Raw genomic sequence first — 113,808 nt, forward strand, 5'->3', positions numbered from 1 at the left:
GGGCGCGCACCAGATCGAGAACCTCACTCTTGAGGTCCTCACCATCCAGCTGCCACGCATCCCGACTGTTCATACCGAAAGTCTAATCGAACACACTTTCGATAACCAGAGACAAAACGGACAACTTCACGAGCGCCCAGAACTCGAGACTCGTTGAAATACAGCCTCATTCAACTGCCACACGCTGCTACGTCGGCGTGACTATCGCAAAGTTCGGATCAGGCTCGTCGAGGTGCCCCGCAAGTTCTGCGAGCTTCGCCGGGTCGCCGGCCACCGTGATACTGCCATTCGCAATCTCGGCGCCCAGGTCCGCACCACCGAGCAGCACACCGAGTAAGCCGAGACGACTCAAACTGAACGTCGCATCCACAGACCCAGCATCTGCAGACCCACCTTCCACGTCGAAATGGATCAGCACTCCGTTGCTCAGTTCCGTTCGGTGCACGATGTTTTCGTCGGTGATGTTCCAATCGATGACGATGTGGGAATTCGCTGCACTCACTCCGTCCACGCGGAGCGACACAGCGTCGAACACCTGCTTCACCGACAACGCTGCGGTGATATCAGGAGCTGCAGCAACTGTGGGCGTACCCACCGAACCGTTGCGCAGTTCGTATGCACCCGTGAGGTAGAAGTTTCGCCAGGTGCCGTTCTCTGCGCCGTACCCGAGTTGCTCGAAGGTATCGGCCTGCAGGGTCTTGGCCTCCGCGTTGTCCGGTTCAGCAAAGATGACGTAGTTCACCACATGCGCGACCCACCGAAAGTCTCCGCTCTCGTACGATTCCCGAGCTTTTCGGAGCACCTCTGCCGATCCGTCCATGAACTCCACGTGACGCTTGGCCGATTCGACGGGTGGATGCTCCCACAGGTGCGCTGGGTTGCCGTCGAACCATCCCATGTAGCGCTGGTAGATGGCTTTGACGTTGTGACTGACGGAACCGTAGTACCCGTGTGTGTGCCACGCCTGTGCCAAGGCGGCTGGCAGTTCGATGGATTCGGCGATCTCTAGACCGGTCCACCCCTGATTGATTCGACGAAGTGTCTGATCGTGAAGGTACCCGTAGAGATCGCGCTGCAATGACATGAACTCGGTGAGCCGTTCGGTCCCCCACGTCGGCCAATGGTGGGATGCAAACACGACATCGGATCGTGAGGCGTAGCGATTGATCGATTCGGTCAGGTACGCCGACCACACATGCGGATCTCGCACCAACGCTCCACGAAGTGTGAGCAGGTTGTGCAGATTATGAGTTGCGTTCTCCGCCATGCACAGTGCGCGAAAGTCCGGGAAGTAGAAGTTCATCTCGGACGGCGCCTCGGTGCCTGGGGTCATCTGGAACTCGATCCGAACGCCGTCGATTGTCTCTGTATGACCAGTCTTCGAGATCGACACCGTCGGTGAAATCAGCGTCGGTGTACCGGTGGAGGTGGTCTGGCCCAATCCTGCACCGACGCCACCTCGAGGACCTCGAGGCAATGCCGCCCCGTACATGTATGCCGCGCGTCGAGCCATTGCCGTTCCCGCATAGACGTTTTCCTCGACGGCATGCTCCACGAACCCCGTTGGCGCAAAGATCACGCATCGCCCGGCAGCGACGTCGTCGTCGGTGGTCACCCCTTTGACCCCACCGAAATGGTCGATATGCGAATGCGTGTAGATCACCGCGACAACCGGTCGATCACCACGATGCGCCCGATACAACGCGAGACCAGCGGCCGCGGTTTCCCGAGAAATCAGTGGATCGATGACGATGATCCCGCTCTCCCCCTCGATCAGGGTCATATTCGACAGATCGAGTCCGCGTATCTGATAGATCGAATCCGTCACCGCAAATAGTCCTTGCTTGGCCACCAACCTCGATTGACGCCACAAGCTCGGATTGACGGTCGGCGGGCACTCTTCATCCAGGAATGAGTACGAGTCGTTGTCCCACAGCACTTTTCCGTCGGGTCCGGTTACCACGCCGGGATCGAGCGCGCCGATGAACCCGCGCTCGGCATCGGTGAAATCGGTCTTGTCGGAGAACGGCAGGGTCTCGGTGACTCGGGAGTTCGCCGCTTCGATTGCGGCCGATGCTGCGCGTGGGTCGATCATAGATCAGCCTTTCATGCTCAATTGTCCAGTGTGGTAAACCCGTTCAAGGCTTCAAGAACCAGCAGGCACTAGCTCAGCAACTGCGACTTTGCCGCGGCGAACTCCGCGTCGGTCAACACGCCGGACTGATGAAGCTGACCCAGCTCCTGCAGCTTGGAGACCAGATCGTCCGCGCCAGAAGGGGGAACGGACTGCACGGGTGCGACCTGCGGCGGCGGCTGTTGCTGCTGGTACTCCTGCTGGTATTCCTGCTGCTGCTCGCTGGCCTTCCGTTGACTCCGTCGATCCATGGCGTTGGACGTCGCTTTTGCGGTTCCAGCCACTACCGCAGTGCGCGCCACCGTGCCGAGCAACCCCGGCCGCCCTCTGCGTCCACCTCGAAAAACCATGCCGAACTCCTTGGGTAATTGTCGCTACTGAAATGCTGCTTCGACCGCTGCGACGACTACCTCGCGCGGTACCTGAACGTGAAGGACTACATCGCCGCCGCCGCCGCGAACCGTCGACGCGAGCTCACGCGCCCACGTCTGCTCGTAGACGATGACTGCGGCGGACGTTCCTGGTTCGAGTGACTCACGGACCACGTCCAGATCCTCGTCACTGATCAATGCCTTGGCTTCGATGGACAGAATCGCCAGTCCGATCTCTGTGAGATCTTCGTCGACGTCGATCTGTGACACCTGTCCGTCGGCGTCCTTGGCGATGTACACGAGGTCGAGCAGGGTGACAAAACCTCGTTCCACCACGTTTTGCAGCGCGGCGACGGCTTCAGGATCCACAGTGGAACCTGGGAATGCCAGCACCACGAGCTCGACCGGTCCGATGTTCATTGCGTCGTTCATCCATCAAGCCTGGTGGCTCGGACGCTTGGGAACCTCACCCGCAGGGGATGAATTACCCGATGCGATCGAGTTATTTGTTGCGACGAATGACTTCGCGAATCGGCCGTACGTGTACGCCTTCTGCCGCGAGGGCTCGCCGGGCTTTGCCTCGGGTGACGAGCACACCGACGATGCCGAGAATCCAGACCGGATATTGCACCATCCAGGCGACGCGGAATCCGTCGAACGTGTACCCGCCCATGTGTCCGAGGATTACGCCCATCACTTGAATCACGATGAGGGAAGCGAGGAATCCACCGATGTTGACCATGCCCTGTGCGGTGCCCATCGCCGAACTCGGATTGGATGTGCGCGCGTAGTCGAAGCCGATCACCGAACCCGGTCCACCCACCGAGATGACGACCACCAGGATCGTCAACAACCAGAGCGGAGACGGCTCGCTTCGTGAAAGCACGATCGTCCACATGAGCGCGCTGGCGACCATGATGGTGAGAACCAACCACGATCGACGCATGGGATAGCGACCGGTGAGAATGCCGAGGATCGGGCCCGCCACGATTGCCGAGATGACCGACAGCGTCAGCAGCGAGCCGACCGTCGTGGAGTCGAGGCCTTGAGCCGATTTCAGGTACGGCACACCCCACAGCAGCGCGAACGTCGTGATCGAGAACTGAGTCCCCATGTGGCTGAAAAACCCGAGGCGGGTGCCGGGCCGCATCCACACCGTCTTGATCTGTCGCCCGATCTCCTTGGCGCCGGCCGGCACGGCGACCACGTCGGCACCGGGAGGCGCGTCGCGGATGACACTCAACGCCAGTGCAAACGCCAACAGTCCGACAGCGGCAGCGCTGCCGTAGGCAAAAGTCCAGCCCGGTCCGGACAACAGCAACATGAACGGAAGCGCAGACATCACCTGGCCCAGCTGACCGAGGATGCCCGTGAACTGCGAGACCAACGGCACCTGCCGGGGCGGGAACCACTGCGGTATCAACCGCAACACCGAGATGAAGGTGAGTGCATCCCCGGCACCGACGGCAATACGTGCACCGATCGCGACGGGCAGCGATTCGGTGAAGGCGAGAGCCAACTGCGCGGACATCATGATGAACGCACCGACTGCGATCATGATCCGCGAACCGTAGCGGTCGAGGAGAACTCCCGCCGGAATCTGCATACCGGCGTACACAACGATCTGCAGCACGACGAAGCTCGACAGAACGCTGGGCGAGATCGAGAACCGATCAGCAGCAGACAGACCCGAGACACCGAACGAAGTGCGGTGAAGCACGGCGATCACGTAGGCAAAAACACCGACACCCCAGACCAACCACACTTTTTTCATCGGGTCTGTATGTTACTCCTGTCTTTCGCAAGGCTCAGGACATGATTATTCGCGGCCCTGAGAGACCCAATTCAAATCAGCCGAACGGAAGCCTTCGGTAATCGCGGCGAGGGAGTCGAGGCGAGCGATCTGGTCTTCGCTCAGAACGATGTCCAACGCTCCGGCGTTTTCCGTGACTCGTGCAGCGAACCGCGTGCCGGGAATCGAAACGGAAGGCAACCCGTACTGACGGCCCTTGGCATCGAGCCATGCCAGGGAAACCTGTGCAGGCGTCGCGCCGAGCTCCTCACCGACGGCGCGGACCACGTCGAGAACCTTCTGATTAGCAGGGAGCGCGGAGTCCGAGAAGCGTGGGAAGCGTCGGCGTAGGTCGTTGTCACCGAGCGTCTCCGCATCGAACGATCCCGCCAGGAAGCCTCGGCCCACAGGTGAGAAGGGCACGAATCCGACTCCGAGTTCCGCGGCGGTGGGTACTACCTTGTTCTCGACGTCCCGACTCCAGATGCTCCATTCGGACTGGATCGCCGCGATCGGATGCACCCCGTACGCACGACGCAGTTCATCGCCGGTCGCCTCGGACAGGCCGATGTTGCGGACCTTGCCCGCCTTCACCTGCTCTGCGATCGCGCCGACGGTGTCTTCGATCGGAACGTTCGGGTCGACCCGGTGCAAGTAGTAGAGGTCGACATGATCGACGCCGAGTCGTCCCAGAGACTCGTCGAGTGCCTGCGGTACGTAGGCCGGGTCTCCGTTGATCCCGCGCTGACCGTTGGCGATGTTGCCGACCAGACCGAACTTCGTCGCCAACTGCACTTCGTCCCGGCGGTCTTTGAGAAGCTCTCCCACCGCACGCTCGCTCGAGCCCTCGCCGTACACGTTGGCGGTGTCGATGAACGTGATCCCGATGTCCACCGCATGGTGCAATGTGGCAAGCGCCTCGGCCGGATCCACCGGGCCGTAGACAGGGGCGACGGACATCGCGCCGTATCCCTGGGCGCTGACAGTGAGACCTTCGGCCAGAGTGACGGTGGGGACGGTCATGAAAACTCCTCGATTCGACTAAGCGACAACCTCGACAGTCTTCACCGAATCGAAGCCTCACGCACCGATTAACGTCACGCTGATCGGGTTACCCTCGAGTGATGGCATTCGATTGGCTCGAACTCGTGCTCACCGCCCACCGCGAATTCGGTTCACGACTCGCCGCAGTCGAGGACTGGAACGCACCCACGCCCGACTCCGACTGGCACGTCGAACACCTCGTCCGCCACGTCATCGAGGAGCAGCAGTGGGTACCGCCGCTCCTGGCCGGACTGACGGTCGGCGAGGCGACACCGGACATCGTTCCCGTCGGGGACGACCTGTGGACCGAATGGCAGAAGTACTCCGATGCCGCCATCAAAGCGTGGAAATCGACGGACCTCAGTGCCCACGTTCACCTCTCGTACGGCACAGTGAAGGTGGAACCCTATCTGCGCCAGCAGACCTCGGACGTCACGATCCACACCTGGGATCTCGCGCGAGCGGTCGGAGCAGACGAGCGACTCGATCCAGACCTCGTCGAGGCCGTCTGGTCCGACCTCGACGGGCAGCGCGACATGCTCGCCGAGAGCGGCCTGTTCTCCGCTCCCGTCGATCTTCCTGACGATGCGTCGTTGCAGGACAAGCTGATTGCCCTGACCGGCCGCGATCCTCGTTAGACGTTCAGCGTCACGCCCGTCGTGCGGGCGACGCCGTCCCAGCCGCCGGCAGGTGCACCGAGGCCGAGCAGAGCCGCAACCGTCGGCGCGACGTCGATCGTGCGAGCCTGCGTGTCGATCTTCCGTCCACCGTCGAGAGCGGGATGCCCGCCGCTGAGGAAGAACGGGATGGGCAGTGTCACGAAATGGCCGTGGTTGCCGGGAATCGGGTTGGACAGTGGAGTCGGATCACTGAACCGCCAGCCCTGAGCGCAAAACGCAACGACGTCACCGGCATTGGTGCCGAGATCGAATTCGGCGGGGAGGTGGCTGGATTCGACGCCGTCCACACCATCCACGATCTGCTGAATCCGGCTGACGGCTTCCGCCCGTTCGCCATCGGGTCCGACGAAGTAGATCAGGTCTGCGCCACCGTTCTGGGCGATTCGAATCTTGCCTGCCAGCAACGGGTCCGCGTTCAGCGGTCGATCGAGTCCGATGAGCCGCGCGGGCTCCGACCAGTCCATGGAGTGGTCGGCCAACACGATCAGAATGCTCCGATTCCAGCGACCCGTGTCATGAAGGAAGTCGACGAAGCGGCGAACCTGGTTGTCGGTGTTCTGAAGTGCGGCCGTGCGAGCGATCCGGATGGACGGACCGGACAGATCCAGGTGCCCAACCCGATCGACGTCACCGAGGTTGGTGAACGAGAGCCGCGGCGAGTTCCCGCCGACGATACGGATCAAGGCGTCGATCGTGAAGTTGTCCGGCGCGTGCTCCGTGCCGGGAACGAGCGGCTGGGGATCCCACACCATTGAGGCGCGGTCACCGAACAACCCGTGAAGGTAGCGCTTCGACAGCACACTCGCAGTGGTCAATCCGAGTTCGGCGCGCACCCGATCCAGAACCGTCGATGCCTGCAGGTCGGAAGGCCGATCGAGGTCACGCTTCTTGTCGATGGACGGATCGTAGACGGAGTTTGCAGGCACTCCCGAACGCGCCGGCAGCACTCCCGTCATCATCGCCGTGTGATTCGGCAGCGTCTCCGCGATCGTGATGGCACTGGCGTCCGGGTAGTGAATACCGCCGGCCGCAAGCCCGGTCAGCGTCGGGGTGAGCTCCGATCGCAACTCGTCCGGACGCATGCCGTCGACGACGATGACATGCACGTCCAGGTCTGGGATGCCTGCGCTGGTGGGAACGCTCGCGCGAGCGGGCGTTCCGAGCAATGCCGTTCCGGCGACAACACTTCCACCGATCAGAACGCTACGACGCGAAACTTCGATACTCACTGGTCGACTCCTGGTCGGTACGAGGCCTGATCGAGGGCGGCCGAGGTGGGTGAGACTCTACTGCCCGCGCCTGCCGGAAGACGGTAGCTCACGGCATAGTGCGCATTGCTCTGTGGATTGGTGAGATCGTCGACGTAGTACCAATCCATCTGAGTACCTTCGCGGGCGATTTCGAATACGCCGAAGCCGTGCGAGTCCAGTTCGACGTACCGCACGTGTCGGTTCACTGCCTTGAATGCTTCTTCTGCCGCAACGGTTACCGTTCGCGGCGGCACTTTCAGCATGTCGTCGATGTTGGGCGACGTCACCGACGGGACGACGAACTCAGCGCCGACAGTCGGCCCGCCTGGGTAATTCGCGGCATTGGTCGGTAGGTCGCAAGCCCACGACGTGTGGATGTCACCGGTGATGAAGACGGTGTTGTCCACACCGTTCGAGGTGATCGCATCGAAAAGCCTGGTGCGGTCGGCGGTGTACCCGTCCCACTGATCCGTGTTGTACGGGACACCGGCCTGCGGCACTCCCACCAGTTCGGTCAACGCCGCGGTGGTCGCCGGTTCCAGCGGCGGGAACACGCAGGGCGTGATCATGACCGGATTGCCGACGATCTTCCACTGCGTCGGGGAGGTGACGATTCCGCTGGTCAACCAATCCATCTGTGCGCGTCCGGTAATGGTGCGTGACGGATCGTCGACCTGCTTCATCGTCGGCTGCTCGTCGCGGTAGGTACGCAGGTCGAGCATCGAGATCTCGGCCAGATTCCCGAAGCGGAACCGTCGATACAGCTGAACGCTCGAACCACTACCCGACGGGCGGACAGGCATCCACTCGAAATATGCCTTGGCCGAGTTCGCCTTTCGATCTGCCCAATCGCCTTCGATACCGGGAGTGTGATTTTCGGCGCCGTCCCGGTACGCGTTGTCGGCCGATTCGTGATCGTCCCACGTAGTGATGAACGGGAGTTTCAGGTGAAGAGCAGCCAGATCCGGGTCGGTCTTGTACTGCGCGTGCCGAATTCGGTAGTCGGCCAGCGAAATGATCTCGTGGGCCGGCTCGTGAAGGCGAACGGATCCGTTCCGCGCGCCGTACTCCCCCTGCCCGTACTCGTAGATGTAGTCACCGAGATGAATGATCGCGTCGAGGTCTTCGCGGAATGCGAGGTGGCGATAAGCACCGAAATATCCTGCTTCCCAGTTGGAGCAGGACACGACGCCGAAGCGGAGACGATCGAGATCTGCCGAGTTCGACGGAGCCGTGCGGGTGCGTCCCACCGGAGAAACAGCCGAACCCGCAGTGAATCGGTACCAGTACGTCGTCGACGAATCGAGTCCGGTGACGTCGACCTTCGCGGTGTGATCGGATTCTGCCGAAGCAGCAACACTTCCCGACGCCACAACGCTCGCGAACCCCTCATCGGTCGCGACCTGCCAGTTGAGCGTCACCGCCGCCCCGACGCCCGAACCTGGCGTTGCGTCTGCCGTTGGGGTGATGCGGGTCCAGATGATCACGGCATCCGGCAACGGGTCACCGGATGCCACGCCGTGCGCGAATCCCGGGCTGCCACCCGGAACCTCGGCACCGGCGTGGCTCGCCGAAGCGACACCGAGACCTACTGCGCCGGCGAGAGCCGCCGATCCCTGCAGTAGGCCACGTCTGGATATTCGATCGAAGGCATTCGTGTGCACGCTAGGAGTGAACCCGCACCTGAACGGCCGTTCAAGAGAGCTTCGGGATGTTCACCCAGGCTTCGCCTGCGATTCTCTGAAAGTTTGACCGAGTCGATCCCGATCACAACCGGTAGTCGAGGGCCGAGCCTCGAACCACACCGACCTTGACTCCGATGTAACCGCCGAGTGCACCCCCGGCCGCGATCAGGATCCAGAACGCCGGCGGAATCAGTGCCTCGGACCCGTCGATCTCGGAGAACGCGGAATAGCCGGCGATCAACGCACCGAACAGCACAGGCAGTATCAGCAGTGCGGCAAAGAAAGTCACCCACACCGATACGAAGCGGCCCTTCCACCGGGCAATCTCGTGCAGAACCGTCAGAACAACCAGGAAGACACCACTACCGGTCAAGACGGCCGCCAGAACTGCAAACCCGAAAGCTGAAATCAGTTCCGACTCCACCTGAATCCCCCTGTATTTGAATCGCCCAGCGCACCCAGCCCCAACTGTGATGCGGCGAGTCTATTCACGACGGGCGACGTCTGTTGGCAACTCGAGTCGCTCGTCTGCCGGAAAGACATCCTGCTGACGCCTATGCTTGGAAAATGACCGAACCCGACATCAAGCCCAGAAGTCGTGACGTCACCGACGGACTCGAAAAGACCGCAGCGCGCGGCATGTTGCGTGCAGTAGGAATGGGTGACGACGACTGGGTCAAGTCGCAGATCGGCGTCGCCTCGTCCTGGAACGAGATCACACCGTGCAACCTGTCCCTCGATCGCCTGGCCAAGGCCGTCAAGGAAGGTGTCCGGGAGGCCGGTGGATTCCCCCTCGAATTCGGCACCATCTCCGTTTCCGACGGCATTTCGATGGGTCACGAGGGCATGCACTTCTCCCTCGTCTCCCGTGAAGTGATCGCGGACAGCGTCGAGACCGTCATGCAGGCCGAGCGCCTCGACGGATCGGTTCTTCTCGCCGGCTGCGACAAGTCGTTGCCCGGCATGATGATGGCGGCGGCCCGCCTCGACCTCGCCAGCGTGTTCCTCTACGCCGGTTCCACCCTCCCCGGCGTCGCCAAACTTTCCGACGGCAGCGAGCGGGAAGTCACCGTCATCGACGCGTTCGAGGCTGTGGGCGCCTGCTCGCGCGGACTGATGAGCCGCGCCGACGTCGACACCATCGAACGGGCGATCTGCCCGGGCGAAGGCGCGTGCGGCGGCATGTACACCGCAAACACGATGGCCAGCGCCGCCGAGGCCATGGGAATGTCGCTGCCCGGCAGCGCTTCACCGCCCGCGCCGGACCGTCGCCGCGACGGATTCGCCCGCGAGAGCGGCAAAGCCGTTGTCGAACTCCTTCGTCGGGGCATCACCGCCAGGGACATCCTCACCAAGGAAGCGTTCGAGAACGCCATCGCGGTGGTCATGGCGTTCGGCGGATCCACCAATGCGGTGCTCCATCTCCTCGCGATCGCGCACGAAGCGTACGTCCCGCTGACGCTCGACGATTTCGCCCGCGTCGGCGCGAAGGTCCCGCACCTCGCCGACGTCAAGCCCTTCGGAAAGCACGTCATGACGGACGTCGACCGTATCGGCGGCGTCCCCGTCATCATGAAGGCATTGCTCGACGCGGGACTCATGCACGGAGATTGCCTGACCGTCACCGGCAAGACTGTTGCGGAGAACCTGGCGCACATCACCCCGCCCGATCCGGACGGCAAGGTCCTGCGGGCGATGAACAAGCCGATTCACCCGACCGGAGGCATCACGATCCTGAAGGGGTCACTTGCGCCCGGCGGCGCGGTGGTCAAGTCGGCAGGATTCGAGTCTGATGTATTCGTCGGCACTGCACGGGTTTTCGAACGTGAACGTGCCGCAATGGACGCGCTCGAAGACGGGACCATCACTGGTGGCGACGTCGTTGTCATCCGCTACGAGGGCCCGAAGGGCGGTCCCGGAATGCGTGAGATGCTGGCCATCACGGGCGCGATCAAGGGTGCGGGTCTCGGCAAGGACGTCCTGCTGCTGACGGACGGACGATTCTCGGGCGGCACCACCGGCCTGTGTGTCGGACACGTTGCGCCCGAGGCCGTCGACGGCGGTCCCATCGCGTTCGTTCGCGACGGCGACCAGATCCGGCTCGACGTGGGTACCGGACAACTCGAGTTGTTGGTCGACGACTCCGAATTGGAAGCCCGCAAGAAGGGCTGGGAGCCGTTGCCGCCTCGCTACACACGTGGTGTGTTGGCCAAGTACTCCAAGCTCGTGGGATCAGCCTCGGGTGGAGCAGTGTGCGGCTGATCCCAGCTCGCAGCTAGATGGGCCGGTACCCGGCGCCGACGCCTCCGTGGGCATTGATCGTGTCCACGATGGAGGTCATGTTGGTGCCGAGTTCCGGCCCCAGGCACGGCACCCAGAGGTAGGCGTTGACCATCGCGACCAGCGTCGTGCCGACCGTGACCGGGGCTCCCGAATCACCGTGGTCGACGCAGATCTGAGTCCAGGTGGATGCGTCGGCGCTCAGGTCTCCCCAGACGACGCCGCAGGTGGTGCCCGTCGTACGGCCTTCCTTGCAGGCTGTAGCCGGGAAGCTGGCCGGAGCGCCGATCGAGGTGATGGTTGCCGCGCCCACCGTTCGAACTGGTGTGACCTTGCCCGGATCGAACTGGATGACCCCGTAGTCCAGGTCCGGGTTCGACTCGACGAACGTGCCGACCACGCCTGCGTCCTCGTTGCTTTCCGGGATCACGAACGATCCAGGACCACCGCAGTGACCTGCGGTGATACCCACGAGTCTGCCGCCGTTGTCGTGCCCGATAGTGGTCAACGTGCAGACCAGCTGATTGTCGATGATGATGCCCGAACCACCACCCATGGGCGTGGGTGCAGCAACCGCGTTGCTGCTGACGATGAACCCGAGTCCGAGTGCCAAGACCAACGCTGCCAGAGCCGAAACAATTCGCTGCAACATCACAATCTCTCCGCCGGTAATCTCCCCGCTGCAAAAAACGCATACCCCGGAAAGTGCGGACCTACGCAGCGTTTCTAGTCGGTAGCTCCGAGCGCTTCGAGCATCTTGCGTGCCTCCTCGAGCTGGCGACTCAACTCGTCGACTCGCGCTGCAGCCATGTCCCGTGCAGCGACGATGATGGACTCGACAGCTTCGATGGCGGTGGGCTCACCCAACTCGCGGACAGCTCGCTCGACCGCATCGGGTGCGACCGGAACTGCTTTGCCCGGACGCTTGGCGCCCTGTGTGACCGTCACGCTCCAGTCGTTGTCCGCGCCCGCATGGATGGTGACGCTGATGCCGGCCGGCAGTTTCTTCGCACGCTTGACGGCCGGACGAGGTGTCGCGGCAGGGGCAGCAGTGGTAGTCGTTACCGGAGCGGGTGCAGGCTGCGCACGCGGCTTCGGTCGAACAGGCTCTACGAGTGGCTCCATCAGGGGCTCGGACTCCACAACTGGTTTGGGCCGTGGCGCCGGTTTGGCCGGTGCCGCGGAGACGCGGTTGATGCGCAATTCCTCTGCCTCGAAAGGCAATTCGTCGTTGACGCCCTTGGGACGAATCAGCACGGTGTTGCCGTCCACCGACACGACTTTCGCCGAGGTACCGGCTTCGATCCCCAGGCTGGGAGTCGCCTCGCGCAGATAGACGGTGGCGCGCTTGCCTTCGGCGACAGCCGTGGCGAGCGCTGCCAGATTGTCCGCAGTGAGGTGATCCGGCGTTGATGCGGCAGCGCCGGAACGTCTACGGGGTGGCATGCGCAGGTCCTTTCAGAAGTATCTCGTGCATTTCAGTATCGACAGTGCTTTTCTCGGGGCAACTCTTGCACAAGCCACCGACGTGTTGACTCTCACCGCCCGCCTGGGCCCGAGGATCCGTAGCCGGTTCGGCCAATTCAGTACTGTTCTCGGGGCACCGCGTGGAAGATGGTGGACAGAAATTCGTTGCGGCAAGAAGGAGCACGGTGAGCAGTTCGGAGTCAGAGTGGATCGACGAGGTCACCGAACCCGCCCCTGCTGAATCTCACGCTGCTGAATCTCACGCTGCTGAGCCGATCGACGTCGATGCTCATCTGCTCAGCCGGATTCAAGCCGACATCGAGGAGTCCCTCCTCGGCGGACCGCGCTGCTTCACACAGTCGCAGATCGCGGATTTCGCCGGGGTGACACGCGAGCGCGCCGATCGTCTGTGGGTGGCGATGGGCTTTGCCGTCGACGAGGATCCCGACGCGGTCATGTTCACGCAGCAAGACGCCGACGCCCTCAAGACCATCACCGACATGGTCAATCGAGGAGTCATCTCGCAGAACAGTGAGGTGGCAGCCGCCCGTTCTCTCGGACAGTCGATGTCGAGGTTGGCGGAGTGGCAGGTATCGCTGATCAGCACACACATCATCGATCAGCTTGCGGACTCGGTGGATCACGAACCCGACGCCATCAGAAATGTCGTCCTGAGCCTCGGCGCCGAGATCATTCCTGCTGTCGAATCTCTGCAGACGTACGTATGGAAGCGTCACGTCGCGTCGTCGACGGGCCGCAACGTGGGAAACCCGGGCGAAGAAGTCGCGAGTCGCGTTCTGGTCGTGGGTTTCGCCGACATCGTCGGGTACACCTCGCTGACCCGCGGCCTCGACTCCGCCGAACTCAACGATCTGCTCGAGCGGTTCGAGTCCGCGTCCACCGAAATCATCGGACGCAACTACGGCTGGGTGGTCAAGACCGTCGGTGACGAGGTCATGTTTGCCGCCGAGAGCCCCCACCACGCCGCCGAGATCGCCTTGCAGATCCAGCAGGCGGTCCTCGCCGATCACGACGATCCACAGCTTCGGGTAGGTCTGGCCATGGGTCCGACGTTGGTTCGCTTCGGAGATCTCTACGGTTCGGTGGTCAACAAGGCCGCGCGCCTGACCAGCTCTGCTCGCCCCGGCACCGTGCTGATCGACTCCGAGCTGGCCACCCAGCTCGGCTCGGACGCCAATTTCAAACTGCGACACCTTCGTCCACGACGAGTGCGCGGCATCGACCGCCTCGAGCAGTACGTGCTACGACGCAATCTGGAGCCGTGAGCTGTCAGCTCGACACTCCGCGTGCAGCCAGAAAATCGTCCACGATCTGCTCACACGCGGCCTCCCCGAGAGGCGTCAGCGTGGCCAGCTTGGTGAGCACCAAAGGTCCGACCAACTGAGCAAGTGCGACGTCGTAGTCGTACTCCCCCAACGCTTCGATCGCATCCGGTGAGCGCAGGATCCGATCGAACGCGTGACGGTACTGCTCGAAGACCGTCTGGCGCAGCGATCGCAATTCGGGCTTGTCCGTCGACAGCGCGTCGACGCTCGAGTAGCCCTTCAGCTCCGGCCCCAAGCCGAGCCAGCACATCGCCGTCACCTGGATCGGTGCGCTTTCGATGGCCTTGGCCTGACTGGTCAACAACTCGAGCAATTGCGCGCGGAGGTCACCTTCCCCGGACATCTCGGGCACCGGCGGTAAGAGGCGAGCAAATGCCGCGGCGAGTAACTCCGTGCCGCTGTCGAAATGCCGATACAGCGTCGCACGTGCGACGTTGGCCAATTTGGTGACGGCATCGATCGTCACCGCGTCCACGCCGCCTTCTGCCAGCAGCTTGGTCGCCGCGTCGAGCAACCTGGACCTGGAACGCTGTTTACGCGGATCCTCGTCGCTGACCTGCTTGTCGATTTCCTGCTTGTCGATTCCCGCCGTCACAACCTCAGTTATACCCACTTGGGGGTTGTGGAACTGCTGTTCTTGTAACGATACTGATGGTCTTGTTTCTATCGGGAGGTTTCGTGAGTAGCGATACGACGCTCGAACAGTCCACGTGGACCATCCGACAGATCTGGATGCTGACGGTCGCGTGCTGCGCCGTCGCGCTGGTCGTCGCAGCGATGGCCGCTCTCAACACGGCCCTTCCCGACTTGGCCCGTGATACCGGTGCAACACAGAGCCAGCTCACGTGGATCGTGGACGGGTACACGCTCACGCTGGCTTGTCTCTTGTTGCCGGCGGGCGCACTCGGCGATCGATACGGTCGACGAGAACTGCTCATGTTCGGACTACTCGTTTTTGCTGCCGGCTCGTCGATTCCGGTCTTCGCGGACGAACCGTCGTGGATCATCGTCTCCCGCGTGATCTCCGGCGTCGGCGCCGCATTTGTCATGCCGGCGACGCTGTCTCTACTCACTGCAGGTTTCCCGCCGGCGCAGCGTGCCCGTGCCGTCGGAGTCTGGTCCGGCGTCGCAGGGTCCGGTGCAATCGCCGGACTCGTCGTCTCCGGGCTACTCCTCGAAAAATGGTCCTGGCATTCGATTTTCGTCAGCCTGGCCGTCGTCTCGGTCCTCATCCTCGTGGTGTCGTTCACGATCGTGACGTCGAAGGACACGGAGGCAACTCCACTCGATCTACCTGGTACAGCGCTGATCGCCGGCTCGATCGGACTGTTCGTCCTGGGGATGATCGAGGCGCCGGCCCGTGGTTGGCTCGATCCGGTAGTTCTCGCGTTGCTGGTCGGCGGAATTGCCATGGCCGCGGTATTCAGCTGGGTCGAATTACGTACTCGCCATCCACTTCTGGACGTGAGACTGTTCGCCAATCGCGCATTCGGCAGCGGCGCAGCGTCACTGACCCTGCAATTCCTGGCGACTTTCGGCTTGTTCTTCCTGATCGTGCAGTATCTCCAACTGGTGCTCGACTACTCCCCCCTGCAATCGGCGCTCGCCCTCATGCCGATCGCTGTGCCGGTGATGGCGCTGTCCGTGGTTGCTCCCCTACTGATTCCGCGTATCGGCCTTCGCGCTCTCACCGCCACCGGTGTTGCCTTCCTCGGAACCGGAATTGCACTCTTGACGCGCTTGGACGCCAGTTCGACCTACGCCGAAGTCTGTGTCCCCTTGGTAGTAGCCGCTATCGGATTGGGCTTGTCGACAACCCCCGCCACTGCTGCGATCGTCTCCAACGCACCAGACTCCAAACAGGGTGTTGCCTCAGCAGTCAACGACGCAACCCGTGAGATCGGCTCTGCCATCGGCGTTGCACTGGCGGGAAGTATCCTCGCCGCCGGCTACGGCAATCACGTCCAGCCCGCGGTCGACTTGCTGCCCGAACCCGCCAAGGAACCGGTATCCGGTTCTCTGGCCGCCGCTCTCCATGTCGCCGAAGCAGCCGGGCCGCAGGGTGCCCAGTTGGCCGAATTCGCCCGTGAAGCCTTCATCAAAGGCATGGATCAAGGAGCACTCACGCTCGCCGCGATCATGTGGGTATCCGCGATCGTTCTGGGATTCTGGGCTCCGGGTCGTCAGCGAGACTGACCGCCTCGTCGGTACGCCGGGGCCTTGGTCGTCTGCTCCGATTGCAGAGTCTGCAGTAGGGGCATCGACCGGAGCGGCACCACAACCGAGAGAACCATGACGCTGGTCGACCGGGTGGCTATCCCCGACCGATTCAGTTCGAGCAGCGTCGCTTGCAAATCCTCGTGCGACGCAGCGGCAATCCGGCACAGCACGTCGCCGGAGCCGGTGGTGGCAAAGGCTTCGAGCACACCGGGGATTGCCTCGAGTTCCGCGGTGACGGTGTCGAGCGCCCCCTGGGCGATCTGCAAAGTCACGAATGCTTGTACTCCGAAACCCGCTGCAGCCAAATTGATGTGCGGCGCGTATCCGGCGATGACGCCCGCATCTTCCATCCTTTTCAATCTCGCCTGCACTGTCGCCCGCGCAACCTTGACCTGACGCGAAAGCTCCAACGCACCGGCTCTCGGGTGCTTGTTCATCGCGTCCAACAGAGCCAGATCCACTGCGTCGAGATTCACGTCTGCTCCACTCGTCGTTCAACTATGCAAATTGCCTACAAAACAGTGCCACCATCTTCGCATTCCGGCGCTGTGTCTACTTTCAACTACCTCCGTTGACTACCCAACCTCTGAAGGACTTATCTGTTTGTACTGGCAGTGCCGAACATAACTCGAGCACCGCGCTGTGTACATCGCACTCAGAGGGGACTCATCATGACCGTCGAACAGACTCTCACCGACGACGAACAGCTGGCCGGCCTGGATCTGGAGCAATTGCGCCAGTTGGTCGGCTTGGTCGAGTACGACAGCGATCACGATCCCTTCCCCGTGAGCGGTTGGGACGGCCTCGAATGGATCGTCGGAAATGCCACGCAGACTTCACATTTCTTCCAGTCCGCGTTCGGCATGGAATTGGTGGCCTATTCAGGCCCGTCGACGGGAAACCGCGACCACCACGCGTTTGTACTCAAGAGTGGGGCGGTGCGGTTTGTCGTCAAGGGCGCTGTGGATCCGGCAAGTCCGCTGATCGAACATCACAGCCGTCACGGCGACGGTATCCGCGACATCGCGCTCAGCGTCCCTGACGTGGACAAGTGCATCGCACACGCCATCACCCAAGGCGCGACGGTGTTGAGCGAACCGCACGACGTCACCGACGAGCACGGCACCGTTCGCCTGGCCAGCATCGCGACGTACGGCGAGACTCGGCACACCCTCGTCGACCGTTCCCGCTACACCGGCCCTTACCTTCCCGGATACGTTGAACGGACGTCGTCGTACCGCAAGCGTGACGGCGCGCCCAAGCGAATCTTCCAGGCCCTCGACCACGTCGTCGGCAATGTCGAACTCGGCAAGATGGACCAGTGGGTCGACTTCTACAACCGGGTCATGGGATTCACCAACATGGCCGAGTTCGTGGGCGGCGACATAGCCACCGACTACTCCGCGCTGATGAGCAAGGTCGTCTCGAGCGGCAATCACCGAGTCAAGTTCCCACTCAACGAACCTGCCATCGCGAAGAAGCGGTCACAGATCGACGAGTACCTCGAGTTCTACCAAGGTCCCGGCGCTCAGCATCTCGCACTTGCGACCAACGACATCCTCGGAGCAGTCGACGCTCTGGTCGACGAAGGAATCGAGTTTCTCTCCACTCCTGCTTCGTATTACGAGGATCCCGAATTGCGCGCGCGTATCGGAGAGGTTCGAGTTCCGATCGAGGAATTGCAGAAGCGAGGCATCCTCGTCGACCGCGACGAGGACGGCTATCTTCTTCAGATCTTCACCAAGCCGATCGGAGATCGTCCCACCGTGTTCTTCGAGATCATCGAACGCCACGGCTCACTGGGATTCGGACTGGGAAACTTCAAAGCCCTGTTCGAAGCGATCGAGCGTGAGCAGGCCGCGCGGGGCAACTTCTGAGGTAGGTCAGCTGTTTTCGGTCCACGCCCAGACCACCGCGGGCCGCCCGGTGGCACTGACCCGGACTCGTTCGTCCGTACGTTCCAGCCCTGGCAACGCTTTGAGCGTCCGGTTCAAGTTGCCCGGGTCCGGACGCACACCGGAAAGCTCCTCCGCCACGGCCAGCGCGTACGACGCCGGAAACGACGGACCCAGTAGTGCCCGCGTGAAAGCCTGATCTCGCCACAACAGGGTGTCAGCAAGGATCGGGCGGGTATCGGCGACTATCCGATTGTGGTCGAACGCAAGGTCCCCCGGGTTGTCCCAGCTCACCCATTCGGCCGAACCCGGCACCTCGTCCGACGAGATCACTGCCCACATGGTCACCGAGAGCGTCGGACCGCGGGGGTCGCGATTGGGTTCGTCGAACACGGTCAATTGACCGCTGACGAGGATCTTCTCGTCGGGAATTCCGAGCTTGGTGGTCACGGCTCGCCTGGCGGCGTCCTGCAACCGCTCACCGGCGCCCAGCAGTACACCGGGCAGCGCCAACTGCCCGGTGTACGGCTCCGCTCGCCGCGGAGTGACGGCAAATCGCAACATCCCGGGTTCCGGATTGCCGAACCGGAGCGCGATGACATCGATCGAGACAAGTGACTGGTCCACACCGTCCATCATGCAGGCACTGGGCATCGCATCTGACGATCGACCCGGTCGGCACCGTTCGCGGTCAGCACTACCGGCGCACCCATTTCCTCGCTCAGATACCGGGCGAAATCCTCCGGGTCGGCCGGAAGTTCCTTCGGCACGACCCCTACGGCTTTCAGGGAATCTGTCAGCGCCTGCTGGTGATCGAGATCCTTCCACTCTCCGACGGGAACGAACGGCAATCCTTCGTACGCGTGCACCCCGTGGATCGGGATGCCTGCAGCCCGCGCGCGATCCATCGCGTCGAGATGAGTAAGCGCTAAGCCGTCGACGCCACCGCTCACCTCGATTGCGTAGTGCAACAACAACTCGTCGAGGTGGCCCGTCCGGAATCCGCCTTGATACTCACCCGTCCCGTTGTGCAGCTCGGGCAACACCTTCGCCAGCTCCGGATCCTCCGTCGGGAACGGCCCAGCTCCGTGTCGTGTCATGTAGGTGCGGGTGACGCCGAGTACGTAACTGTCCCGGCCCAACTCGTCGATCATCGCTCGCGCGTTGGACGGCTCGACCGTCGACCACGTGGTGTGTGGGTGAAACCCCCGCCACTCGTCGAGAAGGACACCTTGTGCCCCCTCGAATACCAGACGACCACCGGCACCCAACGCGCCCAGCGCATCCGGGTCGGCGATGTCCACGACGGCACCGAATTCGGCGTACATGTCGACCATGTCGTCGATCGGCGGAAACCCGTGGCGACTCTCCGCGATCAACGGTCCGTAGAATGTGGCCAACGCCGACAACTTACGACGCAAGGAATCAGGTCGCCGGCAGTCTCCCACCGTAGGCGCACTCGCAACTTCGAGCGCATACGCCGCCGTCTCACCGATCCCCTTGCCACACGAGCCGTGTCGGTTATCGCCGCGAGCATCCTCACGGGCCCTGTTGGCGGCCACATGGATCGGCGTCGTCAACAATGCGCGCGCGTCGATCCGTATCAGGTCGAACGGATTTCGAACTCCGAGCGCTTCCAGAGCACGTGCTTCCCGCGCGAGCGCGATGGGCTCGACCAACACGAATTTCGAGAGAAACGTCGGGACGCCGGACAGCGATCCCGAGCCGAACTGCGAAAACGTGTGGTGGCGCTCGCCGACCGTTACGTTGTGCGCTGCCTGTGCCCCACCGTTGAAGCGGACCACTGCGGCCACATTCAGATCGGCTCGATCGGAGCAAAGCCAATCAACGGTTGCTCCCTTCCCTGCATCTCCGAACCCGAGGTCTACGACGACGATATCGCGGTCTTCGAACGGCTCCATCATGTTCTCCTTCTAGGCGAAATCGACATCGTCCGTGCCGGTTCCGAGATCGCGCGGCAAACCGGCCACCGTCGCGGTGCTGCGCCCTGGAATCAGGGCGAGAGCCTTGCCGACAGTCTCGGCTTCAGCTCTTGAACCGATGTCGCGGAGATCCGCCAGTCCGTCACGCAGGTCGATGCGGTCCTCGCCGATTCCGACCGTCAGCGCGATCAGTTCGCACACCGCGGCGGGATCGTCGAGTTTGACGAAGCGTTCACCGAGCAACGTCTTCCAGTGATCCGCGATTTCCGGATCGTTGAAGTACGACGACTGATCGGGCAGAACGAAGTAGACGTTCCATCTTTCTTCGAGTTCACGGTAGATCGACGGCACCGACACGTCCTGACGTACCTTGTCCCCGATCACCGAACGGATGTGACGAGCCGAGAGCCGCGGCTTGTTCAGCTCGTCACCGATGATGAAGAGGTAGCCTTTCCTTCCGCGCTTCTCCCAGGCATCCGTACTGGTGTGACGTGCCATGAAATATGCTGCCAATTCATAGCTTTCCGACTTCTGACCACCACCGTTGCCCTCGAGGAAGATGGTCCGAAGCTGCTCGTCCATCGCGTTACCCGACTCGAACTGGCCGACTTGTAGTGGCACCTGATCGGAATCGGCGTCGCCGATACCACCGAACAGAATCTGCGGATCATCCGCATATCCCTTGCGTTGCAGCAGCCCGTGCAGCTTTCCGAGCTTGTCCTGCATGATTCGAGGAACAGCGCCCATCGAGCCGGTGACATCGAAAAGCACTGCTATCGGGAGAGAATCGGGGTGCCCGTCCGAGTCTCGGCATTCACGCTTGTCGACGCCGAAGGGGTCGAGGGTCGGGTCCGCTTTCCAACTGCTTCGCGGACGCGACCGAAGCGAATCGGTGTAACCGAAATCGTCGACACCGCGTGCGGCACGAAAAGTCTTGCCCGCCAAATAGGTGTTGTCGTCCCAGTATCCGTAGCCCATGACAATCACTGTCCTTTCGTGGATGGAACGGCGAACGGACGAAATGTCCGCTGGCCATAGAGAAGATCGAGGAGTTCGTCGAACTCGCCAAGTAGGTCGACCGCGTCGGGACGCAATCTCGGGTTGTCCTGCATGCAGCCGTCGGCAAACGCCTTCATCCGTTCGTGGGTCTGCTCGCCCAGCATTCGGAGCATCAAATGATGAGCCATGTACACGTCCCAGGCCGGAGACGCTCCTTCGCCGAGTTCCGGTGGGTACGAATCACGATCGGAACCGATCGTCGCCGCCGGGCGACTGCCCGTACGGGTGGCAAAGGACCAGCCGACCAGCACCACCCCGTGCCGGTCAGGCTCGATAAGCACGTTCTCCGCGGTAATCGCGGTGTGCACCCAACCAGTCGTATGCGCTGCTGCCAGAGCCCGAAGTAGCCGTCGGTGCATCCACGCCCAGTCCCGTGGATCGAGGCCACCTGGATACGCCTCACGGACGTCGGCGAGACTCACAAAACCTTCGGTCAGATCGTCCAGCACATCGATCTGACGTCTCGTGCCGCTGCCCACATGGGTGATTTGATCGATCAATCGCGGGAAGTACGAGACTGCCCAACCGGCTTCGCACGAATTCTCGGTGTCCGTCAACACATTCCGTTCGGCCTCGATCATCGAGTTCGCCCGAGGGTTTCGCGGAATCTTCAGTACGACACCGGCATCGGACCGGTACAGGTTAGCGACCGAGCCGCGCGCTACCAGTCCACCCAACGTGTACTCGCCCCGCTCGCCGACATAAACGGGTCTAGAATCTGCCGGCTCGAACTCCGCTGTCCAACTGCGGTATAGCTCGTTCAACCGAGATGTTGCGGCCGAGTATCGCACCCGATCTTCGGGCTTCGCCCGGTCCGGATGAATGGCGGAGGCGAGCCGATGAAAACGACGCTTCACAGCGCGACGGGTGTCGAGATCGCTGGAGTCTCCCCCGAACACATCGGCCGAAACTCGTGCTGCCTCGACGATTTCAAGTGCCGTGCTGATCGTTTTCATGGTTTTAGTCTAACTGACTAAAACGAAGACGGCAAGAATGCGTATTTCATCCGAGTACATGCGCGTTACGTCCTCACCACCGAGATCCAGTTCGCCTGAAGATAGGTATACCTAACTTCAATTGCTTTCAAGGAGCACTTCATGCAAGACACGGCAACGGCAATCCGCACCCGATTCACCACCTATCGCGCTGTCGTCACAAGGAAACGAGAGATAGGACCTCATTTCGTCCGAGTGACGTTCGGCGAACTCGGCGACTACGACTGCCAAGGCATTGCTCCGAAGGTGAAGATCTTTCTGCCCGATGACGCCGACGAGGCCGCAGCCGCCCGAGAACTAACGATTCCGACCGTCGGAGCTCGCGGTTTCGAGTACGCCGACGACGCACCCAAGCCGATAGTGCGGACGTACACGATCCGCGCGCATCGCCCGGAGCTGTGCGAGGTCGACATCGATTTCGTCGTCCACAGCGACGGGCCGGCCGGCAGGTGGGTCACGAACACCGTTCCCGGCGACGTCGTCGGACTGACCAATGCCGGAGGGAACCAACCACTCCCAGAGCTGGCGCATTCTCTGGTGTTGCTCGGCGACGCTTCCGCTCTCCCCGCAATTATGACGATCTTGGAATCTCTGACCGCCGATCAAGAGGCGATCGCGCTTCTGACTGCCGATACCGCGGACGATGAAATTCCACTGGAGTCGGCCGCAGACGGGCGCGCCCGGTGGATCCGCGGCTCTGACGAGGACTCGATGATCGAGGAACTCCGTCAAGCGTTGTCGGCACATCAGCCCGACTACGTCTGGGCGGCAGGAGAGGCTGGTGCCCTCCGTGGAGTCCGGCACCTGCTCCGCCGGGACATTGGCTACTCCCCGATGAACTCGCATATCGTTGGGTACTGGAAACGCAAAGCCGACGCCGACGAGGTGGCCGACGACGTGTTCGCCCGCATGCATGCGGCGGTCGCCGACGGACGGAACCTGACGCCTCAGGAACTCGACGAACTGACAGTCGACGATGTGGAGTACCTACCGACGAAGCCGTGAAGCGTGAGGGGAGGCAGTGGTGCGCGTCAAATCGACGAACGCCGCGGAGTGCGCCGGTCCGCGAGTACACGCCGCGCATCTTCGCCTCGACCACGACGTGGATGTACACAGCCACGACGCCGTGGAATTGGCTCTCGTTCGAGATGGCCGAGCGGTCCAGCGCAGTGCCGACGACGTGACGGACATACGTTCGGGTCACCTACTGATCCTCGCTCCCGGCTCGCGCCACAGCCTCGAATCGAACCGCCTGCTGACTACCAATGTGTTTCTGGATCCGACTCTGTTCGCCGACGAGTTGTCATGGATCACGAGAGTCCCGGGCTGGGGCGGTGCGGTGTCACCGGAGCCGCGCGCCCCTCGGCCCGTTCTGACCCTCGATGTCGACGACCGCACCCCACAACTGGCCGAACTTTTTGACGAACTCGCAGCAGGGACGGGCCGATCCCGAGATCTCGGGACTGGGGTTTTCGAGCAATATGCCCTTCTATTCGCAGCGTTCTCCGTGCTCGAGCCTCTCGTCTCCGCCACGGTAAGCCACAGTGAACAACGCGGTTACCGTGCGACGGTCGAGCAGGCTGTCGAGTTGATGAACAATTCCCTCGATCATCCGTGGACTCTGAGTTCGCTGGCCGCCGAGGTAGCGCTCTCGCCTTCACAATTGAGCCGCGTGTTCGTTGCCGACACCGGCTCCAGCCCGATGTCCTATCTCCAAACTTTGCGCGTCGAGCGTCTCGCATCCCTGTTGCGCACAACGGAACTCAGCGTTGCTGGGGCCGCACGCGCCGTTGGATGGCATGACCCCGGCCACGCAGCGCGCAGGTTCCGGTCCCGGTGGCAGTGCAGCCCGGTCCAGTACCGCGAACGGTTTCGCTGATCACCCGGCCTTTCCGGCACCCAGCCTTCCCGTCAGCTTGTGGTCCTCCCGGCACCCTGGGCCGCAACAGCTTTGCGTAGCTCGATCACTGCCGGACTGCTGTCGCCCTCGCGGGTACACAGATCGATCGAACACTGCTCGATGTCGGAAATGCGCACGAAACTGATATCCGAGCGGGTGTAGTACTCGGCAATGGTTGCTGCCGTTATCACCACCGCCCGACCGTTGGCGACAACCTCGAGTGCTTCGTCCATCGTGCGGACCGAGGGACCGTACCGGACGGGTACACCACTCGGGCGCGGGTCCACCGACCACCATTTCACCCATTCGGGTGGTGCGCCGTCACTCGAAACCTGCACAGTCCCATCTATTTCAGAAATCTCGATGCTCGCGCGACCCGCCAGTTGGTGCCCTCGAGGCAGAGCCACCACCCGCGGTTCGACGCCTATCCGTTCGAGCACCACACCGTCGAGCACCGGCAGTGGCGGTCGCACGAATGCCGCGTCGACGGTCGCGCTCGCCACCGCCGAAACCTGTTGGGACCAATCCAACTGGACGAGCTCCACCTCCGCGTGCAACGAATCGATCACCGCACGCCCCAAACTCCCGGCAGCCCCGTTGATGAATCCGATCCGCAACCGCCTGGCCCGCCGACGCTCGAGTGCGTCGAGACCGTTCATCGCGCGAACGGCAAACTCGAGAGCGGGCCGCGCATCCGCGACGAACACCTCACCCGCGGCGGTGAGCACCACCGGATGCGAACTGCGATCGACCAACTCGACTCCCACCTGCTCCTCGAGTCGTCGAATCTGCTGACTGAGGGCGGGCGCGGTGACGAACAGCCGGTCTGCCGCTCGCCCGAAGTGCCCTTCCGCCACGACGACGAGCAACGAGGACACCAACCGCAGATTCAGATCTTCGCCTCTTCTCGCCTTCTTCATTACCGTCCATTCGGTTGTTTTCGGCCCGCCGCTCGACTTAAAGTGACGACCATCACGGTATCTGAACAGCGGAGTTAAGCAAACTGGCAATTCTCGAACAAAGATCTACATGTACAGCGAATGCCTCGCCAGGTCACAGTTGTCGCAGATCCGGACAGCCCGCCGAATCTGCGAAACCAGGAGATGTGATGAGCAAGTACGAGCACGAATTCGTCCACATGATGGATGGCGTCGAAAAGCAATTGGAAACCATCGACAATCCGCGGCACCAGAAGATCCTCCGTAACTACCGACGCCACGCGTTGCTCGAGGTCTCCGGCCGCTACAAGGAAATCCTCTCGCCGGACATGACCGTCGAAGAACCCGTCTACCGGTTGTTCGAAGACGGCCAGTCGATTGTCCTCGACGGCATGGACGCCGTCACCAACTTCTACCAGTCACTCGCCGAGACGGACACCCTTGTCATGTGGACCGGGAAGTCCGACTTCGCGGTATCGGACGGCGGGTTCTCGGGTGAGACACTCTTCAGTCAATTCGTTCCTGGATCGATCCTCGGAGACGGGGTGTTCGGCGCGGTGCACGAATCGGGCGGATCCACGTCCGCAGCCCCCGAACAGTCGTCGGGCATCGACTCCGACGGTTGGTATCTCGTGCGTCGGACCTTGGCATTCGTCTGGCCGTACGACGAGCAGGGCCGACTCATCGGTGAGCACGTCTACGAAGATTCTGCTTCGAAAGTCGTCACCAAGGTGGACCCGAGCGAGGTCATCACGGCAGCGCGCGCAGCCGAACTGCTTGCCCCACTGCTCGAAACGCACCTGCCGTGAGCGCGCCCGTAGCCATTGTCACCGGCGCAGCGGCCGGGTTGGGCGCCGCTATTGCCGAGCGGCTTGCCGAGGACTTCGGCACCCTGCTTCTACTCGACATCGAAGAGGCTGCACTCGCCGACACCGCAGCACGCCTGGAAAGCCTTGGCGTAGCAGTCCACACGGCACGATGCGACGTTCGACGTGAAGGCGACGTCAAGAACGCGTTCGACGTGGCTGCGTCGGTCGGAAGTCCGACTGCGCTCGTCAACGGTGCCGGCATCGGCGTCTTCACGCCGTTCCTCGAGATCACCGAAGACCAGTGGGACAACACCTTTGCAGTGAACACCAAGGGCAGCTTCCTGATGTGCCGCGAATTCGTCAGTAGAACCGAAGGTCCGGCAGCGATCGTCAACATTGCGTCGATCGGTGCCCGCTTGGGCGGTGACATGCTCGCGCACTACGGGCCGTCGAAGGCCGCCGTGATCGAGATGAGTCACAGCGTCGCCCGGATCGGCGCGACTCGAGGGCTCCGTTCGAACACGGTCATGCCCGGGCTGATCCTCACCGACATGTGGCTGCGAACCATCAAGGAACTGCGTCGGCGTGATGCTGCACTAGCGGGCATTTCCGATGCTGATGTCTTCGATTCTTTTGTTGCCCAAATGGTTCCGATGGGTCGAGCCCAGACGCCCGGAGACATCGCCGAGATGGTCGCGTTCTTGCTCAGCGACAAGGCTCGCAACGTCACCGGGCAGACGATTGCCGTCGACGGCGGCGCCGTGATGACCTGATCGGGTCGATGGCGGTCAGCCCCAGCGCGACTGACCGCCGTCGAGCGGGATCGTGGCACCCGTCAGGTAACCGGCGTCTTCACTGACGAGGAAGACGATGGCACGACCGATGTCGGTCTCGGGATCTCCGACGCGTCCCAGCGGGATACCCGCGACAAAAGCCGCCGCCTCTTCCGGATTCTTGTCCATCCACCACTGCAACGCGGGGGTCTTGGCGTGCGGGGCGACGTTGAGAACGCGGATGTTGTCCTTGCCCCATTCGCAGGCGGCAGCGCGGGTCAACGAGCGCATGCCTTCCTTGATGGAACCGTAAGCGCCGTAGTTACTGGCATCCCAGCGCACGGCTGCCGAGGTGACCATGTTGATGATGACGCCACCGCCACGACTGTTCATGTGCGGGTACGACGCCTGCATCATGCGCAGGGTGGCGAGTGGGCCCGTCGCGAAAGAACGCTCGAAGTCTTCGTCCAGCACGCTCAAGAGCGGGCCTGGCTTGCAGTCGTTGGCGTTGTTGACCAGGATGTCGATTCCGCCGAACAGTTCGACGGTTCGGTCCACGGCCGCCGTGATGTCGTCCTTCTTACTGACGTCACAAACCACGGCCTCACCGCGCGCACCGATGTCAGCGAGTAGTCCGCAGGTGGTGTGCAACTTGGATTCGGTGCGACCGGCAACGGCGATCACGGCGCCCTCTTTGGCCAAGGCCAGGGCAATCCCCTGCCCGATTCCCTGACCCGCACCCGTGATGAGTGCAACTTTGCCTTCGAGCTTGCCCATGTGACTACTCCAATGTCTGTCGACGCAGAGGTCCCTTTTGCGGGAAGGACCGGTCGATTCTGGTGACTGCCGCCGTTTGTCGTCTACACTCGACCTACAAAACAACCAAGCACTTGCTTGACCCTAAGGTGTACGACCACGTCGCGTCAATCACATTGGGCGGCAATTCAGCTCGGCACCGCACCAGGAAGGCTCCACCGTGACACTGCCCAACCCCGTCGATTTCAGCGGACGCTCGGTGATCGTCACCGGCGGCACCAAAGGCATCGGCTACGTCATCGCCGAAACCTTCCTCGCCGCGGGTGCAAACGTGCTGGTCTGTGGCCGTAACGAGCCCGAAAACCTACCCACCGCCGACGGCCGTAGCGCAGCCTTTCGCGCCACGGACGTCCGCGATCCCGCCGACGCCGCAGCCCTCGTCCAGGATGCCGTCGAGCGCTTCGGCCGTCTGGACGTCCTGGTCAACAACGCCGGCGGCTCCCCCGATGCCGATGCTGCGACGGTGTCACCCCGCTTCGTCGAGAAGATCGTGGCCCTGAACCTGTTGGCACCCTTCAACGTTGCCCAGGCCGCCAACGCAGTGATGCAGACTCAGGACGACGGCGGTGCCATCATCAACATCGGCAGTGTCTCGGCAATCGATCCGCAGCCCGGAACCGCGGCGTACAGCGCAGCCAAGGCCGGCCTCCTCGTTCTGACCAAGGCATTGGCCCTCGAATGGGCGCCGAAGGTCCGGATCAACCACATCACCACCGGCCTGATCCGTACCGAGGCTGCCGCCGAGGTCTACGGCGCCGACGGCGGCGCGGCGGTCACCAGGACCATTCCGATGGAGCGCATGGCCGTCCCGGCCGATATCGCAAACTCCTGCCTGTTCCTGGCGAGCCCACTCTCCTCGTACGTCAACGGCGCCGACATCGCCGTTCACGGCGGCGGTGAGTACCCGGCTCGCTACATGGCGACCCATCAGGACTGAACACAAGCACAGAGCAGCCCCTGAGCGAATCGCTCAGGGGCTGCTTCTTCGTGCAAACAACTGCGGGGCGCGACAAGGGGTCAAGCACCCCGCAGTTGAGTCTGGAGGGACTAGTGAGCGGAAAAGCTCACTCGTGCACCGGAAATCGCTACCTGATCACCCTTGGTGACCTGGAAGGCCAGGTCGTCGGGAGTTCCCCACGCAACGATGGACGGCGACTCACCCGGATGGATCGCCGCAGCGAATCGGCCCTCGAGACTGACAAGATCAGCCGGATGCACTCCGGCGACCCGAGCAAGCTCGAGTGTGCTGGCGGCCAACGTGCACAGCCCGTGCATGATCGGACGCGGCTGGTTGATCCGCGCCGCAGCCTCGGGATCGATGTGGATGTGGTGTTTGTCGCCCAGGAGCCGGTACATCGCCGTCTGGTTCTTCGCTGTGGTCAGCACACCGGTCAGCGAAGGCTCACCGGTCGGCTCCGCCGGACGTGAGGGTCCACGTTCTCCGCCGAATCCGCCGGCACCGGGAGCAAAAAGTGACCAGGTCGCGACGAAGTACTCGCATTCCACCTTCACTTCGAACACCGCTGCTGCGCCCTTGTCCCACACCTCGCCGACCGAAGCCTTCAACGTCACCTCACCGCTACGCGGAAGCGGAGCAAGCACTTTCAACTCTTGCGAGCCGTGCAGTGCCGTCGAGGTGTCGAAGGCGCCCGCCGAGCCCAGAGCGTCGGGAGCCCACTGTGCCAGCGTCAGAGCAAAAGTCGGCAGTACCCGAAGCTGATCCTCGAAGACGAGGTCCAGCTCGGTTGCCTTGGCGCCCACGGCGAGTGCGTACAAGATCGCGTCGCGCTCGGTGTACGCCACGGTGCGGGTACCGAGATCGGCTCCGCGCCAATCGCCGGCGGTCTTCGCAGCTTCCGAAGTTATCACTGTCATTTCCTCTCTTAAACAGCGCCTAGAACGAGACCGCTGGTGGGCACTGCCGTTCCGGCTGTGACCAAGACGTTTTCGACGCCGTCGGGCTGATTGGTCGACGTTCCTCGGACCAGTCGCACACCTTCGGCAATTCCGTTGACGCCGTGCAGGTATGCCTCGCCGACCTGACCACCGTGAGTGTTGGACGGCAAGCGTCCACCGATCTCGAGGTTGCCTTCGCGAATGAAGTCCTTGGCTTCGCCTGGCTTGCAGAAGCCCAGTTCTTCGAGCTGCGGAAGCACCAACGGGGTGAAGTGGTCGTACAGAATCGCGGCGTTGATGTCATCAGGGGTCAGGCCGCTCTGGCCGTACAACTGACGAGCAACCAGGCCCATCTCCGGGATACCAGAGATGTCAGGACGGTAGTAGCTGGTCATCATGTGCTGATCCTTGCTACTGCCCTGAGCGGCGCCCTTGATGATGACGGGCTTGTTGGCCAGATCCTTTGCGCGCTCGGCAGAGACGATGACCAATGCCTGGCCGCCGTCGGTTTCCTGGCAGCAGTCGAGCAGGTGCAGAGGCTCGGCGATCCAGCGCGAGTTCTGATGGTCCTCGAGTGTGATCGGACGCTCGTAGAACCAGGCAGCCGGGTTGTTGGCGGCATGCTTGCGCGCCACCACTGCAACTCGTCCGAAGTCCTCACTCGTCGCACCGTACTGGTGCATGTAACGGCGGGCGAACATGGCGACCCACTGAGCGGGAGTCGACAATCCCTGCGGAGTCATCCACGCATATGCCGCGCGATCCGCGGTGCTGTCCATGGGTCGATCGTGCTGGCCAAGGCCGTAGCGCACACCGGAGCGCTCGTTGAAGGCGCGGTAACAAACCACGACGTCGGCAACACCCGTCGCAACTGCCATAGCGGCCTGCTGCACGGTGGCACACGCGGCGCCGCCGCCGTAGTGAATGCGCGAGAAGAACTTAAGCTCGCCGAGGCCACAGTTGCGAGCCACGATCGCTTCGCCGTTTGTCTCCGACGTGTAGGTGGACAGACCGTCGACCTCGGACGGATCGATACCGGCGTCAGCGAGTGCCGCGACGATGGCCTCACACGCCAACTGCAGTTCGGTGCGGCCGGAGTTCTTGGAGAACTCGGTGGATCCGATGCCGACGATGGCGGCGGCTCCCGAGAGTGGGCTGATCGCCATCAGAGCCTCTCCTCTTCCTTGAAAGCGACTGCGACGGTGCCGGATGCATGGTTGCCGAGGCTGTTTGCACCCTGCACCTTGATCACGACCACTCCGTCTTCCTTGGACACGACCTCACCGGTCATCGTCATGGTGTCACCCGGGTAGTTGGGCGCGCCGAGACGAATGGCGATGCGGCGCAAGGTCGATGCAGATCCGGCCCAGTCCGTGACGTATCGACCGACAAGACCGTTGCTCGTGAGGATGTTCATGAAGACATCCTTGGATCCGCGCTCCTGGGCCAGGCTCGGATCGTGGTGCACGTCCTGAAAATCGCGAGTGGCGATTGCCGTGGCGACGATCAACGTGCGGGTCAGCGGGATCGCCAACTCGGGCAATGCCTCTCCGACAACGACGTCTGCGTAGCTACGACCGGCAAGAACGGTCATGCGAGCACCTCCACACCGGATGCGAGCTGCGCACCCAGACGCGCGAGATCGGAGCTGGAGCCGCCGAGGGTGGCAGCAATCTGCTTGCCCCACAAGAGGTGACGGTGAACCGGGTAGTCGGTGTCGACGCCCATACCGCCGTGAACATGCGTGGTGCGATGCACGACGCGCTGTCCGCCGTCGGTTGCCCACCACTTGGCGACCAGTACCGAGGTGCCGAGATCCAATCCCTCGGAGATACGCCAGGCGGCCTGCCACAGTGTCACCCTCATCGCTTCGAGATCGATGTAGCAGTCAGCGAGTTGATGATTGACGGCCTGGAAGGTCGCCAGCGGACGGCCGAACTGCTTGCGGCCGTTCAGGTACGTGACAGCCTGTGCGACTGCACCCGAGCCGACACCCCATTGAATTGCTGCCAACGCCAGTTCAACTCGGTCGATCAGCCACGGAACCGTCGTACCATCGGCCGCACCGATCAGCTGCGCGGGGGCACCGGCAAAGGTGACGTTGGCACAGATCTCCCAGTTGGTGGACTGCGTCTGTTCGAGCGTCACTCCTTCGGCGCTCAGATCCACAAGCAGCAGTGCCGTACCGGTGGAAGCGGTTGCCGAAACGAGAGCAAGGTTTGCGACGTGAGTCATCGGCACTACTGCCTTCTCACCCGTCACGGTCCAGTTGCCGTCGGCGTCCTGCTCGGCCGTGGTCAGTGGGTCGCCGCCCGTGTACGGACCGAACTCTTCGAGACCGACGGTCAGGAATCGACTGCCGTCGGCAACACTCGGAAGGAGCTCGGCACGAAGGGAATCGGAACCGAATTCATTGACAGCCAATGCCGCAAGGGTCGTTTCCCAGATCGGCACGGCCGCAACGTGACGGCCCTGCTCCTCCAGCAGTGCGTACAGCTCGGACAAGCCGAGTCCGCCGCCGCCGAACTCCTCGGGCAGGGCGATACCGAGCAGGCCGGTGGTCGCGAGTTCTCGCCACAGTTCACGGTCGACGCGCTCGGCGGAGAGTTCGATCTCCTTGGTGCGCTCGATCGTTGCCTTGCTGGTGAAGACCTCGTCGGCCAGTGAGCGAATCGCGTCCTGCTCTTCGCTGAAATTGAAGTCCATCAGTGCTCCTCGCGTACGGCCGGCCGGAACGCGGGAAGCGTCAGATCCGGGTCGGCGTCGATCCAGTCAAGTTCCACGGGCATGTCGACCACGACATCTTCGGGCGCGATACCCACCATGTTGGCGATCAATCGGGTTCCCTCTTCGAGTTCGATTACCGCAACGATGAGCGGGTAGTCGAACGCGTCGATCTTGGGGTGATGATTGACCACGAAGCTGAACACCGTGCCCCGCCCCGACGCGTCGATCGTGTCCCACTCGAGTGACTGGCACTCCCCGCACATCGGGCCGGTGGGATGACGCAACGTCTTGCAGGACGTGCAGCGCTGGATCACCAGACGATGCTCTTTGGCCGCTTCGAACCAGAAAGCGTTGTCCGCGTTGAGAGCCGGACGCGGACGCAGAGCGCGCGGCGCCTCCGGTGCAGCAGCTTCCTGAGGCTTGAACCGCAGTGTCCGCCACCGTTGGGTGCCGACAACTTCGTCGTCGCCGTTGCGGTACGTCTTGAGCGTCGTGACAAAGTGTCCGACGCCGAGGCCGGTCTTCTTCTCCGGGGAAATCGACTCGATGACCTCGGTGTAGTTCACGCGATCGCCTGGGCGCAGTTCGGCGAAGAACTCCTGATCGGAATCGGTGGCCACGACGGAGCTGTAGCCCGCTGCGTCGAGGGTGGCGATCAGATCGGTCCACACCTGCGACGGGTCGTTGCCCGCCATCTTGTCGGTGAACGTCCGCATGATCCAGACCTGGAGCATCTGAGCGGGAGCGACGACGCCGTCACGGCCGGTGGCGCGGGCAGCGTCGTCGTCGAGGTAGACGGGGTTGGTATCGCCCATGGTCTCGGCCCAATGCCGGATCATGGGGATGTTGACCTCGTCGGGTCCCCAGGTTGTGGGAACAAGCGTCTGGCCGACAAAAGCGTCGAGTTGCGCCGAAATGTCGCTCACTTGACCCTCTTTTCGCGAACGAGTCCCAAGCCGATGGTGCCGACCATGTCACGCAGAACCTCGTTGACGCCGCCGCCGAAGGTGTTCACGACACCCTGACGCGAGATCTGCTCGATCTGACCGGCAAGCAAAGCGCCCGGAGACTCGGGGCGGATGCGTCCGGCGGAGCCGAGAATTCCGAGCAGGGTGCGGTAGACGTCGACGTGAGTCTCGGTCCCGTACGTCTTGGTAGCGCCGGCGTCGGCTCCGGAGAGCGTGTCCTGTGCGACGGCTGCCGTCATCTTCCAGTTCAGCAGGCGCATGGCCTCGAGCTTGGCGTGTGTACGAGCGAAGTCCTGCTGTACCCACGGGATGTTGATGGCACCATTTTCCTTGGCCCAGTCCAGAACCAGGTTCCACAGACCGTAAGTGCGACCACCGATGGCCGCCAAGCCGATTCGCTCATGATTGAGCTGAGCCGTGATGAGCTGCCAGCCGCCGTTGACCTCGCCGACAACGTCCTTCGACGGAACACGAATGCCGGAGTAGTACGTCGACGTCACCATCAAACCGCCGACGGTGTTGATCGGTGACCACTCGAAGCCTGCGTCCTCGGTGGGGACGATCAGGATCGAGATGCCCTTGTGCTTGGGGGCGTCCGCGTCGGTGCGGCAGGCCAGCCACACGTAGTCGGCAGTGTTTGCGCCACTGGTGAAGATCTTGTTGCCGTCGACGATCCACTCGTCACCGTCGAGAACCGCACGAGTCTTGAGTGATGCGAGGTCGGTGCCGGCCTCGGGCTCGGTGTAGCCGATGGCGAAGACGATGTCGCCGGCAAGAATGCCGGGCAGGAATCGTTCCTTCTGCTCTTCGGTGCCGTACTTCATCAACGTCGGTCCGACGGTATTGACCGTCACGAAGGGGAACGGCAGTCCCGCGCGCTGAACCTCGTCGAAGAACACGAACTGTTCTTCGATGGAGCGGCCCTGTCCACCGAATTCCTTGGGCCAACCGATGCCGAGCCAGCCGTCCTTACCCAGCAACTTCACGATCTCGCGGAAGTACTCGCCGCCCACACCTTGCTCGCCGGCCGCGCGACGCTTCTCTTCCGGCAGCAGCGCCGCGAAGTACGCGCGCAACTCCTTGCGGAGCTCCTGCTGCTCGGGCGATTCCCTCAGATCCATCGCTGTTTCTCCTATGGCATTCATGGCTGGCAACTCTTGGTCTGGACGCTAACCAGATGCCCAGGTGGGCGCTGTGAATGTCTCGTTGAGCGGGAAGCCGAAACATGAGCGGCGTCACATAGGGTGAGATATGCGCATGGACTCCTCGGATCGCGTCGCTCTCACCGACTTGGCCGCCAGGTATGCACAGGCCGTCGACCGCCGAAACACCACCGCGCTTGCGGCTCTCTTCACTGACGACGTGGCATTCGTCTTGCCGCCGGCATTGAACGGAACGGATGCGCCGACGGAGATACGTGGGAACACCGTCGTCAGCAGTTCGGTGGTCGATGCCGTCTCACATCTGCACTCGACCCGGCACATCGTCGAGCAGCAGATCCTCGACCTCGACAGCCCCACCACCGCGCACGGTGAGGCCTACTGCTCCGCTCACCACATCTATCCGCGGGGCGAGGGCCACCGGGACAACCGGATCGAGATTCGTTATCAGGACAGCTTCGAAAAGGTCGACGGCACCTGGTTGTTCTCGCGTCGTGAATTGGTAGTCGATTTTGCCGAGGACGTTCCGGTCATCCTGCTCGGACAATAGGTACAGGAAAAAATCGCGGTGATTCTGTATCTCCTCACGGGAGGTTTACCGGGCTAGCGTTCAGCAACTGTCACGCCATCTCGGCGTGACGTTCGGCTATGTCTTGGAGATTCACATGTCACGCTCGCGCACCAGAAGATTCCTCGCTGCCTTCGCAGTGGCCGCCGTCGCAGTCGGAACCGTCGCAGCGTGCTCGAGCGACAACTCTTCCGATGAGAACGCGCCCCTTCGCATCGTCGCTTCTTCGGTTCCGCACGCCGAGATCTTGAAGTTCGTCGAAGAAAAGGGCCTGCTCGGCGACACCAAGATCGAGGTCAGCGAGATCACCGGCGACCTCGACGCCAACGAGGTGCTCGAAGCGGGCGACACCGACGCCAACTTCTTCCAGCACGTGCCGTACCAGGAATCGTGGTCGAAGGAAAAGGGCGTCGACGACCTGGTCGCCGTGGCGAAGGTCCACGTCGAGCCCCTTGGTGCATATTCCAAGAAGGTCACCAACGTGGCCGACCTGCGCCAGGGCGCAACGGTCGCTTTGTCCAACAACGTGACGAACTTCGCCCGTGGGCTGTACCTGCTGCAGCAGGCCGGTTTGATCAAGCTCGATCAGCAGTTGGGCGCCCCCGGCACCGACATCACGCAGATCAGCGAGAAGAACATCATCGACAACCCCAAGGGACTCACGTTCACCCAGGTCGATCCCCCGCAGCTTCCGCGCACTCTCGACGACGGAAATGTCGATCTCGCAATCATCAACGGCAACTACGCAATCGAAGGCGGCCTCAATCCCGCCAAGGACGCACTGGTGCTCGAGAAGGCCGAGGGCAACCCGTACGCCAACGTCCTGACGGTTCGCACCTCCCTCGAAAACGATGCGCGAGTGCAGAAGTTGGCCGAGGCATTGACGTCCACCGACGTCGCGACGTTCATCGCGCAGACCTACCAGGGCTCGGTCATTCCGGCCAGCGCTACCTGATCGAGACCCGTCATGGTCTTCTCGATCGAATCGGTCTCCAAGGAATACGGCAGCGGCACAAAAGTTCTGCATGCCCTCGATTCCGTGTCCCTGAAAATCGAAGACGGCGAGATCTTCGGCATCATCGGCAAGAGCGGCGCCGGCAAATCGACTCTGCTGCGCTGCCTCAACCTGCTCGAACGCCCGACCAGTGGCCGGATTCTGTTGGGTGACACCGATCTGACCGCGTTGAGCCCGGCGCAGTTGCGCGACACACGCAAGCGGATCGGTGTCGTGTTCCAGCATTTCAACCTGCTGCACTCCCGCTCGGTCGCCACCAACATCGCCTTTCCTCTCGAAGTGGCGGGGTACTCGCGGGCAGATCGCCGTGCCCGCGTCGACGAGCTGATCGAGTTGGTCGGCCTGGAAGACCGACGTGACGCCTTCCCTTCGCAACTGTCCGGCGGACAGAAACAACGAGTCGGGATCGCGAGGGCCTTGGCGGCTTCTCCCGATGTCCTCCTGTGCGACGAAGCCACTAGCGCCCTCGACTCGGATACGACCGATTCGATCCTCGACCTGCTCGCCGACCTCAATCGACGTCTGGGTGTGACCATTGTTCTGATCACCCACGAGCTCAACGTGGTTCGACGGATTTGTCACCGCGCCGCCCTGATCGACCAGGGACGCATCGTCGACGAGGGAACGCTCACCGAACTGGTTGCGGACCCGGACTCACCCCTCGGCGAGGCGATACTGCCGACCGGAACGGTGCGAACGTCCCCGACCGGAATTCCGGCACTCCTCACCTTTGTCGATTCGCTGTCGACCTCGCCCGTGATTTCCCAACTCTCGCGTGATCTCGATGTCGACGTCACCGTGATCTCCGGCGGTATCGAGGACATCGGAGCCCATCAGGTCGGCCGCCTTCGCGTGGAGTTCGCCTCGCACACCGGACTCGCCAACGACGAAGAGACAAGAAAGTCTGTCGAAGAACATCTTTCGCAGCGCGGAGTGAAGGTGACGTTCTCATGAACAAGACGTCCTGGCAGAATTCCCTGGGCGAAGCATGGGAAGCCCTACTCGACACGCTCTACATGGTCGGCGTCTCGTTCGTGCTCACCGTGATCATCGGTATCGCCCTCGGCGTTCTGTTGCACGCGAGCGCGCCCGACGGAATCCGTCCGAACCGCGTTCTCAATTCGGTACTGGGCACCGTGGTGAACATCGGCCGTTCGCTGCCGTTCGTCATTCTGTTGGTCCTCCTCATCCCGGCGACGCGGGCGATCGTCGGAACAGCGCTCGGGGCGACGGCAGCGATCGTCCCGCTGACCATCGGCTCGGTGCCCTTCTTCGCTCGCGTGGTCGAGAACGCACTGCGTGAGGTCGATTCCGGACGCGTCGAAGCAGCACGATCCATGGGCGCCACCGACAAGGACATCATCGTCAAAGTGCTACTGCCCGAATCAGTTCCGGGATTGGTAGCCGGAGCGACCCTGACGGCGGTGATGCTGATCGGTTTCTCGGCCATGGCAGGCGCCATCGGCGCCGGCGGTCTCGGTGACTTCGCGATCAAGTACGGCTACCAACGATTCAACACCCCGGTGTTGTTCGTCGCTGTCGTGATCTTGATCGTGTTGGTTCAGGCGATCCAGTCGACCGGCGATCTCGTAGTTCGTTCGATGGCCCACAAGCGGTAACCGATCAGCTCGACACCATCGCGATCGCAGTTCGCAGGCCGCGCCGCTTACCGGTCTGCGGATCGACGCCGAAGACTTCCTTGATTCCGCCGCGGATGCGGAACTTCAACTCCGAGTGCGTCTCCGGAGCATCGTCCTGGGACGCGGAGAGAAACCTGTTGGGCAGCGACAACTTCCAGATGGTCCGCAACGTCAATCCGTACTGCTTCCACAGCGGCCCGGTGGTGTACGGGAGGTCGTACTTGTCACACAAGTCCCGCAGCGGCACCGCGATTTCCGAGTACCGATTGCTCGGCAGGTCAGGGAAGCAGTGATGCTCGATCTGGTAGCAGAGGTTGCCGCTCATGAAGGCCATGACGGGACCGGCATGAAAGTTGGCGGACCCCAGCATCTGTCGTAAGTACCACTGAGCGCGGGATTCGTTCTCGAATTCCTCGAGCGTGAACTTCTCGGCACCGTCGGGGAAGTGCCCGCAGAAGATGACGGCGTAACTCCAATAGTTGCGGATGAGATTTGCAACGGCGTTGGCCGTCAACGTGGTCTTCCACGCCGGGCCGGTCAGGGCGGGGAACAGGATGTAATCCTTCGCCACCTGACGCGCGATCTTCTTTCCGACGTCCTTGGCCATCTCCGATTTCTCGGACCACTTCACCTCGCCCTTGCGAAGCTTGTCGGTCTCGAGGTGATGCAGTGCGACGCCCCACTCGAAGAGGGTCGCCAGCACGAAATTCGTGATCGGTTGGAAGAGATAGTCGGCGTGCCACTTCTGATCGCGCGTGACGCGCATGATGCCGTAGCCGACATCGTTGTCGAGGCCGACGATGTTGGTGAACTTGTGATGAGTGAAGTTGTGCGAGTGCTTCCATCCCGAGGACGGGCAGGTGTTGTCCCACTCCCAGTTGCTCGAGTGAATCTCGGGATCGTTCATCCAGTCCCACTGACCGTGGATGATGTTGTGGCCGAGTTCCATGTTCTCGATGATCTTGCCGACCCCAAGCAGCGCAGTCCCCAGAATCCAGGCAGGCTTCTTCTTGCTGGCGAACAAGACGATGCGGCCGGCCACCATCAGAGAGCGTTGAAACGCGATCGTCCGCTGGATGTATCGAGCATCGTGCGCGCCGCGCTTCTCCTCGATGTCGAGCCGAATGGCGTCCAACTCGCGCCCGAGCGCTTCGACGTCTTCCTCGGTGAGATGGGCATATTCCTTGATGTCGGTGATCGCCACAGTGTTTCTCCGTATCGGTTTTCTCCGTGCCGCAGGACTGGTCCGTCGGGCGGTACCCCTGGGAGCCGGTGCGGAAACGTCAGCCCCGATATTCATGTGCGTCTTCACGCAATCTATGCCAAAGTCGATATACGTGAGCCCCGAAAACAAGATCACCATCCGCACCGCTACCGAGAGCGACTGGCCGGCTCTCCAACTACTCGACTCGGTGGGGTTCGGTTTTCACCCGTCTCCCGCGGTCAGCGAACTGACGAAGGCGCTCTACAAGCCCGAGGACATCATCCTCGCCGTCGACGGTGACCTACCCGTCGGCGTGGCCATCGAAATCGACATGGAATTCACCGTGCCCGGCGGACGCCAGCTCCCCACGCGCGGAATCACCTGGGTATCCGTCGCACCGACTCACCGTCGCCGTGGCGTCCTACGCTCGATGTTCACTGCACTTCACGCCCACATCGAGTCGACCGGAGCACCACTTGCCGCCCTGACGGCCAGCGAGGCCGGCATCTACAACCGCTTCGGATACGGCCCGGCCACCTTCAGCGAGGGCATCACCCTCGATCGCCGCTTCGCGCGGTTCCGCCCCGAGGTGCCCGACAACGGTGGCGTGTCGATCGTCGACGTCAAAGCTGCCTCGACGCTTCTACCCGAGATCTACGACCGCTGGCGACTGCTGACACCCGGCGCTCAATTGCGTCCGCAACCGCTCTGGGACCACATGTTCGCCGACCCGTCCGAGGATCGTGACGGCGCCTCCGGACTGTTCTTTCTGACACACGCGGACGGATACATCGCTTACCGGCACACGAGCGAGGGCCGCGACAGCATCGCCCGGATCGACGAGTTCGTGACGATCACCGAAGACGCGCACGCGGCGCTGTGGCGCACGATCTGCGGCCTCGACCTCGTCACCCGGATCGAGACACGCCAACATCCTGCCGATCCACTCCGGCTGATGCTGACGGACTACCGCCTTGCCCGAACGACGACGCGCTCCGATCGACTGTGGCTGCGCATCATGGACGTGCCCGCGGCTCTCGAGGCTCGTGAATATGCTGCTGACCTGGACACCGTCATCAAGGTCGAAGATCCGTTCCTGAAGGCCGGCGGAACTTTTGCACTTCAGGTCAAGGGTGGCAAGGCCACCTGTACGGCCACTGACGCGGAGCCCGCGATCACGATGCCCTCTGATGTCCTGAGCAGCTTGTACCTGGGCGAGCACCAGGCCAAGACCTTCGCGGCGGCGCACCGACTCCACGCGTCCGATCCGCGGGAAATCCGGAATTTCGACTTCGCCTTCAACGCAGAGAAGCCCGCAATTCTCGGGTACGGATTCTGATGATCTTGCCGACACGGGCATCGACGATTTGTGCCGTCGGTCGTATTCAGGGTTAGCCTCGAACAATGGCGTTTGTCGAAAAGATGGTCAATAGGCTTCCTGAGCGGGTTCTCGTGCGCGTCCTGCCGCACGCAGAAATGCTCAAGTTCCTGGTGGTCGGCGGCATCGCCTTCATCGTCACCACGGTGCTGTTCTTCGGCATCAAGTGGACGGTTCTGCCTCAGCACCCGGTGACGGCCAACATCCTTGCGGTCCTGATCGCGACGGTTCTGTCTTACGTCCTCAACCGCGAATGGTCGTTTGCTCAGCGCGGTGGTCGACAGCGCCATCACGAGGCCGCTCTGTTCTTCATCGTCGCGGGTATCGGTTTGGCCATCAACCAGGTACCTCTCTGGACCTCCAGGTACGTGTTCCACCTGCGTCAACCCGAGGTGTCGGTGTTGATGGAGAACTTCGCGGACTTCATCAGCGGATCGATCATCGGGACCCTGCTGGCGACGGCCTTCCGCTGGTGGGCCATGCGTCGGTACGTCTTCCCCGAAGAAGCCACCGACAGCCAGGTCGTTCTCGACATCGAAGCGACTCCCGGCACCAAGACGCCGACAACCGACGCCACCGCCCTCGACTGACTTCCCGGATCGACGCACCCGATCGCTCGCGCTTCGATCAGAGTTCGTCGATACCGATCAGCCCGTCCTGAAGGGCCCGTGCAAGCAGCGCCATCTTCGTCGGCGCTGTCCGGCCCACTTCGTCGTACTTCCCTCGAATACGCGCGAGATGCGTATTCACCGTCCCCTCCGCGATGTACAACTCACGGGAGACTTCGGCTTTCGAGTCGCAGCGAATCCAGGTCAACAGCACCTGTACTTCACGTCTACTGAGGCTGGGTGAGTCAGCAGTCTTCATCGGTGGTGTCCCTAACTTCCAGGCTTTTCGCGCGGTCGAACTCCCATGGAAACGGAGCATGGTCGCAGGGTCACTCCGTTTGTTGACTGGGATAACTCTCGAGCGAGAGTGAACACTCTCAGAACACCACTCGAGTAGGCCTTGACCTCGATAGAGTCTTGTTTGCCCGTTATGTGCGGGAGAGACTGTCGAACGACCGAAGGACCGGCGATGACTGACCGCGACGCCTCCACCATGCAATTCGTCGATGCCGGCGTGACGTCTCTCGTCGAGGCCCCTCGAGACATTCTCGAACGCGGACTTCGGAGCGAACAGGTCGTCAACCAAGCCGGTGCGTCGCAGGCCACGTTCTTTCGCAAGTTCCGCACCAAATCCGAATTCATCGAGGCCGTGATCACCAGCCTCACCGAATCGACCTTGCACAGCGCAGACAAAGTGAAGCAGACCGTGCGTGCGCAGCTGGCCGCAAACGACGACGCGCTTCGTCCGACGGTCACCACTCTCGTCAAAGAGGCATTCGACGCAATCGTCAACGACGCGTCGACTGCAAGAAGCCTTCTCTCACACATTTTTGCGGGCTCACACCGGCGAACCTCCACCGCTCTGGAAAACGAATATCGTCGACGCGACGAGCTCGTATCCGCGGCCTACGAGGCCCTTTTCGAGAAAACCGACGCAACACTCCGAAGGCCGTTCACCACCAAGACCTTCGCTGTCACGGTCAACGCGGTGATCGACGGCTTCCGCATTCGTAGCCGCATCGATTCCCGCTCCGTCTCACCCGACATCATGTCCGACGCACTGCTCGCGATACTGGGCGCCGTCGTCGACACGTCCGGCCTTCACCAACACCTCGATGACGTTGTCGGTCCCATCGACCAGCCCGCCGAGCCGCGTCCGCTGCCGCGTGATCCGCGAGCGGCGTTTCTCGCCGCTGCGCGTAGCGAATTCGGCAAGCGCGGATACTTCATGACGCAGATCAACGACATCGCCGACACGGCGGCAGTTCCCCGCGTCGCCGCCAACAAACTATTTCCCACCAAGCCCCACATCTTGGTGGCAGCCCTTCAGAGTCGCGTGGACTCACTGCGAGAAACCGTTGCCGACGACATCCTGATCGGTCTCGGTGACGTCGCGATCATCGAGAACTTCCTACTCCGCTGCGCACAACTAGCCTCTGACGAAACAGAGTTCATGGATGCACTGCTGGTTGCCGTTGCCCACGACACCTACGGCGAGCCCGAGAGCCTGCTCTCGCTCAAAGAGAAACTCAACATTCCCTCGATCATCGCGCCGATTGTGCAGCGCGGCCAGGACAACGGAGCGATGTCGACCATCAGTGCTCCGATGGACATCGCCGCAGGCATCACCAACACCCTCCTACTGAGGTGCTTCACCCGCCGATCGGACAGCCCAGCCGACAACGCTGCCTTCGTCGGCGCGATGGTCCTGAACGGGCTGGCGCATCCCTGATCAGACGAAGGACTACGCGCCGAGCCCCAGCCGCTTCGAGCATTCAGCCATTTCGTCGATGATCAATTCCAACGACGTGCCACGACGGCTCGCGGACAACACGATTCGATCGGCTCCCAACCCGCGTGCCCAGTCGAGTTTCGCTTCGTCGAGCCTGGGCAGTGTCGCACCGAGTACCAGCGATACGTCGGCAGGATCTCGATCTGCCTTCACCGCAGCCGCTTTCATCGCCGCTACAGCCTTGTCGAGATCTTCACCGGCCAGTCCCAGCGGCTGGAAACCATCACCCAACCGGCCTGCTCGCCGAGCAGCAGCGAGACTGTGTCCACCGATGTAGAGCGGAACTCCGGATTCGCGGTGCGGCTTCGGCCAGCTGTACGCACCCTTGAACGAGAAGTAATCGCCGTCGAAATCGACTGCTTCCTTGCCCTCCCAGAGTGAACGCATCACCGCGATGGCCTCATCGGCTACCTTGCCGCGGCGCTCGAAGTCACCGCCGCACGCTTCGATCTCTTCTTTCATCCAGCCCAGACCGAGACAGATGCGCAATCGCCCACCCGAAAGTCGATCCAGCGTCGCCAAGCGCTTGGCAAGCACTACCGGATTGTGGTTGGGAAGCACCAGAACTCCGGTGGACAGACCCAAAGTCGTTGTGGCGCCGGCAACAAATGACAGTAGTTCCAGTGGATCCGGGATGTCACAGTCATCGGGTAGGTGAGATTTTCCGGTCGGAGAGTACGGGTATTCGCTCGCCGTATCCGCGATGACCACCGAGTGCTCCACGGCCGAGATCTCGTCGAAACCCAACGATTCAGCCGCACGGGCGAATTGCAGAATCCAGTCGGGATCTCCACTTCGACCCAATTCGACCGGAACAACTACGCCGAGCTTCATACCGTTTCCTCCAGTGTCGCCATCAATTTCGGACCGTCCACGACGCGACCGAGGAACCGGTCCGCATCCGGATCTGTTGCAAGCCACACCGCAGCAGCGGCGGGCACGGATGCCGGTGTGGCCGCAAATCCGGCTTCCACTATCGCGTCCGCGCCACCACGGGCTTTCCCTGATTCCGTGATGACAAATCCCGGACTCAGGTTGAACGCTTTGATTCCGGCGCCTCGATACTCCGAGTTGATCGCTCCGGCGATACGTCCGAACGACGCCTTCGACGCGGCGTACGACAAACCCCAACCACCCTCGCCGGGAGGCGCAGGCGGATCCAGGGTCGCCGAACCAGATGCGAGGTTGACGACCACCCCGTTGCCGCTCTTGATCATCGACGGCAGAATCACCTGAATCAACGCAAGCTGGTGCAGATAGTTGCCGATCGCCATCGCCTGGGCGTCGTCGATCTCGATGTCGAGCACCCGGTCCATGTTTCCGACCGTCTGTGCGTAGGCGTTGTTCACCAACACGTCGACATGTCCCCACTCCGCCAGCACCCGTTCACCGGCGCCGCGGACGGAGGCCAGATCGAGCAGATTCATCGGAACGGCCAAGGCGCGCACACCGAAGGACTCGATCTCGGCAACCGTCGTCTCCAGACTGCCGGGTACCGGAATGACCTGCTCCCCCTGCCTCGTTCGCGGGGCCGCCCGCCCTTCGCCTTCACGAACGGTGCGAGCAGTGATTGCAACGTCGAATCCGGCGCGCGCGAAGGCAAGCGCGCACTCACGGCCGATCCCCCGGGAAGCGCCGGTAACCAGCGCAACACCACTCACAGGAACCGCGTGCGGCCGTGTCATAGGAACCGCGTACGACCGTGAGTCTCGAACTCCTTCTCCAGGTTCACCACGTCAGCTTCGGTCATCAACGTGTATTCGGGAGTGCCGCGGCCCACCCAGTGGAACACTGGTTCGTCGGTCCGCCAGCGGTCGGCTTGAAGTTCACGTTTGAGTACCTTGTTGGAGCCCGTGACGGGCAGATCAGTCGAAACACGAACAAATCGCGGCGCTGCCTTGGTACCCAAATCCGCCTGCGCGGCAAGGTAGGCGGCGAACTCGGCCGGATCGAAATCGGCAAAGTCGGCGACCTCGACAGCTGCCATCACCTGATCGCCCGAACGCGGATCCGGTACCGCGAAGACACCCGTGGCAATCACTTTGGGGTGCCGACGCAAGATGTGCTCGATCATCAAAGCCGAGGTGTTCTCACCGTCGACGCGGATCCAGTCACCCTTACGTCCGGCGAAGTAGATGAACCCGGCCTCGTCGACGTAGCCGAGATCGCCTGTCCAGTACCAACCGTGGCGAATCTTCTCGGCAATGGCGTCTTCGTTCTTGTAGTACCCCTCGAACTTCTTCGATCCGGCCTTGTCGACCATCTCGCCGATGGATTCGTCGGGGTTCAGCACGTGACCGTGCTCGTCGAGAATCGCGCGGGGTCGCTCTTCGCGGGTATCGGGATCGACGATGACGATGTTCTCGCTCGCGGGACGGCCAAGCGCGCCGGCAGGTTGGTTCGGATCTAGTACGACCGAACCGGCACCTTCACTCGAACCGTATCCCTCGAAAAGCTGTGCACCGAAACGTCGGATGAACTCTGCCTTGTCCCCCGGCGACGCCTCGGTCCCGAAGCCGTGCGTGAGGGTGTTCTCGATGTCGTCGGGCAGTTCCGGCGTCGCCATGAGATACCCCAAAGCCTTACCGACGTAGGTGAAATATGTTGCGCCGTAGAACCGAACGTCCGGCATGAATCCCGAGGCGGTGAACTTACGAACGAGGCAGACCGTAGCTCCCTGCGAAAGGGCCGGCGCCCACAGAGCCATCAACGCGTTGCCGTGGAAGAGCGGCATGCAGCAGTAGCAGACGTCGTCGCGGTCGATGTCGTACTTGGCGCAGTTCGCGTAGGCCAACCGCGTCAGACGCCCCTGGCTGCACCGCACTGCCTTGGACATTCCGGTGGTGCCCGAGGTGAAGAGAAGCAAGAACAGCGTCGACGCGTCGACGCCGAGGTCGATCTGAGGCGACTCGACCTGGTGAGCGGAAATCTTGTCCGGGTATGACGCGTCGTCGACCAGAACAAAACGATCTTCGGTCAGTCCGAGGTCAAGGCCGGACAACTTCTCGTAGCCCGCTTTGTCGGTGACGATCAGCTGGCAGTCGACGTACCGAACCTCAGCCTCGAGTTCAGCTCCACGCCTGGTCGGATTGATGCCGACGATCGTGGCCCCGGTCAGTGCCGCGCCGCCGAGCCAGAACAGGAACTCGGGATCGTTCTCCAGAAGTACTCCGATGTGAAACGGTCCAGGCGCGCGAAGCGACTTCGCAAGCGAGCCGCGCGCTGCGCTCTCGCGCACCACCTCATCCCAGCTCCAGTCCTGCGTCCGCGTCCGCAGACCCAGGTGCTGATCACCGAGACGGTCGATCAACATCTGCGCGACGTCCTCGCGCTGAGGAGCTGCGAGAGCTGCATTCGAAGATGCTTCGGTGGCGGTGTTCGTCATCGTGTCCTGTGTCCTAGTCGATATCGGAATGTCGATTACTCCAACTGCGATACGACTCGAACGTATCGACGCCTCAAAGCCGGAACCGTCCCAGTCTCGCTCAGTGGTAACCGCCGCCACAGATATGATTTTCTCGTGAGATTTTGTGACGTGAAAAGCGCCACAATACGAAAGGCCATTCCATGACTGCCCCCGCAGATCCGCAGTTGCTTCTGGACCAGGCGGTCTCACGCCTCACCGGTCCAGGTGGGCCATTCGAGATCGTCGAAGAAGAGGTTCTCGGCACCGTCATGCCCGTGATGAAGAATCGTGGTCACGCCATCGGTGAACTCATCTCGGCATCTCGCGCCTGGGGCGACGGCGACTATCTCGTCACCAGCGATCGTCGAATCTCGTTCACCGAGCACGCCGATTCCGTCGCCGCGCTGGCAACTGCTCTGCGGGACAAGTACGGAGTCCGCAAGGGCGACCGTGTGGGCATCCTCGCTGCCAATACTCCCGAATGGGTCATGACGTTCTTCGCGACGCAGGCGCTCGGCGCGATCGCTGTCGGTCTCAACGGTTGGTGGGTTCCGCGCGAGGTCACCCACGGGATCGAGCTCTCACGCCCGAAGGTTCTGGTCGTGGACGCCAAGCGCGGCGCCGCCCTCCCCGAACTGCCGGCAGACATCACGGTCCTCACCATGGAAGAGGATCTGCCCGCGCTCATCGCGGAATATGCAGGCTCCGACGTGCCGAGCACCGACATCGACGAGGACGACCCCGCCGTCATCCTGTTCACCAGCGGTACCAGTGGCCGCCCCAAGGGCGCACTCCACTCGCACCGCAACGTGATGGCCGTCGTCGACTACCACAAATACAGCGACGCGATCGGCGCTGCATTCACCGGCCGTGAGTACGACGCTTCCAAGCCGAGCCCATTGCGTTATCTACTCACCTCCCCGCTCTTCCACATCGCCAGCCTGCACAATCTGGTGGTCCCCCGTCTCGCGACAGGCAGCGCCGTCATCCTGACCGAGGGCGGCTTCGACGTCGACAAGGTGCTCGGGTTGGTCGAACGCGAGCGCGTCACCAACTGGGGTGCTGTCCCCACGATGGCATCGCGGCTACTCGAACACGGCAACATCGCCAAGTACGACGTCTCTTCGTTGACTGCATTCTCGCTGGCGTCCGCGCCGTCGTCGCCCGCGTTCAAGGAACGCCTCAAGGAGCAGGTGCCGTTCGCACGCAATGCTCTGGTCGACAGCTACGGCCTCACCGAATGCAGCACCGCCATTGCGGTCGCCGTCGGCGCCGAACTCGAAGAGTTCCCAGGCACTCTCGGACGTCCGATCATCACCGTCTCGATGGAGATTCGTGATCCCTTCGGCGAGTGGCTGCCGGACGGCATCGAAGGTGAAGTGTGCGTGCGCAGCCCGTTCGTCATGCTCGGATACTGGGAGAACGACGAGGCGACCGAGTCTGCAATTGCACCGGGACGCTGGCTCCGCACCGGCGATTTCGGCGTCATCGAGAACGGACGTCTCCGTCTCACGGGTCGTCGTTCCGACCTGATCCTGCGTGGTGGCGAGAACGTCTACCCCACCGAGATCGAGCAGACGCTCGACGAACACCCCGACGTGATCGAGTGCGCTGTCATCGGCATGCCGCACCACGACCTCGGCCAGGAAGTGTCCGCCGTGGTTGTACTGCGTCCCGGGGCTGCCACCACGGAGGCGGAACTGCGCGACTATGCCGCCGAGCGACTTTCCTACTTCAAGGTGCCGTCGAAGTGGCGCATCACCAGCGATCTGTTGCCTCGCAACGCAACCGGCAAGATGGTTCGGCGCGAGATCACCGTATGACCGCGGAGCTGTCACGGATCGTCGCCGAGTCCGCGATCCGTGACCTGCTCTGTGAGTACACGCATCTGATCGATCAGGGCAGATTGCGTGAAGTCGCTGCATTGTTCGCCCAGTCCGACTACGGGCAGTGCGGACCGGACGGGGTTGCCACCATTCTCATTTCGTCCGACGCCGACGCGGTGTTCGCAGCCTGCAGCGGCTTCATTCGGATGTACGGAGATCCGCCGGTTCCACGCACCAAACATCTGCTGACCAACACGCGAATCTCGGTCGACGGTGAATCAGCGACGGCGCTCTCGTACGTCACGGTCATACAAGGTACCGAAGATCTTGCCCTGCAACCTATTTTGTCGGGGCGCTACTTCGATCGCTTCACGTGCATCGACGGGTCGTGGCAGTTCAGCTCGAGGCTCTTCTGTTTGGACAACATGGGCGACATGTCCGCTCATGCCAAGCGGGCACTGTAGAGGAACGACTGTGGAAATCGGCGTCAACGTTTTGGGTCTCGAGGCCCTGTTCGACGGCAAGGTCCGCCCGGTCCTGGACTTCGCCGCGCGTGCTGACAGTGCCGGGATCGATCTGATCTGCACCGGCGACCACCTCGGGTTCAATACCGACGCTCACGCTCAGCGGGTAGTCGAACACAACTTTCTGTTCCCGTTGGATCACCCTTGGTACGAACCGATTTCATTTCTGTCTTCGATCGCCGCGGTGACGGAACGAGCTCGCCTCGGAGTATCGGTTCTGATCGCCACTGTTCGCCCGGCGGCCCTGCTTGCAAAGCAGGTTGCCACTCTCGACTCATTGTCCGAAGGTCGAACTGTCATGGGTTTCGGCGTTGGATGGCAAGAAGCTGAATACACCGCCACCAACATGCCTTTCGACGCGCGATTCGGGCGCATGGAGGAGACCGTCGCAGCCTGCCGCGAACTGTGGACCAATGCACCGGCCACCTTCAAGGGACGCGACTTCGCTTTCGAGAACTACCACAGCCTCCCGCTGCCGATCCAACCCCGAATACCGGTGCTCTTCGGTTTCGGACCAAGCCGGCGGAACTTCGACCGCATCGCACGCGTCGCAGACGGCTGGACCGTGAACCCGACCGATCTGGGAACGTTCACCGACAGTGTTGCACTGTTGCGCAACACGTTCGAAGCTCACCAACGTGACCCGGAGTCGGCGCGCGTGCAAGTGTCTGCGGCGCCGGTTCGACGCGACAACGGGTCCGTCGACCTCTCGGCAACCGCAGACAAGGCCCGGGACTGGTTCGCCCGCGGCGCGTCCGTCGTCGTTCTCCGACCCGCCGTATTCGATTGCGCCGCCGAAGAACTACCAGAACTACTCGACTGGATGACCAGCATCAAGGAGGCGTGACATGGACCGGGCACTGCAAGATCTCATCGACAAGCAGGCAATCCGTGAGGTGGTTCTGACGTACTGCCGTGGCATCGACCGCCTCGACTTCGATCTCGTCCGCAGCGCCTACCACCCGGATGCGATCGACCATCACACCGGATTCGACGGCAACATCGACGAGTACATCGCCTGGGTGACACCAAAACTCTCGGCGATCGGCGGCACGATGCATCACATCGGCAACCACCTGGTCGAACTGCACGGCGACCACGCGATCAGCGAGGCCTATTCGATGTCCACACACTGGGGTGGGCCCGAAGGCATCGGGATGATCAACTTCACCAGCGGTGCGCGATTCATCGACCACATGGAGCGTCGCAACGGTCGCTGGGCGATCAAGGAGCGATGGGCCGTACGAGAGTGGACTCGCTCGGACGAGGGCCGCTTCGTCAACCCCGAAGGGCCTGGTCCGCGTGGGCGTCGTGACGCCTCGGATCCTCTGAGCGCACTACGACAGGCCTTGGAAATTCGCTGAGAATCAGAAAACTCGGACTATTCCGACTGATTTGAGAATTCAGTTCATATCGAACACACATTCGAATAGAATGGATGCATGTTCAACCCGACAACAGAGATCTTCGGTATCTCAGCGCAGCTGACCGGTACCGAAACTGATTGTGCGCTGGTTGATCTCATGACAGATCTGCACGCATGTGAGGCGATGCTGGTCGAACGCAAGCTCGCTGTGATTGCCGAGTTCTTTTCGCGGCGAAGCTCAGAGCATGCCGCCAGTGGTGCGTGGTCGTCGACCGCACACGAGTTGGCTGAATCGGAAGTCGGTGCGTCACTGACGATGGGCCGCGCGGCTGCAGGCAAGCTGATCGGGTTGGGGTTCTCGTTGAAGACTCGTTTGCATCGCACTCGAGCGGCGATGGCGCGTGGCGAGTTGGATCTGTACCGAGTTGGTTTGATCGATTCCGCGACCGCGAACGTGAAAGACGAATTGATCGACGAAGTGGAACGACTACTGCTCGAGCAGGTTCTCGCCCCACCAGTAGCCGGCGGAACGGGCTTGACGGGAAGGCGACTGACAGCGGCGATCGATCGGATCGTGGCGATGGTGGACCCGGAAGGTATGCGAGAACGTCGACGCCGCGCTCTCACCGATCGCTTCGTCGGGGTCAGCGCTGCCGAGGACGGGATGGCAAAGATCTTGGGAAGCATTCCGGCAGAGCAGGCTCGGGCATTCGACGGCCGACTACGCGAGTTGGCAATGTCGGTATGCCGAAACGACTCTCGAACATACGAGCAGCGACGAGCCGACGCGCTCTTCGAGTTGACCAACGGATCACCGTTCTTGCCGTGCAACTGTGGCCGAGCTGATTGCCCGCAGGATCGTAGCGGTGGTGTTGTCGTTCGTCGGCCCGTGGTTCACGTCGTGATGACTGATTCCACTCTGCGCGGAGGCGGCGAGCCCGCTCACCTCGACGGGTACGGGGTGATCAGCGCTGAGCATGCTCGCGACATCGCCCAAGACGCCGTAATTCGAAACGTCCGAGTACCCGCTGATACCGCCACCGAATCGGTGCCCGGTTCGGCGTACGTCTACCGGCCTGGTTCAGTTCTCGATACCTGGTTGCGGATCATCGCGGGCAGCTGCCAATGGCTGCATTGTGATGTCCCGGCCTGGAATTCCGATCTGGACCACAATGAACCGTTCCATCATGGCGACCCCGAACGTGGCGGCAAGACAGTCGAATCGAATATGAGTGCGTTCTGCCGCAACCACCATCGCCTCAAGCATTCCGACCGGTGGCGATTCGCGTCGAACGAGGATCGGACCATGTCGCTGACATCGCCGACCGGGCATTGCTACCGAACACGCCCCGCAGGGTTGATAGCCGGGCCGCATGGCCCGATACCGCCGCAGTGCGGTCGAGATCGGCGGACCCAGGCGGAGAACAAGGCCGCCCGTATCCAGTCCGAACGCAATCGTCAACGCCGGCGAATACAGAAACGAGCTGAGGAGCACGTTCAATGTAAGCGGCGGAAATCACCGCGAACCCACCGAGAACCCATCGACTACGGGGACGACCCGCCACCGTTCTGAGATACCGAGCGGCGTCGAGGCGGGTCGGCGTGTCGCAGGGTCAGGTCGACGTGTCGCAGGGGTCAGTCTGAGGCCGGCTTGGTGTCGTCATCTCCCGCTGACGGATCGTCTCCAGCAACCGGGTCCGGATCGTCTTCACCAAACGGATCGATGGTGTCGACACCTTCGAGGACGGTCAGCTCTTCTTCAACCTCGGCCAGGAGGCCCTTGGCTTCAGCTTCGAACTTCTTCTCCCAATCGGACATACCGAGCCTCTTCTCTTCCGAAGCGAGTTCCCGCTGTATCTGAACTCAGACTACGTCGCCGGCGACGAGTTTCGCCGTCCCCTCGAGTCAGTACTCATGACCGAGTACTCATGATTCACGACAGACGGAGCACCCATGCCCGGACAGTTGGAAGGCAAAACCGCACTGATCACCGGAGCCGCCCGAGGTCAGGGCCGAAGCCATGCCGTGCGATTGGCGCAGGAGGGTGCGGACATCATCGCACTCGACATCTGCCGCCAGATCGAATCGGTGGCCTACCCGATGGGTACCGCCGAGGATTTGAGGCAGACAGCGGCAATGATCGAGGCTCTCGGGCGAAATGCCGTCGCGCGAGAAGTCGACGTTCGCGATTTACCCGCGCTGGGAGCTGCAGTGGCCGAAAGTATCGCAGTGTTGGGCAGCCTCGACATCGTCCTGGCCAACGCCGGTATCGGCATGATGTCCCCGGACATCGACGATGCCCGCGCCTTCCGCGACCAGATGGAGGTCAATCTTTTCGGCGTCTGGAATACCGTCCAGGCCGCAGCGCCCGCGATGATCGAGCAAGGGACAGGCGGCGCAATAGTCCTGACCGGATCAACACTGGGACTTGTCGGCCGCGGAGGTGATGGAACCGGCGGATCCGACGGCTACTGCGCGAGTAAACACGCCATCGTCGGGTTGGGGCGCACGTGGGCGCACTGGCTTGCTCCCCACAACATTCGTGTCAACTCCGTGCATCCGGCGGGAGCGAATACACCGATGGTCGTCAACGATGCCGTCGCGAAACTGTTCGCAGACTCCCCCGCATCGAGCGGAGCCGACGTCGGCAATCTCTTGGACGTCGGGCTGATCGAAGCTTCCGACGTCAGCAACGCGATAGCCTGGTTGGTCTCGGATCAGGCTCGATACGTCACAGGTATCGCGTTGCCGGTCGATGCGGGATTCACGGCCAAATAGACGCCGGATTCTCGAGCCGAATTACTGCCGATCAGTCGACGGTCGGCGCCCACTGCACACCGTTGATGTGCCCACCACCGTCGACGAAGAGAGTGTTGCCGGTGACGTAACGGCTGTCGTCGCTCGCCAGGAAGGCCGCAACGGGGCCGATGTCGTCGAGGGGATCGCCGATCCGCCCCATCGGGTTCTGGGCGGCCATCACTGCCACGTTTTCCGGATTGGCTTCGGCGACACGCTTGTACGCCGCACTCTGCGCACCGGGACAGATGACGTTGCAGTTCACGTGCTTGGGAGCCCACTCGCGGGCAGCAGTGCGAGTCAGCGTTCGCAATGCTTCCTTGGCCGCGTTGTACTGCACCGAGTACATGTGAGCATTCACGCCGTTGAGGCTGCACATGTTGATCACGCGGCCGGTGCCGTGACGCTCGAGTTCCGGCAACGCAGCCTGCATGGCCCAGAAAGCGGCCATCACTGCCATGTCGAAACCGCCGCGCAATTGCTCGTCGGTCATCTTCTCGAGCCGAGCGAAACCGAAAGTCCGCCAAGCATTGTTGACCAGGATGTCGAGGCGTCCGAACCGCTCGACGGACTTGTCGACCATGGCGACAACCTGAGCTTTGTCGGTGACGTCGGTCCGGACGAATTCCGCCTCCGCGCCCCATTCGTCCCGCAACCACTGGGCGGTTTCAAGGCCCGCTGGCTCGTCGATCTCGGCAACCAACACCGACGCGCCTTCACGCGCGAACGCGCCTGCCACTCCGCGCCCGATGCCCATACCGGCACCGGTGACCACTGCTACACGTCCGTCGAGCTTGCCCACTGGGCCCTCCTTCGTCAGAACCCCTACCTGGGGCGCGGCACGGTCTTGTCGATGAACAATCCCTCTACCGACACACACAATTCGCCGTCCGCAGTCTTGATCTCACCGACGGTGTGAATCTTGCGGCCGTCCTTGGAAAGGAATTTGCCGCTGATCGTGAGGGGCTCGAACAGTGGAGTCGGGCGATGGTACCGAGTGCTCAATTGTGCTGTCATGCCCGAAGTTCCACCCCAGGCGTTCGCGACGCCAAGAACGTGATCGAGCAGCAGCGCCGAAACACCGCCGTGTACATGGCCGGGAGGGCCCTGGTACGGCAGCGTCAACGTGACCACTCCCTGCACCGACCCGTCAGCGAGCCCTTCAAGAACCAGCGGCGGCGCAATGGCATTCTCGGGACCGGTCACCGGATCGTGACGAGTCACGCCCTCACCGTTCCACATGTCGATCAAGCGCTCGGCCACCTCGGGCGAGTGCTGCTCGAGGTGCTCGGCAATGCTGTTGAGCTCCTCCGCAACCCGATCCAGATTGGCGTTTCCGCGGTCGGTGCGCAGCATTGCGTCGACAACGCGACGCGCTGCTGCCGTGGCCCGGTCGACCGGGGCGTCCTGCGGCGGCGACGTCAAAACCGTGCCGCCCGGGTGTGTGGCTGCCGTGGGGTGCGTGCCGAGGTCCATCAGTTGATCTCCATTGTTGCGTGTGTGAGAACCGGGGAGTTCTCGCGCTCGGGGCACGTCGCCGCCAAGGTCAGTGTGTTGCCGTCCTGCCATACCGAGGTGGTGATGGATTCGCCGGGGAACAGCGAACCGGCGAACCGCACCGAGTAGTTCTTCACCCGCGTCGGATCTCCGTCGATAATTCCGTCGACCACCGCCTTGCAGACGATGCCGTACGACGCCAGACCGTGCAGAATCGGAGCGTCGAATCCCGCCATCTTCGCGAAGGAGGGATCAGCGTGCAGCGGGTTCATGTCTCCACTGAGTCGGTACACCAGAGCTTGTGAGGTACTCGTGCTCGACGTCAGTACCTTGTCGGGCGCCCGGTCAGGCACCCCGGCAACAACTTCGGGACCGGCGCTGCCGCCGAAGCCACCTTCGCCGCGGGCCCAGATCTGCATTCCGGTGGTCCACAACGGATTCCCGTCAAGGTCCTCGGCCGCCGTCTCGAGCACGATGACGGCAGCCTTGCCCTTGTCCCACACGTCAGCGATGCGAGTGGAAATACGAGCAGCACCCGTCGACGGGATCGGCGCGTGAAGTGTCAGCGACTGCCCACCGTGCAGAATCTTGCGCAGGTCGATGTCGATTCCCGGCATACTCATCGACGCTGCGGGCAGTACACCCGCCGAAACTCCCTGGCCCGCAACCATTGCAAAGGTCGGGAGCACTTTCAGACCCTTTTCGTACACCCAGGTGAGCTCGGCGGGATCCAGAGCGTTCACGCCGGCGCCGAGCCCCAACTGGTAGAGCATGACGTCGCGGTCCGTCCACGACGCTTCGCGCACAGTCGGTTCGGCGGACAATGCCACCTCGAGATCGATAGCCATCAGTTCTCCAAAGTTCCGGCTCGGTAGACGGTCACGACGCACGCGCCGCCCAGTCCGAGGTTGTGCTGCAATCCGATTCGTGCGCCTTCGACCTGGCGAGCGTCTGCGGTCCCGCGAAGCTGCCACGTCAGTTCGGCGCACTGTGCCAGCCCGGTGGCACCCAGCGGGTGGCCCTTCGAGATCAGACCGCCAGACGGGTTGACGACCCACTGGCCGCCGTACGTAGTGGCACCGGATTCGACGAGGTTTCCGCCTTCACCGGCGCCGCACATTCCGAGACCTTCGTAGGTGATGATCTCGTTGATCGCGAAGCAGTCGTGCAGTTCGATGACATCGACGTCGTCGATGCTGATGCCGGCTTCGGCAAAGACCTGCTCGGCGGCCGCAGCCGTCATCGGCGCGCCGACTACGTCGATCATCGACTTCTCGGCAAACGCTGCCGAGGTGTCGGTGGTCATGGCCTGAGCGACGATCTCGATCGCACGGTCCTCGAGTCCGTGCTCACGGACGAACTTCTCACTCACGACGACGGCAGCACCGGCACCGTCCGAAGTCGGTGAACACTGCGAGCGCGTCAGCGGCTCGTGAATCATCTTGTCGCCGAGCACCTGTTCGAGGGTGTACTCGTCACGGAACTGCGCATACGGATTGTTGACCGAGTGCTTGTGGTTCTTGACCGCCACTGCTGCAATCTGCTCGACCGTGGTGCCGTACTTCTTCATGTGCTCGACGGCGGCATTACCGAACAACTGAGCGGTCATGGGCGATCGGGCGAAGCCGTAGTCCTCGACCATGATCTTCAGCTGCGAATCCAAAGTGGTGACCTTGGGCATCTCACCGGTTCCGGTCAGCGCCGTTTTGGTCATCTTTTCGAAGCCGACGGCCAGTGCGCAGTCCGCTTGTCCGGCCTGTACCCACTCGCGCGCCATCATCAGTGCCGTCGAGCCCGTGGCGCAGTTATTGTTGACGTTGAAGATCGGGATACCGGACAGACCCGTTTCGTACAGGGCACGCTGGCCTGCTGTCGACGCGTTGAACACGTAACCGACTGCAGCACGCTGGATCTGGTCGTAGCTGATCCCGGCATCGGTGAGTGCATTCGAGACGGCTTCGGTCACCATGTCCGGGTATTCCCAGTCGCGGGTCTCGATCTTCTCGAACTTGGTCATGCCCACGCCGATGACGAAGGTGCGATTGCTCATGTGCAGGTCACTTTCCCGGTTCGGGGTCGCGAGGCAGACCCAGGATTCGCTCACCGATGATGTTGAGCTGAACATTGGTTGTACCACCCGCGATGGACATGCACTGCGAGTTCAAGAACATCTGGGTTGCAGACATCCGATGCTGGTCGCCCAGAAGTGAACTCGGCCCGGCCCACTCCATTGCCACATCCCAGACCTGCTGGATGTGCTCGACACCGATCAACTTCGCCACCGAGGATTCGGCCCCCGGCTGCGCGCCGGTGAGCGAGCGCAGCGTGGTGCGCAGACCGAGCAGACCGCCGGATTGCGCGTCGCACAGCACCTTTCCGAGCACCGTCAGCTGCTCGTCGTCGATGCCACCGGGTAGTCCGTCGACCAGGCTCAGAAGAGCCTCACCACCCGATCCGAGAGACGAGTCGTTGGACAGCGAGACACGCTCGTTGGCCAGTGTGGTGCGAGCGAGCTTCCAGCCGTCGCCCGGCTCGCCGACCAGGCACTCGTCGGGGACGAAGACGTCGTCGAAGAAGACTTCGTTGAACAGCGCTTCGCCGGTGATCTCGCGAAGCGGGCGAATGTCGAGGCCGCTGTTCTTGATGTCGATCAGGAAGTAGGACAGGCCCTTGTGCTTGGGGGCGTCGGCGTCGGTGCGCGCGAGGCAGATTCCCCAGTGCGCGTCGCGTGCCATCGACGTCCACACCTTCTGGCCCTGCAACTTCCAGCCACCGTCGACCTTGGTGGCCTTGGTGCTCAGAGCCGCGAGGTCGGAACCTGCGCCGGGCTCGGAGAAGAGCTGGCACCAGACGATGTCGCCGCGCAGTGACGGCGGGACGAACTTGGCGAGCTGCTCTTCGTTGCCGTGCGCGATGAGCGTCGGGATGACCCAGTTGCCGATGATCATGTCGTGCGGCTTGATCTTCGCAGCGCGCAGTTCTTCGGCGATGACCAGCTGGCTGACGGCATCGGCGGACTTGCCCCACGGAGCCGTGAAGTGCGGTGCGGTGTAGCCCTTTTCCGCGAGGTACGTCTTCTGCGCGGCACCTTCGAGTTCGAGCGCAGGACCGAGCTCGGCGCGAACGTCGGCGCGGACCGCCTCGGCCTCGGGCGGCAACTCGATGCTGAGCACGCGACGGGTGCCGGCAATGGTCAGCTCGGCAACGCGACGACGCCAGGATGCCGTGGAACCCAGCAGAATTCGCAGGGACTGCGCGCGGCGCAGGTACAGGTGCGCGTCGTGCTCCCACGTGTAGCCGATTCCGCCGAGCACCTGGATGCAGTCACGCGTGACGGAGAAGCCTGCTTCGAGGGCCGTGGCTCCGGCGACGGCTGCTGCGAGAGAAGCCTCTTCGGCACCGACGCCGTTGGCGGGCGTCAGTGCGCGCGCAGCGTCCCACGCGCAGACGCGCGCCTGCTCGGCAAGAGCGAGCATCCGAGCGGCCTTGTGCTTGACGCCCTGGAACTGGCCGATCGGGCGACCGAACTGCTGACGCACCTTCGCGTAGTCGGCCGAGGTCGTGACGGCCCAGTCGGCCAAGCCTGATGCCTCGGCCGCGAACAGTGTTGCGGCAATGTCGAGTACACGCTGCGTATCGATGGTGAGGATCTCGGAATCAGCGAGGACCAGTCCGTCGACGGTGATCTCGGAGTTACGACGTACGACGTCGTAGCTGGCCAAGTCCGTGACCTCGAGGCGGTCACGTCCGAGCAGAACGAATCCGCTGTCCGTCGCGAGGAGGAACACGTCGCCGACATGGCCACCGAGAATCTGGCTGGACGTTCCACTGAGGGTGGCGGTGTCGCCGTCGCGGGCGATCTTCAGCGAACCCGGCTGCAGTGCAACGGCTCCGAGCGTGCTGCCGTCGACCAGTCCGGCCAGCGGAGCGGTGACTCCGGCGTCGCTGAGAACGGCGCTGACCACGACTGTCGGCAGGAACGTGCCGGGAACCATGGAGCGCCCGAGTTCCTCGACGACGATCGCGAGCTCGACCAATCCGTATCCAGCGCCGCCGAATTCCTCGGCCACGTGTAGTCCGAGAAGTCCCTGCTCGGCAAGCCCGCTCCAGAGTTGTGGGCGAGTTTCGACCTTCGCCTCGACCGCTTCACGGATAGCGGTGGGTGTTGCGTGACGTGCCGCCCAGCCCCGTACGGAGTCGCGGAGGTCACGATCTTCTTCACTCAATCCAATGGTCATGTCTACCTCGTCAATTCGACAGTGTGAGTACGGGTCAGATGCGTTCGATGATGGTGGCGGTAGAGAGAGCGCCACCGGCGCACATCGTGACCAGCGCCGTGGACTTGTTCGAGCGCTCGAGTTCGTGCAGCGCGGTCGTGATCAGACGAGCGCCGGTCGAACCGACGGGATGCCCGAGTGCGATCGCACCGCCGTTGACGTTGACCTTGGACAGATCTGCGTCGTGAACCTGCGCCCAGGAGAGCACTACCGAGGCGAACGCTTCGTTGATTTCGACGAGATCGATGTCGTTCAGAGTCATTCCGGCCTTGTCGAGCACCATCTGGGTGGATTCGATCGGTCCGTCCAGGTGATAGAAGGGATCGGATCCGACCATGCCGGACGCGACGATCCGCGCGCGGGGCTTCAATCCCAACTCCTGCGCGCGCTCTTCGCTCATCAGCAGTACCGCAGCCGCGCCGTCACTGATCTGCGACGAGTTGCCGGCGGTGTGGATATGGCCTTCGATGACCGGCTTGAGTCCGCCCAGCGCCTCGGCTGTCGTCTCGCGCAGGCCACCGTCGCGCGTGACAGTGGCGATCTCACCGGTCGGCACACCTTCCTTGGTGACGACAGGAGCCTTGACGGGCACGATCTCACGGTCGAAGCGTCCTTCTGCCCAAGCCTGGGCTGCGCGGCGCTGCGATTCCAGGCCGAAGGCGTCGACGTCGGCGCGTGTGATGCCACGCTTCTCGGCGATACGCTGCGCAGAGGTGAACTGGTCGCCCATGTCGATGGTCCAGTCGTCCGGGTACGGGTTTCCCGTACCGGGCGCGTTTGCCTGGCCCAGGAACACACGGCTCATCGCCTCGACGCCACAGCCGATACCGGCCGAGATCTGACCTGAGGAAATCAGGCCGGAGATCAAATGCACTGCCTGCTGGGCAGATCCACAGGCGCAGTCGATGGTGGTTGCCGCTGTGCTGTACGGCAATCCGGCGTGCAGCCACGCTTGCCGCGTGACGTTGTTGGACTGCTCACCTGCCTGGGTGACACAGCCACCGATGATCTGCCCGATGTCTTCCGGTGCGACGCCTGCTCGTTCGAGAACGCCGAGTTGCGCTGCTCCCAGAATCTCGGCGGGGTGCAGCCCCGCCAGGGCGCCGCGACGACGGCCGATCGGTGTCCGAGCGGCCTCGACGATGACTGCATGACCCATGATGTGCGCTCCTTCGTGGAGTTTTCGGTCGGTGAGCTGACTCACCGTCAACTTTTCTGTAATGTATTCTATTGTTGATGTCAGGGCAATGCCGGAATGAACGTCATCTTTGAACCAAGTCTGACTCAAATAATAGAATTGATTTCAATTTTGAGAACACGACGAACCCACCCCGAGAAGGGGCGAGGTCACGTCAGTGTCGTGAGAGATTCACCAAAAGCAGGTCGCACCCCTTGCGGATGTCGTACTCCGCATCCGGGATGGAAATTCGACCGTTGAGGCACGATTGGATGACCCCGAACCACAGCTGCATCAGCAGACGCAACCCGGTGTTGTCTTCCTCGGTCGGGTTCTCGATCCCGGCCGCATCGAGGATGATCTGCCGGAAGCCGCGATCGATCTTGCCCACGTCCGGCACCGTCGCGACGTTGGCGGTACTGGACGACTGCAGCATCGCAGTCGAAAGGGCCGGCCGACGCAGTAACCCGCGAGTCGCGCGCACCAGGACCTCGTACACGGCGTCCTGCGGATTGGCCGACTGCACCTGATGCTTGGCAAAACTGTCGCCGATCTGATCGATCTGCTCGACCATCACAGCAACGAAGAGGTGCGTCTTCGAAGGAAAATAGCGGTAAAGAGTGCCGATGGCCACGCCTGCCCGCTTGGCAACTTCGTGCATCTGAACCCGTGAGAGTTCTTTCTCGGTCCCCAATTCGGCGGCCGCTTCCAGCATCCGCACATGGCGCGCCCGCTGCTCGTCCGAACTGGGCTCAGCAGCGTCCCTGACCTCGGCAATTCTCGGCAACGTCGCCCCCATCATCGATTATGTGTCCCGGCCGCGAACGACCGCGCTAATTCTCTCACCTGGACCACCCATCTCGGCATATTGCCCGCTCAGTGGGACCTGGCATGGCCTTCCAGTGCCGTGCGGTATTCCGTGGACACCCCACCCTCTTGGAGTAAGGACGCAATGATGCAGGACTGGACCAGCGAGTGCGACGTGTTGGTAGTCGGCTCCGGCGGCGGAGCGCTGACCGGCGCATATACCGCCGCTGCTCAGGGATTGACGACGATCGTCCTCGAGAAAACCGATCGTTTCGGCGGGACCTCCGCCTACTCGGGCGCCTCGATCTGGCTCCCAGGTACCCAGGTGCAGGAACGCGCCGGACTTCCCGACTCGACCGAGAATGCCCGCACCTATCTGCGCGCGTTGCTCGGTGACGCCGAGTCCGAGCGCCAGGACGCCTACGTCGAGACCGCTCCCGCTGTCGTCGCTCTACTCGAGCAGAACCCGAACATCGAATTCGAGTTCCGTGCGTTCCCCGACTACTACAAAGCCGAAGGCCGGATGGACACGGGACGCTCCATCAACCCTCTCGATCTCGATCCCGCCGACATCGGTGACCTCGCCGGCAAGGTGCGTCCGGAACTGGACCAAGACCGCACCGGTCAGGATCATGCTCCCGGCCCGATGATCGGTGGGCGCGCACTGATCGGCCGTCTGCTGGCCGCAGTTCAGAGCACCGGCAAGGCAGAACTTCGCACCGAATCCGTCCTCACCTCCCTGATCGTGGAAGACGGCCGGGTTGTCGGCGCCGAGGTCGAATCCGGCGGCGAAACCCAGCGAATCAAGGCGAACCGCGGTGTCCTGATGGCAGCAGGCGGCATCGAAGGCAACGCCGAGATGCGTGAGCAGGCAGGCACCCCCGGCAAGGCGATCTGGAGTATGGGTCCCTCCGGCGCCAACACCGGCGACGCGATCTCCGCCGGAATTGCTGTCGGCGGCGCAACAGCCTTGCTCGATCAGGCGTGGTTCTGCCCCGGCGTCGAGCAGCCCGACGGCAGCGCCGCCTTCATGGTCGGCGTTCGCGGTGGGCTCGTCGTCGACAGCGCCGGTGAGCGCTACCTCAACGAGTCGCTTCCGTACGACCAGTTCGGACGAGCCATGGATGCTCACGACGACAACGGTTCTGCCGTGCCGTCGTTCATGATCTTCGACTCGCGCGAGGGTGGCGGACTGCCCGCCATCTGCATCCCGAACACGGCGCCCGCCAAGCACCTCGAAGCCGGAACGTGGGTCGGTGCCGACACTCTCGAAGAACTCGCTGCCAAGACCGGACTACCGGCCGACGCATTGCGCAGCACTGTCGAAAAGTTCAACGATGCCGCAAAACTGGGCGTCGACGAAGAGTTCCATCGCGGCGAAGACCCGTACGACGCGTTCTTCTGCCCACCCAACGGCGGCGCGAATGCGGCACTGACGGCCATCGAGAACGGTCCGTTCTACGCGGCCCGCATCGTCCTCAGTGACCTCGGCACCAAGGGCGGATTGGTCACCGACGTCAACGGCCGAGTCCTGCGTGCTGACGGCAGCGCCATCGACGGCCTGTACGCCGCAGGCAACACGAGCGCGTCACTGAGCGGCCGCTTCTACCCCGGCCCCGGAGTTCCACTCGGCACGGCCATGGTCTTCTCGTACCGAGCAGCTCAGGACATGGCGAAGTAACACAGTTCAATCACACTCCGTGGCAACAGATCGTGGGACAGCCGATATCGCAATCGGCTGCCCCACAATCTTTCTCACGGCGTCGCTATGTTGAAATTCGGATCGAACGTGTCCATGATGTCGGCGAAGCGAGTCAGCGCCGAAACATCACCGTCGGACGTGACTTTTCCGGTGTCGAGGATGGCAGAGGCCTTTCCTGGTTGGAGAAGGATGCCGGCAAGCAACGGCTTGGGACCGGTCAGGGTCAGTTGCGCGTCAGGGGCGCGGCCCGAACGCGCGTTGAGAACTGCCCGTCGCACCCACATGTTCCAATCCTGTTTCGTGTCAGTAAAACTGAAGTTGATCGAAATGTCGACGTCGTCCGCCTTCTCTGAGATGAGATGTACTCCCGCATAGTCGAAGAGCAGATCGATCGGCATCGACAAAATCGTGTCCGTGCTGTCGGTGTTGACTTGACCGGCACCTGTGACGCCGTTGCGCAATTCCATTGCGGTGGCGAGGAAGATCGACCGATACTGCGGGACTTCCTGCTGGTATCCGAGTTGCTCGTAGGCGTCGGCCTGCAGGTTCTTTGCTTCCTCGTCGTCAGGATCGGCGAAGACCAGGTGATGGAGTAGCTGCACCGCCCACCGATAGTCGCCCGCTTCAAAAGCACTGCGCCCCTCGGCAAGTATCTTCTCTCGCCCGATCAGGTCGACGTGCCGCTTGGCATGATCCTCGGGCAGCAACGGCAAGATCGTCGCCGGGTCACCGTCCCAGAATCCCAGCTCCTTGTGGAAGACCGCGCGGACGTTGTGGTGCAGTCCGCCGTGGTAGTAGCGGTTGTACCACTTCTGTCCGATGGCTTCCGGTAGCCGGACGACCTCCGCAGCTTCGAGCGGCGTGTAGCCCTGGTTCGCGAACCTTAGCGCCTGGTCGTGAATGAACTTGTACATATCCCGTTGTGATTCAAGGAATTCCACCACCGTGGCGTTCCCCCACACCGGCCACGTGTGCGGACCGTGGTGAACTTCGACCTCGTCGCCCCACCGCACCAAAGTCTCATCCAGGTATCTGGCGAAGTTGCGCGCATCTCGCGTGCGTGCGCCTCGGATCGTCTGGATGTTGTGCATCGAGTGATTGGCGTTCTCGGCACAGGTGAGCGCTTTGATGGCCGGGATCCAGATATGCATCTCCTCCGGCGCTTCGGTGTCGGGAGCGTAGAGGAACTCGAAGTCCCACCCGCCGAGATTGCGTACCTCACCGGTCTTGGTGATGCCGTCAGTGGGCGGAATGTAGGTCATGTGGATGTTCATTCCGTCGGCGCCTGATCCCAGACCGACGGTCACCAGACCACAATCACATTGGGGCAGAATCAAACCGAAGGTGTACCCCATTCGCCGCGACATCGCATTGCCGGTGATGACGTTCTCGCCGATCGCAAACTTGTTGAAAGACTCGATGGTTCCAGGCGCGACGACCGGAATCTTGCCGGACACCACGTCTGCTTCGTCGACGAGGCCCTTGACGCCGGCGTAGTGGTCGAAATGCGTGTGGGTATAGATGATCGCGACGATCGGCTTGTTGTTGCCGAGTTCACGGCGGAAGAGTTCCAGGCCTGCTTTGGCTAGATCAGCGCTGGTGGTGGTGTCGATGATGACCAGTCCGTCCGGCGCATCGACAATGGTCAGGTTAACCGCGAACCTGACTTGGTACAGCCCGTCGACAACCTTGTAGAGCCCGCAGCGCCTCACCAACTGCGACTGCCGCCACAGACTGGGGTTCACAGAGTCAGGCGCTTGCTTGTCATCGGTGATGTACTCGAGAGGTTGACCGTCGTGAATCAGATCGCCCTCGTCGTTGAAGACCTGATCGTTCTCCCACCCGGCGATGAACCCGCGGTCCGCGTCGCCGAAATCCTCCCGGTCAGACATGGGATAGTCGTCGACTGCCGCGCGATTGACCTCGACGGTGAACGGTGTTGCAGGCTTGGTCTCAGCACCCATGAGCACTCTCCTCCGGTCCTTGTGTCCTCGTCCACGCAAGAACGCGATGCCATCGGACGTGACCTCACGCGGAACCCTGTCCAGTCAATCTGGCGGTCTCGCGGTATTTGCACATCACCCGTGGCAGATGAGATCGCGGCTGAACCCCAGGTGGCCGGGGATCGCATCGAGCAGACGCCACTTGAAGGAAGTCACTTGGCGGACGCTGCGGCGGCTCGAATCTCCTCACACATCGCTGCGAAGGCGCGGTCGTCGGCGGGATCCGCCGGCACTGCCAGTGCAATGCCGTCGCAGAGACTCGCGTATTTCGAACTCAGCACCCCGGGGAGTTCGGCGTAGGTGCATTGCGTGACCAAGATGTCGAGAACATCGTCCGTGAGCACAGCTGGTAGTCGAGCCCAATCACCCGTTCGTGCCATCGCAGTCAGCTTCTCGCCGATCCCCGCCAAGCCGAGAACCTCGAGCGCGGTTCGATATGCCGGTGTGGAGTAGAGAAAGGCAAGTTCACTGCGCACCGCTTCTCGTCGAGCAAGTATCGCGGCACGATCTTTGCCGGTGATCGTCTTCGGAACGGCAATCAGCCGCGGCTTCCTTCCGCCTGCCGTCAATGATGGAATGATCCTCTCCGCGAGCACCTTCGGATGGGAGCTGGTGGGGTGAGCAACAAAGCCGTCGGCGACGGCTCCTGCCAGTGAGCACATGCGGGAGTTCACTCCCCCGGTCCAGATCTCGGGAGCTGGAACGTCGAGCGGCCCCGGATTGAAGTAGGGCTGCAGTCGGTTGAAGGTGTAGTGCGAGCCGGCATAGTCGAGTTCGCCGCCCGTCTGGAACGCTTGAAATATCTCCCTTACAGCACTGACGTAATCGCGCAGTTGTGCAACAGGATTGGTCCACGGCATCGAGTACCGCCCGACGATGTTCCCGCGCACCTGCGTTGCGAGCCCCAGTTGAAATCGCCCACCCGAGAAACCTGCAAGATCCCAGGCAGCCAAAGCCGTCACCATGGGACTGCGCGCAAACGCGACAACCATCGACGTCCGGACAGTGAGAGTACTGCTGTGCTCGACGGCCAGTGCCGCCACGGCAAAGGGGTCGCGAATGGTCTCGGAGATGTGCACCGTGTCGAAACCGAGGTTCTCGATGCGTTCGACGTGCTGAGCCACCTGCCGCAGCGGAGTGTTGGCAGGTAGCGAGGTCACCAATTCCATGTCAGCCCAAAGGCTCCAGACGAATCGACAGCAGCTTTCCTTCTGTTGCCACCTTGCGAGCGTGTTCGTTGAAGTCCGGGGCGGCACAGACGAACAGCGTACGACCGTCGGAACCGCCGAGCCCGCAAGCGAAGACGCCGCTGTCGAAGGCAATTTCATCGATTGTCTTGCCAGACGGGTCGACGTGGAGAATTCGACTTCCGAGTGCGTCGGCCACCCACATCGAATCGTCTCCGTCGATGCAACATCCGTCGGGCGCAACGACGATCTCAGCGAGGGTGGTCTCCATCTCGGGTCCACCAGGTACCGGCCCGAACGACGCCCAATCACGGCGTTCGCCCAGAGAGCCGTCGGGCTGGACGGCAAACGCACTGATTCGATTTCCCAGCGTTTCGTCCACGAGCAGATCTCCGGTCGACGCCAGAGCCATCCCGTTGGGGAAGTGGAGATCTCGCGCCACGACGTGCACCGATCCGTCCGGGTCGACGCGGAGGAGATCTGCCGTCTCGACGGGGGCCAGGTTCATCAGGTCGAACCCGAAGTTGCCCACGTACGCTCGTCCCTGCGCGTCGACCAGCATGTCGTTGACGTTGGCACTCACGTACCCGGACAAGTCTGCGTGCACCACCAAATCGCCATCGGATTCTCGCCGCAGAATCTTCTGGTCCCGCATGGAGACGACCAGTAATCTGCCGTCCGGAAGCCACCCCAACCCGGACGGCTGCCCTGGAATCTCCGCCTCGACGCGAACGTCGGTCCCGTCCTCACGGGCCGAAATCACCTGGTAGGTATAGAAGTCCGACACCCAGATTCGGTCCTCGTGCCAGCGCGGGCATTCGAAGTAGGTATATCCCTCGAGAACTACCGCAACCTCTGGTGCCATCAGGCTCTCCCACGTCGGTGATTGAATGGTGTGTTCACTCCATTCAATCACCGGTGCCCCGGTGCCGGTGTCCGATTCCCGACTACTCGCCGCGGTATACCTTGTCCAGCACGTCGAACGCGGATTCCCACCCGTCGTAGACGTTGCCGTCGCCCTTGAAACCTGGGATCCCGACCAGATGGAATGTCATCTCGGTCTTGTCTCCCCGATCTGCGAGCGTGACCGTGATTCGAGGAGCGGTGTCCACCGAATCTCCCGGATCCCCCCAGGTGAAGACTAGCTTCTTCGGCTCGTCGACCTCGAGATAGGTTCCACCGGTGGGAAACTCGGCACCATTCTCGTCGTTGATCATCAGGTAGCGGTACGTTCCGCCAACTCTGGGGTCGATCGTGACGTGCTCCCGAGGGCTGCTGACACCCTCGGGGTGCCACCACCGCGCCGCCTCGTCGGGATCGGTCCACGCTTGCCAGACAAGGTCACGCGGCGCATCGAAGATCCGGGTGATGGTGAATTCTGCGGTGGCATCGGCATTCTGGTCACTCATTGTCCTTCTCCTTCTTCGGTCGACGTTGCTTCAGCTCACGTAGACGCTCGTCGAGGAGGTCGAAGCGTTCGTTCCAACCGCGCCGGTGTTCGTCGACCCATGCGCTGGCGTCGTCGAGCCCCTCTGCGCGAAGGGTGCAGGTGCGCCATTGCGCGGTGGCGGTTCGTTCGATGAGACCGGCTCGCTCGAGCACCTTCAGATGCTGCGAGATGGCGGGCCGACTCATCTCGAACGGCTCGGCCAGCTCACCGACGGTCATCGAACCATCCGTCAGGCGAGAGAGCATTTCACGCCTCGTCGGGTCGGCCAGTGCGCTGAACACTGCATCGAGTCGACCACTTCGCTCGTCCATGTAAGCAACTCCTTAATTAAGGAATAACTTAAACATAGAACTCACGATCCTAAGCGTCAACCCCTTCAACTCCATGTGTATCGAAGCCTCTCGACGGTTGTCGCCTCGTCCATCTGGGAGAACGTCTCCTGCTCAGCTCCCTTCACGGACACCATCGCTTCTATGATCGACTCCCCGAAGATTTCCCTCGCCACCGAGGAGGAGTTGAACTTCTGCACGATCTCGCCGAGATCGGTGGGGACTCGGGTCACCCCGCGCTCATCACGTTCCGCCTCTGTGAGAGTCGACGGATTCACCACGATTTCAGGCGGCAATGGCGCGGCATTGTCGATACCGATCTGCGAAAGACCGAGTACCGCAGCGGTGGCCAGATACGGATTGGCCGATGGATCGATGATCTTGACTTCGGCGTTGGCGCCGTGTGGATTCGACGGTGACTCCGTGCAGAACCTCAGTGCCGCTTCCCGGTTCTCGAGCCCCCAACAGACGTAGGCCCCCGACCAATTGTCCGGACGCAGCCTGAGGCCGGAGAGCGGCGAGGAAGCAAAGACGGCCGTGAATTCCGTGAGGTGAGAAAGGATTCCACCCAAAGCTGATGATCCTTCGTCGGTCATCCCGTAGTCCTGACCACCACCGGAGAAGACGGGCCGCCCACCTGAGATCAACGAAAAGTGCTGGTGTGCACCGTTCCCGGCACCTCCGATCGTAGGTATCGGTGAAAACGATGCCGCCAATCCATGGGCTCTGGCAGTGCGGCTGATCAAGATCCGGGCAAGCACCACAAGATCGGCCGCTTGAACAGGAGCGCTCGGAGCGATGGAGATCTCGAATTGATCCGGTCCGTACTCCGCATGAACTTGCTCGATATGAAGTTGTGCGCGTTCGGCATTGCGCAGAAGGTCCTTGAGGAAGTCCTCGCGGCGAAGGACTGCACCTAACCCGTACGCCGACCACGCTCCGTCGCACGCATCACCGAAAAGAGTGAATTCGATCTCGTGACCCACGCGAGCTTCCAGTCCGTAGGCAGCAAGCCGCGCCACGACGGCAGTGAGTGCGGACCGAGTGCACACGGCAGCCGTCGAACCGTCTTGCTCGTACAAAGTGGCCGGCGCCCACGACACGCCCCCGCCGAGATCGCGGAGGTCGGAGCGGTCGATACGCAACCGGAGATCACCCACGACGGAAAAGGAATCGGTGAAGGCAATCCGATCGTCGCTGCAGAAAACATTCCAACTCGGCGAGACCCCCGCACCGACTTCCTCGAAGACACCGCTTCGGCCTGCCGGCATCACTTTCGCCCGCGCGACACCCGCCATGTCCACGATCGAGCCGATAGTCAGCGCCGGAACTTCCCTCATCCAGAGGCAAATACCCCACTCGGCGGCGCGCCAACCGGTCAGATCAGGTTGTCCTCCACCGGCAGTCCGAACGCCGCCCGGCCGTACAGCGCCAACGCGCGCTCGGGTTCGTTGGCAACGTGAACGCTGCCCGCATGAACGTCTCGCCACGCACGCTCGATCGGGTTTCCGCGAGAGAGGGAGTTCCCGCCTGCCGTCTTGAACAGCATGTCGATCGCCTCCACCGAACGTTCCGTCGCGCGAACCTGATCACGACGCGCGCGCAGCCTCATCGAGAGCGGAAGCTCCTTGCCGGCGACAGCAAGTTCGTACATCTCCCGGATATTGCGATCCATCTGCAGAATCGCGGCATCGATCTCCGACGACGCACGCGCGACGGCAACCTGAGCGAACTGGTCCTCACTGAACCGTCCACCACCCAAGCTCAGACGGACCCGCTCACGCATCACGTCCAAGTACCCCTCGTAACAACCGGCGACGATGCCCACACACGGAGCCGCGACCGTCGAGGTGAAGATACTCCCGAACGGAAGCTTGTACAGCGGACCAGGATTGACTGCTTGGCCTGGGCCGCGAAGTTGTGCGGTCTCGTAGTTGCGCTTCAATCGGTGCTCGGGCACAAAGGCCTTGTCGACCACGATCTCGTTGCTCGCGGTGCCGCGCATCCCCACGACATCCCAGACATCTCGGATCTCGTAATCCGTACGCGGCACCAACACCGTCATGAAATCGACCGGCCGGCCGTCCATCCCGACCACCATCGCGCCCAGCAATGCCCAACTCGCGTGATCACAGCCGGAAGAGAAGCCCCACTGGCCCGACAGTTCGTAACCACCGTCCACCGCCGTCAGTCGACCGACCGGCGCGTACGCGGACGAGATGAGCGTCGTCTGATCCTCTCCCCACACGTCGGCCTGTGCCTGGTCGTCGAAAAGCGCCAGATGCCACGGGTGCACTCCCACCACCGACGCGACCCAACCGGTCGAACCACAGGCAGCGGAGATTGCCCTGACCACTTCGTAGAAGTGGACCGGGTCGCTCTCGGCGCCCCCATATCTCTTCGGCGCCAGCATGGAGAAGACGCCGGCTTCGGAAAGCTCCCGGATGGTCCGTTCGGAGATCTTGCGCGAATCGTCGACCTTCTGAGCGCGGGCCGCGATCTTCGGAAGCAGATCACGGACTGAGCTCAGAACCTTGTTGACCATGGAAGACACTCCTCGCACCGAACCGTGAGGGAGCGGATCGGCAGATAGACATAACGGCTGCCCCGTCACGATATGTCGGTCACGCGTTCCGATGATCGGAAGTCCCGGAGGCCGGGATCAGCCGCCGGATCCACTCGCTCGCCGCTGGTCCCGGCCAGTGAGACGAGGCCCCAGCGGTAATTCACGCTCCCCTAGCGTCGGGCGTCGACACTGACCCTGGAAAGGACGGGACTCATCGTGACGATCAATCAGTCCGACAACGACGAAGTTCGCGAGATCCAAGCTGGAACCGCGCCTACTCGCTTTGCACGTGGATGGCACTGCATTGGGCTCACGGAGTCCTTCAAGGACGGCCAGCCGCACTCCATCGAGGCGTTCGGCACCAAGCTCGTCGTCTTCGCCGACAGTGAAGGCAACGTCAAGATCCTCGACGCGTACTGCCGTCACATGGGTGGCGACCTGAGCCAGGGCACCATCAAGGGCGACGCCATTGCCTGTCCGTTCCACGATTGGCGCTGGGGCGGCAACGGCAAGTGCCAGAAGATTCCCTATGCACGCCGCGTTCCCCCGCTGGCCAAGACGCGCGCATGGCAGACCCTCGACCAGGACGGCATGCTCTTCGTCTGGCACGACCCCGAGGGCAACCCGCCGACCGACGACGTAGCCATCCCCCGTATCGAAGGCGCGCTCAGCGACGAGTGGAGCGACTGGGTCTGGTACACCACGACCGTCGACACCAACTGTCGTGAAATCGTCGACAACATCGTCGACATGGCGCACTTCTTCTACGTGCACTACTCCTTCCCGACGTACTTCAAGAACGTCTTCGAAGGCCACGCCGCAACGCAGTACATGCGCGGCGTCGCTCGCTCCGATATGCGTCCCCACGCAGCAGGCACCCCGAAGATGGTCGGCAGCAACTCGGTTGCCACGTACTTCGGCCCCTCCTTCATGGTCGACGACCTGACCTACGAGTACGAGGACTACAACGTCGACTCTGTGCTCATCAACTGCCACTACCCGGTCAGCGCTGACAAGTTCGTGCTCCAGTACGGCATCATCGTCAAGAAGTCCGATCGCTTCCAGGGTGAAGCCGCCGACGCGATGGCCGCGAACTTCGGCACGTTCATCGCCAAGGGCTTCGAGCAGGACGTCGAGATCTGGAAGAACAAGACTCGCATCGAGAACCCGCTCCTGTGCGAAGAGGATGGCCCGGTCTACCAGCTCCGCCGCTGGTACGAACAGTTCTACGTCGACGTCGCGGACATTGCTCCCGAGATGACCGAACGCTTCGAATTCGAACTCGACACCGCGCGACCCGTCGCCGCCTGGCAGAAGGAAGTCGAAGACAACCTCGCTGCGAAGAAGGCAGACGAAGATGCAGCCTCTTCAGTGCGCTGAGTGCAAGGCGCAGGTCCTGGTCCAGAAGAACAGTTGGGAACACACCACCGTTCAGTGGAGTGACCAGGCCCGCGCCCAGTGCCTCGAAATCGCCGACGACCGTGAATTCGGGCAGCGAGAAGGACGACCCGGTGCTCCCCGCAAGGAGTGCGGCGCCTTGATCGCGTCCATCGTGAACGCTGCAACGGCCGGCAAGCTCGAGATTCTCAACGACGAGCCGGTGCCTCAGCCGATCGTCGACGACAGCGAACCAGTACCCGCTCCGTTTCACTAGCCGAGCCAACATCTTTCGAAGAAGGTAGTAATGATCGATCCCCAGTACTACGGCCCGTGGGCAGTCATCGCCGGCGGTTCCGAAGGTGTCGGCGCAGGGTTCGCCGACGAGCTCAGCAAGATCGGCATCAACCTCGTTCTCATCGCCCGCAAGCCGGGGCCGCTCGAGGAGACTGCGGCCAAGGCACGCGCCAACGGCGTCGAAGTACGCACTCTCGCACTGGATCTATTGGTTCCCGACGCGCTCGACCAGATCAAGGCTGTCACCGACGACGTCGAGGTCGGCCTGCTCATCTTCAACGCCGGCGCCAACAGCTACGGCCACGAGTTCGTGACCGGTGATCTGAAGGGATTCGCCGGAGTCATCGAGCTGAACATCAACAAGCAACTCGAACTCTCTCACCACTTCGGCGGTTTGATGAAGGATCGCGGACGAGGCGGCATCATGCTGCTCGGTTCGCTGGCCGGATTCATGGGCTCCGAGCACCAGAGCATCTACGCGGCCTCGAAAGCTTTCGGTCGCATCTTCGCCGAAAGCCTGTGGCTCGAACTTCAGCCGTACGGCGTTCACGTCGTCGAGTTCATTCTCGGTGTCACTCGCACGCCGGCCATGATTCGCGCGGGATTGAACTTCGACATCCCGGGCATGAACGTCGCAGAGCCCGAGGATGTTGCACGCGAAGGTCTCGAACACCTTGCCGACGGCCCGATCTGGGTTGCTGCAGGAAACTACGAAGGCGCCAAGAAGCGCAGCGGCTTCCCCCGAGACAAGATGGTCAAGGGCGCTGCCGAAGCGATGCGCAAGCTGCTGAACCGCTGACTTCTGCTGTGCGCCTTTATTAACCCCCCGACGTTAAGAAAGGCGCACAGCATGGGCGTCGACATCACCACTCTTCTCGACGAACGCGAGATCACCCGCTCCATTTTCGAGTTCGCCCGAGCCATGGACGCGCGGGACTGGGATGAACTCCACCGGATCATGACTCCGGACGCTACGGCAGAACTGGGAACCGGAACTCTTCGTGGACCTGCCGAGGTAGTGGCTTCCATCCGCTCGTTCCTCGACGAGTGCGGTCCCACCCAACATCTGATCGGCAACGTGCTGGTCGAGGTGGTCGGTGATATTGCCACCAGCCGCTCCTATGTCAGCGACATGCATGTGGGCACCGGGAGCAAAGCTCACCTGAACTTCTTCACCCTCGGCGACTACCACGATTCTTGGACCCGAATCGACGGAAGGTGGCGAATGACGCACCGCACCAAGCATTCACATGCCAGTCAGGGATCCATCGAGGTTCTGGGCGCCGGCCCCAGCGGTTGGCGGAGCTGACTCAGCTCAACATCGACGAACGGCCGGTCGCGAGTGGACTCTTGCTGGTGAGTCCACCGTCGACCACCAAGGTCTGCCCCGTCATGTAGCGAGATTCGTCCGAGGCCAGGTAGAGCATGGCGTGTGCGATGTCTTCGGGCTCACCGAGGTAGGGCAGCGCGTTTGCCTGCTTCATGCCGTCGATGACATCAGCAGGGATGTTGTCCACGAGTGCGGGTGTCATGATCGCGCCCGGCGCTACGGCGTTGCACCGAACACCGTTTGCTCCGTACTGGACTGCGATGTACTGCGTCAGACGAATGACTGCCGCTTTGGCGGATCCATAGGCAGACTGCAGGGAATCCCCGATCAATCCACCTACCGAGGCCGTGTTGACGATCGATCCTCCACCGGCACTGTTCATGTGCGGAATGGCAAGTCGTGAAGCGACGACAGTGCTGCGGACGTTGAGCGACATCACGCGATCCCACTCGTCCAGGTCCATCCGGAGCAGGTCGAGATCCTTGCGCGGATTACTACCGCCCACGTGATTGCACAAGACGTTGATGCCACCGAATTCGGCGACCGCCCTTTCGATCATCGCTGCCAGAGACTCCTCGTTCATGACATCGACGCCGAAACCCAGCGCAGTGCCGCCGGTCTCGCGTATCGCCGCCGCTGCTTCCTCCGCTCGAGCTGGATCGAGGTCGGCGACCAGCACCTTGGCGCCTTCTGCCGCCATGAGTTGTGCTGCTGCACGCCCGATTCCGCTGGCGGCGCCGGTGATCACTACATTTTTGCCTTCGAGCCTGTTCATATTCATTCCCTTCGCGGGGAATCGCCGTACCCGGATCTCATGTGCCCGAAATTGACAGCTCGGCGACTACCCGATCACTACCAGTGAACGCAGGATCGACAGCCGCGTCCAACTTTCTTGAATGAACTCACAAGTACGTGACCACGGCCCGCGCACCTGCTACACCGCCGAAATCGAGTGGCGACAGAAGACACCACTGTGCTGAAGTGGCACTATGCAGAATTCTGTTCGACCGCTGTCCATCGACGACCTCGACCGTGCCGCCGAGGTTCTCGGCGAGGCTTTTGCCGACTATCCCTGGACGAACTGGTGCGTCGCCGAAGACTCTCACGTGGAACGGGTCGCCGCTCTACAACGGATCTACCTCGAACACCTGGCACTACCGTTCGGACGTTCATACATCGATGATTCAGGCAACGGCGTCATCGCAGTCCTGCCGCCCGACGCCCCGCAGCCTGATGAAGCGACTGTCGAGAAGATCGTGGAACTGCACGGAGATCGGTTCGAGCGCGTTCTCCAGGCTGACGAACAACTGTCTACGCTTCCCGTCCCCGACAACGCGTGGTCGTTGGCAACGATCGGTACGACACCGCATTCGCAGGGCAGTGGATTGGGTTCTGCGCTACTGAAACATGCTTTGGCGGAACTGGATCGAACCGAACAGGCTTGCTGGCTCGACACGTCGACCGAACGAAATCTCCCGCTGTACCAACGGTTCGGTTTCACGATCGTCGGCCAGACCTCGCTCCCCGACGGACCGGATGTATGGCGGATGCATCGACTTCAGGGCTGATTGTTCGACTTCAGCACTCGCCGAATCATTTTCGACAACGACGCGTATTGGGTGATCGTGTTGACGGCGATCCACCTCGAGACCGGCCACGTCCGGGTCCACGAGAAAACCCCGACCGACAGCAGTTGATCGTCTTCGAGAGTTCCCACGTATCGACGCAGCGCTGCGACAGCCGCGCGCAAACGATCCCGAAGCTCTCGAACCGAGGTACCTGCACTCGCCTCGACCACCGACTGGTTCAGCGCGGGTGTTTGCGTCCACTTGTAACCCGCAGCCGGCGTCTGCGGTGTCTCGTCTCGCAGTCCGGCACCTATCCACTCTACGACGGCCTCTGCCCACCAGACACGCACAGCGAGTACGTCGTGCACCGTCCACGCATCGACGGCAACGGCGTCGAACGCATCGGCCTCGGCGACGCCGTCGAGTAACGCGTCGAGTTTCGAATACGCCGAGTCCAGCGCACTCGCCAGTTCATCACGTGACAAGGTCTGTGCCACAACGCCTCCGAACGATCAGTAGAGAAAGAAGAAGCGGGACCATCTCGACTCGATGGCCCCGCATTCAACATTAACGTCCTACGGGTTTCAGTTCAGCTCGCCCAGGAACCTTTCGAGGTTCTCGGCGATCTCCTTCGACTTGGTGTGGTGTAGGTAGTGGTCTCCGTCCAGCAAGACCAATTCACCGTGATCGACCGATGCTGCCTGTTCTTCGTGCAGCTCTGTCCAACCCTGGACCTTGGAATTCTGTACAGCGAACAACAGAATCGGGAGATCGGCAGGGAACGTCTTGCCGATCGCCGCGGCGAAGTTGCTGGAAAGGTGATCCATTTCGTTCAGATACGTGTCGCTGAAGTTGTTCTTCGCGACCAGTCGGCTCATCTCTGCCTTCTCGGCTTCATCGAGGTAGGCATCGGTTTCCTCACTGCCACCGAGTTTCGCCAGAACGTCGGAGAAGCCCAATTTCTTTGCAACGCGGAAGACTTCGATCGGGAACTTGGTGTCCATGTTCGGCTGCCCCGGGACGCTGCTGTCGATGCCTACGAAAGCGGTGACCTCGTCGCCGTACTTCGCGGTGTAGTCCAAGGCATAAACACCTGTGATGGAGTGACCCATGAGGATGTATTCGTCAATCCCCAAGGCCTGCACAGCCTCGTGTATCTCTTCGACGATGTTCTCAGCCGTGCGGTCCTTGTCGGTTGCGTCGCTGTATCCGTAGCCGAAGGGCTCGATCGCGACAACTCGGTAGTCAGGTGCAAGCTCGTCGATGAGTGATTTGAAGTCGAGGATCGGTGCGGACGTTCCGAACCCGGGCAGCAGCACGATGGTCCGATCACCGCTGCCGCGAATCGAGTAGCTCATGTTCTTGCCGTCGACGGACACGAACTGGTTGCCCGTTTCCGCGGTCGGAACGTTCGCCTTGCTGGAGCCGACGTTGAATACGAGCGCTATCGATACCAGCACAACCAGAACTACGGACACCGAAGCAACCACCTTCAGTGCAACGGTACGAATCTTCTTCATTCTCATCCTCATCTTCTCGGGCGTCGATACGGCTAGGAAAGGCTCGATATCGAGGCCGCACTGGTCTCGTCGAGCACACGCAACACGTTGTTGCCCATCAGCTTTGCCAAGTCCTCCGCGGACCAACCGCGTTCCGCCAGACGGTCTATCATCACCGCGAAACCGGATACGTCCTGCATACCGTCCGGAAAGTCGTCGAACCCATCGTAGTCACTACCCAAACCGATGTGATCGATGCCCGCGACGTCTCGGGCATGCTCGACGTGATCGGCCAGATGGTCCACCGTCATCGCCGGCCGTGGGCCGACCCGCCCGCCTTTGAACCACTCGTTGTACTCGGAAGAAAGGAACATGGGCACAAAGGCGATCATGATGACCCCGCCGTTGTCCGCGAGCAGCCTCATGACGTCGTCGGGAACATTACGGGGGTGACCGCATAGCTGAGTGCAGGACGAATGGCTGAAGATCACCGGCGCCGACGACGTCTCGATGGCATCTCTCATCGTTTCCACCGAGACGTGCGACAGATCGACGAGCACGCCGAGCCGGTTCATTTCGCGCACGATCTCGCGACCGAAGTCGGTCAGCCCGCCGTGTACTCGAGTGTCCGTCGCGGAGTCCGCCCACCCGGTGTTGTCGTTGTGCGTCAGAGTCATGTACCGAAGACCAAGGCGCGCCATCATTCTCAGAACGCCGAGCGAACTGCCGATGCTGTGACCGCCCTCCGCACCCAACAATGACGCGACCTTGCCCTCGCTCCAGATGCGACGCACGTCGTCACCGGTGCGCGCGAATTCGAAAGTATCCGGGTACCGCTCGATCATCCGGTATACATAGTCGATCTGCTCGAGTGTGTACTGAACAGCCTCGGCCTCCGTCCTGTCACACGGGGTGTAAACCGACCAGAACTGCGCACCGACGCCACCGCGACCGAGTTTGTCGATGTCGGTTTGGAATATGGAATCCTTCTCCAGATTTTCCACCGAGTATGCGGCAGTTTCGCGAGCCGTCCATGCCAGATCGTTGTGACCGTCGATGATCGGCGCAAGGCCGTAAGCATCCAGTGCCGCTGGGTGATTCACGTCCGGAAAAGGAGCGAGAGGTTTCAACATGAGTTTTCCTCGAGAAAGTAGTGCGGGCAGGTCGAGGGCCCTCATCGCCCTCGACCTGCCCGAGATTTCATTCAGCGGAGAGAATCATCTCGCCGCGGCTAGTCGGAAATCTTCTTGAAAAGCCGTGTCATGTACAGATATTCCTCGCCATCGATCGTGAGGTGAGCCATCTCGCCAGAAGCGCTCTCGTTACTGATCGAGAACCGGGAAGCAGACAGAGGCACGACCTTGGTGGGCGGGGCCGGCGGCTCGCCGTCGATCTCGACCTTGGCGAAGTTCTGAACCTGGAATCCGCCGTCGTCGCCACGCGTGAGTTCGATTCGAACGGTTGTCGATTCATAGGTCCCGAGAATGTGAGACAGATCGATGTCTGCTGCATCCGGTTCGGACTTCGGCTCCGGCAGAACGAGATCGAGCTCCTGAGCGATCTCCTTCTCGATGTCGTGAGCCAGGGCGCCGCCACCACGCGAGTTGGTGACAACTGCCATGGCCAGGCCGAGTTCGGGGAAGGTGTGAAAACGAGTGATCTGGCCGATCGTCGCACCACCGTGCTGCGCGGACGTCACACCGCCCCAGTCGGACAGGATCCAGCCGAGACCCCAGGCCTGATCGACGCTCGAGACGGCAGTCAGGTCGAACTGTGGGGTGCGCATCAGACGCGCGGATTCTTCGGACAGAATGCGTTCACCCGTCAACGCGAGGCCGTCACGCATGTGTGCAGCGCCGAAGGTCAGAAGCGAGCTGACGGATCCGGTGATGATCCCGGCCGGACCGATACCGCGGGGAAGCAGCCACTGCTTGGTCGGAACCACCTTGTCCGGCGACGTCCGATCCGGGTTCGCCACATGACCGACGGCGGTGCGGAACAGCGGGGCATCCTTGGCCTTGGTGATGATGTGCGTCAATCCGAGTGGCTTCCAGAGGTATTCGACCAACGCCTCGTCCCACGTCATCTCACGAAGAACCTCGACGATACGGCCGGCAACGGCGAAACCTGCATTGCTGTAACTCAGATGCCCGCCGGGCTCGGTGACGCTGATCGCGGTCGCGAGTTCGTCGACGTACTTCTCGACGCAGTCGTCGCCGTCGCCGGTGTCGTTGAACAGGTCTCCGTCGATACCGCTTGTGTGCGTGAGCAACTGGCGGATCGTGATTTCCTTCGTGTTGGAAGGATCCGCGATCGTGAACTCCGGAAGCACCTCCACCACCAGGGTGTCCAGCGTCAGCTTGCCCTCGTCGACGAGCTGCATGATCAGCGTCGTCGTCCAGATCTTGCTCGCGGATCCGTACTGGAACAGGGTGTCTGCGTCGACGTCGACACGCGTGTTCAGGCTCGTCACTCCGGTGGTGATGACACGGATATCCGCTGCACCGTCTTCGCCCAGCGCGATCACACCGACCTGCGCGCCAGGTACCGAATGCTTGGCTGCCAGTTCGTCGAGGCGTTCCTGCCACTTCGGGGCGACAAGTAGGTCCTTGGGCAAGTCGGTCACAGGTCGAACTCCTTCGATCATGGAAGCCAGTGGCGTAGATAGCGTTGCTGCGATCCGCTCAGGTCTCACTCGTCGGGAAGTGAGGTTGCGGAAGCAATAACCGTCCACCCATGATCTCAGTGTGCTCGCAGTCACGTCCTGGTCGATTGCACCGAACTCGACCCCGAAAATGGTGCGATCGGACGAGCCTGCGTTCAGGACTCCCCACTCGAAACGATCAGCGCTCGAAGGTTCCTTCCAAGCGATTGCGTGAACCGGGGTGGATCAAGCGCGCCGCACTGACCAACCCGTTGGCCGACCAGGTGCGGCGGCGAATCAGCAGACACGGTTCCCCTCGATCGATGCGGAGCAGCTCGCATTCGTCCGGGCTACCTAACACTGCTTCCACGACATGCTCGCCGCGAACCAGAGGCGCAACGTCACTCAAGTAGTTGTTGGGGGTGATCGCGGTGAAGTCCTGGCGCAGATAGTCGGGCGCCTCGTTCGGATTCACGAACCGGTCTTCCACCTGAATCGGGGTTTCGTCCTCGAAGTGCACCATCAGCGAATGGAACACCCGTTTGCCCACCGATTCACGAAGGAACGTCTGCCCGTGGTCGGTTTCTTCCTCACGAACGAAGACGACCTCGGTTCGATGACGGTGGCCGCGGCGCTGAATCTCGTCGGCGATGTTCTTTACTTCGAACAGCGGGGACGCGGTCTTCGTGGCGGCGACAAAAGTACCGACCCCCATCATCCGCACGATCAGACCGTCGCTGGTGAGTTCACGAAGCGCTCGGTTGATCGTCATACGTGACAACCCAAGTGCACTGACCAGTTGATTTTCCGAAGGCAGCTGATCGCCTTCGGTCCACCGACCCGAATTGATCTGCGAGACCACGAGGTTCTTCACCCGTTCGTAGGCAGGGGCGGACTCGCCGCCTGCCTCGTTGAACAGCACGGCGAGTTCTGCGTCCACTTCAGCAATCGCCATCGCCACCACCCGTTCGTCGAAAACCACCGAGTCGGTTCTCCCGTTCGGCCTTCGAAGTCTATCCGTCTCGCGCACCTTTCCGATCAATCCGCGGGCGTCCGCGCCGGGCCTAGCCCACCATGCGCCGCAATTGGCTCGTCGCAACCGAAAGCGCAGCAAGATCGTGTTGCCCCGATGCCTCGATCTCGGCGAGCGCGAGAGTCGACCTCTCGATTCTCGACGCATTCCTTTCTTCCCACCTGGAGAGTTTTTCCGCTGTCGAGTCACCCGCTTCCGCGTCGGCCAAGACGTCGAGGGTCAAGGCCCGCACCGTCGAGTACAACTCGTCCCGCAGCGACAACCTCGCCAATGCGTTCCATTTTCCGTCCTTGCTCAATGCCGACACTCGATTGAGCATCGGGACGAGCCCAACATGCTCACCGAGCCGGAAGTAGAGTTCACCGGTCTCCGAGATTGCGCGATCGGCGAGGTCAGCGATCTCCACCACATCGAGCAGTCCGAACTGATCGAGCAATATCTCCACTCGCCTGACCAGGTTCTCCGGCGCGCCCTTGTCCGTGATGAGGACCGTTCGCGCAGCCAGGTTCCGCTGATCTGCGCCTACCAGCCAGTCATCGAGCTCGGTCGACGCCTCCGCGATGCGATCACCGAATCTGCTGATCTCGGCCCCGACGGCCAGCGGTTGCGGCCGACGCGTCAGCATCCACCGTGACGCCCGGTCGAGCAGTCGCCTGGTGAGCAGGATCAACTCGTCGGATACGGCGGTCGAGATCGAGGCTTTGCTGATGTCGTGCCACAACTTCCACAGTCCGAACACCTCGGAAACCACGGTGAAGGCACGTACCGCGTCTTCCGGATCAGCGCCGACCTCTTCACCGAGCCGATACGCATAGGTGATGCCGCCCCGATCGATGACGTTGTTCGTCAGCACGGTCGCGACGATCTCGCGCCGCAATGGGTGCCGGTCGAGAGCGTCGCCCCCTGCATCTCGAACGCCCTCCGGAAAGTAGTTCACCAGCGCCTTGCGGTAGATCTGGTTGTCGATCGAGCTTCCAGCCAACAGCGTGGACTTCAGATCGAGTTTGACGTGGGCCATCAGTGTGGCGAGTTCCGGCGACGTCAGCCCCGTTCCCGTCTTCTCGGCCGCGGCGAACTGCTTCTTGGTCGGAAACCCTTCGATGACGCGGTCGACGATTCCGCGAGATTCGAGGTTCGAAATCACTCTGCCGTGCACGCCGATCATTGCCCCCGCATCCGCACGCGTGGTGCCCATCAGTTCGTTCTGTGAACGGTTGTCTGCAAGAACGAGTTCGGCGACCTGATCGGTCAACGATTCGAGCAGTGCGTCGCGATGTGAGTCCGCGACGACGCCGGAGCTGATCAGGGAGTCGAGAAGGATCTTGATGTTCACCTCGTGATCGGAGCAATCGACTCCCGCGGAATTGTCGAGGGCGTCTGTATTGATCCGTCCGCCGATACGCGCGTATTCGATTCGTCCTGCTTGGGTGAGGCCGAGGTTGCCTCCTTCACCGATCACACGTGCACGCACTTCGTTGCCGTTCACCCGAACCGCGTCATTACTCTTGTCGCCGACTTCGAGGTCGGACTCACCGGAGGCCTTGACGTACGTTCCGATGCCGCCGTTCCACAAGAGATCTGCCGGGGACCGCAGAATCGCCCGAACCAGTTGCGGTGGAGTCAGTTCGGTGACGTCGGCGTCGAGACCCAGTGCCTGTCGCATCTCGTCACTGATCGGAACGCGCTTCGCCGAGCGTTCCCACACTCCGCCACCCGCACTGATCAAGGTCGGGTCGTAGTCGGCCCACGACGATCGTGGGAGCGAGAAGAGACGTGATCGCTCGTCGTACGAGCGCTCAGGTGACGGGTTCGGGTCGACGAACACGTGCCGATGATCGAACGCCGCGATGAGACGAATGTGCTTGCTGCACAACATACCGTTGCCGAAGACGTCACCACTCATGTCTCCGATCCCCACCGCGGTGAAGTCGTCGTGCTGGGTATCGACGCCGAATTCCCGGAAGTGCCGCTTGACACTCTCCCAGGCGCCCTTCGCCGTGATACCCATGGCTTTGTGGTCGTAGCCGACCGATCCGCCGGATGCGAAGGCGTCGCCGAGCCAGAATCCGTACTGCGCGGCAACGTCGTTCGCGATGTCGGAGAACTTTGCAGTGCCCTTGTCCGCGGCGACAACAAGATAAGTGTCGTCCCCGTCGTGGCGAACGACCCTTCGCGCCGCGACAACGGCGCCGCTCTGCTTGTCGACGTTGTCGGTCAGATCGAGTAGTCCGCGAATGAAGGATCGGTAGCACTCGATCCCGGCCGCCAACGTGGCTTCTCGGTCCGCGTCTACACCCTGTCCTGGAACCGGCGGGCGTTTGACGACAAATCCGCCCTTCGCACCGACAGGCACGATGACTGCGTTCTTGACTGCCTGCGCCTTCACCAATCCCAGTACCTCGGTGCGGAAGTCCTCTTTCCGATCCGACCAGCGCAAGCCGCCGCGGGCAACCGTACCGAAGCGAAGGTGCACACCTGCTACATCGGGTGAGTACACGAATATCTCGAACTTCGGTCGAGGGAAGGGCAGTACGGACAGTTTCTCCGAATCGAACTTCAACGAGAGTGCGCCGAGCGATTCGGTGCCATAGACGAAGTAGTTGGTACGCAACGTGTTACGGACCAGTTCGGACAATGCGCGCAGGATCCGATCGGCGTCGAGTCCTTGCACTTGTGCCACGGCTGTTTCCACCTCCGCTGCTGCACGCGCACCTCGATCTCCGTCTACGACGTCGGGATCGAAACGGCTCTCGAACAATTCGCACAGACCGGCGGCGATCTCGGGATGATCGGCAAGTACCTCGGCGACGCGACTGGCGCTGTACGGAAATCCTGCTTGCTGCAAGAACTCCGCGTATGCCCGCAGCACCACTACTTGTTTCCAACCGAGTCCGGCGATCGCGACAAGTTCGTTGAACGAGTCCGGCTCGGCGGAGCCGTTTCGAACCGCGGCAAACGTCGCTGCGAACCGCGCGGCAAAGTTGTCGAAGCCTTCGACCGGCGCACTCGGATAGTCGAGCGTGAACTCGTAGATCCAGGACTGTTCCGAGCCTGCCGAGACGAGCTCGTACGGACGCTCGTCGACCACGTCGACGCCCAGGCTCTGCAATACGGGCAGCACCTCGCCCAGCGAGAGCGGGTCACCCGATACGTACAGCCCGAGTCGGTGAGTACCGGGTCCGTCGACAGATCGGGCCAACCGTGGGCTCACCTCTCCGAGTTCGAGGCCGTCGAATACCGCCATGTCCTCGGCGGCGCGGACGGCGTCGAAATCCTGCTTGTATGCCACCGGAACTTGCTCGGCGAACTGAGCACGCCTGCGCTGCTCGTCGTAGTGCGAAGCATCCAGAACGAATCGCTCGTCCCACGTCAGGCACGCGTCGACGACGAGATCCCGAATCTCCCGCGCTTGTCGCGCCGATGCGAAGTTCGCGCCGCCGCCGACTGTGGCCGTGAAATGCACGACAGCCAAGGGAGATTCCGATACTCGACTGGAGAACTCGATGGTGCGGGCACCGAGCGCCTCGGCGAGTACCGACTCGGCCGTTGTTCTGATCGTCGTACTGAATTTCTCGCGCGGAACGAACAGCAAAGCCGACAGCTCCTGGTCTTGCCCTGTCGTCGGAGAGCATCCCACGGGTTGCAGGAACAGATGGAACGACGTGCGGCCGTCCACAGAAGTGAGTTCGTCCAGTGCGTCCGCAATTCGGGCCGGGTCGGCGGCAAAGAGGACTGTGATCGGAATCGACTGAATCACCGCCAGCATCGATTGTCCGACAAACGAATCCACGGTGGATCCGGAGGCGTCGAAGATGTCTGCGACGCGCCCTCGCACGAGGGGGGTCCGCCTGACGTCTGCAACAAGTCCGGTCGAGGTGAAGGACCCGATGAATCGGTATTCACGGTCACCGACGGACACGTCGATCTCGGTGGCGTATGCGGATCCACCGAACCCTTGCCCGAGGTACACCACTCCGATCGAGAGGGGTACCGCCTTCGAATCCGAAGAGTGGGTTGGATCGGGGAGCACGCCGAGGGTGTACGGCTCGCGCCTGTCGATTGTTCGCGCACCGCCGACGACACTGAAGTTTCCGGCACTGCACCACTGGAGGAAGTCAGCTTCTTCGGCGTGACCGCCCGAGGTCAGTTGCCCGCGCGCCTCGTCGACGAGATCCTGCAGGGGCGAGGTATCGCGGAAGGCACGCGCGATACGGTCGAGGATTCCGGCGACGTCATCAGCGATCACCTGCGCCTGCGCGTCCGAACAATGTGCGGGTAGTCCTATGTGGATCCATGATTCGGCACGCTCCCCGACCCGGGCGTCTTCGGTGCTGTGCGCCGGTTGCACGACTGTGCGAAGCACTGGGTGCACCACGAATTCCGGCTCCATGCGCGCGCGGGCAAGTGTCGCCAGTACCGCTTCGACGAGCTGCGGCATGTCGTCGCCGACGTATTGAATTGCCGGCCCGTCCCCCAGCTCCCCGGCCGGCGCGAGTCTCGAGATCGACGGGTTGTGTCCCCGTCGGCGCGAAAGATCCATGTGCGCGGCGACCATCGCAAGCTTGCGGTCTTCGGCGAGCGCCGCGTATCGATCAGCCGACAAGCCCTCGAAATACGTACTGCACACCCTCCTCACATTCTCGGAGTCCGGTGTCGTGTCGACTGAAACGAGGCTCATGTCAGCACCTTCCGCCGAAAGCCACGCTGCTTCCGACTTGTAGGGGGTTCGATCCGATCAACTTGTCTATACAGGTTTAGACAAGTTGATCATTGCAGAACGTGAGCCGCGACACAACAGCTCCACCCCTGGACAAATTCGCCACCCTCAGCCATAGTCAGTCGTGCCAACTAGTGGCAATTAGATTCCATTAGATGAAATTCGTGAACTACCTCGCTTCGAAGGAGCCCCCGTGACCACCCAGACCGCGCACGACATCGACAGCGTTGATCTCGCTGAGTTCCGCAGCACCGTCCGAGCCTTCGCCAACGCCGAGATCCAACCCGGAGCAGCCGCACGCGACGAATCCAAAGAGTTCCCGGCGCAGCTGGTCAAGCGCCTCGGACAGCAGGACCTCATGGGCATTTCCGTGCCGGAGGAATTCGGCGGTCTGGGCCTGTCGACACGAACCCAACTGGTCGCCATCGAAGAAGTTGCACGCACCGACGCCGCACTGGCATCGATTTACACCGCGCACTACCTGGGCCTCGAGCCGATTCTCGTCGGCGGTTCCGAAGAGCAGAAGCACCGCTGGTTGCCCCAGCTCGCGTCGGGCGAACTGCTGGCCGGATTTGCACTCACCGAACCCGACGCCGGCTCCGACATCGCCTCGATGCGTACCGTCGCTCGACGCGAGGACGACGGCTGGCATCTCTCCGGATCCAAGACGTACATCTCCAACGCGAAGGAAGCCGACCTGGTCGTGCTCTTCGCCAAGACGGACCCGAGCGCAGGATTCCGCGGCATCACCGCCTTCGTCGTCCCCAAGGGCACTCCGGGAATCAGTTACTCGGAGCCGCAGGACAAGATGGGAATTCGTTCGGCTCCGACATACACCGTCTACCTCGACGACGTCGTGCTGCCGCTCGACTCGGTGATCGGCACCGAAGGTCGCGGCGGCAACATCGCCTTGACCGCCCTGAACCGAGCACGCATCGACGTAGCGGCAATGGCAAACGGCATCGCTTTGCGCGCTTGGGAACTGGGACGCGAGTACGCAACGGAGCGAAAGCAGTTCGGCACGCCGATCTTCGACTTCCAGGCAATCCAGCTACTCCTCGGTGGCTGCGACGCGCAACTGGTCGCATCACGCGTCACCGCAGACTGGGCCGCCGACGTCAAGGATGCCGGTCAGGACATCCGCCGCGCCGCATCGATTTCGAAGTACGTCGCCACCGAGGCCTGCTTCTCGATCGTCGATCAAACCGTACAGATCCATGGCGGCGCAGGTTTCATGCGCGAATCGGAAATCGAACGCCTGTACCGCGATTGCCGCATTCTCCGCATCTTCGAGGGCACCTCACAGATCCAATTGCTCACCATTGCCGGCAACGCTCCGTCGCCGCGTTCCACCGATTTCTGAAAGGCACGGACATGTCTGCACTTCCACCACTCGACGGCATCCGGGTCATCGACCTCTCGCGCATCCTCGCCGGACCCTACTGCACCGCACTGCTTTCCGACGCCGGTGCGGACGTCGTCAAGATCGAATCCGAACACGGTGAAGACTCGAGGCACCTCGGCCCGTTCCGCGACGGTGAAAGCATCTACTTCAACGTGCTCAATCGTGGCAAGCGTTCGGTGGCACTCAACCTCAAGGACGACGAGGACCGTGAGGCGCTGCTGACGCTCATCGAGACCGCCGACGTCGTCGTGGAAAACTTTCGCCCTGGCGTCACCAAGCGCCTGGGAATCGACTACGAGGCTGCGCGGGCTCGCAATCCGCGGATCGTGTACGCGTCGATCTCCGGTTTCGGCCAGGACGGACCCATGTCCGGCGCCGCCGCCTACGACCTTGTAGTCCAGGCTCTTTCGGGAATCATGAGCATCACCGGCTCGGAAGAATCCGGCCCGACCCGGCTGGGTGAGTCGTTCGGAGACCTGGTCGCCGGGCTGTTCGCTGCCTGGGGAATCAGTACCGCCCTGCTGGGCGCTCGGGCGACCGGGCTCGGGCAGCATCTGGACGTCGCGATGTTCGACAGCATGCTCGCCATGCTGCCGACAGCACACAGCCAACTGCAATCCACCGGGCTCACTCCCCCACGCGTCGGTAACCGTCATCCGGTGTCGACACCATTCGACACCTATCGGGCCGACGACGGACTCTTTGTCCTCGCGGTTGCGAGCCAATCCGGCTTCGAGAAATTGGCGCAGACGATGAATCGCATCGACCTGATCGCAGATCCTCGATTTGCCGACGACACCGCCCGGACCGAGAACGAGCCGGCACTGCGCAAGGAGATCGAAAACTGGGCTGCCGGAAAGACCGTCGCCGACGTGGTCGGCATTCTCGGCGACGCGGGCCTCGCCGGCTCGGAGATCTGGGACGTCCAGCAGGCACTCACCTCCGCACAGGCCGAGTATCGCGGAGTCGTCGAATCGTTCGAGCACCCGGTAGCAGGAAAGATCTCCTACGTACGACAACCCGTCGTGTTCGGTGAGAGCCAACGCCCCGATGTCCGCCGCAGTCCCCTGCTGGACGAGCACCACGGTGAGGTACTGCCGGGCTCGCGATAGATTCAGCGCAGACATCCCTCGGCACTTGGAGTAGGACATGGCCCCCGGCGACGTGACCCGCAGCGCGAATCGCACGTTCGAACTTCTCGGTGCGATCGTCGAGCACGGCGGATTGACGCTCGGCGACGCCGCCAAGGCAACCGATCTGGCAACCAGTACCGCCCTTCGCCTGATCAGAAGCCTCGAACAAACCGAGTTCGTCGTTCGCGGCGAGGACAACGTCTATCGCGTCGGCCCGCGGCTACTGCAGATCGGAGCTCGCGCTCTCGGCGACAATCAACTGTTGCCGAGAGCCCGGCCCGCGATGAAGGCCATCGCCGAAACCACGAGGGAATCGACCTACCTGTCGACGATGGGACCGAAAGACACTGCGCTGTATCTCGATCAGATCGAGGGCACGCACGCGATCCGCCACATGGGGTGGGTGGGACAGAGCGTTCCCCTGGACGGCACCGCCGTCGGCGCAGCGTTGAGCGGCAAGGTAGGTGAGAGCGGGTACGCCATTGCGCACGACACCATCGAGGATCACTCGACCGGAGTTGCCGCGCCGATCTACAACGCAGTCGGTCAGATAGCCGGAGCGCTCAGCGTCGTCGGCCCGACATTCCGTCTGACGGACGAGGTCTGCGCCAGCCACGGTCGCGTCTTGGTGGAGCACTGCGCACGGTTGTCCGCGGAACTCGGCAGCCAGGCACCCTGAGCACTTGGCGATTCAGTCTCGTATCCGAGCGCTTGGCGATTCAGTCTCGTATCCGAGACAATGTGGTTCCCCGCTCCGGATTTCCTACCTACTCGTAAGGACACACCCCACATGACGACGAGTCGCGTGAAATCTGCTGAGCGCGTGCTCGACGTGCTCGATCTCCTGGCCCGCCGGGGTGTGCCGCTGGCGACGGCCGAAATCTCGAGCGCCCTCGACCTGCCGAAGAGTACGACGCATCATCTACTCAATGTCATGCGAGATCGACGGTTCGTCTCGTACTGGGCTGATCAACGCGCCTGGACCCTGGGTGTCTCGGCGTTCGAAGTCGGTGCGTCGTACATGCGCTCGGGCCCACTTCACCGTGAGGGCCAACGATTCATGCTGGCACTCACTCAGTCGACGGATGAGACGTCCCATCTGGCGGTACTACAGGGCTCTGACGTCATCTACCTCGACAAACGTGAACCGCTGAAGCCGGGCGTGCGATTGGTGACCGAAATCGGGACTCGCCTTCCAGCGCATCTCACCGCAGTCGGGCGCGCGATTCTGAGCCGTCTGGACGTGGAACAGATCAGCGCGCTCTACGAGGGATACACCTGGCCGACGCGGACCGGAACGGGGCCGTCGACGCTCGCCGAACTGCGAGAACTGCTCGCCGCAGCACGTGAGAGCGGATATGCGGTCGAAGAGAATGCGACGACATCCGGGATCAATTGCATCGCCAGCCCCGTGATCACGCGGGACGGTCGTCCGGTCGCAGCTCTCGGCGTCACCTTCCTCTCCGGCTCCAAATCGGCCGAGGAGAGTGCCCTGATCGCCGACCGAGTGCGCGCCGTAAGCGCTGAGTTCTCCGCCGATCTCGGAGATCGAATGGTGGAGACCCCGACCGCAGACATGTAGCCAATTTCTCCGCTGCGTACTTTGCGGGCCTTGTTTTCGTCTCATATTCAAGACTAGAGTCTCGTATACAAGACTTGCTGGATCACCACCGCATCATCATTGGAGTCCCATGAACGCCACCCCTGCCACCCATACAGCCACCCGAACCATTGAGGTCGGAATCGGGGCTGTCACCATCGCCGACGTCGTCGACGTCGCGCGCAACGGTTACGGCGTCGCATTGACCGCGGAATCACTGACCGCGATCGCCGAAAGTCGTGCACGCATCGAGGCCCTGGCCGCAGATCCCACGCCGGTCTACGGGGTTTCCACCGGATTCGGTGCACTTGCCACCCGGCACATTCCGGCGCATCTGCGGACGCAGTTGCAGCGCAGCCTGATCCGCTCACACGCGGCAGGTTCGGGACCGGAAGTCGAACGCGAAGTGATCCGGGCCTTGATGCTTCTGCGCCTGTCGACGCTCGCCACCGGACGGACCGGAGTGCGCCCCGTGGTCGCACAGGCGTACGCCGACCTACTCACCGCAGGCATCACCCCGGTGGTGCACGAATACGGCAGCCTCGGATGCTCGGGAGATCTGGCACCACTGGCTCATGTGGCGATGGCAATCATCGGCGAAGGTTCCGTCCGCACCGCAGACGGTGAACTCACCAATGCGGCAACAGCATTGGCTGCCCATGGCCTCGAACCGGTGGTTCTGGCCGAGAAAGAAGGCCTCGCACTGATCAACGGTACCGACGGGATGCTCGGCCAACTGGCCCTTGCGATCACCGATCTCGATCATCTGCTCAAGTTGGCCGACATCGCTGCCGCCATGAGCGTCGAGGGCTTGCTCGGCACCGATCAGGTGTTCGCCGCGGACCTCCAAGCGCTTCGCCCCCACCCCGGCCAGGGCGCGGCCGCATCGAACATGGTGCGTCTGCTTGCCGATTCCCCGATCGTCGCCAGCCATGCGGGCCCTGACTGCACCAGGGTTCAAGACGCGTACTCACTGCGGTGCGCACCGCAGGTCGCCGGCGGCGCACGCGACACCGTCGATCACGCCCGCCTCGTCGCCGGGCGCGAATTGGCCAGTGCTGTCGACAATCCCGTTGTCACCCTCGACGGACGGGTTCGATCCAACGGTAACTTCCACGGAGCTCCCGTGGCTTACGTCTTGGACTTCCTCGCCATCGTGACCGCGGATGTCGCGGGTATCAGCGAACGCCGAACCGACCGCTTCCTCGATGTTGCGCGCAACCACGGTCTGACTCCCTTCCTTGCCGACGACCCCGGAGTCGACAGCGGCCTGATGATCGCGCAGTACACACAAGCTGCCGTCGTGTCCGAACTCAAGCGACTCGCGAGCCCCGCCAGCGTCGACTCGATTCCCTCCTCGGCCATGCAGGAAGATCACGTCTCCATGGGATGGTCGGGTGCACGTAAGCTCCGCCGGTCCATCGACGGTCTCACCCGAGTTCTCGCGATCGAGATACTCACTGCAGCACGAGGAATCGATTTGCGCTCCCCACTCGAGCCCTCACCCGCCACCGGAGCCGTCCTTCGGACCCTGCGCGAGAAGGTGCAGGGGCCGGGCACCGATCGCTTCCTGTCCCCCGAGATCGAGGCCGCGGTGGACTTGGCGGCATCGGGTGCACTCGTTGCGGCCGCGGAGAACGCGATCGGCGCCCTGGCATGAGCGCGCCCGGAGCGCTGCGGCCTCGCCCCCGACCCGAAATCGAAGCACTCCCTCGGTACTCCAAAGCCGCCGGCCTCGAGCAGGTTCGGTGGCGGGCGTCGAGCAACGAGTCGACGGTTGCACCCTCGGCGGCAATTCTCGAGGCCGTCAATCTCGCGGCCTCACACTCGCACTTGTATCCGTCGCTGTTCGGCGACACGCTGATCGCCCGGTTGAGCGACCGCCTGGGTGTCGGCGACGACCAGGTATTGGTCGGCGCCGGGTCGTTGGCACTGCTCCAGCAGGTACTGACCGCATACACGGGCCCGGGCACCGAAGTCGTCTACCCGTGGCGCAGCTACGAGGCGTACCCGATACTGATCGGAATCGCCGGGGCGAGCGGTGTACCCGTCACACTCGATTCCCAACACCGGCACAATCTGAGTGCAATGGCGGCAGCCGTGACTCCGCAGACCCGCGCGGTACTCGTCTGCAACCCCAACAATCCGACCGGAAGCGAGTTCTCGACCGCCGAGTTCGTCTCGTTCGCCCGCTCGATCCCGGGTGACGTCCTCATCCTTCTGGACGAGGCTTACCGGGAGTTCGCGACCAGCGATGTCGACGGCGTCGACCTGCTTCGAGCCTTTCCCAACATCGTCGTATTCCGAACCTTCTCCAAGGCTTACGGATTGGCCGGCCTTCGTGCCGGCTATGCCATCACCAATCCGGCGATCGCAGCGGATCTTTCCAGCGCGGCACCGCCCTTCGGGCTCAGCGCCGTTGCCGAGGCCGCGGCCTGCGCAGCGCTGACCGATCCGGCGCACACCGATTCGATAGTCGAAACGGTAACCGCGGGTCGCGCTCACCTACGTGAGCAACTCGCTGTGCGCGGCGTCGAGTCCGTCCCCAGCGGAGCGAACTTCGTCTGGATCCCTCTCGGCGAGAGAGCTTCTGCACTAGAAGCGGCTTGCGTCGCCCAGGGTGTCTCGGTCCGGATGTTCCCCGGCGAGGGAGTGCGGGTCACCGTCGGCGAGCGGGCCGCAGAAGACGCCGTGATCGCCGCTGTGGATGCTCTCGCACACAACCTTTGACCGACTGGAGAAAAGAATGTCCGTCCACGAACTCGCTCGGTCGATCGGTTCGAGTCGCCTGATCACCGACCCGGCGGTAATGGACTCGTACCGTCGCGACGAGGCCCATCTCGCCGAACCCGGCCATCCGGCAGCCGTCATGCTCGCTGAAACTGCGGCCGACATTTCCGAGGCTCTGAAATGGGCTACTGCTCACCGTGTCCCGGTGGTAACCCGCGGTGCGGGAACCGGTTTGGCGGGTGGCGGGACAGCCGTCGAGGGCTGCCTGGTCATCTCGACCACTCGCATGCGCTCGATTCTCGAGGTCAATCCGGACGATCAGCTCGCTGTCGTGGAAGCCGGGGTGATCAACGCTGACATCAGTCGAGCAGCAGACGAGTACGGGCTGATGTACGCCCCCGATCCGAGCAGCTTCGAGATCTCCACGATCGGCGGAAACATCGCCACCAACGCCGGTGGACTTCGTTGCGTGAAGTACGGCGTCACCCGCGATTCAGTCTTGGGTCTCGAGGTTGTGCTCGCCGACGGTCGGATCGTGCGGACAGGCCGAAGGACCGTCAAAGGTGTTGCGGGATACGACTTGACCAGTCTTCTCGTCGGTTCGGAAGGAACACTCGGAGTCGTCACGAGTGCCACGCTCAAGTTGCAGCCCAAGCCCAAGAGAGCACCGGTCACCGTCGTCGGCAGTTTCGATTCTCTCCGCTCCGCAGCGGACGCGGTTGCCGCGGTCGTTCGCGGCGGGATCGGGCCGAGCCTGCTGGAGCTGATCGATCGAGCAACCCTTCGCGCAGTCGACGACTGGAAACGAATCGGGTTGGAAGACAACACCGCCGCGATGCTGATCGCACAGGCCGATGGGGTCGACGCCGACGCAGCAGCCGCGGCGATGCAGAAGCACTTCGAGCAGGCCGGCGCCGATTTTGTCGCCGTCTCACAGGACGCAGCAGAAGCCGCACAGCTACTCGAGATTCGCCGACTCGCCTATCCTGCATCCGAACGACTCGGGCAATGTCTGGTGGAAGACGTCGGGGTCCCGCGGTCGAAACTGCCCGACATGCTCGAAAGTATCGACCGGGCTGCCGCCGAGCACTCGGTCAAGATCATGACCGTCGCGCACGCGGGTGACGGCAACGTCCATCCGACCTTCGTCTTCGACCGCACTGCCGACGGCTCGGTCCCCGAAGCCGTGTGGACCGCCGCGGACGAGGTCTTCCGGCGCGCTCTCGAACTCGGCGGAACTCTGACCGGAGAGCACGGCGTCGGCGTTCTGAAGCGTCGCTGGCTCTCTCTCGAGCTCGGTGAGGACAGCATGCAACTGCACCGATCGATCAAGGCCGCGTTCGATCCACTCGGAATCCTCAACCCTGGTAAGGGTTTCTGATTCTCGAGCGGTGTTACACAGCATTTACGCGAAATCGGGTTTCAGGTATTGACGCCTGTATATACAGGCATATACATTTATCCGCAGTGACAGTGACCCAGCGCACAGAGCGCCAGGCGCAAAGCACCAAGCACGAAGAAGGTGGGCAATACCCCGACGTCGATTCCGTCGCTCGACGGGCTCGCAGCAGAAAGACAGGCCTATGACTCACGATGGACCGGCCGAGGTCATCCTCACTCCGGAACGACGCACTATCGACGTCGTCCCGGATGCAGAACGACACGGCACCCCGCGCAGCCAGTTCACTCTCTGGTTCGGCGCCAACATGCAGATCACGGCAATCGTCGACGGTGCTCTCGCCGTCGTATTCGGCGCGGACGCCATCTGGGCAATCGTCGGACTTCTGATCGGCAACATCTTCGGTGGCGCTGTCATGGCGCTTCACTCCGCACAGGGCCCGCGCATGGGCCTCCCCCAGATGATCTCGAGTCGCGCCCAGTTCGGCGTCAAGGGAGCCGTCGTACCGCTTGTTCTCGTCATCCTGATGTACCTCGGCTTCGCTGCCACCGGCACCGTGTTGGCCGGCCAAGCCGTCAACAAGATCCTGCACATCGACAGCCCCACCGTCGGCATCGTCGTCTTCGGTCTCCTCACCGCATTCGTCGCGGTCACCGGCTACAAGCTGATCCACATCGTCGGCAGGATCGCCACCGTCGTGGGCATCGTCGGATTCTCCTACCTGGCCGTTCGACTGTTCCTCGAGTACGACGTCGCCTCGTACGTCGGTATCAAGGGCTTCGACATCGTCACCTTCCTGCTCGCGATCTCGCTGGGTGCCGGCTGGCAGCTCACGTTCGGCCCGTACGTCGCCGACTACTCGCGATACCTGCCGCGCAGCACCTCCGAGAGCACCACTTTCTGGTCGACGTTCCTCGGTAGCGTCATCGGGTCACAGTGGTCCATGACCTTCGGCGCCCTCGTCGCGGCCTGCGCCGGCGACGCGTTCCTGGGTAACCAGGTCGGCTTCATGGGAGATCTGGCCGGACCCGCTGCCATCGCCTTCCTGATCTACTTCGTCATCCTGGTCGGCAAGCTGACGGTGAACGTGCTCAACGCGTACGGCGGATTCATGTCGATCCTGACCACCGTCACAGCCTTCAACGGCCAGTCACGAATCTCGAGCACCGCCCGTACCCTCTACATTCTCGGTTTCACCGCTGTCTCGGTGTTGATCGCCATCGCCGCCAGCGCCGACTTCCTGGACAACTTCAAGAACTTCGTCCTGGTGTTGCTGATGGTGTTCACGCCGTGGAGTGCGATCAATCTGATCGACTACTACCTGATCTCCAAGGAGCGCATCGACATTCCGGCGCTCTACGACGTCAACGGTCGATACGGAGCATGGAACTTCACCGCATTGGCTTGCTACGCCGCCGGCGTTCTCGCCCAGATCCCGTTCCTCGCCCAGAAGATGTACACCGGCCCCGTCACGGACATGCTCGGCGGCGCCGACATCTCCTGGATCGTCGGCATCGTGTTCACCGGGCTGATCTATTACCCGCTCGCCAAACGCACCAGCAATCCACCTTCGTCGATGATCTACCCCGATCACACCGCGATGACCGACTCTCGCGTCTGATCCCCCAACATCTTTCGAACTTCAGTTAAGCAAGGAGAACACCATGGAAATCAGCACCCCCGGCCACGAGCCGCGCCCCGTCCGTGCTCCCCGCGGCCCCGAACTCACGACGCTCGGTTGGCAGCAGGAGGGCGCCCTGCGCATGCTCATGAACAACCTCGACCCCGATGTTGCCGAGCACCCGGACAGCCTCGTCGTCTACGGCGGAACCGGTCGCGCAGCACGTAGTTGGGCGGCATTCGACGCCATGGTCGCCACACTGAAGACGCTGAAGAACGACGAGACCATGCTGGTGCAGTCCGGCAAGCCGGTCGGTGTCTTCCGCACCAACGAGTGGGCACCGCGAGTGCTGATCGCCAACTCCAACCTCGTCGGTGACTGGGCGAACTGGGAAGAGTTCCGCCGTCTCGAAGACCTCGGCCTGACCATGTACGGCCAGATGACCGCAGGCTCCTGGATTTACATCGGCACCCAGGGAATCCTGCAGGGCACCTACGAGACCTTCGGCGCCATTGCGAAGAAGCGCTACAACGGATCGCTCGCCGGAACGATCACGCTCACTGCAGGTCTCGGCGGAATGGGCGGCGCCCAGCCTCTCGCCGTCACCATGAACGACGGCGTCGCGATCTGCGTCGACTGCGACATCACCCGCATCGACCGTCGCATCGCCCACAAGTACCTCGACACCAAGGCCGACAGCATCGAGCACGCGCTCGAACTGGCGACAGCGGCACGTGACGCCAAGAAGCCGCTCTCCATCGGCCTCGAAGGCAATGCGGCAGAGATCTTCCCGGCTCTGCTGGAGATGAAGGCCCCCATCGACATCGTCACCGACCAGACCTCGGCGCACGATCCCCTCGCCTACCTGCCGATCGGGATCGACTTCCCCGACATGAAGATCATGTCGGAGAAGGATCCGCAGAAGTTCACCGAAGATTCCCGCAACGCGATGGCCGCGCACGTCAAGGCCATGGTCGGATTCATGGACGCCGGCGCCGAGGTGTTCGACTACGGCAACTCCATCCGTGACGAGGCCCGCAAGGCCGGCTACGACCGCGCTTTCGACTTCCCCGGATTCGTTCCCGCCTACATCCGCCCGCTCTTCGAAGAAGGTCTCGGCCCCTTCCGCTGGGCAGCTCTCTCCGGTGATCCCAAGGACATCGAGGCCACCGACAAGGCCATCCTCGAACTCTTTCCCGAGAACGAGCACCTGCGTCGCTGGATCACCATGGCAGGCGAAAAGGTTGCCTTCGAGGGCCTTCCGGCCCGCATCTGCTGGCTCGGATACGGTGAGCGCCACCTCGCGGGCCTCAAGTTCAACGAGATGGTCGCCTCGGGCGAACTGTCCGCGCCGATCGCCATCGGCCGCGATCACCTCGACTCGGGATCGGTCGCCTCGCCGTACCGCGAAACCGAATCGATGATCGACGGGTCCGACGCGATCGCCGACTGGCCGCTGCTCAACGCCCTGGTCAACACCGCGTCCGGCGCTTCGTGGGTTTCACTTCACCAAGGCGGCGGCGTCGGTATGGGACGCTCCATCCACGCGGGACAGGTGTGCATCGCCGACGGCACCGAACTCGCGGCCAAGAAACTCGAAGCGGTTCTCACCAACGATCCCGGGATGGGCGTCATCCGGCATGCGGATGCAGGATACGACCACGCCATCGACACGGCGGCCACGCGCGGCGTCCGTATCCCGATGACCGAGAACTGAAACAGCTCCACCACCTCACCCTGAGTTAGGAATGACATTGACCACGAATGGTTCTCGAACCACAGTTCTGACCAACATCGGAACCCTCGTCACCAATGACCCGACTCTGGGTGAGGGCAAGCTCGGCGTACGACACGACGCGGCAATCGTTTTCGACGACGACGGCGTTGTTGCTTGGGTCGGCGATTCCGCCGACGCCCCGGCTGCCGATATCGGTCAGGATATCGGCGGTCGGGCCCTGCTCCCCGGCTTCGTGGAGAGTCACTCACACCTGGTGTTCGGTGGCGAGCGGGCTGAGGAATTCGCGGCTCGCATGGCGGGCGAGAAGTACGCCGCCGGCGGCATTCGCAACACCATCGAAGCGACGCGCTCGGCCACCGACGAACAATTGCAGGCCAATGTTCGGCGCCTACTCGACGAATCCCTGCGCTCGGGCAGCACAACCGTCGAATGCAAGACCGGGTACGGGCAGAACACCGAGAGCGAACTACGCAGCGCACTGATCGCCGGACAGTTCACCGACGAGGTCACACTGCTGGCCGCCCATGTTCCACCACCCGAATATGCCGGCCGCGCCGATGATTACGTCGCCATGGCGTGCGACGAGATGATCCCTGCCTGTGCGCCACACGCAAAGTGGATCGATGTCTTCTGCGAGCGAGGAGCGTTCAACCGCGAACAGGCTCATGCAGTCCTGAGCGCAGGCGTCGCCGCCGGACTGATCCCCCGCGTCCACGGCAATCAGCTCGGCGAAGGGCCAGGAGTTCAGCTCGCCGTCGAGATGGGAGCAGCGTCCGTCGACCACGTCACGTACGTCACCGCCGAGGACATCGACGCCCTGGCTCAGAGTTCCACCGTCGCAACACTGTTGCCCGGCGCCGACTTCTCCACCCGCAACAAGTACCCCGACGCACGCGCACTGCTGGACGCCGGAGTCACCGTAGCTCTGGGCGCCGACTGCAATCCCGGTACCTGTTACACCACGAGCCTTCCGTTCTGCATCGCAATTGCGGTGCGAGACATGCACATGACGCCCGCTGAGGCAGTCTGGGCAGCCACTGCAGGTGGCGCTCGGGCGCTGCAGCGCACCGACGTCGGAACCCTTTCTCTCGGAACACGTGCCGACGCCATCGCGCTCGATGCACCGTCGTACCTCCACCTCGCCTACCGCCCGGGCGTCCCTCTGGTGCGCGAGGTCTGGAAAAACGGCGCACTCGCCACAAGCTACTGAAATACACTCACCGGGAGGCCGTCGTGGCACATCAGATCGCAGTCGACATCGAACCCAAGCCGTGGACCGGGCGCTCCGACGGCACCACTGCCGAGCATCTGCGGTGGCATCATGCCGTGCAACCGTATTCAGCCGAATCAGCTCCCGGCGACTGTGTTCTGATCGGATTCTCCAGTGACGAAGGAGTCCGCCGCAACAAGGGCCGTCGCGGTGCCGCGAACGGCCCAGACGCGTTGCGAGCGGGGTTGGCCTCCATGGCGCTGGCCGAACCACTGCAGATTCAGGACGCGGGAACCGTTGCCGTGTCGGGTGAAGAACTCGAGGCCGGTCAGGCCGCACTCGGGAACGCCGTCAGCGTTGCGCTCGATTCGGGACACTTCCCCGTGGTTCTCGGGGGAGGACACGAAATCGCCTACGGTACATACCTCGGCGTCGCGGGCTCCGACTTGCGAACCGCCGGAGCCAAACTCGGAATCCTCAACTTGGATGCGCACTTCGATCTACGTGGCGACCCGATCCCCAGTTCCGGCACGCCCTTTCGTCAGATCGCCGAGGACGAAGCCGCGGCAGGCACCTCACATCAGTACAGCGTGATCGGAATCAGCCAACCGAGCAACACCACTGCTCTGTTCGACACGGCTCACCGCCTTGGCGTTCGCTATCTGCTCGACGAAGAATGCGGAGTGATCGGTCGAGGCGTCGTGGATCAGTTCCTCGCAGACTTCCTCGACGACGTCGATCTGGTCTACCTGACCATCGACCTCGACGTGCTTCCCGCCGCCGTGGCGCCGGGCGTCAGCGCACCCGCGGCCTACGGCGTCAGCCTGGAAACAATCCAATACGTATGTGATCGAGTCACATCCAGCGGAAAGCTCGCGGTTCTCGATGTCGCCGAACTTAACCCGAGCCTCGACATCGACAATCGCACTGCCCGGACCGCTGCTCGCCTGATCCACCGGATAGTCACCAAGCACGTGCCGGTTCGGCGCTAGCCTCGAGCACATTCGGCAGCACTGAGAGGATCTACGGAACGGCCTGAAAGCTGATACCGCGAGATCTGTCAGCACATTCCAAACTATGACCTTCGAGCTCGCTGGCGGTTGCAGTCAAGACGCTGCACAGCCAGCCGTCGAACTCCGCCGACCAGGTATTTCCGGCATGGCTGAGCGACGTGTCGTTCAGGTACCTTTCGGCGGTGTCCATCGCCACCTCACAAGTGATGCCGCCTTGCAGATTGTCGATGGAGGCGACAACGCCTGTCTCGGGGTACGTGATCGTTCCGCACCCCTCGGATGTGGATGCAATCGGCAATTGTGAAGTCGAAAAGCCGATCAACCCTCCGAGGTTGCCATTGCCGACTTGCCCCGGATCACCGGTGGTGACGAAGATCGATTCGCCTGACTCGGTCTGAATCGTCATTGTCGAATGATCGTTGCCGTAGGTCGATTCGATCTGAGCCACGGTGGAGCCGTCACCGACGCCGAGGTCGGTCAGCGTTCCCGGCGGTGATTCGATGACGGTGACGCCCGCGCTGGTGAGAAGTGCCCGCCCAGGGCCACCAGGTGTCGTGAACGGAACTACAGCGCAACTCGGAAACTGCATGGGCGTTCCAGCCTGATTCCAGACACACGCCGGCCACTACAACCGTGGTTGTAGTGGCTGCGCCGTTCCGAACTCGGTCAACTGGTGTGCGCGGTCGGCTTCTCGGCATGTCGGCATCCTTGGTGGGAACGGCTCCCCGCGAGGTCGAGGCATGCCTGACTTCGCGACGTTACCCCGGGCGGCGGCGTGTCGATATCGTCTGTTCGACCGACGACAAGAACGCCACCCGGCCTTCGATCATGGCACCAAGGAGTTCTTCTGCAACCAGTCCTGAGCGATGTCACTCATGTCGTCGAGATCGGCAACGCGCTGGTTCATCTCGATGAGGTCTTCAGTCGTCAGTGCCGCCGAAACCCCCGCGAGCACGGATCGGACGTCATCACGAGCCTTCAACTCGTTGATGATCGGCGTGATGTTCTCCGCGAGGAAGAGGTGCTTCGTGTCCTCGAGCGCAACCAAGTTCTCCGAGCGCATCGCGGGATCGGTGCTGAAGACATCGGCTACCTGTATCTGCCCGCTCAGAAGCGCATTGAGCGTGAGGGGTCCACCTGCATCGAGTGCCAGGAACTCCCGGAAAGTCAGGCCGTATTTGGTCTTCAAGCCGGCAACACCGTTTTCGCGCGTCTTCCATTCCGGCGGTCCGCCGAGAGTCAACTCGTCGGCATGCTGCACCAGATCCTCGACGGTCTCCAGCGAATACTTGTCCGCAGTCTCCTGTTTGACGGCAAGTACATCCTTGTCCTCTGCGGGCGACGGCTCGAGAGCGACCAGACCCTTGGGCAATTTCACATCGATTTCGGCGGATACTTCGTCTGAAGCCGTCGCCGTTGTCTTGCTGTCCAGATATTGCAACAAGGCGCCGGAATACTCGGGGATCAGATCGATGGAACCGTCGCGCAATGCCGGTACATAGAGTTCTCGGCTACCGATGTTCAACTTCTCGGTCACGTCGATACCGTTGGCGCGAAGCGCTTCGGCGTAAATGGTCGCAATCAGTTGGCTCTCGGGAAAATCGGCGGAACCGATCACGATGGCGCCCTCAGCACTACCGCCGCCGTCCGTAGCCAAGGGGTCCTTGCCGATTCCGCAGCTGGACAACGCAACCGCTGTCACGCCGACCAACGCGGCGATCAATACCTTCTTCATTTCGAACGTCCTCAGATCGGTGCGGGCTCAGGCACAGCAGTGCGCTGTGAGGGGGCGGCGGTCTTCTCGGTCTTCTTCTTCCGATCGCGTCTGGTCAGGCCAGGCGAAACGACCCGCGCAGTCAGTGCGCCGATTCCGAGATCGAAAACCAGGGCAATCAGCGATACCAGTACGGCTCCGGCCGCCATCTGGCCGTAATCGCTCTGAGCTTTTCCGTCGATCAACAACCGGCCGAGTCCGCCCAACGAAATGTAGGCGGCGACAGTCGCAGTGGAGACGATCTGAAGCACGGCACTTCTGATGCCGGACAACATGAGTGGTAGGGCACATGGAATCTCGACCTCGGTCAAGATCCGCATCGACCGAAATCCCATCCCCCGCGCGGCGTCGACTGCAGACTGATCGACCGCTCGAACTCCGGCGTACGTGTTGGTGAGAATGGGAGGGATCGCGAGAAGCACCAGGACGATGAGGCTGGGGATCAGATACGCGAGTTTGTTCGGGAATGACGGCGCGATGATGAGAACCAGCAGGATCAGCAGACCGATCGTCGGCAGCGCTCGTAGCGAGTTCGCCAGTCCAGCAACAACAACGGATCCTCGGCCGGTGTGTCCGATGTAGAGACCGAGCGGGATCGCGATAACCGCAGCCACCGCCAGCGCGGCGAATGTGTACATCAAATGCTGAACGAGAAGGGTGGGGATGCCGTCCGGCCCGGTCCAGTGGGATCCGTCGAGAAGGAAGCTGATCATGATGTAGTCACTTTCGGGGTCCACGGCGTCAACAGCCGATTCGCCAACATGATGAGGAGATCAAGGATCAACGCCAGCACCAGACACAGAGCGATACCCGCGATGATGGGCGTGTAGAAACGCAACTGAAATCCCTGGGTGAACAACGAACCTATCTGCGGAATACCCAGGAGTGCGCCGAGCGAGACAAGACTGACGTTCGAGACGACTGCGACGCGCAAACCCGCACAGATCACCGGAACTCCCACTGGCAACTGCACTTTCAACAGCGTCTGATACGGCCGGTAACCCATTGCCGTCGCTGCCAGAACCGTCTCCGGCGGAACAGAATCGAGCGCGTCGGCCACTACCCGCACGAGCAGAGCAACGGTGTACACGGTGAGCGCCACGATGATGTTCATCGGATCCAGAATCTTGGTTCCCAGAATCGGAGGTAGGAGCACGAACAGCGCGAGCGAAGGGATCGTGTAGAGCAATCCGGCCGTGCCCACCACGTAGGGATGCAACCGACGACTGCGATAGGCGACCCAGCCGATCGGCAACGCGACCACCAAGCCGATCACCAAGGGAATCAACGACAGTAGAACGTGCCATCCCACCAGGTCCATGATCCGGTCGGACTGACGTCCGAGCCATTCGAAGTTCATCGGAGTGCCCTCCCCGCGTCAGCCAGGTCGGCGGCCTCGATGGCTTCCACTGCAGCGTGCGCGGTGACGGTTCCCACCAGGCGTCCGGTATCGTCCACGACAACGCCACGCTTGCTCGGCGCTGACAGCGCCGCATCCAGCAGAGCGCGCATCGTCCCGGTGGAACCAGCAAGTGTTCCACTGAGATTCAAGTCATCCGGGCGAATACAATCCGTGAGTGCGTCCGGCCTCACCCACCCGAGCGGCTTGTTCGCGGGATCCACTACCAAGAGCCACGTATCGCCCGTGAGTGCGCGAGCCGCCGCAGCGGAATCGCCCAGATGCGCGACGGGTTCTGAAACTGTCGGCAGCTCGCCGTCCAATGTCGCGAACCCCAACGATCGGTACCCACGGTCACGCCCGACGAAGTCGGCAACAAATTCGTCGGCAGGTTGAGTCAGCAATTCGAGGGGCGTCGCCGCCTGCGCAAGAATGCCGCCGGTACGCAGAACCACCACTTGATCCCCGAGTTTCAGCGCTTCGTCGATGTCGTGAGTGACGATGATGATCGTTTTTCCGATTTCCTTCTGCAGACGGAGAAACTCGTCTTGCAGCTGGCCGCGAACAACCGGATCAACGGCGCTGAACGGTTCGTCCATCAGCATGAATGACGGATCCGCGGCCAGTGCGCGCGCGACACCGACTCGTTGCTGCTGTCCGCCGGAGAGCTGCCACGGATAGCGGTCGGCGAAGTTGGTTGTCAGACCAACAGTTTCGAGCAATTCCATAGCGCGAGTGCGAGATTCCTTTTTACTCGCACCGAGCAATCGAGGCATGGTCGCGATGTTGTCGACGATGGTGCGATGGGGAAAGAGACCCGCGTGCTGGATCACGTACCCGATGCGTCGACGCAGAAGAGCCGGATCCATTCCCGCCGTGGACTCGCCGTCGAGCGAAATCGTGCCTGACGTCGGTTCGATCAGCCTGTTGATCATGCGGAGTGACGTCGTCTTGCCGCAGCCGGAAGGACCCACCAACGCGGTGATCTTTCCCGTCTGGCACTCCAGATCGAGAGCATCGACGGCAATGGTTCCGTCTGGATACGCCTTGGTGACCTTGTCGAATTTGATCATCTACGAACTACTTTCGTGTCGACCTGAGTCCGGACGCACCCAGGAGAAATGGTCGAGTTCCGTTCGAGCACACACCTACTTGTGATTCGGTCCACCTGCTTACTGGTCGAGCGGTTGAGAAAGAAAGTTCACGGCGGCACTCAGATCTGCACTGAGTGGCCGGTCTTCGGTCCTCGCGTCCAGCACCAAACGCGCACGCGCGATGTACGCACCGAGCTCGGTCGCCGGATCCAGCTCACGCTGTTGTTGCGAGAGTGCGCGAACCGCCGAGATCAGTTCGCACGCGAGCACCAATCGAGATTGGGTAAGAATGTCCGCCAATTGAGTTGCAGCTTGGGATGCGAAACTTGCGTGATCCTCGGTGCCGCGCGAAATTACCGTGTGGCCCAACGACCCCGGTGCCGCCGACGAGCGGATCTCGGCGATGGCAGCAGAAGTCGTGTATTCGAGAAGCATGGTTCCACTGCTGCCGTCTGGACCGTCTGCGAGGAACGCACGAAGGCCGGTCACAGCAGGGTCGGAGAGGTTGGCGAGCCGACATTGCGAGAGCAGGGCAGCACTGGCGACCGCCAACTTCGCCTCGTCAACTGCAAGGGCTATTGGCATTGCGTGGAAATTTCCGTTGTGGAACACCATGTCGTCTTCGACCGACACCAGCGGATTCTCCGAAGACGAATTCATCTCGATACTCAGCGTGTTCTGCAGTCGATGCACCGCTTGCCAGGTGGCACCCAAGATTTGCGGTAGGGCGCGAAACCCGAACGAGTCCTGAACTCTCACTGGTGTGATGTCGTGTGGTGCCAGCAGATCGCGAACCCGCTCTGCGACTTCCGCTTGACCGAAGTGCATTCTTGCCGACTGTACTTGTGCAGCAAACGGTTCGATCGAACTACGCGACGCAAGCACGGAAAGAACACTGACAACCAAGCAGTGCTGAAGCCAACCCGCGACTTCGATACTGGTATCGCCGGCGATCGCCACCGTCATCGCGTTGGTGGAGATGAACGGAAGCGCATCACCGTGGTGTGGAGTCCAACTGACTCCGGTGCGTCCGTCGCGAAGCGGGCTCTCACCGATCAGCCCCATGGCGATTTCGGAGAACGCACTCAGGTCACCCGTTCCGATCGCACCGCGTGCGTGCACTGTCGGCAGGTTCTGCGAAGCAACAGCAGCAACCAGACCGCCGATGATGTCGGGATGCATACCTGAGCCGCCGTTGAGGATCTGATTGGTGCGGATGACGATCGCGGCGCGCACCACCCGGTCGGGGAGCCTGGGGCCCGATCCCGTCGCGTGACTTCTCAGAAGCCTCAGATCCTGCTGCACACCGTCGGAGACGGATGTTTCGCGATTCCCGCCTACCCCGGTAGTGCGCCCGTACACCGCCTGACGAGACGAAACCCGAACCGCGGTCTCCCATGACCGCCGAGTGAGCTCGAGCGCGGCGTCGGCAGGTCTGATGAAGGCCGGCTCTCGAGCAATTTCATTCACCCGATGAACCGAGAGCCTCCTCCCGTCGAGCAGGACACTGTTGTCTCCCGTCTGGTCTTCCTCAGGAAGACGTTCAGTCATCAGAACTCCATCGATCGAAGGACTCGGCCACCGCGGGCGTGCATCACATCATCTACGCAATGTGCCTTGGGTCACTTTTGATGAATGTATAGTCCTGTATATACAGCCACCTGTCAATAGGGACACTGCAGCTCACCCGCGTGCACACACCTTGGGTCACCTCAGTAAGGGTGAGCAACTGGACACGAATCGTCGCTATTCGAGGACCGGTGTCGCCGATCCTCGACGCGCCTCCAGCGCATCGAGGATGAGATCGAGACCGTAGGCGAACTCACTCGTGTGGTCGTAAGCCGGACTCAGACCGTGATCGACGATCATCTCGTGAAGGAAGGGCAACTCTCCAGCCGGAAGGTGCTCGAGGATGTCACTCGCAACTTCTTCGACGTCGACGGGCCCGCTGATCGGCAGATTCGCCTCCTGGAGAACATATCCGCCGATGTAACTGTCGATCAGCGAGGCTCCGTGGGCGGCCATCGGCAGCGTGAACCCGGCCTTCCGGAGGACTCCGAGCACAGCGTCGAGATGACGCAGGGTCGCCGAGCCAGGGTTGCGTCGCGAATCCAGCAAACCGAGAGCCCAACGGTGCTGCGACAGGACTGTGCGAGCGGAAAAGGCGCGTCCACGGATTGCATCTCGCCAATCCGCACACTCGCCGTCGGGTAGGTCGATCGCCTCGAAGACCGCATCGACGAGGCCGTCGAGAATCGCATCTTTGTTGGGCACGTGGTGGTAGAGCGACATCGCCTCGATGCCCAACTCCTGGGCCACCCGTCGCATCGTGACGGCCTCGACACCACCCGCGTCGGCAACGCGGATCGCACCCTCGATCACGCGAGTCCTGTTCAGCGACTGTCGCGGTTGCCGTGACACACAGACTCCCCTCCGAGGAACGAATACGTTGACAACCTTACATCCGTAAGTCACCCTTACAGGTGTAAGCCAGCCTTACGTTCGTAAGGCGCTCGCGAAGGGAGACCGCAATGCCGATGCCGAGATGGTGGGGACACGTCAACAAGCGGGTGTTCAATCCTCGCGCGATCTCGAGCGGGAAATGGCCGGTACTGACACACGTCGGACGCACATCCGGCACGACCTACCGGACACCTCTCGACGCCTATCCGGTCGAGGGTGGCTACGTCTTCATTCTGGTGTACGGATCAGGCTCGGACTGGGTGCAGAACGTCTTGAAAGCGGGGAGCGCTCGACTGTCGGTCGACGAGACGGAGGTGGGCCTTGGCTCCCCGCGCCTCGTCACGAAAGACGAAGCATTTCAAGCACTTTCCTCAGACGTGTCCCAACCCCCGAGACTGCTCCGCATCACCGAGTACCTTCGGATGGATCTGATTACGGCCTGAGGCTGCCCGTCACGCGAGGACCTCACGCACGGCGGACCTGACTTCGTCCATGCTGCAACCGGATTCGATCAGTTCAGTACCCGTATGCACCAGCGAGTTGATCAACTTGGCGGTGAGCTTCGGGTCCGACACGCCACAGAGGCGAAGGGCCTCGACAAGCGGAAGCACAAGACTGTCGTGCATTTCCATGATCCGCGAATCTCGAAACGTTTGCGGGGTCAGCGTCGCCAGCGCTCCGACTATCGCATGCTCCCCGTCGGCAACCAGTTGGAGGTTTGCCTCGACGTACGCCCATACCGGATCGTCTGCGCCTGCCATCGCCTCGACGATCTTGTCGTTCCAGCGCGGGAACATGTCTTCGACGACGGCACTGAGGAGATCTTCTCGGGACCGGAAGTAGTGGTAGGCACTCGACCTGGCGAGCCCGGCCTTCGCTGCCACCTCACCGAGCCCCGGCGGCCGGTCCGGGGTCTCGGACAGAAGAGCGTGTGCAGCGTCGAGGAGGGCACGCCGCTGAGCAGCACGATGCTCGACCACAGTGGGGGCATCGATCCTCGGCACCGAATCTCCTCCAGTCCCCTTGCGGGCTTACTCGCTCTGACGCAATCGACCGTCAACCATTTCGAGGATGCGGTCGCAGTGCCCGAGCACGTCGTGATCGTGGGTCACCATGATCGTAGCGACGCCGGCCTCGTGAGTTTCGCGCGAGAGCAGTTCAACCACCTCATGGCTACGTTTTCGGTCGAGAGCAGCCGTCGGCTCGTCGACGAGCAGTAGCGAGGGATTGCTCATCAATGCCCGAGCGATACCGACGCGCTGTCGTTCGCCGCCGGAGAGTTGACCAGGTCGACGATCCGCACGGTGGCTCATACCGACCGAGTCGAGCAATTCCTCGGGATCGCGCCCCGGCCGCCCCGTGAGCTTGGGAATCAGCCGAAGCTGATCGCGCGCCGTCAGCGCTGGAATCAGATTGCCGGATTGAAAGACGAAGCCGACCTTGTCTCGTCGAAGTTTGGCCAATGCACGGGCCGGCATCGCCGACACGTCGACGCCGTCGATGACAATCGTTCCACTCGACGGCCGACCGAGTCCGCCTGCCACAGCGAGCAAGCTCGACTTTCCAGCCCCTGACGGCCCGACGATCGCGACGAGTTCGCCGCCCGTGACCTCGAGGTCCACGTTGTCGAGGGCGAGCACTGTGGAGTCACCGTCACCGAATCGAAGACTGACAGCGGTCAATACCATTCCGGTAGTGGTTTTTTCGACTGTGGTCATCGGTTTTCCCCCAATGCGGTGAGCGGGTTGACACGCGTAACGCGGACGATGGAAACGGCTGCGCCGATCAGCCCGAGTACCGCCAAGAGCACTGCGCCGTTGACGACAGGGCCGGACTCCAGAGCGAACGGCATCCCACCGCCTTCGAGTCCCGAGCCGAGCCCCAAGCCCAGCAACACACCGATGCCGATGGAACCAAGCAGCACTACCAGTGCCTGTGCCATGCCGTCGCGAAGCAGAAAGCCGGTGGAGGCTCCCATCGCACGCAACACTGCGAGTTCGCGACCACGCTGAACTGTCCAGATACTGAAGAATGCGCCGACGACCAGTGCGGAGATCGCGTACAGAAACGCCTTGATCATCGACATTGTCATCATTTCCGCGGAGAAGCCCGGTGAGGAGTCGAAAGATTCCTCGAGCGTCTTTGCGGACGTTCCCGCCGCCGCATCTCCCGACACGAGGTCCGGCACTACATCGTCCAGGCCCCGAATCGCAACGACACTCGCTTCGGAATAGGCACTGGCGTTGGCGGTTTCGCCGATCTTGGCACCGGCGTGAACCTCCTGCCAGGTACGCAGGGGCAGGTAGGCGACGTCGACGTGACCGAAAGTGCGCTTGTCTTCGGTGAATCCGACAACTGTCAGCTCCGTACCGAGTCGATCGAGTATCACGGTGTCACCGATCGCAACACCATCATCACGGAAGGTAGAGCTGACGATGATGTCCGTGTCGGCTTGCAGTCCCCTCCCGTCGGCGGTGACGGGCTCGAGGAAGGAGCCAGGTTCGATGCCGAAGAGCGTGAGATCGACAGGCGTACCACTGCGAGTTTTTGCATTGACGATCATGTTTCCGAACAGTTCGGCGTCTTGGACATCAGGTTGCGCGCGCCATGCCTGCGCCTGCTCTTCGGTGACGACCGACCGTGAAAAGGCAGAGTCTGCCTTCGTGTCCGGAGCGAAGGCGAATGCCTGGATCGGCGTCCGCTGCAACGCGGACACACCGTCGTTGACCAGGCCGGACGAGAGGCCGGACAGGATCACCATCAGGATCGAGATGAGGGCAACCACGGCACCCATCAAGAGGAATCGATTTCGCGCAAACCACAGTTCACGCAGGGCGAGGAACATTCGGGAAGCTCCAAAGTCGTCGGTGCGAGTCACGCCGACTTTTATCGACGCCTTGTCGAAATCATATCGACAAGGCGTCGAAAAACTATGTGAGGTGCGTTACTACTATTCGTAGTAGACATCGTGAGGCGCTGAGCGTCGTATCAGTCCCCGACGCCCACTGGCCGATCGCCGACAATCGAGATTCGATCCATCACACGACGAGCCGGGAAGTAGTCACTGGCCGCGTAATGCTGGCAGGTCCGATTGTCCCAGAAGGCAACAGTATTCGGCTCCCACTTCAGTCGGACCTGGAATTCCGGACGATTGACGTGGCGATACAGCATCGTGAGAAGTTCGTTCGATTCCTCTTCGGACACGCCCAAGATCCGTTGCGTGAAGGTCATGTTGACGAACAACACCCGCCTGCCGCTTTCCGGAATGACCCGAACCACCGGATGCTGCACCGCGGGGAACTTCGGACGCAACATCTCGACCGCATCCGCCGGCATCGACCGACCGAACGAGTTGATCCAATCATGTTCTGCAACAAGCGGGTCGATACGCTTCTTGACGTCTTCCGGAAGCAGATCGTAGGCAGCAGCGGTGTCAGCCCACAACGTGTCACCACCCACCTCTGGCACCTCGACTGCACGAAGTACGGCGGCAAATGAAGGAAACTCGTGCCACGTCACGTCGTTGTGCCAGTTGTTCTCGACGCCGCCGACCATCGCATCCTTGGCCAGCGTCGTGACATCGACGTCCGTCTGCCCTGGCTGCGTGTACTTGAAGAACGGATGCTGTTCGAGATCGCCCCAACGCTCGGCAAAAGCTCGATGTTCTGCTCGGCCGAGGTCCTGATCCCGAAAGAAGAGGACTTTCCATTCGAGGAGAGCGCGGCGAAGTTCCGCAATCACGGCATCAGACAGGTCCCCACCGAGTCGAATGCCGGAGATTTCCGCTCCGATCGTCGGCGTGACCGCCTTGACCGCAAAGTGTTCGTACGGCGCCGGAACTACGGACTCGGGATTCCGGCGAGCGACAAGTGGACCATAGGCAGCAAGCGGATCGGTGGGGATCGGAAAGATCGTTGCCGCAGGCAAAAGGGTAGCCATCAAGGCACTTCCTCGGAATCGATGATGTCGTAACGGACAAAATCCAGATTAAGGCTATGTCCTTAACGTGTCAACGGTCACGTTCTCCGGCGCGCACCTTGACCCTGACGCCGCGTCAGGGTTGGAGAATGGTTTCCACAGACGAAATCCGAATCGACAAACGGGAGGGCGAGGCGATGATGACCATCGGCGAGCTGGCGAATCTGGCCGGCACCACCGTCAGATCCGTGCGCTACTACCACTCGAACGGGCTTCTCGAAGAACCACAACGCCAACCCAACGGCTACCGCATGTACCGGGCGGTGGACCTGGCACGACTGAGCCGCATCCGCCGCCTGCGCGATCTGGGGATTCCTGTTGCCAAGATCGCCGAACTGCTCGACGGCGACGCTCACGACACCCGGTCCGCACTCGACGCACTCGACAAGGAACTGGCAGCCAAGGCCGAACAGATCGCGGTTCAACGTGCTCACATCGAGTCGCTACGCCGCAACGCCGATCCCGAACTACCCGACGCGTTTTCGGAAGTGCTCGCACAGTATGTCGTTGCCGGTGCACCGACAGCGTGGATCGACAACGAGCGCGAACTCCTGATCCTCGCGCTCACCGTCTCCGGGGGTGATCCCGAAGTCTGCGATTCACTCCTGAGCGCACACCGCCGGGCGTTGGCGAAGCCGAACCGCAAGCAGGCAATCGAATTGATTACTCGCATGTACGCCCTCACCGACGCTCCGGCGGACGCCGACACGATTGCGGCCCTTGCCATTCAGTTCTGCGATTTCACCGAGAGAGTGCTTCCTGAACAGGCCGCACCGGAACGCCCTTCACCCACCCGGTTGGTAGCGGTGCTGCGCGAGCACCAAGCAGATCGAAGAACCCCGACCCAGGAAAGATTCGCGAAGGCTGTAGCGGCCGAGTTCGCTGCCCGCCAGTCTCGACCCTGAAACTCCGCCACTGAATCCCCACATCGGAAGTGGGGTGATCAACGCTGCCCGAAAATGGGCTCGAAACAAGGACACGACACGACAATGACTGGATCCATCATGCCCAGATCACGCACGCCTCGACCACGAAAGTGGCTGGCTACCACAATCGCCGCCGCCGCACTCGCAGTACCTGCACTGGCGGCGTGCTCGGATCCTGCTGCTCCGCAGGAAGATCCACAATCGAATCTCAGCGCGTTCTACGACCAGGATGTCGAATGGGGGCCATGCGCCACAGACACCGGAACATCGACGGCAAGTGACTGCGCCATGGTCACAGTACCTTTGGACTATTCCGCCCCTGACGGCAAGACAATCGAAGTGGCGATCTCGCGGGTCGCGTCCACCGACCCTGCACAGCGACGCGGGATCCTGCTCACCAACCCTGGTGGCCCGGGTGGCCGAGGACTGGGATTGCCCGAGATTCTGAATGCCGGGATGACACCGGAAGTCGCAGCGGCATACGACGTCATCGGCATGGACACCCGAGGGCTCGGCAAGAGCACGCCGATCGACTGCGGCGTCGAGCAGATGACATGGATGCGTTCACCGGGTACCACAGAGGAAGGGTGGAACGAAAGTGTTGCGCTCGCACGCGAGGCCGCTGACACATGCTGGGACAAGTACCCGGACTATCTGCCGCACATCAATACTCAGAACATCGCCCGCGACCTCGACGTGATTCGTGGCGCCCTCGACCAGGAGAAGGCGTCGTACTTCGGGTGGTCGTACGGCACATATCTTGGTGCGACCTATGCGCAAATGTTCCCAGACAGGATCGACCGTGTGGTTCTCGACAGCGCACCGGACCCGAAGAAATACGGATACGAGATGTTCCAGGACATGGGCCCGGCCAATGAGAAAGCGATCGACGGATTCTCACAGTGGGCAGCAAAAAACAACTCCACCTATGCACTCGGATCGACGCCCGCCGAAGTTCGCGCCCTCATCGAGAAGCTGATCTCGGACGCTGCCACCACTCCGATTCAGATCGGTGACTACGCCGTCGACGATCACGTCCTTCCATTCCTGATGTACGTCAACGGAACCGGGGACACCGAAAAGGAAAGCGAGGCATTCGCGCAGGTATTGGTTCAGTTGCGCGAACTCGCCGCCGGCAGGACCGTCGTGAACATCCATCCCCAGCTGACGGGACTGATGCAGGCATGGTTCCAGACCGAATTGGGGACCGGCCCGGACTATGCCGGAACAATCGCCATTGTCTGCGGAGACGTGTCGATGCCGAGCGATCCCGCGTGGTATCGCAACAAGTTGGAGGAGCACCGTGGTGATCAGCCGATCTTCGCCGGCACGCACAACACGATCATGCCCTGCGCGTTCTGGCGCCGTGAGGCCCCGAAGCGGATCGACATCGACAACAACGTTCCGACATTGCAGATCCAGGCAACCGGTGACACCCGCACGACATACGACGAAGGCCTCGGCATGCATGAAGCGATGAAAGGTTCACGGCTCGTGACAGTTCCAGGCCGCACTCATGCGGTGTTCCCGGGCTACGCGAATACTTGCGCAAACGCCGCCGTCAACTCGTACCTACTCGACGGCTCACTGCCCGCCGAAGACGTGGTGTGCGAGTCGTGACGATATCCGGCGATCCCATCACCGGAAGACCTGCGTGATCTGATGCGCGATTGCCCCTCGACAATCGCGCATCAGGCAGACAGAATAGTTCGGTGAGTCCCATTCATCGGGCCGATGGCGAGGTTTCCGCAATTGGTCGTTCCACCGAGATCCTGAAGACTTTTCGTGACAGCTCAGGCGTTCTCAGCGCAGCAGCGCTTGTTCGACGGACAGGCATGGCCAAAACAACGGTGTATCGAATGGTCGACGATCTCGTCCGAGTCGGGTTGCTCGAACGGCAAGGAACCAACTACCGCTTGGGTCTCCTCCTGTTCGAGATCGGCGAATCTGTTCCACGGCAGCGAAACCTCCGCGAAGCAGCGCGGCGCCACCTTTCGGCCTTGCGTGAAGCAACGGGGCACAACGTGGGACTCGCTGTATTGGACGGTTTCGACGTGGTTTACCTTGATGTCTTCCGTGGCGACGACGGACCACGCCTTCCGCAGCAAATCGGTGGTCGGTGGCCTGCACACGCAAGTTGTTCCGGCAAAGCAGTATTGGCGTTCACCAACTCTCGGGATTTCACGATGCCCACTGTCCTCGAAGCACACACCGAGAACACCATCACCGACCCCGAACTCTTCCACCGAGAACTGGATCGTGTTCGCAAGCGTGGTGTCGCCTTCGACCGCCAGGAAGCATTTCCCCGGATCGTCGGCGCCGCAGCACCAATATTCGGCCCGGACGAAGACGTCCTCGGCGCCATCTCCATTTCCGGTATGGCAGGCCGAATAAATCTGACCCGTATCGACGCGGCGGTGCGGACGACGGCAATCGCCATCTCACGTGATCTCTCGAGTGCCCAGTCCGTCGTCCGCCCTGTCCTACAACGACGCTGACGCCGTCAACCGCGCCCGACGTACGGCATCCGGTTTGCCATGATCGTCAGAGTCGGGACATTCACGTCGAGTGGTAGATCTATCAGTTGCACAACGGTGTTCGCGACATGACGAGGATCGAATGTCGGCTCGGGCCTGGTGGTGCCGTCAGCTTGTCGTGCCGAGTGGCCGATTCCGGCTGTCATGTCAGTTGCCGCATTGCCGATGTCGATTTGACTGCAACAGATGTCGAATTCTCGGCCGTCGAGAGAGATCGACTTCGTCAAACCTGACACACCGTGTTTGGTCGCGGTGTAGGCGGCACTGTCAGGCCGGGGCGTGTGAGCGGAGAGCGACCCGTTGTTGATGATCCGGCCTCCTCTCGGATCCTGTGTTTTCATGATACGAATCGCTTCACGCGCACAAAGGAATACACCGGTGAGATTGGCTGCGACTGTCGCGTTCCACGCTTCAGGATCGATCTCGTCCACACTCCCCGACGGACCGAATGTCCCTGCGTTGTTGACAAGCACATCGAGTCTGCCGAAACGCTCAGTCACGGATGTGAACAACCGGTGAACCGATTCGGGCGAGGACACATCAGCGGGAATTACCACTGCACGCTCGTGACCCCCACCTGTCGCTTCCAAGCTCACGCTGTTTCGACCAGCCAATACAACGTGGTGTCCTGCATCGAGTAGACCTCTGGCCATTGCGCGGCCGAGTCCCGACCCTGCACCGGTCACGACCACGACTCGGCCGACACGCTCAGTGATTGTCACCGTGTACCTCCGTTCCACGCCTGCCCACCAGGAAATCGAAATCGACTCCGCGGTCGGCCTGCATCACATGATCCACGAACAGTCGTTGATACCCACTCGTACTCTTTTGTACGCGTGGCGGCAACGCCTCGAGACGCCTGGCCAGCTCGTCGTCGTCGACGAGTACACGCAAGACTCCACGAGCAACATCCAACTCGATCAAATCACCATCCCTGACCGCGCCGAGAGGCCCACCGGCTCCCGCTTCAGGCGCAACGTGCAAAACGACTGTGCCGAAGGCTGTTCCGCTCATTCGCGCATCCGAGATCCTGACCATGTCTCGCACACCCTGCTCGAGCAGCCTTCGAGGGAGTGGCAGATTACCTACCTCTGGCATACCCGGAAACCCCTTCGGTCCAGCACCGGTGAGGACGATGACGTCGTCGGCTTCGATGTCGAGATCCGGCGAGTCGACGCGCGCCGAGAAGTCGTCCATTCCGTGAAACACGACCGCACGACCCACGTGGCTGAGCAACTCGGGCGACGCCGCAGACGGCTTGATCACTGCACCGTTCGGCGCGAGATTGCCGGTCAATACCGCTATGCCGGCTTGCTCCAGCAACGGTGCCGCCGTGCTACGAATTACGTCGTCATCCCAAATCGTTTCGCCGGAGTTGTTCTCACCGAGAGTCATTCCGGTAACCGTGGCGGCATCCAGATGGAGGATGTCTCCGAGCTCGGCGATCACCGCGGGCAGTCCGCCTGCGTAGAAGAAATCTTCCATCAAATAGGTACCCGAAGGCATGAGGTTGACCAGCAGGGGAACGTCACGACTCTGCTCCCCGAAATCGCTGAGTTCGAGGGGAATTTCCAGCCTCCCGGCGATGGCAAGCAAGTGCACCACAGCGTTGGTGGACCCACCGATAGCCGTGTTCACCTTGATCGCATTCTCGAATGAATTTCGGTCGACGACCGAAGACATCGTCAGGTTCTCGACGACCATCTCCACGATTCTCACGCCGCTGTCGCGTGCAAGTACACGTCGCCGTGAATCCACTGCCGGGATCGCAGCATTACCGGGCAGCGTGAGGCCCAAAGTCTCGACAATCGAAGCCATCGTCGACGCGGTGCCCATAGTGTTGCAGTGACCAGGCGATCGAGACATCGCCGATTCCGCTGCTCTGAACTCACATTCGCTCATGCACCCCGCTCGCACTGCTTCACTCATCTCGAACACCGAGGTTCCAGATCCGACAGTTTTACCTTGATGGCGGCCGTTCAACATGGGCCCACCGGATACGACAATGGTGGGAAGGTCACAACTGGCTGCGCCCATTACCAGCGCCGGGGTGGTTT

108 protein-coding genes (1 of these 108 only partly in view) are annotated in these 113,808 nt (G+C 62.0%); 44 read left to right on the plus strand and 64 right to left on the minus strand.

Features of this window, described 5'->3' with window-relative positions:
* Positions 1–187 precede the first annotated feature (187 nt).
* From QMA15_RS06690 to QMA15_RS06710, 5 genes are all read right to left on the minus strand, one after another.
* The gene (locus QMA15_RS06690) at positions 188–2,095 is read right to left on the minus strand and encodes an alkyl sulfatase dimerization domain-containing protein (protein ID WP_290283794.1); all 1,908 of its coding nucleotides are present in this window, start codon (positions 2,093–2,095) and stop codon (positions 188–190) included.
* Positions 2,096–2,163: 68 nt separating this feature from the next.
* On the minus strand, positions 2,164–2,484 hold the full coding sequence (locus QMA15_RS06695) for an SHOCT domain-containing protein (protein ID WP_019745273.1): 321 nt from the start codon (positions 2,482–2,484) through the stop codon (positions 2,164–2,166).
* Positions 2,485–2,508: 24 nt separating this feature from the next.
* Positions 2,509–2,937 carry a DUF6325 family protein gene (locus QMA15_RS06700; protein ID WP_019745274.1) on the minus strand — a complete coding sequence of 143 codons (429 nt, stop codon included), beginning with the start codon at positions 2,935–2,937 and terminating at the stop codon, positions 2,509–2,511.
* 70 nt (positions 2,938–3,007) lie between these two features.
* Positions 3,008–4,279 (minus strand): MFS transporter, encoded by a 1,272-nt coding sequence (locus tag QMA15_RS06705; protein WP_290283795.1) that lies wholly within the window; start codon positions 4,277–4,279, stop codon positions 3,008–3,010.
* Between the two features lie 45 nt (positions 4,280–4,324).
* On the minus strand, positions 4,325–5,320 hold the full coding sequence (locus QMA15_RS06710) for an aldo/keto reductase (protein ID WP_019745276.1): 996 nt from the start codon (positions 5,318–5,320) through the stop codon (positions 4,325–4,327).
* Positions 5,321–5,421: 101 nt separating this feature from the next.
* On the opposite strand from QMA15_RS06710, the gene QMA15_RS06715 reads away from it, so the two are divergent.
* Positions 5,422–5,979, plus strand: a complete 558-nt coding sequence (locus tag QMA15_RS06715) for a TIGR03086 family metal-binding protein (protein ID WP_020970773.1) — start codon at positions 5,422–5,424, stop codon at positions 5,977–5,979.
* On the opposite strand, the gene QMA15_RS06720 is transcribed toward QMA15_RS06715, so the two are convergent.
* From QMA15_RS06720 to QMA15_RS06730, 3 genes are all read right to left on the minus strand, one after another.
* Positions 5,976–7,250, minus strand: a complete 1,275-nt coding sequence (locus QMA15_RS06720; protein ID WP_290283796.1) for an alkaline phosphatase family protein — start codon at positions 7,248–7,250, stop codon at positions 5,976–5,978. The genes QMA15_RS06715 and QMA15_RS06720 overlap by 4 nt on opposite strands.
* The gene (locus tag QMA15_RS06725) at positions 7,247–8,935 is read right to left on the minus strand and encodes an alkaline phosphatase D family protein (protein WP_020970775.1); all 1,689 of its coding nucleotides are present in this window, start codon (positions 8,933–8,935) and stop codon (positions 7,247–7,249) included. The genes QMA15_RS06720 and QMA15_RS06725 overlap by 4 nt, the downstream gene beginning before the upstream one ends.
* Positions 8,936–9,038: 103 nt before the next feature.
* On the minus strand, positions 9,039–9,380 hold the full coding sequence (locus QMA15_RS06730) for a hypothetical protein (RefSeq protein WP_019745280.1): 342 nt from the start codon (positions 9,378–9,380) through the stop codon (positions 9,039–9,041).
* A 143-nt stretch (positions 9,381–9,523) separates the two neighbouring features.
* Here QMA15_RS06730 and ilvD point away from each other — a divergent pair, with 143 nt between their 5' ends.
* Positions 9,524–11,218: a dihydroxy-acid dehydratase gene (gene ilvD, locus QMA15_RS06735; RefSeq protein WP_003940201.1), complete on the plus strand. Its 1,695-nt coding sequence runs from the start codon at positions 9,524–9,526 to the stop codon at positions 11,216–11,218.
* Positions 11,219–11,231: 13 nt separating this feature from the next.
* Here the strand turns inward: ilvD and QMA15_RS06740 are convergent, their stop codons facing one another.
* Together QMA15_RS06740 and QMA15_RS06745 are read right to left on the minus strand one after the other, a co-directional pair.
* The gene (locus QMA15_RS06740; protein WP_007732621.1) at positions 11,232–11,888 is read right to left on the minus strand and encodes a S1 family peptidase; all 657 of its coding nucleotides are present in this window, start codon (positions 11,886–11,888) and stop codon (positions 11,232–11,234) included.
* A 74-nt stretch (positions 11,889–11,962) separates the two neighbouring features.
* Positions 11,963–12,682, minus strand: a complete 720-nt coding sequence (locus tag QMA15_RS06745) for a DUF6319 family protein (RefSeq protein ID WP_021332001.1) — start codon at positions 12,680–12,682, stop codon at positions 11,963–11,965.
* Between the two features lie 161 nt (positions 12,683–12,843).
* Between QMA15_RS06745 and QMA15_RS06750 the strand changes: the two genes are divergently transcribed.
* Positions 12,844–13,989 (plus strand): adenylate/guanylate cyclase domain-containing protein, encoded by a 1,146-nt coding sequence (locus QMA15_RS06750; RefSeq protein ID WP_020909122.1) that lies wholly within the window; start codon positions 12,844–12,846, stop codon positions 13,987–13,989.
* Between the two features lie 4 nt (positions 13,990–13,993).
* Here QMA15_RS06750 and QMA15_RS06755 read toward each other — a convergent pair whose 3' ends face one another.
* Complete coding sequence (locus tag QMA15_RS06755; RefSeq protein ID WP_019745284.1) at positions 13,994–14,644, minus strand: TetR/AcrR family transcriptional regulator; 651 nt, start codon at positions 14,642–14,644, stop codon at positions 13,994–13,996.
* 56 nt (positions 14,645–14,700) lie between these two features.
* Here QMA15_RS06755 and QMA15_RS06760 point away from each other — a divergent pair, with 56 nt between their 5' ends.
* Positions 14,701–16,245, plus strand: coding sequence for an MFS transporter (locus QMA15_RS06760; protein ID WP_019745285.1), 1,545 nt, complete (start codon positions 14,701–14,703; stop codon positions 16,243–16,245).
* On the opposite strand, the gene QMA15_RS06765 is transcribed toward QMA15_RS06760, so the two are convergent.
* Complete coding sequence (locus tag QMA15_RS06765; protein ID WP_003939810.1) at positions 16,233–16,745, minus strand: Lrp/AsnC family transcriptional regulator; 513 nt, start codon at positions 16,743–16,745, stop codon at positions 16,233–16,235. The two genes, QMA15_RS06760 and QMA15_RS06765, sit on opposite strands and share 13 nt — an antisense overlap.
* 195 nt (positions 16,746–16,940) lie before the next feature.
* Between QMA15_RS06765 and hppD the strand changes: the two genes are divergently transcribed.
* Complete coding sequence (hppD, locus tag QMA15_RS06770) at positions 16,941–18,146, plus strand: 4-hydroxyphenylpyruvate dioxygenase (RefSeq protein ID WP_007732631.1); 1,206 nt, start codon at positions 16,941–16,943, stop codon at positions 18,144–18,146.
* Positions 18,147–18,152: 6 nt separating this feature from the next.
* Here the strand turns inward: hppD and QMA15_RS06775 are convergent, their stop codons facing one another.
* From QMA15_RS06775 to QMA15_RS06790, 4 genes are read right to left on the minus strand one after another with little or no spacing between them, the layout of a single operon-like run.
* Positions 18,153–18,803 (minus strand): NUDIX domain-containing protein, encoded by a 651-nt coding sequence (locus QMA15_RS06775; RefSeq protein WP_092764080.1) that lies wholly within the window; start codon positions 18,801–18,803, stop codon positions 18,153–18,155.
* A complete protein-coding gene (locus QMA15_RS06780) occupies positions 18,800–20,086 on the minus strand; it encodes an adenylosuccinate synthetase (protein ID WP_084324952.1) in 1,287 nt (428 codons plus the stop codon). The genes QMA15_RS06775 and QMA15_RS06780 overlap by 4 nt, the downstream gene beginning before the upstream one ends.
* A gap of 12 nt (positions 20,087–20,098) precedes the next feature.
* The gene (locus QMA15_RS06785) at positions 20,099–21,085 is read right to left on the minus strand and encodes a hypothetical protein (protein WP_020970783.1); all 987 of its coding nucleotides are present in this window, start codon (positions 21,083–21,085) and stop codon (positions 20,099–20,101) included.
* A 5-nt stretch (positions 21,086–21,090) separates the two neighbouring features.
* Complete coding sequence (locus QMA15_RS06790; protein ID WP_279164260.1) at positions 21,091–22,122, minus strand: hypothetical protein; 1,032 nt, start codon at positions 22,120–22,122, stop codon at positions 21,091–21,093.
* A 141-nt stretch (positions 22,123–22,263) separates the two neighbouring features.
* Here QMA15_RS06790 and QMA15_RS06795 point away from each other — a divergent pair, with 141 nt between their 5' ends.
* On the plus strand, positions 22,264–23,166 hold the full coding sequence (locus QMA15_RS06795; RefSeq protein ID WP_081051142.1) for a siderophore-interacting protein: 903 nt from the start codon (positions 22,264–22,266) through the stop codon (positions 23,164–23,166).
* Positions 23,167–23,185: 19 nt separating this feature from the next.
* Positions 23,186–24,040: an AraC family transcriptional regulator gene (locus tag QMA15_RS06800; RefSeq protein ID WP_279164259.1), complete on the plus strand. Its 855-nt coding sequence runs from the start codon at positions 23,186–23,188 to the stop codon at positions 24,038–24,040.
* Between the two features lie 32 nt (positions 24,041–24,072).
* Here QMA15_RS06800 and QMA15_RS06805 read toward each other — a convergent pair whose 3' ends face one another.
* On the minus strand, positions 24,073–24,981 hold the full coding sequence (locus tag QMA15_RS06805) for a LysR family transcriptional regulator (protein ID WP_080909618.1): 909 nt from the start codon (positions 24,979–24,981) through the stop codon (positions 24,073–24,075).
* 188 nt (positions 24,982–25,169) lie between these two features.
* On the opposite strand from QMA15_RS06805, the gene QMA15_RS06810 reads away from it, so the two are divergent.
* Both QMA15_RS06810 and QMA15_RS06815 read left to right on the plus strand, forming a co-directional pair.
* On the plus strand, positions 25,170–25,808 hold the full coding sequence (locus tag QMA15_RS06810; protein ID WP_153211583.1) for a hypothetical protein: 639 nt from the start codon (positions 25,170–25,172) through the stop codon (positions 25,806–25,808).
* Positions 25,805–26,581 carry an SDR family oxidoreductase gene (locus tag QMA15_RS06815; protein ID WP_279164258.1) on the plus strand — a complete coding sequence of 259 codons (777 nt, stop codon included), beginning with the start codon at positions 25,805–25,807 and terminating at the stop codon, positions 26,579–26,581. Before QMA15_RS06810 ends, QMA15_RS06815 begins: the two co-directional genes overlap by 4 nt.
* Before the next feature lie 15 nt (positions 26,582–26,596).
* Here the strand turns inward: QMA15_RS06815 and QMA15_RS06820 are convergent, their stop codons facing one another.
* Complete coding sequence (locus tag QMA15_RS06820) at positions 26,597–27,358, minus strand: SDR family oxidoreductase (protein WP_042952931.1); 762 nt, start codon at positions 27,356–27,358, stop codon at positions 26,597–26,599.
* Between the two features lie 199 nt (positions 27,359–27,557).
* Here QMA15_RS06820 and QMA15_RS06825 point away from each other — a divergent pair, with 199 nt between their 5' ends.
* The gene (locus tag QMA15_RS06825; RefSeq protein WP_003940546.1) at positions 27,558–28,334 is read left to right on the plus strand and encodes an SDR family oxidoreductase; all 777 of its coding nucleotides are present in this window, start codon (positions 27,558–27,560) and stop codon (positions 28,332–28,334) included.
* Positions 28,335–28,444: 110 nt separating this feature from the next.
* On the opposite strand, the gene QMA15_RS06830 is transcribed toward QMA15_RS06825, so the two are convergent.
* The 6 genes from QMA15_RS06830 to QMA15_RS06855 are packed head-to-tail and all read right to left on the minus strand — an operon-like array spanning position 28,445 to position 34,109.
* Positions 28,445–29,272, minus strand: a complete 828-nt coding sequence (locus QMA15_RS06830; RefSeq protein ID WP_020909131.1) for a MaoC/PaaZ C-terminal domain-containing protein — start codon at positions 29,270–29,272, stop codon at positions 28,445–28,447.
* 8 nt (positions 29,273–29,280) lie between these two features.
* Entirely contained in the window at positions 29,281–30,459 is a 1,179-nt protein-coding gene (locus QMA15_RS06835) for a lipid-transfer protein (RefSeq protein WP_020909132.1), read from the minus strand.
* On the minus strand, positions 30,459–30,887 hold the full coding sequence (locus tag QMA15_RS06840) for a MaoC family dehydratase (protein WP_113682554.1): 429 nt from the start codon (positions 30,885–30,887) through the stop codon (positions 30,459–30,461). Before QMA15_RS06840 ends, QMA15_RS06835 begins: the two co-directional genes overlap by 1 nt.
* Positions 30,884–31,999, minus strand: a complete 1,116-nt coding sequence (locus tag QMA15_RS06845) for an acyl-CoA dehydrogenase family protein (protein WP_021345543.1) — start codon at positions 31,997–31,999, stop codon at positions 30,884–30,886. The genes QMA15_RS06840 and QMA15_RS06845 overlap by 4 nt, the downstream gene beginning before the upstream one ends.
* On the minus strand, positions 31,999–32,946 hold the full coding sequence (locus QMA15_RS06850) for a MaoC family dehydratase N-terminal domain-containing protein (protein ID WP_060937985.1): 948 nt from the start codon (positions 32,944–32,946) through the stop codon (positions 31,999–32,001). Before QMA15_RS06850 ends, QMA15_RS06845 begins: the two co-directional genes overlap by 1 nt.
* Positions 32,943–34,109, minus strand: coding sequence for an acyl-CoA dehydrogenase family protein (locus tag QMA15_RS06855; protein ID WP_020970792.1), 1,167 nt, complete (start codon positions 34,107–34,109; stop codon positions 32,943–32,945). Before QMA15_RS06855 ends, QMA15_RS06850 begins: the two co-directional genes overlap by 4 nt.
* A 130-nt stretch (positions 34,110–34,239) precedes the next feature.
* Between QMA15_RS06855 and QMA15_RS06860 the strand changes: the two genes are divergently transcribed.
* The 4 genes from QMA15_RS06860 to QMA15_RS06875 all read left to right on the plus strand — a co-directional run bounded on the left by QMA15_RS06860 (position 34,240) and on the right by QMA15_RS06875 (position 37,350).
* The gene (locus QMA15_RS06860) at positions 34,240–34,698 is read left to right on the plus strand and encodes a nuclear transport factor 2 family protein (protein WP_019745302.1); all 459 of its coding nucleotides are present in this window, start codon (positions 34,240–34,242) and stop codon (positions 34,696–34,698) included.
* 115 nt (positions 34,699–34,813) lie between these two features.
* The gene (locus QMA15_RS06865; RefSeq protein ID WP_279164257.1) at positions 34,814–35,671 is read left to right on the plus strand and encodes a MetQ/NlpA family ABC transporter substrate-binding protein; all 858 of its coding nucleotides are present in this window, start codon (positions 34,814–34,816) and stop codon (positions 35,669–35,671) included.
* A 12-nt stretch (positions 35,672–35,683) separates the two neighbouring features.
* A complete protein-coding gene (locus QMA15_RS06870; protein WP_279164256.1) occupies positions 35,684–36,685 on the plus strand; it encodes an ATP-binding cassette domain-containing protein in 1,002 nt (333 codons plus the stop codon).
* Positions 36,682–37,350, plus strand: coding sequence for a methionine ABC transporter permease (locus tag QMA15_RS06875; protein WP_279164255.1), 669 nt, complete (start codon positions 36,682–36,684; stop codon positions 37,348–37,350). Before QMA15_RS06870 ends, QMA15_RS06875 begins: the two co-directional genes overlap by 4 nt.
* 4 nt (positions 37,351–37,354) lie before the next feature.
* On the opposite strand, the gene QMA15_RS06880 is transcribed toward QMA15_RS06875, so the two are convergent.
* Positions 37,355–38,575 (minus strand): fatty acid desaturase, encoded by a 1,221-nt coding sequence (locus QMA15_RS06880; protein WP_003939858.1) that lies wholly within the window; start codon positions 38,573–38,575, stop codon positions 37,355–37,357.
* On the opposite strand from QMA15_RS06880, the gene QMA15_RS06885 reads away from it, so the two are divergent.
* Positions 38,559–39,914: an enhanced intracellular survival protein Eis gene (locus QMA15_RS06885; protein ID WP_019745305.1), complete on the plus strand. Its 1,356-nt coding sequence runs from the start codon at positions 38,559–38,561 to the stop codon at positions 39,912–39,914. The two genes, QMA15_RS06880 and QMA15_RS06885, sit on opposite strands and share 17 nt — an antisense overlap.
* A 65-nt stretch (positions 39,915–39,979) precedes the next feature.
* Positions 39,980–40,543 (plus strand): GtrA family protein, encoded by a 564-nt coding sequence (locus QMA15_RS06890; protein WP_003939753.1) that lies wholly within the window; start codon positions 39,980–39,982, stop codon positions 40,541–40,543.
* Between the two features lie 37 nt (positions 40,544–40,580).
* On the opposite strand, the gene QMA15_RS06895 is transcribed toward QMA15_RS06890, so the two are convergent.
* Positions 40,581–40,820: a LuxR C-terminal-related transcriptional regulator gene (locus tag QMA15_RS06895; RefSeq protein WP_020909141.1), complete on the minus strand. Its 240-nt coding sequence runs from the start codon at positions 40,818–40,820 to the stop codon at positions 40,581–40,583.
* A 210-nt stretch (positions 40,821–41,030) separates the two neighbouring features.
* On the opposite strand from QMA15_RS06895, the gene QMA15_RS06900 reads away from it, so the two are divergent.
* Positions 41,031–42,293, plus strand: a complete 1,263-nt coding sequence (locus QMA15_RS06900) for a TetR/AcrR family transcriptional regulator (protein WP_279164254.1) — start codon at positions 41,031–41,033, stop codon at positions 42,291–42,293.
* Between the two features lie 12 nt (positions 42,294–42,305).
* On the opposite strand, the gene QMA15_RS06905 is transcribed toward QMA15_RS06900, so the two are convergent.
* From QMA15_RS06905 to QMA15_RS06915, 3 genes are read right to left on the minus strand one after another with little or no spacing between them, the layout of a single operon-like run.
* Complete coding sequence (locus QMA15_RS06905) at positions 42,306–43,187, minus strand: LLM class F420-dependent oxidoreductase (RefSeq protein WP_046379290.1); 882 nt, start codon at positions 43,185–43,187, stop codon at positions 42,306–42,308.
* Positions 43,184–44,038: an SDR family oxidoreductase gene (locus QMA15_RS06910; RefSeq protein ID WP_021331989.1), complete on the minus strand. Its 855-nt coding sequence runs from the start codon at positions 44,036–44,038 to the stop codon at positions 43,184–43,186. The genes QMA15_RS06905 and QMA15_RS06910 overlap by 4 nt, the downstream gene beginning before the upstream one ends.
* A complete protein-coding gene (locus tag QMA15_RS06915; RefSeq protein ID WP_080909626.1) occupies positions 44,035–45,738 on the minus strand; it encodes an AMP-binding protein in 1,704 nt (567 codons plus the stop codon). Before QMA15_RS06915 ends, QMA15_RS06910 begins: the two co-directional genes overlap by 4 nt.
* Positions 45,739–45,920: 182 nt before the next feature.
* On the opposite strand from QMA15_RS06915, the gene QMA15_RS06920 reads away from it, so the two are divergent.
* The 5 genes from QMA15_RS06920 (at position 45,921) to QMA15_RS06940 (ending at position 51,048) form a co-directional block, all read left to right on the plus strand.
* Positions 45,921–47,582, plus strand: coding sequence for a class I adenylate-forming enzyme family protein (locus QMA15_RS06920; protein ID WP_279164253.1), 1,662 nt, complete (start codon positions 45,921–45,923; stop codon positions 47,580–47,582).
* A complete protein-coding gene (locus tag QMA15_RS06925; protein ID WP_279164252.1) occupies positions 47,579–48,049 on the plus strand; it encodes a nuclear transport factor 2 family protein in 471 nt (156 codons plus the stop codon). The genes QMA15_RS06920 and QMA15_RS06925 overlap by 4 nt, the downstream gene beginning before the upstream one ends.
* Positions 48,050–48,059: 10 nt before the next feature.
* A complete protein-coding gene (locus QMA15_RS06930) occupies positions 48,060–48,956 on the plus strand; it encodes a TIGR03619 family F420-dependent LLM class oxidoreductase (protein ID WP_279164251.1) in 897 nt (298 codons plus the stop codon).
* Position 48,957: 1 nt separating this feature from the next.
* Positions 48,958–49,473 carry a nuclear transport factor 2 family protein gene (locus tag QMA15_RS06935; RefSeq protein WP_042952939.1) on the plus strand — a complete coding sequence of 172 codons (516 nt, stop codon included), beginning with the start codon at positions 48,958–48,960 and terminating at the stop codon, positions 49,471–49,473.
* A gap of 78 nt (positions 49,474–49,551) precedes the next feature.
* Positions 49,552–51,048, plus strand: coding sequence for a DUF222 domain-containing protein (locus tag QMA15_RS06940; protein ID WP_279164250.1), 1,497 nt, complete (start codon positions 49,552–49,554; stop codon positions 51,046–51,048).
* Between the two features lie 62 nt (positions 51,049–51,110).
* Here the strand turns inward: QMA15_RS06940 and QMA15_RS06945 are convergent, their stop codons facing one another.
* Complete coding sequence (locus QMA15_RS06945) at positions 51,111–51,293, minus strand: hypothetical protein (RefSeq protein ID WP_020909150.1); 183 nt, start codon at positions 51,291–51,293, stop codon at positions 51,111–51,113.
* Positions 51,294–51,428: 135 nt separating this feature from the next.
* On the opposite strand from QMA15_RS06945, the gene QMA15_RS06950 reads away from it, so the two are divergent.
* Complete coding sequence (locus tag QMA15_RS06950) at positions 51,429–52,253, plus strand: mycofactocin-coupled SDR family oxidoreductase (RefSeq protein ID WP_097386868.1); 825 nt, start codon at positions 51,429–51,431, stop codon at positions 52,251–52,253.
* Between the two features lie 31 nt (positions 52,254–52,284).
* On the opposite strand, the gene QMA15_RS06955 is transcribed toward QMA15_RS06950, so the two are convergent.
* The 7 genes from QMA15_RS06955 to QMA15_RS06985 form a co-directional block, all read right to left on the minus strand.
* A complete protein-coding gene (locus QMA15_RS06955; protein ID WP_019745317.1) occupies positions 52,285–53,073 on the minus strand; it encodes a glucose 1-dehydrogenase in 789 nt (262 codons plus the stop codon).
* Between the two features lie 23 nt (positions 53,074–53,096).
* A complete protein-coding gene (locus tag QMA15_RS06960; protein ID WP_021331979.1) occupies positions 53,097–53,747 on the minus strand; it encodes a PaaI family thioesterase in 651 nt (216 codons plus the stop codon).
* Positions 53,747–54,616, minus strand: a complete 870-nt coding sequence (locus QMA15_RS06965; RefSeq protein ID WP_029256267.1) for a MaoC/PaaZ C-terminal domain-containing protein — start codon at positions 54,614–54,616, stop codon at positions 53,747–53,749. Before QMA15_RS06965 ends, QMA15_RS06960 begins: the two co-directional genes overlap by 1 nt.
* Positions 54,616–55,818 carry a lipid-transfer protein gene (locus QMA15_RS06970; RefSeq protein ID WP_047889698.1) on the minus strand — a complete coding sequence of 401 codons (1,203 nt, stop codon included), beginning with the start codon at positions 55,816–55,818 and terminating at the stop codon, positions 54,616–54,618. The genes QMA15_RS06965 and QMA15_RS06970 overlap by 1 nt, the downstream gene beginning before the upstream one ends.
* Before the next feature lie 7 nt (positions 55,819–55,825).
* Complete coding sequence (locus QMA15_RS06975; RefSeq protein WP_290283797.1) at positions 55,826–58,006, minus strand: acyl-CoA dehydrogenase; 2,181 nt, start codon at positions 58,004–58,006, stop codon at positions 55,826–55,828.
* 34 nt (positions 58,007–58,040) lie between these two features.
* A complete protein-coding gene (locus QMA15_RS06980; protein WP_290283798.1) occupies positions 58,041–59,204 on the minus strand; it encodes a steroid 3-ketoacyl-CoA thiolase in 1,164 nt (387 codons plus the stop codon).
* A 193-nt stretch (positions 59,205–59,397) separates the two neighbouring features.
* On the minus strand, positions 59,398–60,024 hold the full coding sequence (locus QMA15_RS06985; RefSeq protein WP_019745323.1) for a TetR family transcriptional regulator: 627 nt from the start codon (positions 60,022–60,024) through the stop codon (positions 59,398–59,400).
* Positions 60,025–60,177: 153 nt separating this feature from the next.
* On the opposite strand from QMA15_RS06985, the gene QMA15_RS06990 reads away from it, so the two are divergent.
* The gene (locus QMA15_RS06990) at positions 60,178–61,710 is read left to right on the plus strand and encodes an FAD-dependent oxidoreductase (RefSeq protein WP_197940971.1); all 1,533 of its coding nucleotides are present in this window, start codon (positions 60,178–60,180) and stop codon (positions 61,708–61,710) included.
* Between the two features lie 74 nt (positions 61,711–61,784).
* Here the strand turns inward: QMA15_RS06990 and QMA15_RS06995 are convergent, their stop codons facing one another.
* The 7 genes from QMA15_RS06995 to hsaA all read right to left on the minus strand — a co-directional run bounded on the left by QMA15_RS06995 (position 61,785) and on the right by hsaA (position 69,245).
* Positions 61,785–63,695 (minus strand): alkyl sulfatase dimerization domain-containing protein, encoded by a 1,911-nt coding sequence (locus QMA15_RS06995; protein WP_290283799.1) that lies wholly within the window; start codon positions 63,693–63,695, stop codon positions 61,785–61,787.
* Positions 63,696–63,886: 191 nt separating this feature from the next.
* Entirely contained in the window at positions 63,887–64,903 is a 1,017-nt protein-coding gene (locus QMA15_RS07000; RefSeq protein WP_290283800.1) for a TIGR03617 family F420-dependent LLM class oxidoreductase, read from the minus strand.
* A 1-nt stretch (position 64,904) separates the two neighbouring features.
* Entirely contained in the window at positions 64,905–65,786 is an 882-nt protein-coding gene (locus QMA15_RS07005; protein ID WP_290283801.1) for an SMP-30/gluconolactonase/LRE family protein, read from the minus strand.
* 82 nt (positions 65,787–65,868) lie between these two features.
* A complete protein-coding gene (locus QMA15_RS07010) occupies positions 65,869–66,330 on the minus strand; it encodes an SRPBCC domain-containing protein (protein WP_021345567.1) in 462 nt (153 codons plus the stop codon).
* Positions 66,323–66,682, minus strand: coding sequence for a metalloregulator ArsR/SmtB family transcription factor (locus tag QMA15_RS07015; protein ID WP_003940373.1), 360 nt, complete (start codon positions 66,680–66,682; stop codon positions 66,323–66,325). The genes QMA15_RS07010 and QMA15_RS07015 overlap by 8 nt, the downstream gene beginning before the upstream one ends.
* A 65-nt stretch (positions 66,683–66,747) precedes the next feature.
* Positions 66,748–68,040, minus strand: coding sequence for a glutamine synthetase family protein (locus QMA15_RS07020; protein ID WP_290283802.1), 1,293 nt, complete (start codon positions 68,038–68,040; stop codon positions 66,748–66,750).
* Positions 68,041–68,078: 38 nt separating this feature from the next.
* The gene (gene hsaA / locus QMA15_RS07025) at positions 68,079–69,245 is read right to left on the minus strand and encodes a 3-hydroxy-9,10-secoandrosta-1,3,5(10)-triene-9,17-dione monooxygenase oxygenase subunit (RefSeq protein WP_020970820.1); all 1,167 of its coding nucleotides are present in this window, start codon (positions 69,243–69,245) and stop codon (positions 68,079–68,081) included.
* A 237-nt stretch (positions 69,246–69,482) separates the two neighbouring features.
* Between hsaA and QMA15_RS07030 the strand changes: the two genes are divergently transcribed.
* From QMA15_RS07030 to QMA15_RS07045, 4 genes are read left to right on the plus strand one after another with little or no spacing between them, the layout of a single operon-like run.
* A complete protein-coding gene (locus QMA15_RS07030; RefSeq protein WP_019745333.1) occupies positions 69,483–70,646 on the plus strand; it encodes a Rieske 2Fe-2S domain-containing protein in 1,164 nt (387 codons plus the stop codon).
* The gene (locus tag QMA15_RS07035) at positions 70,624–70,920 is read left to right on the plus strand and encodes a hypothetical protein (RefSeq protein ID WP_019745334.1); all 297 of its coding nucleotides are present in this window, start codon (positions 70,624–70,626) and stop codon (positions 70,918–70,920) included. The genes QMA15_RS07030 and QMA15_RS07035 overlap by 23 nt, the downstream gene beginning before the upstream one ends.
* Positions 70,921–70,950: 30 nt before the next feature.
* Positions 70,951–71,739: an SDR family NAD(P)-dependent oxidoreductase gene (locus QMA15_RS07040; protein WP_020970821.1), complete on the plus strand. Its 789-nt coding sequence runs from the start codon at positions 70,951–70,953 to the stop codon at positions 71,737–71,739.
* A gap of 51 nt (positions 71,740–71,790) precedes the next feature.
* A complete protein-coding gene (locus tag QMA15_RS07045; protein WP_021331968.1) occupies positions 71,791–72,249 on the plus strand; it encodes a nuclear transport factor 2 family protein in 459 nt (152 codons plus the stop codon).
* Position 72,250: 1 nt separating this feature from the next.
* Here QMA15_RS07045 and QMA15_RS07050 read toward each other — a convergent pair whose 3' ends face one another.
* Entirely contained in the window at positions 72,251–73,045 is a 795-nt protein-coding gene (locus tag QMA15_RS07050; RefSeq protein WP_019745337.1) for an SDR family NAD(P)-dependent oxidoreductase, read from the minus strand.
* Between the two features lie 214 nt (positions 73,046–73,259).
* Between QMA15_RS07050 and QMA15_RS07055 the strand changes: the two genes are divergently transcribed.
* Positions 73,260–73,838 carry a GNAT family N-acetyltransferase gene (locus QMA15_RS07055; protein WP_046379305.1) on the plus strand — a complete coding sequence of 193 codons (579 nt, stop codon included), beginning with the start codon at positions 73,260–73,262 and terminating at the stop codon, positions 73,836–73,838.
* Here the strand turns inward: QMA15_RS07055 and QMA15_RS07060 are convergent.
* The 6 genes from QMA15_RS07060 to QMA15_RS07085 all read right to left on the minus strand — a co-directional run bounded on the left by QMA15_RS07060 (position 73,829) and on the right by QMA15_RS07085 (position 83,692).
* Positions 73,829–74,335, minus strand: a complete 507-nt coding sequence (locus tag QMA15_RS07060; protein WP_097386860.1) for a ClbS/DfsB family four-helix bundle protein — start codon at positions 74,333–74,335, stop codon at positions 73,829–73,831. The genes QMA15_RS07055 and QMA15_RS07060 overlap by 10 nt on opposite strands.
* A gap of 87 nt (positions 74,336–74,422) precedes the next feature.
* Entirely contained in the window at positions 74,423–75,358 is a 936-nt protein-coding gene (locus QMA15_RS07065; protein WP_097386859.1) for an alpha/beta hydrolase, read from the minus strand.
* Positions 75,359–75,390: 32 nt separating this feature from the next.
* Positions 75,391–76,470 carry a dipeptidase gene (locus QMA15_RS07070; protein ID WP_290283803.1) on the minus strand — a complete coding sequence of 360 codons (1,080 nt, stop codon included), beginning with the start codon at positions 76,468–76,470 and terminating at the stop codon, positions 75,391–75,393.
* A 98-nt stretch (positions 76,471–76,568) separates the two neighbouring features.
* Positions 76,569–77,963, minus strand: coding sequence for a serine hydrolase domain-containing protein (locus QMA15_RS07075; protein ID WP_029537034.1), 1,395 nt, complete (start codon positions 77,961–77,963; stop codon positions 76,569–76,571).
* 217 nt (positions 77,964–78,180) lie between these two features.
* Positions 78,181–78,936, minus strand: a complete 756-nt coding sequence (hutC, locus tag QMA15_RS07080; protein ID WP_024487384.1) for a histidine utilization repressor — start codon at positions 78,934–78,936, stop codon at positions 78,181–78,183.
* A gap of 109 nt (positions 78,937–79,045) precedes the next feature.
* Positions 79,046–83,692, minus strand: coding sequence for an NAD-glutamate dehydrogenase domain-containing protein (locus tag QMA15_RS07085; protein ID WP_290283804.1), 4,647 nt, complete (start codon positions 83,690–83,692; stop codon positions 79,046–79,048).
* A 232-nt stretch (positions 83,693–83,924) separates the two neighbouring features.
* Between QMA15_RS07085 and QMA15_RS07090 the strand changes: the two genes are divergently transcribed.
* From QMA15_RS07090 to hutG, 11 genes are all read left to right on the plus strand, one after another.
* Entirely contained in the window at positions 83,925–85,094 is a 1,170-nt protein-coding gene (locus QMA15_RS07090) for an acyl-CoA dehydrogenase family protein (protein ID WP_019745344.1), read from the plus strand.
* Positions 85,095–85,105: 11 nt separating this feature from the next.
* The gene (locus QMA15_RS07095; protein WP_290283805.1) at positions 85,106–86,248 is read left to right on the plus strand and encodes a CoA transferase; all 1,143 of its coding nucleotides are present in this window, start codon (positions 85,106–85,108) and stop codon (positions 86,246–86,248) included.
* A 37-nt stretch (positions 86,249–86,285) separates the two neighbouring features.
* Positions 86,286–86,948, plus strand: a complete 663-nt coding sequence (locus tag QMA15_RS07100; protein ID WP_020909174.1) for an IclR family transcriptional regulator — start codon at positions 86,286–86,288, stop codon at positions 86,946–86,948.
* 111 nt (positions 86,949–87,059) lie between these two features.
* A complete protein-coding gene (locus QMA15_RS07105) occupies positions 87,060–87,851 on the plus strand; it encodes an IclR family transcriptional regulator (RefSeq protein WP_020909175.1) in 792 nt (263 codons plus the stop codon).
* A gap of 109 nt (positions 87,852–87,960) precedes the next feature.
* Positions 87,961–89,529: a histidine ammonia-lyase gene (gene hutH, locus QMA15_RS07110; protein WP_290283806.1), complete on the plus strand. Its 1,569-nt coding sequence runs from the start codon at positions 87,961–87,963 to the stop codon at positions 89,527–89,529.
* A complete protein-coding gene (locus QMA15_RS07115; RefSeq protein WP_290283807.1) occupies positions 89,526–90,599 on the plus strand; it encodes a histidinol-phosphate transaminase in 1,074 nt (357 codons plus the stop codon). Before hutH ends, QMA15_RS07115 begins: the two co-directional genes overlap by 4 nt.
* Positions 90,600–90,615: 16 nt before the next feature.
* Entirely contained in the window at positions 90,616–91,980 is a 1,365-nt protein-coding gene (locus QMA15_RS07120; protein ID WP_020909178.1) for an FAD-linked oxidase C-terminal domain-containing protein, read from the plus strand.
* Between the two features lie 202 nt (positions 91,981–92,182).
* Positions 92,183–93,619: a cytosine permease gene (locus tag QMA15_RS07125; RefSeq protein WP_020909179.1), complete on the plus strand. Its 1,437-nt coding sequence runs from the start codon at positions 92,183–92,185 to the stop codon at positions 93,617–93,619.
* Between the two features lie 43 nt (positions 93,620–93,662).
* Positions 93,663–95,336, plus strand: a complete 1,674-nt coding sequence (hutU, locus tag QMA15_RS07130; protein ID WP_019745352.1) for a urocanate hydratase — start codon at positions 93,663–93,665, stop codon at positions 95,334–95,336.
* A 37-nt stretch (positions 95,337–95,373) separates the two neighbouring features.
* Positions 95,374–96,567 (plus strand): imidazolonepropionase, encoded by a 1,194-nt coding sequence (gene hutI / locus QMA15_RS07135; protein ID WP_021331956.1) that lies wholly within the window; start codon positions 95,374–95,376, stop codon positions 96,565–96,567.
* A gap of 23 nt (positions 96,568–96,590) precedes the next feature.
* A complete protein-coding gene (hutG, locus tag QMA15_RS07140; protein WP_279164238.1) occupies positions 96,591–97,559 on the plus strand; it encodes a formimidoylglutamase in 969 nt (322 codons plus the stop codon).
* A gap of 31 nt (positions 97,560–97,590) precedes the next feature.
* Here the strand turns inward: hutG and QMA15_RS07145 are convergent, their stop codons facing one another.
* The 7 genes from QMA15_RS07145 to QMA15_RS07175 form a co-directional block, all read right to left on the minus strand.
* Positions 97,591–98,169: a hypothetical protein gene (locus QMA15_RS07145; RefSeq protein ID WP_290283808.1), complete on the minus strand. Its 579-nt coding sequence runs from the start codon at positions 98,167–98,169 to the stop codon at positions 97,591–97,593.
* Positions 98,170–98,406: 237 nt separating this feature from the next.
* Positions 98,407–99,315, minus strand: coding sequence for an ABC transporter substrate-binding protein (locus QMA15_RS07150; protein ID WP_113682576.1), 909 nt, complete (start codon positions 99,313–99,315; stop codon positions 98,407–98,409).
* Between the two features lie 11 nt (positions 99,316–99,326).
* Positions 99,327–100,091, minus strand: a complete 765-nt coding sequence (locus QMA15_RS07155) for an ABC transporter permease (protein WP_290283809.1) — start codon at positions 100,089–100,091, stop codon at positions 99,327–99,329.
* Entirely contained in the window at positions 100,064–100,714 is a 651-nt protein-coding gene (locus QMA15_RS07160) for an ABC transporter permease subunit (RefSeq protein ID WP_003940005.1), read from the minus strand. The genes QMA15_RS07155 and QMA15_RS07160 overlap by 28 nt, the downstream gene beginning before the upstream one ends.
* Positions 100,711–101,826, minus strand: coding sequence for an ATP-binding cassette domain-containing protein (locus QMA15_RS07165; protein WP_290283810.1), 1,116 nt, complete (start codon positions 101,824–101,826; stop codon positions 100,711–100,713). The genes QMA15_RS07160 and QMA15_RS07165 overlap by 4 nt, the downstream gene beginning before the upstream one ends.
* A gap of 99 nt (positions 101,827–101,925) precedes the next feature.
* Positions 101,926–103,398 carry an aromatic amino acid ammonia-lyase gene (locus QMA15_RS07170; protein WP_290283811.1) on the minus strand — a complete coding sequence of 491 codons (1,473 nt, stop codon included), beginning with the start codon at positions 103,396–103,398 and terminating at the stop codon, positions 101,926–101,928.
* A gap of 195 nt (positions 103,399–103,593) precedes the next feature.
* A complete protein-coding gene (locus QMA15_RS07175; RefSeq protein ID WP_290283812.1) occupies positions 103,594–104,268 on the minus strand; it encodes a TetR/AcrR family transcriptional regulator in 675 nt (224 codons plus the stop codon).
* Between the two features lie 110 nt (positions 104,269–104,378).
* Here QMA15_RS07175 and QMA15_RS07180 point away from each other — a divergent pair, with 110 nt between their 5' ends.
* Positions 104,379–104,753: a nitroreductase family deazaflavin-dependent oxidoreductase gene (locus QMA15_RS07180; protein ID WP_283308209.1), complete on the plus strand. Its 375-nt coding sequence runs from the start codon at positions 104,379–104,381 to the stop codon at positions 104,751–104,753.
* Between the two features lie 9 nt (positions 104,754–104,762).
* Here the strand turns inward: QMA15_RS07180 and QMA15_RS07185 are convergent, their stop codons facing one another.
* The 4 genes from QMA15_RS07185 to QMA15_RS07200 all read right to left on the minus strand — a co-directional run bounded on the left by QMA15_RS07185 (position 104,763) and on the right by QMA15_RS07200 (position 108,249).
* Complete coding sequence (locus tag QMA15_RS07185; RefSeq protein ID WP_290283813.1) at positions 104,763–105,314, minus strand: TetR/AcrR family transcriptional regulator; 552 nt, start codon at positions 105,312–105,314, stop codon at positions 104,763–104,765.
* Between the two features lie 27 nt (positions 105,315–105,341).
* Positions 105,342–106,028: an ABC transporter ATP-binding protein gene (locus QMA15_RS07190; RefSeq protein ID WP_290283814.1), complete on the minus strand. Its 687-nt coding sequence runs from the start codon at positions 106,026–106,028 to the stop codon at positions 105,342–105,344.
* Entirely contained in the window at positions 106,025–107,155 is a 1,131-nt protein-coding gene (locus QMA15_RS07195) for an ABC transporter permease (RefSeq protein ID WP_020970839.1), read from the minus strand. The genes QMA15_RS07190 and QMA15_RS07195 overlap by 4 nt, the downstream gene beginning before the upstream one ends.
* A 143-nt stretch (positions 107,156–107,298) precedes the next feature.
* Positions 107,299–108,249, minus strand: coding sequence for a TauD/TfdA family dioxygenase (locus QMA15_RS07200; protein WP_020970840.1), 951 nt, complete (start codon positions 108,247–108,249; stop codon positions 107,299–107,301).
* A gap of 128 nt (positions 108,250–108,377) precedes the next feature.
* Here QMA15_RS07200 and QMA15_RS07205 point away from each other — a divergent pair, with 128 nt between their 5' ends.
* From QMA15_RS07205 to QMA15_RS07215, 3 genes are all read left to right on the plus strand, one after another.
* Positions 108,378–109,193 carry a MerR family transcriptional regulator gene (locus QMA15_RS07205; protein WP_019745361.1) on the plus strand — a complete coding sequence of 272 codons (816 nt, stop codon included), beginning with the start codon at positions 108,378–108,380 and terminating at the stop codon, positions 109,191–109,193.
* 99 nt (positions 109,194–109,292) lie between these two features.
* Positions 109,293–110,834, plus strand: coding sequence for an alpha/beta hydrolase (locus QMA15_RS07210; RefSeq protein WP_290283815.1), 1,542 nt, complete (start codon positions 109,293–109,295; stop codon positions 110,832–110,834).
* 92 nt (positions 110,835–110,926) lie between these two features.
* Entirely contained in the window at positions 110,927–111,712 is a 786-nt protein-coding gene (locus tag QMA15_RS07215) for an IclR family transcriptional regulator (RefSeq protein WP_019745363.1), read from the plus strand.
* A gap of 5 nt (positions 111,713–111,717) precedes the next feature.
* Here the strand turns inward: QMA15_RS07215 and QMA15_RS07220 are convergent, their stop codons facing one another.
* Both QMA15_RS07220 and QMA15_RS07225 read right to left on the minus strand, forming a co-directional pair.
* A complete protein-coding gene (locus QMA15_RS07220; RefSeq protein ID WP_007732761.1) occupies positions 111,718–112,473 on the minus strand; it encodes an SDR family oxidoreductase in 756 nt (251 codons plus the stop codon).
* Positions 112,460–113,808 carry the 3' portion of an IlvD/Edd family dehydratase gene (locus tag QMA15_RS07225; protein ID WP_019745364.1) on the minus strand. 382 nt of this gene lie beyond the right edge of the window, so only the last 1,349 of its 1,731 coding nucleotides appear in the window; its start codon lies beyond the right edge, outside the window — the gene reads right to left on this strand; it ends in the stop codon at positions 112,460–112,462. Before QMA15_RS07225 ends, QMA15_RS07220 begins: the two co-directional genes overlap by 14 nt.

The sequence above is a fragment of the Rhodococcus sp. APC 3903 genome (genome assembly GCF_030407755.1).
Lineage (GTDB): Bacteria > Actinomycetota > Actinomycetes > Mycobacteriales > Mycobacteriaceae > Rhodococcus_F > Rhodococcus_F erythropolis.

Excerpts from the sequence above, each read along its gene's own strand:
- QMA15_RS06940 (WP_279164250.1), top strand. The coding sequence starts at position 49,552 with ATGTTCAACCCGACAACAGAGATCTTCGGTATCTCAGCGCAGCTGACC.
- QMA15_RS06705 (WP_290283795.1), bottom strand. The coding sequence starts at position 4,279 with ATGAAAAAAGTGTGGTTGGTCTGGGGTGTCGGTGTTTTTGCCTACGTG.
- QMA15_RS07040 (WP_020970821.1), top strand. The coding sequence starts at position 70,951 with ATGATCGATCCCCAGTACTACGGCCCGTGGGCAGTCATCGCCGGCGGT.
- QMA15_RS07210 (WP_290283815.1), top strand. The coding sequence starts at position 109,293 with ATGCCCAGATCACGCACGCCTCGACCACGAAAGTGGCTGGCTACCACA.
- QMA15_RS06910 (WP_021331989.1), bottom strand. The coding sequence starts at position 44,038 with ATGACACGGCCGCACGCGGTTCCTGTGAGTGGTGTTGCGCTGGTTACC.
- QMA15_RS07055 (WP_046379305.1), top strand. The coding sequence starts at position 73,260 with ATGCAGAATTCTGTTCGACCGCTGTCCATCGACGACCTCGACCGTGCC.
- QMA15_RS06985 (WP_019745323.1), bottom strand. The coding sequence starts at position 60,024 with ATGATGGGGGCGACGTTGCCGAGAATTGCCGAGGTCAGGGACGCTGCT.
- QMA15_RS06895 (WP_020909141.1), bottom strand. The coding sequence starts at position 40,820 with ATGAAGACTGCTGACTCACCCAGCCTCAGTAGACGTGAAGTACAGGTG.
- QMA15_RS07200 (WP_020970840.1), bottom strand. The coding sequence starts at position 108,249 with ATGGCTACCCTTTTGCCTGCGGCAACGATCTTTCCGATCCCCACCGAT.
- QMA15_RS06965 (WP_029256267.1), bottom strand. The coding sequence starts at position 54,616 with ATGGCTATCGATCTCGAGGTGGCATTGTCCGCCGAACCGACTGTGCGC.
- QMA15_RS07195 (WP_020970839.1), bottom strand. The coding sequence starts at position 107,155 with ATGTTCCTCGCCCTGCGTGAACTGTGGTTTGCGCGAAATCGATTCCTC.
- QMA15_RS06840 (WP_113682554.1), bottom strand. The coding sequence starts at position 30,887 with ATGACCGTTCTTGCCGGTCGTAGCTACGCAGACGTCGTTGTCGGAGAG.
- QMA15_RS06950 (WP_097386868.1), top strand. The coding sequence starts at position 51,429 with ATGCCCGGACAGTTGGAAGGCAAAACCGCACTGATCACCGGAGCCGCC.
- QMA15_RS06975 (WP_290283797.1), bottom strand. The coding sequence starts at position 58,006 with ATGACCATTGGATTGAGTGAAGAAGATCGTGACCTCCGCGACTCCGTA.
- QMA15_RS06925 (WP_279164252.1), top strand. The coding sequence starts at position 47,579 with ATGACCGCGGAGCTGTCACGGATCGTCGCCGAGTCCGCGATCCGTGAC.
- QMA15_RS06700 (WP_019745274.1), bottom strand. The coding sequence starts at position 2,937 with ATGAACGACGCAATGAACATCGGACCGGTCGAGCTCGTGGTGCTGGCA.
- QMA15_RS06790 (WP_279164260.1), bottom strand. The coding sequence starts at position 22,122 with ATGAAAACGATCAGCACGGCACTTGAAATCGTCGAGGCAGCACGAGTT.
- QMA15_RS07065 (WP_097386859.1), bottom strand. The coding sequence starts at position 75,358 with ATGAAGAAGATTCGTACCGTTGCACTGAAGGTGGTTGCTTCGGTGTCC.
- hppD (WP_007732631.1), top strand. The coding sequence starts at position 16,941 with ATGACCGTCGAACAGACTCTCACCGACGACGAACAGCTGGCCGGCCTG.
- QMA15_RS07095 (WP_290283805.1), top strand. The coding sequence starts at position 85,106 with ATGTCTGCACTTCCACCACTCGACGGCATCCGGGTCATCGACCTCTCG.
- QMA15_RS07180 (WP_283308209.1), top strand. The coding sequence starts at position 104,379 with ATGCCGATGCCGAGATGGTGGGGACACGTCAACAAGCGGGTGTTCAAT.
- QMA15_RS07190 (WP_290283814.1), bottom strand. The coding sequence starts at position 106,028 with ATGACCACAGTCGAAAAAACCACTACCGGAATGGTATTGACCGCTGTC.
- QMA15_RS06710 (WP_019745276.1), bottom strand. The coding sequence starts at position 5,320 with ATGACCGTCCCCACCGTCACTCTGGCCGAAGGTCTCACTGTCAGCGCC.
- QMA15_RS07145 (WP_290283808.1), bottom strand. The coding sequence starts at position 98,169 with ATGCAGTTTCCGAGTTGCGCTGTAGTTCCGTTCACGACACCTGGTGGC.
- QMA15_RS06980 (WP_290283798.1), bottom strand. The coding sequence starts at position 59,204 with ATGGGTCATGCAGTCATCGTCGAGGCCGCTCGGACACCGATCGGCCGT.
- QMA15_RS06890 (WP_003939753.1), top strand. The coding sequence starts at position 39,980 with ATGGCGTTTGTCGAAAAGATGGTCAATAGGCTTCCTGAGCGGGTTCTC.
- QMA15_RS06810 (WP_153211583.1), top strand. The coding sequence starts at position 25,170 with ATGAGCAAGTACGAGCACGAATTCGTCCACATGATGGATGGCGTCGAA.
- QMA15_RS06875 (WP_279164255.1), top strand. The coding sequence starts at position 36,682 with ATGAACAAGACGTCCTGGCAGAATTCCCTGGGCGAAGCATGGGAAGCC.
- QMA15_RS06795 (WP_081051142.1), top strand. The coding sequence starts at position 22,264 with ATGCAAGACACGGCAACGGCAATCCGCACCCGATTCACCACCTATCGC.
- QMA15_RS07120 (WP_020909178.1), top strand. The coding sequence starts at position 90,616 with ATGTCCGTCCACGAACTCGCTCGGTCGATCGGTTCGAGTCGCCTGATC.
- QMA15_RS06835 (WP_020909132.1), bottom strand. The coding sequence starts at position 30,459 with ATGGCGATCAGCCCACTCTCGGGAGCCGCCGCCATCGTCGGCATCGGA.
- hsaA (WP_020970820.1), bottom strand. The coding sequence starts at position 69,245 with ATGGTCAACAAGGTTCTGAGCTCAGTCCGTGATCTGCTTCCGAAGATC.
- QMA15_RS07100 (WP_020909174.1), top strand. The coding sequence starts at position 86,286 with ATGGCCCCCGGCGACGTGACCCGCAGCGCGAATCGCACGTTCGAACTT.
- QMA15_RS07045 (WP_021331968.1), top strand. The coding sequence starts at position 71,791 with ATGGGCGTCGACATCACCACTCTTCTCGACGAACGCGAGATCACCCGC.
- QMA15_RS07125 (WP_020909179.1), top strand. The coding sequence starts at position 92,183 with ATGACTCACGATGGACCGGCCGAGGTCATCCTCACTCCGGAACGACGC.
- QMA15_RS06805 (WP_080909618.1), bottom strand. The coding sequence starts at position 24,981 with ATGAAGAAGGCGAGAAGAGGCGAAGATCTGAATCTGCGGTTGGTGTCC.
- QMA15_RS06920 (WP_279164253.1), top strand. The coding sequence starts at position 45,921 with ATGACTGCCCCCGCAGATCCGCAGTTGCTTCTGGACCAGGCGGTCTCA.
- QMA15_RS07015 (WP_003940373.1), bottom strand. The coding sequence starts at position 66,682 with ATGGACGAGCGAAGTGGTCGACTCGATGCAGTGTTCAGCGCACTGGCC.
- QMA15_RS06820 (WP_042952931.1), bottom strand. The coding sequence starts at position 27,358 with ATGGGCAAGCTCGAAGGCAAAGTTGCACTCATCACGGGTGCGGGTCAG.
- QMA15_RS07070 (WP_290283803.1), bottom strand. The coding sequence starts at position 76,470 with ATGTTGAAACCTCTCGCTCCTTTTCCGGACGTGAATCACCCAGCGGCA.
- QMA15_RS06690 (WP_290283794.1), bottom strand. The coding sequence starts at position 2,095 with ATGATCGACCCACGCGCAGCATCGGCCGCAATCGAAGCGGCGAACTCC.
- QMA15_RS07050 (WP_019745337.1), bottom strand. The coding sequence starts at position 73,045 with ATGAACAGGCTCGAAGGCAAAAATGTAGTGATCACCGGCGCCGCCAGC.
- QMA15_RS06865 (WP_279164257.1), top strand. The coding sequence starts at position 34,814 with ATGTCACGCTCGCGCACCAGAAGATTCCTCGCTGCCTTCGCAGTGGCC.
- QMA15_RS07170 (WP_290283811.1), bottom strand. The coding sequence starts at position 103,398 with ATGACTGAACGTCTTCCTGAGGAAGACCAGACGGGAGACAACAGTGTC.
- QMA15_RS07000 (WP_290283800.1), bottom strand. The coding sequence starts at position 64,903 with ATGGAATTGGTGACCTCGCTACCTGCCAACACTCCGCTGCGGCAGGTG.
- QMA15_RS06760 (WP_019745285.1), top strand. The coding sequence starts at position 14,701 with ATGGTCTTGTTTCTATCGGGAGGTTTCGTGAGTAGCGATACGACGCTC.
- QMA15_RS06830 (WP_020909131.1), bottom strand. The coding sequence starts at position 29,272 with ATGACAGTGATAACTTCGGAAGCTGCGAAGACCGCCGGCGATTGGCGC.
- hutC (WP_024487384.1), bottom strand. The coding sequence starts at position 78,936 with ATGGCGATTGCTGAAGTGGACGCAGAACTCGCCGTGCTGTTCAACGAG.
- QMA15_RS06745 (WP_021332001.1), bottom strand. The coding sequence starts at position 12,682 with ATGCCACCCCGTAGACGTTCCGGCGCTGCCGCATCAACGCCGGATCAC.
- QMA15_RS06960 (WP_021331979.1), bottom strand. The coding sequence starts at position 53,747 with ATGGACCTCGGCACGCACCCCACGGCAGCCACACACCCGGGCGGCACG.
- QMA15_RS07105 (WP_020909175.1), top strand. The coding sequence starts at position 87,060 with ATGACGACGAGTCGCGTGAAATCTGCTGAGCGCGTGCTCGACGTGCTC.
- QMA15_RS07205 (WP_019745361.1), top strand. The coding sequence starts at position 108,378 with ATGGTTTCCACAGACGAAATCCGAATCGACAAACGGGAGGGCGAGGCG.
- QMA15_RS06715 (WP_020970773.1), top strand. The coding sequence starts at position 5,422 with ATGGCATTCGATTGGCTCGAACTCGTGCTCACCGCCCACCGCGAATTC.
- QMA15_RS07005 (WP_290283801.1), bottom strand. The coding sequence starts at position 65,786 with ATGGCACCAGAGGTTGCGGTAGTTCTCGAGGGATATACCTACTTCGAA.
- QMA15_RS06935 (WP_042952939.1), top strand. The coding sequence starts at position 48,958 with ATGGACCGGGCACTGCAAGATCTCATCGACAAGCAGGCAATCCGTGAG.
- QMA15_RS06785 (WP_020970783.1), bottom strand. The coding sequence starts at position 21,085 with ATGGGCTACGGATACTGGGACGACAACACCTATTTGGCGGGCAAGACT.
- QMA15_RS06995 (WP_290283799.1), bottom strand. The coding sequence starts at position 63,695 with ATGGGTGCTGAGACCAAGCCTGCAACACCGTTCACCGTCGAGGTCAAT.
- QMA15_RS06990 (WP_197940971.1), top strand. The coding sequence starts at position 60,178 with ATGCAGGACTGGACCAGCGAGTGCGACGTGTTGGTAGTCGGCTCCGGC.
- QMA15_RS06695 (WP_019745273.1), bottom strand. The coding sequence starts at position 2,484 with ATGGTTTTTCGAGGTGGACGCAGAGGGCGGCCGGGGTTGCTCGGCACG.
- QMA15_RS06915 (WP_080909626.1), bottom strand. The coding sequence starts at position 45,738 with ATGACGAACACCGCCACCGAAGCATCTTCGAATGCAGCTCTCGCAGCT.
- QMA15_RS06740 (WP_007732621.1), bottom strand. The coding sequence starts at position 11,888 with ATGTTGCAGCGAATTGTTTCGGCTCTGGCAGCGTTGGTCTTGGCACTC.
- QMA15_RS07160 (WP_003940005.1), bottom strand. The coding sequence starts at position 100,714 with ATGAACTTCGAATGGCTCGGACGTCAGTCCGACCGGATCATGGACCTG.
- hutU (WP_019745352.1), top strand. The coding sequence starts at position 93,663 with ATGGAAATCAGCACCCCCGGCCACGAGCCGCGCCCCGTCCGTGCTCCC.
- QMA15_RS06900 (WP_279164254.1), top strand. The coding sequence starts at position 41,031 with ATGACTGACCGCGACGCCTCCACCATGCAATTCGTCGATGCCGGCGTG.
- QMA15_RS07085 (WP_290283804.1), bottom strand. The coding sequence starts at position 83,692 with ATGAGCCTCGTTTCAGTCGACACGACACCGGACTCCGAGAATGTGAGG.
- QMA15_RS06780 (WP_084324952.1), bottom strand. The coding sequence starts at position 20,086 with ATGGAGCCGTTCGAAGACCGCGATATCGTCGTCGTAGACCTCGGGTTC.
- QMA15_RS06855 (WP_020970792.1), bottom strand. The coding sequence starts at position 34,109 with ATGGATCTGAGGGAATCGCCCGAGCAGCAGGAGCTCCGCAAGGAGTTG.
- QMA15_RS07165 (WP_290283810.1), bottom strand. The coding sequence starts at position 101,826 with ATGATCAAATTCGACAAGGTCACCAAGGCGTATCCAGACGGAACCATT.
- QMA15_RS07115 (WP_290283807.1), top strand. The coding sequence starts at position 89,526 with ATGAGCGCGCCCGGAGCGCTGCGGCCTCGCCCCCGACCCGAAATCGAA.
- QMA15_RS07020 (WP_290283802.1), bottom strand. The coding sequence starts at position 68,040 with ATGAGGGAAGTTCCGGCGCTGACTATCGGCTCGATCGTGGACATGGCG.
- QMA15_RS06870 (WP_279164256.1), top strand. The coding sequence starts at position 35,684 with ATGGTCTTCTCGATCGAATCGGTCTCCAAGGAATACGGCAGCGGCACA.
- QMA15_RS07010 (WP_021345567.1), bottom strand. The coding sequence starts at position 66,330 with ATGAGTGACCAGAATGCCGATGCCACCGCAGAATTCACCATCACCCGG.
- QMA15_RS06775 (WP_092764080.1), bottom strand. The coding sequence starts at position 18,803 with ATGATGGACGGTGTGGACCAGTCACTTGTCTCGATCGATGTCATCGCG.
- QMA15_RS06845 (WP_021345543.1), bottom strand. The coding sequence starts at position 31,999 with ATGGACTTCAATTTCAGCGAAGAGCAGGACGCGATTCGCTCACTGGCC.
- QMA15_RS06860 (WP_019745302.1), top strand. The coding sequence starts at position 34,240 with ATGCGCATGGACTCCTCGGATCGCGTCGCTCTCACCGACTTGGCCGCC.
- ilvD (WP_003940201.1), top strand. The coding sequence starts at position 9,524 with ATGACCGAACCCGACATCAAGCCCAGAAGTCGTGACGTCACCGACGGA.
- QMA15_RS06970 (WP_047889698.1), bottom strand. The coding sequence starts at position 55,818 with ATGAGCAATCGCACCTTCGTCATCGGCGTGGGCATGACCAAGTTCGAG.
- QMA15_RS06885 (WP_019745305.1), top strand. The coding sequence starts at position 38,559 with ATGTCGGTGATCGCCACAGTGTTTCTCCGTATCGGTTTTCTCCGTGCC.
- QMA15_RS07035 (WP_019745334.1), top strand. The coding sequence starts at position 70,624 with ATGCAGCCTCTTCAGTGCGCTGAGTGCAAGGCGCAGGTCCTGGTCCAG.
- QMA15_RS06905 (WP_046379290.1), bottom strand. The coding sequence starts at position 43,187 with ATGAAGCTCGGCGTAGTTGTTCCGGTCGAATTGGGTCGAAGTGGAGAT.
- hutH (WP_290283806.1), top strand. The coding sequence starts at position 87,961 with ATGAACGCCACCCCTGCCACCCATACAGCCACCCGAACCATTGAGGTC.
- QMA15_RS06945 (WP_020909150.1), bottom strand. The coding sequence starts at position 51,293 with ATGTCCGATTGGGAGAAGAAGTTCGAAGCTGAAGCCAAGGGCCTCCTG.
- QMA15_RS07150 (WP_113682576.1), bottom strand. The coding sequence starts at position 99,315 with ATGAAGAAGGTATTGATCGCCGCGTTGGTCGGCGTGACAGCGGTTGCG.